The sequence below is a fragment of the Burkholderia sp. BCC1638 genome, from assembly GCF_902833195.1.
Classification (GTDB): domain Bacteria; phylum Pseudomonadota; class Gammaproteobacteria; order Burkholderiales; family Burkholderiaceae; genus Burkholderia; species Burkholderia diffusa.
This window is the reverse complement of sequence record NZ_CADFEC010000022.1, coordinates 1-103,353: the sequence shown is the minus strand read 5'-3', so window position 1 is coordinate 103,353 and position 103,353 is coordinate 1. Positions and strand designations below refer to the sequence as shown.

Annotated in this window: 94 protein-coding genes and 2 pseudogenes; 36 read left to right on the top strand and 60 right to left on the bottom strand. The window is 65.2% G+C overall.

What is annotated here, in order from left to right:
• Positions 1 to 117: pseudogene (locus HWX22_RS23260) on the bottom strand (IS5/IS1182 family transposase); the annotation flags it as partial.
• Between the two features lie 152 nt (positions 118 to 269).
• On the opposite strand from HWX22_RS23260, the gene HWX22_RS23255 reads away from it, so the two are divergent.
• The gene (locus HWX22_RS23255) at positions 270 to 1,307 is read left to right on the top strand and encodes an aldo/keto reductase (RefSeq protein WP_175909917.1); all 1,038 of its coding nucleotides are present in this window, start codon (positions 270 to 272) and stop codon (positions 1,305 to 1,307) included.
• Between the two features lie 60 nt (positions 1,308 to 1,367).
• On the opposite strand, the gene HWX22_RS23250 is transcribed toward HWX22_RS23255, so the two are convergent.
• Positions 1,368 to 2,846, bottom strand: a complete 1,479-nt coding sequence (locus HWX22_RS23250) for a PLP-dependent aminotransferase family protein (protein ID WP_175909829.1) — start codon at positions 2,844 to 2,846, stop codon at positions 1,368 to 1,370.
• Between the two features lie 131 nt (positions 2,847 to 2,977).
• Here HWX22_RS23250 and HWX22_RS23245 point away from each other — a divergent pair, with 131 nt between their 5' ends.
• The gene (locus HWX22_RS23245) at positions 2,978 to 3,454 is read left to right on the top strand and encodes a GNAT family N-acetyltransferase (RefSeq protein WP_175916479.1); all 477 of its coding nucleotides are present in this window, start codon (positions 2,978 to 2,980) and stop codon (positions 3,452 to 3,454) included.
• 31 nt (positions 3,455 to 3,485) lie between these two features.
• Here HWX22_RS23245 and HWX22_RS23240 read toward each other — a convergent pair whose 3' ends face one another.
• Positions 3,486 to 4,211, bottom strand: coding sequence for a methyltransferase domain-containing protein (locus HWX22_RS23240; RefSeq protein WP_059533662.1), 726 nt, complete (start codon positions 4,209 to 4,211; stop codon positions 3,486 to 3,488).
• Between the two features lie 216 nt (positions 4,212 to 4,427).
• On the opposite strand from HWX22_RS23240, the gene HWX22_RS23235 reads away from it, so the two are divergent.
• Both HWX22_RS23235 and HWX22_RS23230 read left to right on the top strand, forming a co-directional pair.
• Positions 4,428 to 5,441: a hypothetical protein gene (locus HWX22_RS23235; RefSeq protein WP_175916478.1), complete on the top strand. Its 1,014-nt coding sequence runs from the start codon at positions 4,428 to 4,430 to the stop codon at positions 5,439 to 5,441.
• Positions 5,442 to 5,670: 229 nt separating this feature from the next.
• Positions 5,671 to 6,480 (top strand): TlpA disulfide reductase family protein, encoded by an 810-nt coding sequence (locus HWX22_RS23230; protein ID WP_175909823.1) that lies wholly within the window; start codon positions 5,671 to 5,673, stop codon positions 6,478 to 6,480.
• Between the two features lie 114 nt (positions 6,481 to 6,594).
• Here the strand turns inward: HWX22_RS23230 and HWX22_RS32045 are convergent, their stop codons facing one another.
• Entirely contained in the window at positions 6,595 to 7,329 is a 735-nt protein-coding gene (locus HWX22_RS32045; RefSeq protein ID WP_244135271.1) for a hypothetical protein, read from the bottom strand.
• A gap of 123 nt (positions 7,330 to 7,452) precedes the next feature.
• Here HWX22_RS32045 and HWX22_RS23220 point away from each other — a divergent pair, with 123 nt between their 5' ends.
• From HWX22_RS23220 to dbpA, 8 genes are all read left to right on the top strand, one after another.
• Positions 7,453 to 7,842 carry a fucose-binding lectin II gene (locus HWX22_RS23220; RefSeq protein ID WP_057926312.1) on the top strand — a complete coding sequence of 130 codons (390 nt, stop codon included), beginning with the start codon at positions 7,453 to 7,455 and terminating at the stop codon, positions 7,840 to 7,842.
• 124 nt (positions 7,843 to 7,966) lie between these two features.
• Positions 7,967 to 8,806: a fucose-binding lectin II gene (locus HWX22_RS23215; protein WP_175916477.1), complete on the top strand. Its 840-nt coding sequence runs from the start codon at positions 7,967 to 7,969 to the stop codon at positions 8,804 to 8,806.
• 192 nt (positions 8,807 to 8,998) lie between these two features.
• Entirely contained in the window at positions 8,999 to 9,733 is a 735-nt protein-coding gene (locus tag HWX22_RS23210) for a fucose-binding lectin II (protein WP_175909821.1), read from the top strand.
• A 368-nt stretch (positions 9,734 to 10,101) separates the two neighbouring features.
• The gene (locus HWX22_RS23205; protein WP_175916476.1) at positions 10,102 to 10,977 is read left to right on the top strand and encodes a mechanosensitive ion channel family protein; all 876 of its coding nucleotides are present in this window, start codon (positions 10,102 to 10,104) and stop codon (positions 10,975 to 10,977) included.
• A gap of 125 nt (positions 10,978 to 11,102) precedes the next feature.
• Positions 11,103 to 11,414: a hypothetical protein gene (locus tag HWX22_RS23200; RefSeq protein WP_175916475.1), complete on the top strand. Its 312-nt coding sequence runs from the start codon at positions 11,103 to 11,105 to the stop codon at positions 11,412 to 11,414.
• Between the two features lie 503 nt (positions 11,415 to 11,917).
• Complete coding sequence (gene mqo / locus HWX22_RS23195; RefSeq protein WP_175909817.1) at positions 11,918 to 13,576, top strand: malate dehydrogenase (quinone); 1,659 nt, start codon at positions 11,918 to 11,920, stop codon at positions 13,574 to 13,576.
• A gap of 338 nt (positions 13,577 to 13,914) precedes the next feature.
• Positions 13,915 to 14,112: a hypothetical protein gene (locus HWX22_RS23190; protein WP_059818388.1), complete on the top strand. Its 198-nt coding sequence runs from the start codon at positions 13,915 to 13,917 to the stop codon at positions 14,110 to 14,112.
• A gap of 1 nt (position 14,113) precedes the next feature.
• Positions 14,114 to 15,511: an ATP-dependent RNA helicase DbpA gene (gene dbpA, locus HWX22_RS23185; protein WP_175909815.1), complete on the top strand. Its 1,398-nt coding sequence runs from the start codon at positions 14,114 to 14,116 to the stop codon at positions 15,509 to 15,511.
• Between the two features lie 29 nt (positions 15,512 to 15,540).
• Here dbpA and HWX22_RS23180 read toward each other — a convergent pair whose 3' ends face one another.
• Complete coding sequence (locus HWX22_RS23180; RefSeq protein WP_175909813.1) at positions 15,541 to 16,425, bottom strand: LysR substrate-binding domain-containing protein; 885 nt, start codon at positions 16,423 to 16,425, stop codon at positions 15,541 to 15,543.
• A 121-nt stretch (positions 16,426 to 16,546) separates the two neighbouring features.
• On the opposite strand from HWX22_RS23180, the gene hndA reads away from it, so the two are divergent.
• Positions 16,547 to 17,497: a 2-hydroxy-1-naphthoic acid nonoxidative decarboxylase gene (gene hndA / locus HWX22_RS23175; protein ID WP_175909812.1), complete on the top strand. Its 951-nt coding sequence runs from the start codon at positions 16,547 to 16,549 to the stop codon at positions 17,495 to 17,497.
• Between the two features lie 80 nt (positions 17,498 to 17,577).
• On the opposite strand, the gene HWX22_RS23170 is transcribed toward hndA, so the two are convergent.
• The 17 genes from HWX22_RS23170 to HWX22_RS32040 all read right to left on the bottom strand — a co-directional run bounded on the left by HWX22_RS23170 (position 17,578) and on the right by HWX22_RS32040 (position 31,458).
• On the bottom strand, positions 17,578 to 18,480 hold the full coding sequence (locus HWX22_RS23170; protein WP_175909810.1) for a transporter: 903 nt from the start codon (positions 18,478 to 18,480) through the stop codon (positions 17,578 to 17,580).
• Positions 18,481 to 18,547: 67 nt separating this feature from the next.
• Positions 18,548 to 19,369, bottom strand: a complete 822-nt coding sequence (locus HWX22_RS23165) for an alpha/beta fold hydrolase (protein ID WP_175909808.1) — start codon at positions 19,367 to 19,369, stop codon at positions 18,548 to 18,550.
• 35 nt (positions 19,370 to 19,404) lie between these two features.
• Positions 19,405 to 19,599 (bottom strand): 2-hydroxymuconate tautomerase, encoded by a 195-nt coding sequence (locus tag HWX22_RS23160; RefSeq protein ID WP_257130074.1) that lies wholly within the window; start codon positions 19,597 to 19,599, stop codon positions 19,405 to 19,407.
• A gap of 24 nt (positions 19,600 to 19,623) precedes the next feature.
• Positions 19,624 to 20,412, bottom strand: coding sequence for a 2-oxo-3-hexenedioate decarboxylase (dmpH, locus tag HWX22_RS23155; RefSeq protein WP_175909806.1), 789 nt, complete (start codon positions 20,410 to 20,412; stop codon positions 19,624 to 19,626).
• Positions 20,409 to 21,455, bottom strand: a complete 1,047-nt coding sequence (gene dmpG, locus HWX22_RS23150; RefSeq protein WP_175909804.1) for a 4-hydroxy-2-oxovalerate aldolase — start codon at positions 21,453 to 21,455, stop codon at positions 20,409 to 20,411. The genes dmpH and dmpG overlap by 4 nt, the downstream gene beginning before the upstream one ends.
• Positions 21,456 to 21,499: 44 nt before the next feature.
• Complete coding sequence (locus tag HWX22_RS23145) at positions 21,500 to 22,420, bottom strand: acetaldehyde dehydrogenase (acetylating) (protein WP_059818364.1); 921 nt, start codon at positions 22,418 to 22,420, stop codon at positions 21,500 to 21,502.
• A gap of 41 nt (positions 22,421 to 22,461) precedes the next feature.
• On the bottom strand, positions 22,462 to 23,244 hold the full coding sequence (gene dmpE / locus HWX22_RS23140; RefSeq protein ID WP_175909802.1) for a 2-oxopent-4-enoate hydratase: 783 nt from the start codon (positions 23,242 to 23,244) through the stop codon (positions 22,462 to 22,464).
• Between the two features lie 28 nt (positions 23,245 to 23,272).
• Positions 23,273 to 24,784 carry a 2-hydroxymuconic semialdehyde dehydrogenase gene (locus HWX22_RS23135; protein ID WP_175909800.1) on the bottom strand — a complete coding sequence of 504 codons (1,512 nt, stop codon included), beginning with the start codon at positions 24,782 to 24,784 and terminating at the stop codon, positions 23,273 to 23,275.
• 60 nt (positions 24,785 to 24,844) lie between these two features.
• Positions 24,845 to 25,294 (bottom strand): heme-binding protein, encoded by a 450-nt coding sequence (locus HWX22_RS23130; RefSeq protein WP_175909798.1) that lies wholly within the window; start codon positions 25,292 to 25,294, stop codon positions 24,845 to 24,847.
• Positions 25,295 to 25,314: 20 nt separating this feature from the next.
• Entirely contained in the window at positions 25,315 to 26,259 is a 945-nt protein-coding gene (locus HWX22_RS23125) for a catechol 2,3-dioxygenase (protein ID WP_059692557.1), read from the bottom strand.
• Between the two features lie 25 nt (positions 26,260 to 26,284).
• On the bottom strand, positions 26,285 to 26,641 hold the full coding sequence (locus HWX22_RS23120) for a 2Fe-2S iron-sulfur cluster-binding protein (protein WP_175916474.1): 357 nt from the start codon (positions 26,639 to 26,641) through the stop codon (positions 26,285 to 26,287).
• A 1-nt stretch (position 26,642) separates the two neighbouring features.
• Positions 26,643 to 27,707, bottom strand: a complete 1,065-nt coding sequence (locus HWX22_RS23115; RefSeq protein ID WP_175916473.1) for a phenol 2-monooxygenase domain-containing protein — start codon at positions 27,705 to 27,707, stop codon at positions 26,643 to 26,645.
• 25 nt (positions 27,708 to 27,732) lie between these two features.
• On the bottom strand, positions 27,733 to 28,089 hold the full coding sequence (locus HWX22_RS23110) for a phenol hydroxylase subunit P4 (RefSeq protein WP_175909793.1): 357 nt from the start codon (positions 28,087 to 28,089) through the stop codon (positions 27,733 to 27,735).
• A gap of 74 nt (positions 28,090 to 28,163) precedes the next feature.
• A complete protein-coding gene (locus tag HWX22_RS23105; RefSeq protein WP_059818358.1) occupies positions 28,164 to 29,714 on the bottom strand; it encodes an aromatic/alkene/methane monooxygenase hydroxylase/oxygenase subunit alpha in 1,551 nt (516 codons plus the stop codon).
• 38 nt (positions 29,715 to 29,752) lie between these two features.
• Positions 29,753 to 30,022: an MmoB/DmpM family protein gene (locus tag HWX22_RS23100; RefSeq protein ID WP_059818357.1), complete on the bottom strand. Its 270-nt coding sequence runs from the start codon at positions 30,020 to 30,022 to the stop codon at positions 29,753 to 29,755.
• 37 nt (positions 30,023 to 30,059) lie between these two features.
• On the bottom strand, positions 30,060 to 31,055 hold the full coding sequence (locus tag HWX22_RS23095) for a phenol hydroxylase (protein WP_175909791.1): 996 nt from the start codon (positions 31,053 to 31,055) through the stop codon (positions 30,060 to 30,062).
• 16 nt (positions 31,056 to 31,071) lie between these two features.
• On the bottom strand, positions 31,072 to 31,458 hold the full coding sequence (locus HWX22_RS32040) for a phenol hydroxylase subunit (RefSeq protein ID WP_244135270.1): 387 nt from the start codon (positions 31,456 to 31,458) through the stop codon (positions 31,072 to 31,074).
• Between the two features lie 130 nt (positions 31,459 to 31,588).
• Between HWX22_RS32040 and HWX22_RS23085 the strand changes: the two genes are divergently transcribed.
• Positions 31,589 to 33,277, top strand: coding sequence for a sigma-54-dependent Fis family transcriptional regulator (locus tag HWX22_RS23085; RefSeq protein ID WP_175909789.1), 1,689 nt, complete (start codon positions 31,589 to 31,591; stop codon positions 33,275 to 33,277).
• A 1-nt stretch (position 33,278) separates the two neighbouring features.
• The gene (locus tag HWX22_RS23080) at positions 33,279 to 34,019 is read left to right on the top strand and encodes a GntR family transcriptional regulator (RefSeq protein WP_059818353.1); all 741 of its coding nucleotides are present in this window, start codon (positions 33,279 to 33,281) and stop codon (positions 34,017 to 34,019) included.
• Between the two features lie 23 nt (positions 34,020 to 34,042).
• Here HWX22_RS23080 and HWX22_RS23075 read toward each other — a convergent pair whose 3' ends face one another.
• A complete protein-coding gene (locus tag HWX22_RS23075) occupies positions 34,043 to 34,867 on the bottom strand; it encodes a PhnD/SsuA/transferrin family substrate-binding protein (RefSeq protein WP_175909787.1) in 825 nt (274 codons plus the stop codon).
• A gap of 318 nt (positions 34,868 to 35,185) precedes the next feature.
• On the opposite strand from HWX22_RS23075, the gene HWX22_RS23070 reads away from it, so the two are divergent.
• Positions 35,186 to 36,211, top strand: coding sequence for a fatty acid desaturase (locus HWX22_RS23070; protein WP_175916472.1), 1,026 nt, complete (start codon positions 35,186 to 35,188; stop codon positions 36,209 to 36,211).
• A gap of 229 nt (positions 36,212 to 36,440) precedes the next feature.
• Positions 36,441 to 37,649 carry a benzoate/H(+) symporter BenE family transporter gene (locus HWX22_RS23065; RefSeq protein ID WP_175909784.1) on the top strand — a complete coding sequence of 403 codons (1,209 nt, stop codon included), beginning with the start codon at positions 36,441 to 36,443 and terminating at the stop codon, positions 37,647 to 37,649.
• Positions 37,650 to 37,722: 73 nt separating this feature from the next.
• Here HWX22_RS23065 and icmH read toward each other — a convergent pair whose 3' ends face one another.
• From icmH to tssH, 19 genes are all read right to left on the bottom strand, one after another.
• Positions 37,723 to 38,940 (bottom strand): type IVB secretion system protein IcmH/DotU, encoded by a 1,218-nt coding sequence (gene icmH / locus HWX22_RS23060; RefSeq protein WP_175909782.1) that lies wholly within the window; start codon positions 38,938 to 38,940, stop codon positions 37,723 to 37,725.
• A gap of 19 nt (positions 38,941 to 38,959) precedes the next feature.
• A complete protein-coding gene (tssM, locus tag HWX22_RS23055; protein ID WP_175916471.1) occupies positions 38,960 to 43,051 on the bottom strand; it encodes a type VI secretion system membrane subunit TssM in 4,092 nt (1,363 codons plus the stop codon).
• A 25-nt stretch (positions 43,052 to 43,076) separates the two neighbouring features.
• On the bottom strand, positions 43,077 to 44,384 hold the full coding sequence (gene tssL, locus HWX22_RS23050) for a type VI secretion system protein TssL, long form (protein WP_175916482.1): 1,308 nt from the start codon (positions 44,382 to 44,384) through the stop codon (positions 43,077 to 43,079).
• A 12-nt stretch (positions 44,385 to 44,396) separates the two neighbouring features.
• Positions 44,397 to 44,678, bottom strand: a complete 282-nt coding sequence (locus tag HWX22_RS23045) for a PAAR domain-containing protein (protein WP_175916470.1) — start codon at positions 44,676 to 44,678, stop codon at positions 44,397 to 44,399.
• A gap of 25 nt (positions 44,679 to 44,703) precedes the next feature.
• Positions 44,704 to 45,561: a DUF4123 domain-containing protein gene (locus HWX22_RS23040; protein ID WP_175916469.1), complete on the bottom strand. Its 858-nt coding sequence runs from the start codon at positions 45,559 to 45,561 to the stop codon at positions 44,704 to 44,706.
• 23 nt (positions 45,562 to 45,584) lie between these two features.
• Positions 45,585 to 47,783 carry a DUF2235 domain-containing protein gene (locus tag HWX22_RS23035; RefSeq protein WP_175916468.1) on the bottom strand — a complete coding sequence of 733 codons (2,199 nt, stop codon included), beginning with the start codon at positions 47,781 to 47,783 and terminating at the stop codon, positions 45,585 to 45,587.
• On the bottom strand, positions 47,780 to 48,382 hold the full coding sequence (locus HWX22_RS23030; RefSeq protein WP_244135269.1) for a DUF3304 domain-containing protein: 603 nt from the start codon (positions 48,380 to 48,382) through the stop codon (positions 47,780 to 47,782). Before HWX22_RS23030 ends, HWX22_RS23035 begins: the two co-directional genes overlap by 4 nt.
• Before the next feature lie 13 nt (positions 48,383 to 48,395).
• Complete coding sequence (locus tag HWX22_RS23025; RefSeq protein WP_244135268.1) at positions 48,396 to 49,055, bottom strand: DUF3304 domain-containing protein; 660 nt, start codon at positions 49,053 to 49,055, stop codon at positions 48,396 to 48,398.
• Complete coding sequence (locus HWX22_RS23020; protein ID WP_175916467.1) at positions 49,015 to 49,668, bottom strand: DUF3304 domain-containing protein; 654 nt, start codon at positions 49,666 to 49,668, stop codon at positions 49,015 to 49,017. Before HWX22_RS23020 ends, HWX22_RS23025 begins: the two co-directional genes overlap by 41 nt.
• Entirely contained in the window at positions 49,628 to 50,137 is a 510-nt protein-coding gene (locus HWX22_RS23015) for a DUF3304 domain-containing protein (RefSeq protein WP_244135267.1), read from the bottom strand. The genes HWX22_RS23020 and HWX22_RS23015 overlap by 41 nt, the downstream gene beginning before the upstream one ends.
• 86 nt (positions 50,138 to 50,223) lie before the next feature.
• On the bottom strand, positions 50,224 to 50,844 hold the full coding sequence (locus HWX22_RS23010; RefSeq protein ID WP_175916465.1) for a DUF3304 domain-containing protein: 621 nt from the start codon (positions 50,842 to 50,844) through the stop codon (positions 50,224 to 50,226).
• A gap of 22 nt (positions 50,845 to 50,866) precedes the next feature.
• Positions 50,867 to 53,392 (bottom strand): type VI secretion system Vgr family protein, encoded by a 2,526-nt coding sequence (gene tssI / locus HWX22_RS23005; protein ID WP_175916464.1) that lies wholly within the window; start codon positions 53,390 to 53,392, stop codon positions 50,867 to 50,869.
• A 72-nt stretch (positions 53,393 to 53,464) separates the two neighbouring features.
• Entirely contained in the window at positions 53,465 to 54,811 is a 1,347-nt protein-coding gene (tssK, locus tag HWX22_RS23000) for a type VI secretion system baseplate subunit TssK (protein WP_175909763.1), read from the bottom strand.
• Between the two features lie 133 nt (positions 54,812 to 54,944).
• Complete coding sequence (locus tag HWX22_RS22995) at positions 54,945 to 55,277, bottom strand: DUF6693 family protein (RefSeq protein ID WP_059692579.1); 333 nt, start codon at positions 55,275 to 55,277, stop codon at positions 54,945 to 54,947.
• A 4-nt stretch (positions 55,278 to 55,281) separates the two neighbouring features.
• The gene (gene tssJ, locus HWX22_RS22990) at positions 55,282 to 55,788 is read right to left on the bottom strand and encodes a type VI secretion system lipoprotein TssJ (RefSeq protein ID WP_175916463.1); all 507 of its coding nucleotides are present in this window, start codon (positions 55,786 to 55,788) and stop codon (positions 55,282 to 55,284) included.
• Between the two features lie 80 nt (positions 55,789 to 55,868).
• Entirely contained in the window at positions 55,869 to 56,354 is a 486-nt protein-coding gene (locus tag HWX22_RS22985) for a type VI secretion system tube protein Hcp (RefSeq protein WP_059447502.1), read from the bottom strand.
• 96 nt (positions 56,355 to 56,450) lie between these two features.
• Positions 56,451 to 57,944: a type VI secretion system contractile sheath large subunit gene (tssC, locus tag HWX22_RS22980; protein WP_059447501.1), complete on the bottom strand. Its 1,494-nt coding sequence runs from the start codon at positions 57,942 to 57,944 to the stop codon at positions 56,451 to 56,453.
• Positions 57,945 to 57,971: 27 nt separating this feature from the next.
• Positions 57,972 to 58,514: a type VI secretion system contractile sheath small subunit gene (gene tssB / locus HWX22_RS22975; protein WP_059447500.1), complete on the bottom strand. Its 543-nt coding sequence runs from the start codon at positions 58,512 to 58,514 to the stop codon at positions 57,972 to 57,974.
• Between the two features lie 37 nt (positions 58,515 to 58,551).
• On the bottom strand, positions 58,552 to 61,233 hold the full coding sequence (gene tssH, locus HWX22_RS22970) for a type VI secretion system ATPase TssH (protein ID WP_175916462.1): 2,682 nt from the start codon (positions 61,231 to 61,233) through the stop codon (positions 58,552 to 58,554).
• Positions 61,234 to 61,765: 532 nt separating this feature from the next.
• On the opposite strand from tssH, the gene HWX22_RS22965 reads away from it, so the two are divergent.
• From HWX22_RS22965 to HWX22_RS22940, 6 genes are read left to right on the top strand one after another with little or no spacing between them, the layout of a single operon-like run.
• On the top strand, positions 61,766 to 62,425 hold the full coding sequence (locus tag HWX22_RS22965; protein ID WP_175916461.1) for a TagK domain-containing protein: 660 nt from the start codon (positions 61,766 to 61,768) through the stop codon (positions 62,423 to 62,425).
• Entirely contained in the window at positions 62,422 to 63,273 is an 852-nt protein-coding gene (locus tag HWX22_RS22960; protein ID WP_175916460.1) for a type VI secretion system accessory protein TagJ, read from the top strand. The genes HWX22_RS22965 and HWX22_RS22960 overlap by 4 nt, the downstream gene beginning before the upstream one ends.
• Entirely contained in the window at positions 63,266 to 63,826 is a 561-nt protein-coding gene (tssE, locus tag HWX22_RS22955; protein WP_175909751.1) for a type VI secretion system baseplate subunit TssE, read from the top strand. The genes HWX22_RS22960 and tssE overlap by 8 nt, the downstream gene beginning before the upstream one ends.
• Positions 63,827 to 63,861: 35 nt before the next feature.
• Entirely contained in the window at positions 63,862 to 65,751 is a 1,890-nt protein-coding gene (gene tssF, locus HWX22_RS22950; RefSeq protein WP_175916459.1) for a type VI secretion system baseplate subunit TssF, read from the top strand.
• Positions 65,751 to 66,827 (top strand): type VI secretion system baseplate subunit TssG, encoded by a 1,077-nt coding sequence (gene tssG / locus HWX22_RS22945; RefSeq protein WP_175916458.1) that lies wholly within the window; start codon positions 65,751 to 65,753, stop codon positions 66,825 to 66,827. The genes tssF and tssG overlap by 1 nt, the downstream gene beginning before the upstream one ends.
• The gene (locus HWX22_RS22940) at positions 66,824 to 67,945 is read left to right on the top strand and encodes a type VI secretion system ImpA family N-terminal domain-containing protein (RefSeq protein ID WP_175916457.1); all 1,122 of its coding nucleotides are present in this window, start codon (positions 66,824 to 66,826) and stop codon (positions 67,943 to 67,945) included. The genes tssG and HWX22_RS22940 overlap by 4 nt, the downstream gene beginning before the upstream one ends.
• A gap of 24 nt (positions 67,946 to 67,969) precedes the next feature.
• Here the strand turns inward: HWX22_RS22940 and HWX22_RS22935 are convergent, their stop codons facing one another.
• The gene (locus HWX22_RS22935; RefSeq protein WP_175916456.1) at positions 67,970 to 68,863 is read right to left on the bottom strand and encodes an NAD(P)H-binding protein; all 894 of its coding nucleotides are present in this window, start codon (positions 68,861 to 68,863) and stop codon (positions 67,970 to 67,972) included.
• Between the two features lie 142 nt (positions 68,864 to 69,005).
• Entirely contained in the window at positions 69,006 to 69,929 is a 924-nt protein-coding gene (locus HWX22_RS22930; RefSeq protein WP_175916455.1) for an AraC family transcriptional regulator, read from the bottom strand.
• Positions 69,930 to 70,122: 193 nt separating this feature from the next.
• On the opposite strand from HWX22_RS22930, the gene HWX22_RS22925 reads away from it, so the two are divergent.
• On the top strand, positions 70,123 to 70,320 hold the full coding sequence (locus HWX22_RS22925) for a hypothetical protein (RefSeq protein ID WP_059698737.1): 198 nt from the start codon (positions 70,123 to 70,125) through the stop codon (positions 70,318 to 70,320).
• A gap of 48 nt (positions 70,321 to 70,368) precedes the next feature.
• Here HWX22_RS22925 and HWX22_RS22920 read toward each other — a convergent pair whose 3' ends face one another.
• Positions 70,369 to 71,322 carry a LysR family transcriptional regulator gene (locus HWX22_RS22920; protein ID WP_059533632.1) on the bottom strand — a complete coding sequence of 318 codons (954 nt, stop codon included), beginning with the start codon at positions 71,320 to 71,322 and terminating at the stop codon, positions 70,369 to 70,371.
• A 100-nt stretch (positions 71,323 to 71,422) separates the two neighbouring features.
• Between HWX22_RS22920 and HWX22_RS22915 the strand changes: the two genes are divergently transcribed.
• Together HWX22_RS22915 and HWX22_RS22910 are read left to right on the top strand one after the other, a co-directional pair.
• Complete coding sequence (locus HWX22_RS22915; RefSeq protein ID WP_175916454.1) at positions 71,423 to 72,781, top strand: NAD(P)/FAD-dependent oxidoreductase; 1,359 nt, start codon at positions 71,423 to 71,425, stop codon at positions 72,779 to 72,781.
• A 324-nt stretch (positions 72,782 to 73,105) separates the two neighbouring features.
• Positions 73,106 to 73,540, top strand: a complete 435-nt coding sequence (locus tag HWX22_RS22910; RefSeq protein ID WP_059533628.1) for a phosphatase — start codon at positions 73,106 to 73,108, stop codon at positions 73,538 to 73,540.
• A gap of 174 nt (positions 73,541 to 73,714) precedes the next feature.
• Here the strand turns inward: HWX22_RS22910 and HWX22_RS22905 are convergent, their stop codons facing one another.
• Together HWX22_RS22905 and HWX22_RS22900 are read right to left on the bottom strand one after the other, a co-directional pair.
• Positions 73,715 to 73,966 carry an energy transducer TonB gene (locus tag HWX22_RS22905; RefSeq protein ID WP_175916453.1) on the bottom strand — a complete coding sequence of 84 codons (252 nt, stop codon included), beginning with the start codon at positions 73,964 to 73,966 and terminating at the stop codon, positions 73,715 to 73,717.
• A gap of 41 nt (positions 73,967 to 74,007) precedes the next feature.
• Complete coding sequence (locus HWX22_RS22900) at positions 74,008 to 74,289, bottom strand: transcriptional regulator (RefSeq protein ID WP_175916452.1); 282 nt, start codon at positions 74,287 to 74,289, stop codon at positions 74,008 to 74,010.
• A 371-nt stretch (positions 74,290 to 74,660) separates the two neighbouring features.
• Here HWX22_RS22900 and HWX22_RS22895 point away from each other — a divergent pair, with 371 nt between their 5' ends.
• The 4 genes and pseudogenes from HWX22_RS22895 (at position 74,661) to HWX22_RS22880 (ending at position 80,823) form a co-directional block, all read left to right on the top strand.
• Positions 74,661 to 74,972 (top strand): hypothetical protein, encoded by a 312-nt coding sequence (locus HWX22_RS22895; protein WP_059818345.1) that lies wholly within the window; start codon positions 74,661 to 74,663, stop codon positions 74,970 to 74,972.
• A 353-nt stretch (positions 74,973 to 75,325) separates the two neighbouring features.
• Positions 75,326 to 76,988, top strand: a pseudogene (locus HWX22_RS22890) (EAL domain-containing protein).
• A gap of 216 nt (positions 76,989 to 77,204) precedes the next feature.
• Positions 77,205 to 79,571 (top strand): DNA polymerase II, encoded by a 2,367-nt coding sequence (locus HWX22_RS22885; protein WP_175916451.1) that lies wholly within the window; start codon positions 77,205 to 77,207, stop codon positions 79,569 to 79,571.
• Between the two features lie 118 nt (positions 79,572 to 79,689).
• A complete protein-coding gene (locus HWX22_RS22880; protein ID WP_175909737.1) occupies positions 79,690 to 80,823 on the top strand; it encodes a J domain-containing protein in 1,134 nt (377 codons plus the stop codon).
• A 30-nt stretch (positions 80,824 to 80,853) separates the two neighbouring features.
• Here HWX22_RS22880 and HWX22_RS22875 read toward each other — a convergent pair whose 3' ends face one another.
• The 6 genes from HWX22_RS22875 to HWX22_RS22850 form a co-directional block, all read right to left on the bottom strand.
• Positions 80,854 to 81,759, bottom strand: a complete 906-nt coding sequence (locus tag HWX22_RS22875; protein WP_059818341.1) for a LysR family transcriptional regulator — start codon at positions 81,757 to 81,759, stop codon at positions 80,854 to 80,856.
• A gap of 79 nt (positions 81,760 to 81,838) precedes the next feature.
• A complete protein-coding gene (locus HWX22_RS22870; protein ID WP_175909736.1) occupies positions 81,839 to 83,083 on the bottom strand; it encodes an acyl-CoA dehydrogenase family protein in 1,245 nt (414 codons plus the stop codon).
• 39 nt (positions 83,084 to 83,122) lie between these two features.
• Positions 83,123 to 83,881, bottom strand: a complete 759-nt coding sequence (locus HWX22_RS22865) for a glucose 1-dehydrogenase (protein WP_059692622.1) — start codon at positions 83,879 to 83,881, stop codon at positions 83,123 to 83,125.
• Between the two features lie 7 nt (positions 83,882 to 83,888).
• A complete protein-coding gene (locus HWX22_RS22860) occupies positions 83,889 to 84,653 on the bottom strand; it encodes an SDR family oxidoreductase (RefSeq protein WP_175916450.1) in 765 nt (254 codons plus the stop codon).
• 66 nt (positions 84,654 to 84,719) lie between these two features.
• Positions 84,720 to 85,751: a phosphotransferase gene (locus tag HWX22_RS22855; RefSeq protein WP_175916449.1), complete on the bottom strand. Its 1,032-nt coding sequence runs from the start codon at positions 85,749 to 85,751 to the stop codon at positions 84,720 to 84,722.
• 20 nt (positions 85,752 to 85,771) lie between these two features.
• The gene (locus HWX22_RS22850) at positions 85,772 to 86,446 is read right to left on the bottom strand and encodes a histidine phosphatase family protein (protein ID WP_175916448.1); all 675 of its coding nucleotides are present in this window, start codon (positions 86,444 to 86,446) and stop codon (positions 85,772 to 85,774) included.
• A gap of 212 nt (positions 86,447 to 86,658) precedes the next feature.
• On the opposite strand from HWX22_RS22850, the gene HWX22_RS22845 reads away from it, so the two are divergent.
• The gene (locus tag HWX22_RS22845) at positions 86,659 to 86,814 is read left to right on the top strand and encodes a DUF3309 family protein (protein ID WP_082721856.1); all 156 of its coding nucleotides are present in this window, start codon (positions 86,659 to 86,661) and stop codon (positions 86,812 to 86,814) included.
• A 350-nt stretch (positions 86,815 to 87,164) separates the two neighbouring features.
• On the opposite strand, the gene HWX22_RS22840 is transcribed toward HWX22_RS22845, so the two are convergent.
• From HWX22_RS22840 to HWX22_RS22810, 7 genes are all read right to left on the bottom strand, one after another.
• Positions 87,165 to 90,005 carry a beta-propeller fold lactonase family protein gene (locus HWX22_RS22840; RefSeq protein ID WP_244135266.1) on the bottom strand — a complete coding sequence of 947 codons (2,841 nt, stop codon included), beginning with the start codon at positions 90,003 to 90,005 and terminating at the stop codon, positions 87,165 to 87,167.
• A 314-nt stretch (positions 90,006 to 90,319) separates the two neighbouring features.
• The gene (locus HWX22_RS22835) at positions 90,320 to 92,254 is read right to left on the bottom strand and encodes an SMP-30/gluconolaconase/LRE-like region family protein (RefSeq protein WP_175909724.1); all 1,935 of its coding nucleotides are present in this window, start codon (positions 92,252 to 92,254) and stop codon (positions 90,320 to 90,322) included.
• A 458-nt stretch (positions 92,255 to 92,712) separates the two neighbouring features.
• A complete protein-coding gene (locus tag HWX22_RS22830) occupies positions 92,713 to 94,008 on the bottom strand; it encodes a dicarboxylate/amino acid:cation symporter (RefSeq protein WP_175916447.1) in 1,296 nt (431 codons plus the stop codon).
• A gap of 345 nt (positions 94,009 to 94,353) precedes the next feature.
• Positions 94,354 to 95,559, bottom strand: a complete 1,206-nt coding sequence (locus HWX22_RS22825; RefSeq protein ID WP_175909722.1) for an MFS transporter — start codon at positions 95,557 to 95,559, stop codon at positions 94,354 to 94,356.
• 10 nt (positions 95,560 to 95,569) lie between these two features.
• Entirely contained in the window at positions 95,570 to 95,755 is a 186-nt protein-coding gene (locus HWX22_RS22820; protein ID WP_059508013.1) for a DUF1289 domain-containing protein, read from the bottom strand.
• A gap of 2 nt (positions 95,756 to 95,757) precedes the next feature.
• Positions 95,758 to 97,041, bottom strand: a complete 1,284-nt coding sequence (gene dmeF / locus HWX22_RS22815; protein WP_175916446.1) for a CDF family Co(II)/Ni(II) efflux transporter DmeF — start codon at positions 97,039 to 97,041, stop codon at positions 95,758 to 95,760.
• Between the two features lie 11 nt (positions 97,042 to 97,052).
• Complete coding sequence (locus HWX22_RS22810) at positions 97,053 to 97,325, bottom strand: metal/formaldehyde-sensitive transcriptional repressor (protein WP_059692646.1); 273 nt, start codon at positions 97,323 to 97,325, stop codon at positions 97,053 to 97,055.
• A 160-nt stretch (positions 97,326 to 97,485) separates the two neighbouring features.
• On the opposite strand from HWX22_RS22810, the gene HWX22_RS22805 reads away from it, so the two are divergent.
• The 5 genes from HWX22_RS22805 (at position 97,486) to HWX22_RS22785 (ending at position 102,885) form a co-directional block, all read left to right on the top strand.
• The gene (locus HWX22_RS22805) at positions 97,486 to 98,463 is read left to right on the top strand and encodes a chromate resistance protein ChrB domain-containing protein (protein ID WP_175916445.1); all 978 of its coding nucleotides are present in this window, start codon (positions 97,486 to 97,488) and stop codon (positions 98,461 to 98,463) included.
• Positions 98,460 to 99,638, top strand: a complete 1,179-nt coding sequence (locus HWX22_RS22800; protein ID WP_059533591.1) for a chromate transporter — start codon at positions 98,460 to 98,462, stop codon at positions 99,636 to 99,638. The genes HWX22_RS22805 and HWX22_RS22800 overlap by 4 nt, the downstream gene beginning before the upstream one ends.
• A gap of 174 nt (positions 99,639 to 99,812) precedes the next feature.
• Positions 99,813 to 100,973, top strand: coding sequence for an MFS transporter (locus HWX22_RS22795; protein WP_244135272.1), 1,161 nt, complete (start codon positions 99,813 to 99,815; stop codon positions 100,971 to 100,973).
• Positions 100,974 to 101,071: 98 nt separating this feature from the next.
• Complete coding sequence (locus HWX22_RS22790) at positions 101,072 to 102,127, top strand: YncE family protein (protein WP_175916443.1); 1,056 nt, start codon at positions 101,072 to 101,074, stop codon at positions 102,125 to 102,127.
• A gap of 407 nt (positions 102,128 to 102,534) precedes the next feature.
• Positions 102,535 to 102,885, top strand: coding sequence for an MbcA/ParS/Xre antitoxin family protein (locus HWX22_RS22785; protein WP_244114829.1), 351 nt, complete (start codon positions 102,535 to 102,537; stop codon positions 102,883 to 102,885).
• Positions 102,886 to 103,353: the final 468 nt, after the last annotated feature.

The following is a 103,353-nucleotide window of genomic DNA, read 5'->3' as shown; positions in this document are numbered from 1 at the left end:
CGTCAGCAATCGCGACCACGGCACGAGCTTCTCCATCTCTTCCAGGAAACGCTGGCGCCGAGTCATGCGCTTCTTGCCCGTGCTTTCCGCTTCCGCAAAGCTCATTTGCCGTTTCATCGTCGTGGACCCGTTCCGTGAACTATCTTCTACAACGTCCTCGGCTGCGTCAGCGATGACCACAGAGCCGGATAAATCAGTGTTTCCCTAGAGTGAGCGCTACCTTTCCGGCGCATTCACGCGTCGGCCTCGACGACAAGAGGGCACACGACATGGAATACCGCACGCTCGGCCGCTCCGGCCTCAAGATTCCCGTGCTGAGCTTCGGCGCAGGCACGTTCGGCGGCACCGGCCCGTTGTTCGGCGCATGGGGCAACACGGGCGTCGACGAAGCGCGCCGCCTGGTCGACATCTGCCTCGAAGCCGGCGTCAACCTGTTCGACACGGCCGACGTGTATTCGGACGGCGCATCCGAGCGCGTGCTCGGCGCCGCGATCCACGGACGGCGCGACCAGGTGCTCATCTCGACCAAGACGGGCCTGCCGACCGGCGACGGCCCGAACGACGCAGGCACGTCGCGCCCGCGGCTGATCCGCGCGGTCGACGACGCGCTGCGCCGCCTCGATACCGACTACATCGACCTGCTGCAGCTTCACGCGTTCGACGCGGCCACGCCGGTCGAGGAAGTGTTGTCGACGCTGGACGACCTGGTGCGCGCGGGCAAGCTGCGCTATATCGGCGTGTCGAATTTCGCGGGCTGGCAGATCATGAAGTCGCTCGCTGCGGCCGACCGGCACGGCTGGTCGCGCTACGTCGCGAACCAGGTCTACTACTCGCTCGTCGGCCGCGACTACGAGTGGGACCTGATGCCGCTGGGCGCCGACCAGGGCCTCGGCGCGCTGGTGTGGAGCCCGCTCGGCTGGGGCCGGCTCACGGGCAAGATCCGCCGCGATGCGCCGCTGCCCGAACGCAGCCGCCTGCACGATACGGCCGGCTTCGGCCCGCCGGTCGACGACGAACGACTGTACGACGTGGTCGATGCGCTCGACGCGATCGCCGAGGAAACCGGCAAGACCGTGACGCAGATCGCGCTGAACTGGCTGCTGCAGCGCCCGACCGTGTCGTCGGTGATCGTCGGCGCGCGCAACGAGGAACAGTTGCGCCAGAACCTCGGCGCGGTCGGCTGGTCGCTGACCGACGCGCAGATCGCGAAGCTCGATGCGGCGAGTGCGGTCGAAGCGCCGTATCCGTACTTCCCGTATCGCCGGCAGGACGCGTTCGCGCGACTCAACCCGCCGATGTGCGGCTGAGCGGACCAACGGGCAGGCACGCGCCGACGCAACGGCGGACCGGCGCGACGGACGTCAGTCTCACCGCCCGGCCAGCGCGCGGTCGATCATCTCGCCGATCCGCCGCGCGAGCGCGTCCATCCGTTCAGCCGGCACGCCGCCGTAGCCGAGCACGAGCCCGTTGTAGCCATGCGCGGTGCCCGGCAGGCAGAACGACGACAGCGGCCGCAGGATCAGCCCGTGCGCCTGCGCGACGCGGCTCAACTCAGTGTCGGCCACCGGCACGTCGAGCCGCGCGGACAGATGCATGCCGCCCGCGCCGCCCGACACCGTCAGCCGCGTGCTCAATCGCCGCACCAGCGCGTCGTGCAGCGCATCGCGCCGCTCGGCATACACGCGGCGCATGCGCCGCAGGTGGCGCGTGAAATGCCCGGCCTCGATGAAATCCGCGAGCGCGCGCTGCTCGACCGCGCGACCCTGCAACATCAGCGCGCCCGCCGCGTCGCGCAGCGGCTGCGCGAGCGCGGGCGGCACCACCATGAAGCCGAGCCGCAACGCCGGAAACATCACCTTGCTGAACGTGCCGAGATAGATCACTGGCGCATCGTCGGCGAGCCCCTGCACGGCCGCGTGCGGCGTGCCGTGGTGGCGAAACTCGCTGTCGTAGTCGTCCTCGACGATCCATGCGCCGGCCGCGCGCGCCTGCGCGACGAGCGCGAGCCGCCGTTCGAGGCTCATCACCGCGCCGAGCGGATACTGGTGCGACGGCGTGATGTAGACGAGCTTCGGCGGACGATCGCGCCAGTCGTCCGGATGCGGCGCCAGCCCCTGCGCATCGACGCCGATCGGCTCGACGCGCAGGTCGGCCGCGAGAAACGCGTTGCGCGCGCCGTGGTAGCCCGGGTTCTCGATCCAGGCGACATCGCCCGCGTCCGCCAGCGCGCGGGCGCACAGGTCGAGCGCGCCCTGCGTGCCGTCGGTGACGATCACCTGCGCCGCGTCGCAGCGCACGCCGCGCGACGCGCGCAGATAACCGGCGATCGCGTCGCGCAACACTGAATCGCCCTCCGCCGATTGATAGCCGAGCTGCGCCGGCCCCGCCGCGCGCCATGCGCGTTCGATGCAGCGCCGCCACTGCGCGAGCGGGAATTCGTCGACGGCCGGCACGCCCGGCATGAACGGCAGCGATTCGTCGAGGCCGCTCGTCGCGCGCTCCGCCTGCACGACGCGCCGCGACAACATCGCCGCATCGCCGGCGGGCGCCGCGGCGGCGATCCGCGACCCGCGCAAACCCATCCGGGCGACCACCGTGCCCTGCCGCGTGCCGGTCACGAACCCTTCCGACGCGAGCCGCTCGTACGCGTACAGCACCGAGTTGCGCGCGATGCCGAGTTCGTCGGCCAGCGTGCGCGAGGCGGCAAGCCGCGCGCCTTCGGCGATCCGGCCGCTCAGGATCGCGTCGCGCAGGCACGCGTACAGCCGCTGCTGCTGCGACATCCGCGTGACCGCGTGCGGCCCCGCCTCGCGCTCGAAGGTCGACAGCAGCACCGCGTAATCCATCGTGGCTCCAGAATGTGGGAATGTCATGGGTCTACACATGGTGCCACGAACTTTCTATCGTGGATGTCTGTTCTAGTTTCCGGCCGCGCCGGCAACGCTTCAATTCACCCATCCTCAAAAGGTTCGCGACCATGAACGCTACCGACACCGGCCTGACCGTACGCCCTGTGCGGGAAGACGATTTCGACAACTGGCTGCCGCTGTGGGACGGCTACAACCGCTTCTACGGCCGCTTCGGCGACACCGCGCTGCCGAGCGAGATCACGCAGCTCACGTGGTCGCGCTTCTTCGATGGCTACGAGCCCGTGCATGCGCGCGTTGCGGAACGCGACGGCCGGCTCGTCGGGTTCGTGCATTTCCTGTATCACCGCAGCACGACGCTGATCGGGCCGACCTGCTATCTGCAGGATCTTTTCACGCTCGAGAGCGAACGCGGCAAGGGCGTGGGCCGCGCGTTGATCGAAGCCGTGTACGACGCCGCGCAGGCGCAACGCGCCGAACGCGTGTACTGGCAGACGCATGAGACGAATCACACGGCGATGCGGCTCTACGACACCGTCGCGGAAAAAACCGGATTCGTGATCTACCGGAAGGTTTTGCCGCGCTGAGCGCGCCGAGCGCGCCGCCGCGGCGGTGGCTTCACGCCAGCGGCCGCGCCTTGATCCACAGGAACAGCGGCACGCGCGACCACTGCTTCAGCGTGTCCGTATCGGCGCGGTCGGGCGGGGGCTCGCGCAGCGACACGATCGCGAAGCCGGCCGCCTCCAGCGCATCCATGTAAGCCTGAAGCGGCAGCGACCAGCCCGCGAAATGCATCGACAGCCCGTCGCGCGTTTCCACGCCTTCGAAATGCTCGCTGCCGAAATACGTGCCTTCGAGCACGAACGGCGCGTCGGGCTGCGGCCCCGCGAAACGGCCGCGATCGCGGAATGGATGCACGAGCGACACGAACAGCAGCCCGCCCGGCTTCAGCACGCGGCGCGCCTCGCGCAATGCGGCCGCCATGTCGTCGAGATCCATCAGCACGTTGTACGCCATCACGACATCGAAGCTTGCCGGATCGAATGGCAGCGATGCCGCATCGGCGAGTGCGTAGCGGTGCGCGGAATCCGCGCGACGGGCGGCGTCGAGCATCGCGGGCACCGCGTCGCTTGCGGTCACGTCGTAGCCGAGCGCCTTCAGCTCGCGGCTCACGCGGCCCTCGCCGCAGCCGATTTCCAGTGCGTGGCCGCTGCCGCGGCCGAGGTAAGCCGCCAACCCCTCGCGATACTTCCAGAACGCATCGTGGCCCGGCCTGCCGGCCCAGTCGATCCATTGGTCGGCGACGTGCGTCCAGTGTTCCGTAATGGCTTTCGTGTCGGTCATGTGCGCTCCCGATCGGTGTGCGTCGTGCTGGCCCAGGATGCGCATGGTAAGCCGAAGCGTCGGTGCGCGTGAGCGCGTTGCGCGAGTGGGGGCCGCGGCGGCCGGTTTCCGTTTCCGGCGGCGGCGTTCTACAGTTACGAGAGACGACATGCGGCGGCGCCCACGTTCACGTTCGGTTCGCGTCCGTCGATACGCACCCGATTCCGAGGAATGTCCATGCCGAGTATCGTCGCCGGTCCCGCCCATCTTCCGCCGAGCCCAGTCGCCGCCGAAACGCGCATGGTGCACGACGTCGCCACGCTGCGGCCGTCGGACTATCGTTCGGCCGACGGCGCAGCGTGGGTCATCGCCACCCTCACGCCGGCCCCGGACAGCGGCGAAAACGTGACCGGCACGACCTACTTCGATACCGCGAAACAGCAAACCGTCGCGGTGCCCGACGCGCGCCGGCGTTATGCGAACCGCGGCACCTGGCAGGTCGTCGCGAGTTCGAGCCCGTCGGTACCCGCCACCGGCCGCTACGACTGGCTGACGCTCGCGTGGCTGCCGATCAACCAGCGACCGCTGCCGCAAACGCCCGAGCATCTGTATTCGCCGTTCATTCACGGCGGCACGATCGTTTATCGCTGGAATCCGGCCGCACAAGGCGGCGAGCAGTTCGGCAACGTGCGGATGATCTTTCCGGAGTGGCGGCAGCAGGTGGCGGACGTGCTGCGCGCCGCGTCCGGCGACGACGCGCAAGCGGCGGCGGCCGCGTCCGCATCGGCGCTCGATCGCGTGAAGCAGGACGGCAACCCGATGGCCGCCGTGCTCGACTTCGGCGCCGCGCTGCATGAGGAACCGGCCGACCGGATCGCCGCACGCCTGCCGGCATTGCTGCGCGCGAACGACCTGCACGAAGTGTCGGCGATCGTGTTCCAGTGCATCGCCGCATCGCGCGAAGCGGACCGGTCGCGCTTCGTCGAAGCGATCAGCGGGTCGATCTTCTCGATCGACGACAGCGCGCGCCTGCTCGCGATCGCCTACGGCGCATTCGCGGCCGGCAGGGCGAAGCCGCGTCCGTTCAGCGATGCCGCGCAGGCCGCGCGTATCAACGACGTGTTCGCGGCATTGAAGCAGCGGACGTCGGCACTCGGCGTGCCGGTCGGTCAGGGTTCGCCGTGGTACGAGTTCTTCACCGCGTATCGGCTCGGCGGCGCGTCGCCCAGCTCCGGCGGAAACAGGCAGTAATTACCGGTGCTGCGCGATCGTCAGTCGACCTGACGCTTCGAGACGCTTCAACGAAAACGACGTCATCCTGAATGCTGGTACCCGGCATGCAATCCGCGCGCGCAGGGCGATGCATGTCGCGAGCTCGCAACGGGAACCCGCATGCGTCACGCAGGGTCGAAACGCCACATGACCGGCAACGGTGTCGCCTTCACCGGTCGATCCACGATCCCCGCACTTTTTTCTTCCCATGTTGAGCATCGGTCCCTTCTCGATCCGCGTCGTCGCGGTAGCCGCCGCCGCGCTGCTGGCGTGGCTCGTCGCCCGCTTCATCCAGCGCCGCCCGCCCGACGGCCAGCACAAGACCGCGTCGAGCCTGATCCTCGACGTGCTGCTGCTCGGGCTGGTCGCCGCGCGCATCGGCTATGTCGCGCAATGGTGGCGCGAATATGCAGCGGCGCCACGGTCCATCATCGCGCTCGGCGACGGTGGCTTCGACTGGCGCATTGGTATCGCCGTCGCGCTGGTGTTCGCCGTGTGGCGGCTGCGTCGCCTGCCCGCGCTGCGCCGCCCGGTGGCAGCCGGCATCGTCGCGGGTCTCGCCGCATGGGGTATCGCGCAAGGCACGCTCGCGACGCTGCAGCGCACCGCGCCGCCGTTCGCCGCAATGCAGCTCGAAGCGCTCGACTCGACGCCCGTGCTGCCGCAACGCTTTGCCGGCAAGCCGGTCGTCGTGAACCTGTGGGCAACGTGGTGCGCGCCTTGCCGGCGCGAGATGCCAATCCTCGAACAGGCGCAGCGCGAACATCCCGGCATCGCGGTGCTGATGCTCAATCAGGGGGAGAACGCGCAGGCGGTGCGCGCGTTCCTCGAACAGCAGGGGCTGCGCTTCGACAACGTGCTGCTCGATCCGCCGTTGCGTGCGATGCATGCGTACGGGTCGCGCGGGCTGCCCACGACGCTGTTCTTCGATGCGAAGGGCGAACTCGTCGAATCGCACATGGGCGAGATCACCGCCGCGCGGTTGAAGGACGCCGTGGCGCAGCGCTTCGGTCAGTGATCCCGTTGGCCGCCTGCGCGCGGCCATGCTCGATCGTCGATGGCGCGCGCGTTCCCGCTGCCGCGGCTGACGCGCCCCACGACATGCCGACACGTCGACAACCGCCCGCCACGCTTACGGCCTCGACAGCACCATCACGCGCCCCGACACACGCTGAAGCTTCAACCACCCCGTGTCGGCCGTGAACCGAAGCTGCTGCAACGGAAAATCGAATCCCGCCCGCTGCGCGGCGCTGACCACCGCGTCGGCGATCCAGCGGATCAGTTCCTTTCCTTCGTCGGTCGTCTGGTGACCGTTCTGGACGCCGTAGAAATAGCGATTCCCTGCGTTGACTTCGTTTTGCAGCTGCATCCAGTGCCCCGGGAGGCCCGGCAGGGTTCTGAACAGATCGGCCACGCGCTGCGTCGTCAGGCCGCGCGCCCACAACGCGCCATTCACCGCTGGCCGCGCCAGGTTGTGACGGTCTGCCTCCTGAGCCTGCCCCTTGATCTCGCCTTTCAGAATATCGGGTTTCGTCATCGCACTGTCCTCGTGAGGGCCCGGCAACGGGCCAATTGAATAAAAGCCGCCGAATATGGAGCGCGCGCGCTCCGTGCACGATACCTCTAATCTCGAAATTAATCGCCTGTCAGGTGTATCAGGCGAGCGCATCGCAACATAGATGGAATAAATCAGCTCGTTCCGACGAGCGCCGAAGCCCTGATCCTCCCGCCATTCCCCTCCGCGCACCCATTCATTATTCAAAAAAGCGTGACGCGCAGCGAAATCATTTCGCGGATATTCAGACCCACATTCGATTAAACACTCATCATTAAATCGAACTGTTTCGATCTCCGATTTTCTGGACAATTTCCATTCCCGGTCGAATATTTTTTTATTTATTTTTCGCCATGCTGGCCGCGTCGCGTTTTAAACGGCAAACGTTTGCGCGACGCACAAAACGCCTTATCCACCGACCTTCAGGAGGCAAGCATGGCCGACTCTCAAACGTCCTCGAATCGCGCCGGCGAATTTTCGATTCCGCCGAACACCGACTTCCGCGCGATTTTCTTCGCGAATGCCGCCGAGCAGCAGCACATCAAGCTGTTCATCGGCGACAGCAAGGAGCCCGCCGCCTATCACAAGCTGACCACGCGCGACGGCCCGCGCGAAGCCACGCTGAATTCCGGCAACGGCAAACTCCGCTTCGAAGTGACGGTGAACGGCAAGACGTCGGCCACCGATGCCCGCCTCGCGCCGATCAACGGCAAGAAATCGGACGGCTCGCCGTTCACGGTCAACTTCGGAATCGTCGTGTCGGAAGACGGTCACGACAGCGACTACAACGACGGCATCGTCGTGCTGCAATGGCCGATCGGCTGACCTGACGCGCGATCGACGACCGTCCCTTGCCGGCCCGCCGTCGTGGGCCCGGCAAGCGGTCGCCCCATGAAGCGGACCTCCCGCACCACCCCATTCGAAAACCGCGTTACCACCGGAGACTTCCATGCCGCTCCTTTCGGCTTCGATCAACGGCGCACCCGTCGTCACATCCGAGACCTATGTCGACATCCCCGGCCTGCATATCGACATCGCCAAGGCAGAGATTCGCGACGGGAAACTGCAGGTCATCCTCAACGTGCCGACGCCATACGCGACCGGCAACAACTTCCCCGGCATTTATTTCGCGATCGCGACCGATAAAGGTGTCGTCGCGGACGGCTGCTTCACCTATTCGTCGAAAGTGCCCGAAAGCACCGGGCGCATGCCATTCACGCTCGTCGCGACGATCGATGCCGGAAGCGGCGTCACGTTCGTAAAAGGCCAGTGGAAAAGCGTGCGCGGCAGTGCAATGCACATCGATTCGTACGCGAGCATCTCCGCGATCGGCGACTCGGCTGCGCAATCATCGTCGCAAGGCAGCGGGAATCAAGGTGCGGAAACCGGCGGCGGCGGCAGCACGGGAACGGGCGGCACCGGCAATATCGGCGGCGGCGGCGAGCGCGACGGCACGTTCAATCTGCCGCCGAACATCAAGTTCGGCGTGACCGCGCTCACGAACACGGCGAATGACCAGACGATCGACATCTACATCGACGACAACCCGAAACCGGCCGCCACGTTCAAGGGCGCGGGCGTGCAGGACCAGAACCTCGGCACGAAAGTGCTCGATTCCGGCAAGGGCCGCGTGCGCGTGATCGTGACGGCGAACGGCAAGCCGTCGCGGATCGGTTCGCGACAGGTCGATCTCTTCAAGAAATCGTACTTCGGCATCGTCGGCTCGGAAGACGGCACCGACGACGACTACAACGACGGGATCGTGTTCCTGAACTGGCCGCTGGGCTGAACCCGGCACTTCGCGGCGCGGCAGGGTGCGCGCCGCTGTCGGACGCGCAATGGCGACGGTGCCAACCGCACATTGCGAATCGACTCATTCGAGCAGTCACTTGCAGTCTCGCACTGTGCTCCGTGCACGACGACGGCGAGATCCGCTCGCCGGCCGCGTCACGCAAGACTAATCCATCAAGACGAGGACGACATGACCCAACCCTTTACCCACGACGACCTGTATGCGCTTCTGCAGCTCGCCGGCAACGACGCAACCGCCGTACAGGCGAACGGCGACCAGGCGGTGCTCGACCGGATGCGTCAGTTCATGACCGCGCAGCTCGTGGAAAAGCTGCCGCAATACGACGTGTTCGTCGACATCGCGACCATCCCGTACAGCTTCGACGTCGGCAGCTGGCAGAACAAGGTGAAGGCCGATGCGGCGGGCCAGGTGATCGCGTGCACGGTGACGTGGGCCGGCGCGCCCGGTGTCCTGCCCGGCGCGGCGGCGAAGTTCGGTGTCGGCGCGGTGGTCAATTACTTCTCGAAGGCGACGCCGCAGCCCGCGCAGCCGGAGCCGACGACGACCGGCGGCGGTGAGCGCGACGGCATCTTCAACCTGCCGCCGAACATCGCGTTCGGCGTGACGGCGCTGGTCAATTCGTCCGCACAGCAGACGATCGAAGTCTATGTCGACGACAACCCGAAACCGGCCGCGACGTTCCAGGGCGCCGGCACGCAGGACGCGAACCTGAACACGCAGATCGTGAACTCAGGCAAGGGGAAGGTGCGCGTGGTCGTGACGGCGAACGGCAAGCCGTCGAAGATCGGCTCGCGTCAGGTCGACATCTTCAAGAAGACCTACTTCGGGCTGGTCGGCTCGGAAGACGGCACGGACGGCGACTACAACGACGGCATCGCGATCCTGAACTGGCCGCTGGGCTAAGCAGCTCGATCCTGTCGATCTTCGCCACGCCGCCCGGCGTGGCGATCCGCATCGACGCCGCCCGCCGGCGCGGGGCGGCACGGCCGCATGCGCCGCGTGCGGCCGGCATCGCGAACCGGGTGTCCGCGAGCGGCGCGCGGGCGGGGTCGCAGCACGGGCATCCGACGTGCCCGTTTCCGCGGAAAACCACACCGCCGCAACGCGCTGGCCGCGAAACCGGAATTCGCGTGCCGTCACCCATGCGTCCGCGCGAAAACCCGCATGGCGTGTACAGTCGAGGGCTGCCGACGCGCGAGCGCATGCCTGTCCGACATTGACGGTCGCCGGCATCCGTCGCGCGCCTTCCGCCCTCAACCCGGAATCCCGTCATGTTTCTCGATCATCTTCATCCGGAACGCTGGACGTTCCTGTGGAACGCGCTGTCCACACTCTCGCTCAGGCTCTGCGCCGCCCTCGCGCTGCTCGTCGCGGGCTGGTGGCTGTCGAAACGCATCGGCAACTGGCTGAACCGGCTGCTCGCGAACAAGGAGCGCGTCGACGACACGCTGCGGCCGATCCTCTGCGACGTCGCCGTGTGGGGCATCCGCATCGTCGCGATCGTCGGCGCGCTGTCGCAGCTCGGCATCGAAACCGCGAGCGTCGTCGCGGTGCTCGGCGCGGCCGGCCTCGCGATCGGGCTCGCGCTGCAGGGCACGATGCAGAACATCGCGGCCGGCATCATGCTGTTGCTGCTGCGGCCGTTCAAGGTGGGCGACTTCATCGACGGCGGCTCGAGCGTCGCGGGAACGGTGGACGAGGTCGGCCTCTTCATGACGCGGCTGACGAAGCCGGACGGCATCTGCGAATACGTGCCGAACAGCGCGCTGTGGGGCAGCGCGATCCGCAACTACACGCGCAACCCGACGCGGCGCCTCGATCTGGAAGTGGAAGTGTCCGTGCACGACGACATCGATCGTGCACTCGACGCACTTCGCGCGCTGGCGGAAGCCGATCCCGACGTCCTCCAGGATCCCGCACCGGACGTGATGGTGATGCGTTTCGACGACAGCACGGCGATCGCGAACGTGCGCGTGTGGACGCACCCCGACACGTTCTGGGCGATGCGCTGGCGCCTCGCGCGTCAGGTGCGCAAGACGCTTGCCGACGCGGACTGCGCACTGCCGATCCGCACGCGCGAGCTGCACATCGTGCACGACGCCGAACAGCAGCGCCGGGCCGACCCGCGCCGCGTGCAGGCGTCGTGACGCGCATCGCGCCGCGCGACGTCAAGTTCTCGTCGCGCGTGCCGGTGCCGAATGCGTGATCGAATCGTTCAAGCGCCCGTCCGCGGGCATCCGCCGTCGAACTTCATCCCATGGAGCGCTACCGTATGAAGCATTGCATTTCTTCCGCGTCGCTTGCCGCCATGATCGCCTGCGCGCTTGCATTGGGCGCGTGCGCGACTCAGCCGGCTTCCCCTCTCCCGCCCGATGTCGCCGGGCAGGACACGCAAACCGCCCAGGCCGCGCCGCCGATCGTCGGCGGCGATCGCGATGCGCATGGCTGCATCGGCTCGGCCGGCTACGCATGGTGCGAACGCACGCAGCAATGCGAGCGTCCGTGGGAACTCGCGAAGGCGCAAGGCTTCGCGAATTCGGCGCAGGCGTACGAACAGTTTTGCCGGAGCGTTTCGTCGAAGTGATGCCGTGACCGGAACCGGATCGCGGTGCAACGCCGCGGTCCGGATGAAGTATCGATATCGCGCGCGTCGCGACCGTTCCGACCCCGCCGTTCTTCCCGTTCCGCGCACCGTCGTTCCGGAAACCCGGACACGCAAAAAACCCCACGAAAACAAGGATATTCCGCGCGTGCGACACGGCAATCGAGTTCGGTTATATTACGCGCCCCTTGCCATCCCGCCCCCGCGAAACGCATTGCGCGCGGCCTCTTTCGACGCGGCCTGAAGCGCCGTCCGGCGAGGCCTGCGGCACGGGCCCGCGCGCGCCCGGCACGACCGCGAAGCATGCGATTGCGTGACGTCATGAAGTCGATCCGAAGGTGTCCTTCGCAACGGCTTCGCGTGCGCAAGTGCAACGGCGAACGCGGCCGGTCCGGAATTCCGGATTCGCGGTCCGGATCTCCGGATGCGCGGGCCGAACGCGAATCCGCATCGGCCGGGCGGCATGGCAAACCGATGCATCCAAGTTGAAAAAGGGATCTGCTGTGATCAAAACGTTACGGGTAATACTATCGGCGCTCGCGCTGTGCGTCGCGTCGTCCGCGCATGCCGCCGATACGAAGAAGGTCGACGTCCTGCTGGTGGGCGGCGGCATCATGAGCTCGACGCTCGGCGTGTGGCTGCACGAGCTTCAGCCCGACTGGTCGATGACGATGGTCGAACGCCTCGACGGCGTCGCGCTGGAAAGCTCGAACGGCTGGAACAACGCGGGCACCGGCCACTCGGCGCTCGCGGAACTGAACTACACGCCGGAGAAGGCGGACGGCAGGATCGACATCTCGAAGGCAATCGAGATCAACGAGTCGTTCCAGATCTCGCGCCAGTTCTGGGCCTGGCAAGTCAGGCAGGGCGTGCTGAAGAATCCGCACTCGTTCATCAACTCGACGCCGCACATGAGCTTCGTGTGGGGCGACGACAACGTCCGCTTCCTGAAGAAGCGCTACGACGCGCTGCAGGCGAGCCCGCTGTTCCGCGGGATGCAGTATTCGGAAGACCACGACCAGATCAAGCAGTGGGTGCCGCTGATGATGGAAGGCCGCGACCGCAACCAGAAGGTCGCGGCGACGTGGACGCCGATCGGCACCGACGTGAACTTCGGCGAGATCACGCGCCAGTTCGTCGGCTACCTGAAGACGCAGCCGAACTTCACGCTGTCGCTGTCGAGCGAAGTGCGCGAGATCTCGCGCAACGCGGACGGCACGTGGCACGTGTCGTGGGTGAAGCTGCATTCGGATGAACCGCCGCAGGCCGTCGACGCGAAATTCGTGTTCATCGGCGCGGGCGGCGGTGCGCTGCACCTGCTGCAGGCGTCGGGCATCCCCGAGGCGAAGGATTACGGCGCGTTCCCGGTCGGCGGGTCGTTCCTCGTGACCGACAACCCCGAGGTCGTGAAGCGCCACCTCGCGAAGGCGTACGGCAAGGCGTCGGTCGGCTCGCCGCCGATGTCGGTGCCGCACCTCGACACGCGCATCATCGACGGCAAGAAGATCATCCTGTTCGGGCCGTTCGCGACGTTCTCGACCAAGTTCCTGAAGAACGGCTCGTACTTCGACCTCGCGAAAAGCACCAATCTGCACAACGTCGCGCCGATGATGCGCGTGGGCGTCGACGAATTTCCGCTCGTCCAGTACCTCGCCGGCCAGCTGATGCTGTCCGACGACGACCGCTTCAACGCGCTGAAGGAATATTTCCCGGACGCGAAGAAGGAAGACTGGCGCCTGTGGCAAGCCGGCCAGCGCGTGCAGATCATCAAGCGCGACCCGAAGAAGGGCGGCGTGCTGAAGCTCGGCACCGAGATCGTCAGCTCGCAGGACGGCAGCATCGCGGGCCTGCTCGGCGCATCGCCGGGCGCGTCGACGGCCGCGCCGATCATGCTGAACCTGATGCAGAAGGTGTTCAAGGACAAGGTCTCGACGCCCGAATGGCAGCAGAAGATCCGCCAGATCGTGCCGAGCTACGGCACGAAGCTGAACGACAGCCCGGCGAAGGTCGTCGAGGAATGGACCTACACGAGCGACGTGCTGCAGCTCTCGCCGCCGCCGAAGATCGACCTGACGGCGCCGTCGCAGGCGACGGGCACCGCCCCGGCACGCCCCGCGAAGGCATCGGCGGACATGGCGCTGTAACGCGTCCGGCCCCGTTTCGCCGCGTACGGCCGCCCTTCGGGGCGGCCGTTTTTCATGGCGGATGCGGGCGGCACCGCTCCCATCCGTCGGCGGCGCCCTCACCGGCCGCGCATCGACGCTCGTCCGCCGCCGGTCCGCGCATCGTGTCGCCCACTGCCGGCCCCCCGCATCCGCTAGAATTGCGGGCACGCGCGACGCCGTCGCCACCCGATCCACCATCCGCATCGACGCGGTCCACGCGACCGCCGGTGCGGCCCGCGCCCGAGCCGCGCGAGCGCCGCACGCCGTTGCCGCGCCCGCCGGGCGCGCCATCAACCGAATTCAGCTGGAGAAAGACCGTGTTTACCTGCCGAAACCAGAGCTGCGGCACGCAGTGGGAGACGTCCGACGTCGTCATCAAGGACGAAGGCCAGGGGCTGCTGTTCCGCTGCCCGCTGTGCGGCGCGCGCAACTATGTCGAACGCTTCGAGGACGAGGAAGGGAACGTCCTCTACGAACAGATGGAAGGCCGCCCTTACCTCGGAGATCTCTCCTGACATGACCCAATCGACCGCCACGCCGTTCAGCGCGCTGACGCTGACGCCCGCCATGCTCGCGAACCTCGCGCAGCTCGGCTATGTCGACATGACGCCGATCCAGGCCGCGAGCCTGCCGATCGCGCTGGCCGGCCAGGACCTGATCGCGCAGGCGAAGACGGGCAGCGGCAAGACCGCCGCGTTCTCGCTCGCGCTGCTGGCGCGCCTCGACGCGCGCCGCTTCGACGTGCAGGCAATGATCCTGTGCCCGACGCGCGAGCTCGCCGACCAGGTCGCGCAGGAAGTGCGCCGCCTCGCGCGCGCCGAGGAAAACGTGAAGGTGCTGACGCTGTGCGGCGGCACGCCGATGCGGCCGCAGGCGCAGAGCCTCGAGCACGGCGCGCATATCGTCGTGGGCACGCCGGGCCGCATCATGGATCACCTCGACCGCGGCAACCTGAAGCTCGACGCGCTGAACACGCTCGTGCTCGACGAAGCCGACCGGATGCTCGACATGGGCTTCTTCGACGACATCGCGAAGGTCGCGCGGATGTGCCCGACGACGCGCCAGACGCTGCTGTTCTCGGCGACCTATCCGGACGGCATCGCGAAGCTGAGCCAGCAGTTCCTGCGTAATCCGAAGGAAGTGAAGCTCGAAGAGCGCCACGACAATAGCAAGATCCGCCAGCGCTTCTACGAAGTGACGGAAACCGAGCGGCTGCACGCGGTCGGCCAGTTGCTGAACCACTACCGGCCGGTGAGCACGATCGCGTTCTGCAACACCAAGCAGCAATGCCGCGACCTGCTCGACGTGCTGCACGCGCAGGGCTTCCACGCGCTCGCGCTGCACGGCGAGCTCGAACAGCGCGAACGCGACCAGGTGCTGATCCAGTTCGCGAACCGCAGTTGCTCGGTGCTGGTCGCGACCGACGTCGCCGCGCGCGGGCTCGACATCGCGCAGCTGGAGGCGGTGATCAACGTCGACGTGACGCCCGATCCCGAAGTGCACGTGCACCGCATCGGCCGCACTGGCCGCGCGGACCAGGAAGGCTGGGCGCTGAGCCTTGCCAGCATGGACGAGATGGGCCGCGTCGGCGCGATCGAGCAGGCGCAGAAGCGCGACGTCGAATGGCATCCGCTCGCGGAACTGAAGCCGGCCGGCAACGACACGCTGCTGCCGCCGATGGAAACGCTGCAGATTCTCGGCGGCCGCAAGGACAAGATCCGCCCGGGCGACGTGCTCGGCGCGCTGACCGGCGACGCGGGGTTCGACGGCAAGCAGATCGGCAAGATCAACGTGACCGAGTTCTCGACCTATGTCGCGATCGAGCGCGGCGTCGCGCGCGACGCGCTGCGCAAGCTCAATGCGGGGAAGATCAAGGGCAAGCGGGTCAAGGTCCGGTTGATGGACGAGGAATGACGCGGTGATGCCGGCGCGGGCCGCGGCGCTTACGCGGCGCGCCCGCCCAGCATCGCCAGATACTGCCGTACCGCTCCCCATTCCCCGCCGATCCGGCTCAGCGCGACGAGTTCGGAGCCCGGCACGTCGCCCGCGAGTTTCCGGTACACGATGTTCGGCGCCGCGATCCGGCTGAGCGGCGCCGGCACCAGCGCCACGCCGAGGCCGGCCCCCGTCAACGCCAGCACGGACAGCGTGCTGCTCACCTTGTGCGCGATGCGCGGCGCCCGGCCGAGCACCCGCCGCAGGATCGCCAGCTGCCCTTCGTCGTCGCCGTCGGCCGCATAGAAAATGAACGGCTCGTCCGCCAGCGCCGCGACGCTCACCGCGCGCCGCTTCGCGAGCGCATGCCGGTCGCTCATCATCACGTCCCACGCCCAGCTGCCGACCGTCCGCACGGCCAGTTTCGGATCGAACGCCGCGCCGAAGGCCGGGCAATAGCCGATGTCGAGCCGGCCCGCCAGGATCGCGTCCTGCTGCGCGGCCGGCGCCATTTCGTGCAGGTCGAGCGTCACCTCCGGCCATGCCGCGTGAAACGCGATCAGATCGTCGGACAGCCGCCCCGTCGCGACCGCATTGCCGACGAAGCCGATCCGCACCACGCCCGTCTCGCCGCGTGCGGCACGCTGCACCACCGTCTTCGCGCGCTCGGCCTGCTCGAGCGTGTGCCGCGCTTCGGCGACGAGCAACCGACCCGCGTCGGTCAGCAGCACCTTGCGGGTGGTGCGCTCGAACAGCGTGGCGCCCAGCTCCTCCTCGAGCGCGCGGATCTGCGCACTCAACGCAGGCTGCACGATATGCAGCCGTTCCGCCGCCCGGCCGAAATGCCCTTCTTCGGCAACCGCGAGAAAGTAGCGCAAATGGCGAAGGTCCATGACGTCGATTGATCACTCGTAACGATTAATCTCGAAATTTAATCTATTGGAATGAAAAATCAACCGCGCGCATCCTGATCGACATCCGCTGCATCGCAGCGCACGCCCAGGGAGCCCGATCATGTCCGACCGCAACCGCATCGATGTTCACCAGCATGTCGTCCCGCCGTTCTGGGCCGACGCCCTGCCCGCCCACGGCGGCGACCCGTCCGGTTGGGGCAGCCCCACCTGGAGCCCCGAAGCCGCGCTCGCGTTCATGGATTCGCTGGAGATCCGCACAGGCGTGCTGTCGCTGACGGCGCCCGGCGTGCAGGGCTGGAACGGCCAGGCGAAACGCGACATGGCGCGTCAGGTCAACGAATACGTGGCCGGCCTCGTCGCGAAATGGCCGACCCGCTTCGGCAACTTCGCGACGCTGCCGCTGCCCGACGTCGACGGCGCGCTCGCCGAAATCGACCACGCATTCGACACGCTGAACGCCGACGGCGTCGTGCTGCTCAGCAACTACGGCGGCGTCTACCTCGGCGATGCGGCATTCGAAGCCGTCTGGGCCGCACTCGATCGCCGTCACGCGGTGGTGTTCATTCATCCGGCCAAGCCCGCGATCGACGTCCTGGCCGGCATGCCCGGCCCGCTGCTCGACTATCCGTTCGATACGACGCGCACCGCGCTGCAGCTCGTGCTCAACGGCGTGGTCGCGCGCTACCCGAACGTGCGCATCATCCTGTCGCACGCCGGCGGCTTCCTGCCGTACACGGCATACCGCTTTGCCGAACTCGCGCCGGGCGTGCGCGACGACGTGCCGGATCGCGACGGGCTACTCGACCTGCTGCGCACGTTCTACTTCGACACCGCGCTGTCGTCGCCGTCCGCGCTGCCGAGCCTCATGGCGTTCGCGAGGCCCGCTCACATCCTCTACGGCAGCGATTTCCCGTATGCGCCGCCGTCCGTCAGCACGTCGTTCGCCGCCGCGCAGGACGCGTATGCCCCGCTGGACGCCGACGGCCACGCCGCGATCAACCGTGCGAACGCGCTGCCGCTGTTCCCGCGCCTCGCCGCGCTCGCGCGGTAACGCACGACGACATGCAGCGTGACGCCCCGCAATGGCGGCGTCACGCGCTCGCTCGGCCCGCGGCCATCCGCGCCGCGCCGTCAGAACGGAATAACAGCCTTAGCCCACACGGCCTCGCCGGCCGGCCGGTTGCGCACGAAGAACTCCTTCACGACGCGCGCCTCCACGCTGATCTTGCCGAACTGGTAACGGAAGCCGGGCCCGATCGCGAACGTCTGCCCGCGAAAGCCGTCGCCCGCGACCGGCTGCCCGTTCTGCATGTCGTCGGTGGTCTGCTTGACGAAGTATCCCGACAGCCCGACACGGGCCTTCGGCGTGACCGCGTAGCTCGCCGAGTAATCGATGTGGAACAGGTTCCCCGAGTGGTAATGGGTATCGTTGTTCGGCGCGTTGAAGCTGTAGGTCATCTTCGCGGACACCTCGATCTTGTCGTTCGGCAACCACGACACGCCGAACACCGGCCGCGCGGTGTAATAGTTTTTCCCGGTGTTCAGCGCCGCGTGGGCATCGTACTGTCCTGTCGGAAACACGAACTCGATCGCCGCGACGGTGCGCAGCGCACCCGATCCCCATGCGATCAGCGCGGGGCTAACGATCAGGTCGCCGAGATTGGTGCGGTCGAACGACGCGCCGCCCGCGTCCAGCGCCAGGTGCTCCATCGGCAGCACCGCATATGCGCCGTAGCGCCCGCCGAGCACCGACAGGTTCGACATCCAGACGACGCGCGGAATCAGCACGTCGGCGTCGAGCTTGAAACCCGGCACCGAGCCGTTGCCGTGCGAATCGTTGAAGCGCGATGCATGGTAATGCGTGTAATACAACAGCCCGTACAACCCAGCCGGCGGCAGCGCGCCGGCGAAGAACGCCTCCGCGCCCTCTCCGATCGTGTCGCTGCCGCCTTCCGTCGCCGATGCGCCGGTGCTCAGCACCATGCCCGCACACGCGGCGAGCGAGACCAGTCCGAATGCAGTTTTTCGTTTCATCGATGTCTCCGATATTCGTTCTACTGAATTGATTTTTTATGGTCGTCCTGCACGCCGCCTTCGCCGGCTACTCGCCAAAGTGCTCGATCACGAGCCGGTTGAAGCGTGCCGCATGCTCGATCTGCGTCCAGTGTCCGCAGCGCCCGAACACGTGCAGTTGCGCGTTCGGCAGCAGTTCCAGCAGCCTCATCGAACTGTCGAGCGGAATCACGCGATCCTCGCGACCATGCACGATCAGCGTTTCGTGCGGCAGCGCGCGCAGTTTCGCCTCGTCGCTCGCGAGCGCATCGACCCAGCGCTGGCGCGGCGCCGGAAACATGTTCGCGAACGCCTCCTGGTAACCGGGCCGCACGCTCGCGTCGTAGCGCAGCTTCGCGAGTTCGTCGTTCACCAGCGTGCGATCGAACGCGAAGATGTCCAGCAGGCCGCGCATGTTCGCGATCGACGGCGTATAGCCCCACACGGCATCGAGCCCCTCCGTCAGCGTGAAGCGCGTGCCCGCCGCGCCCATCAGCACGAGGCGGCCGACCCGGTCGGGCGCACGGATCGCCAGCGCAAGCGCGAGCGCGCCGCCGAACGAATTGCCGATCACGTGCGCGCGCTCGACGCGAAGCGCATCGAGCAGGCCGAGTGCGTGGTCGACCCAGTGGTCCATCGAATACGCGTAATCGCGCGGCCGCTCGGTTTCGCCGAATCCGGCCATGTCCGGCGCGATCACGCGAAACTGCTCGGCGAGCGCGGGCATCGTGAGCCGCCAGTTCGCGTAGGCCGTGACGCCCGGCCCCGAGCCGTGGATCAGCAGCACGGGCGGCCCGTCGCCGAGGTCGTGATAGTTGGTGTCGAGGCCGCTCGCGACGATCCGGCGGCCCAGTTCGGGATTGGTTGACATGACGCTCCTCCAGTCGATTTCGATGGCGCGGCGCGTCAGCGGCCGCGCTTTTTCGCGCTCTGCCCGCCGATCCCGAAGTGCGCCTTCGGCATCTCGGTGATGATCACGCGCACCGATTCGAGCGGTGCGTCGAGCGAGCGATGGATGGCTTCGGTGACTTCGGCGATCAGGCGTTCCTTCTTGTCGTCGTCGCGGCCTTCCAGGATGTACAGATGCGCTATCGGCACGATGGCCTCCCTTTGCGTTCGAAACGTTCAGATGAATCGCAGGCCCACCGACCCGATGTCCTGCACGCGCAGCGTCACGTTGTCGCCGGCCGCGACGGCCACCGCCTCCGTGATACCGCCCGACAGGATCAGGCTGCCCGCCGGAATCGATTCGCCGCGCGCGCCGAGGTGGTTCGCGAGCATCGCGATCGCGGCGGCCGGGTGCCCGAGCACGGCCGCGCCGGCGCCGAACGCGACCGGCAAGCCGTTCTTCTCGAGCACGATGCCGAGCGTGCGCAGGTCGACGCCGTGCACGGCCAGCGGCCTGCCGCCCGCGACGAAGCGCGCGGCCGACGTGTTGTCGGCCACCACGCTCTTCAGGTCGAACTTGAAGTCGCGGTAGCGGCTGTCGATCACCTCGATCCCGGCGACGACGAAGTCCGTCGCGGCGAGCACCGCGCCGACATGGCAGCCCGGCCCCTTCAGCTCGGCCTTCGTCACGAATGCGATCTCGGGCTCCACCTTCGGATGAATCAGCGCGGACGTATCGCACTCGCCGCCGTCGGGCAGGTCGTAGACGTCGGTCAGGAATCCGAACACGGGCGTGTCCACGCCCATTTGCCGCATCTTCGCGTGCGACGTCAGGCCGGCCTTGTAGCCGACGATCCGCGCGCCACGCGCAAGCTGCCGGCGGCGAATCGCATCCTGCACCGCGTATGCGTCGTCCCAGTCCATCTCCGGATGACGGTCGGTGATCTTCGGCGTGTCGCGCGCCTCGCGCATGCAGTCGTCGAGATGCGCGGCCAGCGACTCGATCGTGTCGGTCGTGAGATTCATGCGGCCTCCCGCTTCGTTTGTGCCGCGCGCGCCTTCGCGAGCGTCAGCGCGGTGTCCTCGATCATGTCTTCCTGCCCGCCAACCATGCCGCGCCGGCCGAGCTCGACGAGGATGTCGCGCGCCGGAATCCCGTACTTCTCGCCCGCGCGCTTCGCGAACAGCAGGAACGAGCCGTACACGCCGGCATAGCCGAGCGTCAGCGCGTCGCGGTCGATGCGGATCGGGAAATCCATCATCGGCACGACGAGATCCTCGGCGACGTCCTGGATCTTCCACACGTCGACGCCGGTCTCAATACCCATCCGCTCGCAGACGGCGACGAACACTTCGAGCGGCGTGTTGCCCGCGCCGGCGCCGAGCCCGGCCGCCGCGCCGTCGATCCGGTTCACTCCGGCCTCGATCGCGGCGATCGAGTTCGCGACGCCCATCGCGAGGTTGTGGTGACCATGGAAGCCCAGTTCCGTCTCAGGCTTCAGCGCGTCGCGCACCGCGGCGAGGCGCGCCTTCACGTCGTCGGGCAGCATGTAGCCGGCCGAATCGGTGATGTAGATGCAGTTCGCGCCGTACGACTCCATCAGCTTCGCCTGCTTCACCAGCCCGTCGGGGCTGTTCATGTGGCTCATCATCAGGAAGCCGACGGTATCCATGTCGAGCTTGCGCGCCATCGCGATGTGCTGCTCGGACACGTCCGCCTCGGTGCAGTGCGTCGCGACGCGGATCGTATGCACGCCGAGCGCGTGCGCTTCCTTCAGGTGGTCGACGGTGCCGATGCCCGGCAGCAGCAGCGCCGACACCTTCGCGCGCTTCAGCAGCGGGATCACCGCGCCGAGGTATTCCGCGTCGGTATGCGCGGGAAAGCCGTAGTTGAACGACGAGCCGCCGAGGCCGTCGCCGTGCGTGACTTCGATCAGCGGCACGCCGGCCGCGTCGAGCCCGCTCGCGATCGAGCGCATCTGGTCGAGCGTCATCTGGTGACGCTTCGGGTGCATGCCGTCACGCAGCGTCATGTCGTGGACGGTGATTCGTTTGCCTTTGAGATTCATTTCCGTTCCTTGTCGTCCGGTCGTGGAAGTCGCGTTGGCGGGCGTCAGGCCGCCTCGGCGGCCGATGCCAGCGTGAGGCGCCCGGCCAGCAGTTCCTCGGCGAACATCTCGGCGGTGCGCGCGGCGGCGGCCGTCATGATGTCGAGGTTGCCCGCGTATTTCGGCAGGTAGTCGCCGAGGCCTTCGACCTCGAGATAGACCGACACGCGGTTGCCGTCGAACACCGGCCCGTTGACGAGCCGGTAGCCGGGCACGTAGCGCTGCACGTCGGCGATCATCGCGTGCACCGATTCGACGATGCGCGCTTCGTCGGGCGCGCTTTCCGTCAAGCAGTGCACGGTGTCGCGCATGATGAGCGGCGGGTCGGCCGGGTTGATCACGATGATCGCCTTGCCTTGTTTCGCGCCGCCGACCTGCGCGACGGCCGCGGCCGTCGTACGCGTGAACTCGTCGATGTTCTTGCGGGTGCCGGGGCCGACCGAACGCGACGACACGGTCGCGACGATCTCGCCGTACGCGACCGGCTGCACGCGGGAGATCGCGCGCACCATCGGAATCGTCGCCTGGCCGCCGCACGTGACCATGTTCACGTTCATCTCGCCGGAGCCGATGTGATCCTTCAGGTTGACGGGCGGCACGCAGTACGGGCCGATCGCGGCCGGCGTCAGGTCGATCATCAGCACGCCGAGCGCGTTCAGCTTGCGGCTGTTTTCCGCATGGACGTATGCGCTCGTCGCGTCGAACGCGATTTGCACGCCGTCCGCCCGCACATGCGGCAGCAGGCCGTCGACGCCGTCGGCAGTGGTCTTGAGGCCGAGTTCGCGCGCGCGTTTCAGGCCATCGGAATCGGGATCGATGCCGACCATCCACACGGGTTCGAGCACGGGGCTGCGCATCAGTTTGGCGAGCAGGTCGGTGCCGATGTTGCCGGGACCGATCAGTGCGCAACGGATCTTTCGGGTCATGGGAAATTCCTCGTTTGCGTGGAAAGGGGAACGGGCGGCGCTCACGCGAACCGCACCGAACACGCGCCGATCCCGCCGATCGACACGCGGAAGTTGTCGCCGCGCCCGACCGGCGCCATCGCGGCGAGCGCGCCGGACAGGATCACTTCGCCGGCCTTCAGCGGAATGCCGAGGCGGCCGAGCGTGTTGGCGAGCCACGCGACCGCGTTCACCGGCGAGCCGAGCGCGGCCGCGCCGGCGCCGGTGCCGATCACGTCGCCGTTCTTCTCGAGCACCATTCCGCAGGTCGACAGATCGACGCTGCGCGTGCTCACCGCCCGGTCGCCGAGCACGAACACGCCGCATGACGCGTTGTCGGCGACCGTGTCGCCGATGCAGATCTTCCAGTCGCGGATGCGCGAGTCGACGATCTCGAAGCACGGCATCACGCATTCGGTCGCGGCGAGCACCATCGCGTTCGTCACGCCCGGGCCGAGCAGGTCCCGCTTCAGCACGAATGCGATCTCGCCTTCGGCCTTCGGCTGGATCAGCGTGTCGAGCGCGATGCACTCGCCCTCGCCGACCACCATGCCCGACAGCAGGTAGCCGAAGTCGGGCTGGTAGACGCCGAGCATGTCCATCACCGCCTTCGACGTGACGCCGATCTTCTTGCCGACGACGGTCTCGCCGGCGTCCAGGCGGCGCTGCACGAAGCGCTGCTGGATCCGGTACGCGTCGTCGACCGACAGGTCCTCGTGCTGCGACGTCAGCGGCGCGATGGGCTCGCGCGACGTCATCGCGTCGTATAGCCGGTCGCCCAGCGTGGTAATCAACGTGGAGTCCATAAGAGTTTTCCGGTCATGAACGGTTGGGTCAGAGCTTGATGCAGACGTTGCGAAGCTCCGTGTAGAACTCGAGCGAATGCACGCCGCCTTCGCGGCCGATGCCCGATTGCTTCGCGCCGCCGAACGCCGTACGCAGGTCGCGCAGGAACCACGAATTGACCCACGCGATGCCGACGTCGATCGACGCCGCGACGCGGTGCGCGCGCGACAGGTTGGTCGTCCAGATCGCGGTCGACAGCCCGTACGCATTCGCATTCGCGCGGCCGATCACCTCGGCTTCGGAATCGAACGGCATCACCAGCGTGCACGGCCCGAAGATCTCTTCGCGCGCGATCGGCGAATCGTCGCCGAGGCCGGTCCAGATCGTCGGCTGCACCCACGCGCCGTCGCGCAGATCCGCCGGCATGTCGGGCACGCCGCCGCCCGTCACGACCGTCGCGCCGAGTTCGGCCGCCTTGCGGTAATACGACAGCACCTTGTCGCGATGCTCCTGGCTGATCAGCGGGCCGAGGCCGGTCGACTCTGCTTCCGGACGGCCGGGCCGCAGCCGTTCGGCACCGGCCTTCAGCGCGGCGACGAAACGCTCGAACAGCGGACGCTCGACATACACGCGCTCGGTGCCGAGGCAAACCTGCCCCGCGTTCGCGAAGCACGAGCGCAACGTGCCCTCGACGGCCGCGTCGAAATCGCAATCGGCGAACACGATCGCCGCGTTCTTGCCGCCCATTTCGAGGCTGACGGGCCGCGCACCGTCGGCCGCCGCCTTCATGATGGCCGCGCCGGTGCGCGTCTCGCCGGTGAACGTGATCGCGTTCACGCCCGGATGCGTCGTCAGGAATTCGCCGGCCGAACCCGGCCCGAAGCCGTGCACGACGTTGTAGACGCCGCGCGGCACGCCCGCCGCGTTCATCACTTCGCCGAGCAGCGCGGCCGTCTGCGGCGTCTCCTCCGACGGCTTCACGACCACCGTGTTGCCGCAGGCGAGCGCGGGGCCGACCTTCCACGTCATCAGCAGCAGCGGCAGGTTCCACGGGCAGATCACGCCGACCACGCCGACCGGCCGACGGATCGCGTAGTTGAGCGCGCCCGCGCCGTCCGGCGTCGCCATCTCGAAGGTTTCGCCGGGCACGTTCTTCACCACGTCGGCGAACACCTTGAAGTTCGCGGCGCCGCGCGGGATGTCGATATGGCTGGCGAGGCTCACCGGCTTGCCGGTGTCGGCCACTTCCGCTTCGAGAAAATCGTCGAAGCGGCGCGTGATGCCGTCGGCCACCGCATACAGCAGTTCGACGCGCTGCGCGACCGTCAGGGCGCCCCACGGGCCGGCCAGCGCCGCGCGGGCGGCCTGTACCGCCGCGTCGACATCCGCGCGGCTCGCTTCGGCGACGCGCGCGATTACCGCGTTGTCGAGCGGCGAGCGCTTGTCGAACCAGCGTTCGCCCGCGCGATACTCGCCGTCGATGAAGTTGCGGACGAGCCGCGGGTCCGGCTGCCCGCCGGCGGGGCCGCGTGTCGCGGCGATGGGTTCGGTGTCGTACATGATGTGTGTGCCGATGATCGTGAATCCGTGGGTTCGTGAAGCGCGTTCGCGCGCCGAGCGTCATGGCCCGCCGAAGCCGGCCGCGTCGAGCCCCGCGTGCGCGCATTGCGCGTCCTGCGCCTCGCTGCCGCCCGATACGCCGATGCCGCCGATCAACGCGCCGTCATCGACGATCGGCAGCCCGCCGCCGAACGCGACGAAACGCGGCCGCAGCACGAGGCCCTGCCGCACCGCGTCGGAGTGCGACGCCAATGCGGCGTGCCACGCGCCGGTGGGCAGACCGAAGCTCGCGGCCGTGTACGCCTTGTCGATCGCGATGTCGATCGAATGCAGCGGCGCGCCGGGCATGCGCACGAATGCCGCGAGCAGCCCCGCCGCATCGACGACCGCGACGTTCACGCGCACGCCGAGCCGCTCGGCGGCCTCGGCCGCCGCCTGCGCCGCGCGTGCCGCGGCGGGCCAGTCGATCGTGCGCGTGTCGACGCTCCGGTTCGTGTCGTTTCGATCCATGACGCTGGACTCCTTGCGGCTCAGGTGTAGACGGTCGTGAACGCTTCGTTCAGCTCGCCGGAGTGGAAGAAGATCCCGCGTCCGAGTTCCTCCTCGGTCCACGTCGTGACCGGGCGGTCGGGTTGCGCGAGATAGCCGAGCCCCGCGAACGTCTCGTTGCGGTTGCCGCTCGGATCGAAGAAATAGATGGTGGTGCCGCGCGTGATGCCGTGCCGCGTCGGCGCGACGTCGATCTTCACCTTGTTCTTCGCCATCACGTCGGCCGACTTCAGCACGTCGGCCCAGTCGTCGAGGAAGAACGCGATGTGATGCAGGCCGTTGCTCGGGCCGCCGACGAACGCGATGTCGTGCGGCGTCGTGCTGCGGAACATCCACGTCGCGGCCTGGATCGTGTTGCCGGGGCCGACCATCACCTGTTCCGCCAGATGGAAGTCGAGACACTCGGCCATGAAGCGCGTGTTCTCCTCGACACGGTTCACGCCGGTTTCGGGATTCAGTTCGCACATCAGCAGGCAGTGGTCGAGCCAGTGCACGGCCGAGCCCGGAACGTCGTCGGGCCACGGATCGGGGTTCAGCGAGCCGACCGCGGTGCCCACCAATTCCTTCTTCGCGAACAGCCGCAGTTCGTGCCCGCTCGGCAACAGGAACCGCAATTGACGGCCAACGGCCGGCAGCGCGCCTTCAGGCAGCATTTCGGTCGCGATCCCGTATGCCTCGATACGCTGCTGCAGCGCGTCCAGGTCGGCGTCGTGCTCGACCTTGTACGCAGCGTGCTTGAGCCCTGCCTGGTCGGACGGCGACAGGATCAGCGAATACTTGTCCCATTCGTCCCAGCATTTCAGATAGACGTTGCCCGCCGCGTCGCGCATCGTCTCCTGCATGCCGAGCACGCGCACGTAATGACGCAGCGCCGCTTCCATGTCCATCACCTTCAGACTGACATGACCAATACGCATCACACCCATGATGTGTCTCCTCCTGGTTTCCTGGTTACTTGTCGATCGTCGGCGCGCCGGCACCGGCCACGCCGCAGAAGAACGGCTTTTTCAGCCGGCCGGCCACTTCGAGTTCGACGTCGCCGTCCGGCACCACACGGCACGCGAGCGCATAGCCGTCGTTCTCTTCTTCCGCGCTGACGTGCGCGCGGCTGACCGGCCCGAGCTTGCGCACCGCGCCGCGCAGCACGCGCACCTTGCACACGCCGCACCCGCCGTTCAGGCAGCCGACCGGAATGCCGCGCCGGCCGAGCTTCGCCATGCCGGCCAGCAACGACTCGCCGGACACGCACGCATAGCGCTCGTCGGTCTGCGCGATCCTGACCGTCCCGCATACGCGGCCCGCGTCCATGTCACACCCGCCGGAACAGCGGGCTGCGCGTCTGCTGCGCGTCGGCCGCCGAGATGAACTTCTCGTGATAGATGTCGCGCTCGAACAGGCGGCCCTGCATCAGCGTCGTGATGCAGGCGTCGATCATCGCGGGCGGTCCGCACAGGTACGCCTGATGCCCCGAGAAGTCGCCGTCGAAATGCGCCTTCGCGACGTCGTGCACGAACCCTTGCGCGACCTCGCCGCCCGCATCCGGCGCGCCTTCGGACAGCGCCGGCACGTACGTGAAGTTCGGATAACGTTCGGCCAGCGCGCGGAATTCGTCGTGGTAATACAGTTCCTTCGCGTTGCGCTGGCCGTAGACCAGCGTGATCGGCGCGGCGACGCCGCTGGCGAGCAGGTCCGCGATCATCGAGCGCGGGCTCGACAGCCCCGACCCGCCGGCCATGAAGATCATCGGCCGCGCGGCCGAGCGGCGCACGAAGAAGCGGCCGTATGGGCCCGACAGGCGCACGCGGTCGCCCGTCGCCAGTTGCTCGTGCAGATAGCCGGTACCGAGCCCGCCCGGCACCTGCCGCACGTTCAGCTCGATCTCGCCGGTGGCCGCGACGTCGGCCGGCGCGTTCGCGATCGAGAACGCGCGACTCTGCCCGAGGCCGGGAATCTCCAGCTGCACGTACTGGCCTGCCTGGAAGTGGATCGGCTGCGCCAGCTTCAGTCGGATCGACTTGATGGTCGGCGTGAGCTGCTCGATGCGCGTGACGTCGGCCGCGAAATCCTTGACCGGAATGATCTCCGCGTCCGGTTCCTCGTCGACGTCGGCCTCGATCACGGTGTCGGCCTGCAGCGTCGCGCAGCACGCGAGCGCCTTGCCTTCCTCGCGCTCGAAATCCATCAGCGCGAACGGGTTCGCATCGCCGAGATCGGTCTCGCCGTCGAGCACCGCGACCTTGCAGGTGCCGCACAGGCCGTGACAGCACGCATGCGGAATGTAGATGCCCTGGCGCAGCGCGGCATCGAGCATCGTCTGTCCTTCCTCGACCTCGATCGTGACGCCCAGCGGCTCGATGGTAAGTTGGTGGCTCATGATGGTTCGCTCGTTGGCGTGGCGATCAGAAGCTCGCGCCGCCGAGGCCATCGAGGCCCGGCGTTCGGAAACTGATCAAATCCTTGTGCCCGAGGCCGTTGTCGGCCAGGCTCTTCGCTGCGTCCGGCGTCCACGGCTCGCCGGAGCGAAACCACTCGACGCGGTCCCAGTCGATCTTCGCGAAGTCGGGGTGATAGCCGTAGACCGGCGGCAGCACCTTGTCGGCGAGCGCGCCGAACGGCAGGTCGGGCGGCAGCGGCAGGCAGAACGGCGCGGGAAACATCAGGTGGTTTTCCCAGCACACGTAAAGCAGCGGCGCCGGAAACTTCCCGACGGCATCCTTCACCGGGAAGTCGTAGGGTTTGAGCGCGATGACGGCCATGTTTGTCTCCTGTCGGCCCGCGTTCACGCGGCAGCGCGCGCGGGCCTTCTTCAAGGTTGCTTGTCGGTTGCGGGTCAGTTGCTCGTGGCCTGGCCGCGCCAGGCCGCGAAGTTCTTCTGGTCTTCCGAGCCGTCGAAATCGAGGTTGTCGCGGCCCATCTGCACCTCGTAGTAGTCGAGCACCGCGGCGAGCGGATCGAAGCCTTCCGCGCTCGGATCCGCATCGGGCGGAAAGCAGTTGCCCTGATAGATCTGGTGCACGGGCAGCCACGCCTGCACGTATTTCTGCGGCTCGTGGTCGAAGATTTCCTTGCAGTGATCGCTGCAGAAATGGAACTTGTTGCCGAGGTAGTTCGACTCGCGCGCGCCGATCTTCGTCGGGTTGCCGGGCTCGGTGAACAGCATCGGGATCTGGCAGGTCTGGCACAGCATCGGCAGCGTCTTCATGTAGAAGCGGTTGCCGGCCTTCGCCTGCTCGCCCCAGTAGTCGAAGCGCGGGCGGTAATAGCGGTCGAACGAGTCGGGATACTTCGCGGCGAGCCACGCCATCTCGTCTTCGGTCGGCACCCAGGTATGGAACGCCGAGGCCGCGTTGAAGCCGTAGAACGTCGACCATGCCTGGTGGCTGATGTGGTCCTTGCCTTCGCATGCGTCCTGCCAGCCCTTCGGCTCGCGAATGCCGTAGCGCGCGAGATCCTTGAACAGCGCGCCGCCGTTCTGCTCCGCGTACATCTCCCACGATTCGCGCCAGCTCATCACGCGCTTCGGCTGCATGTAGTCCATCATCATCGCGACCAGCGTGAGCAGCCGGTAGCCGCGCCAGAACCACTTGTCGATCCAGCGCTGCACGATCGGCACGTTGTCCGGGTCCTGCTCGAGCAGGAACTTGATGCATTCGATGCCGAGCGTCATGTGCCGCGATTCGTCCGACTGCGCGGAGAAGCCGAACGTGACCGTCGACATGTCGCCGTTGTATGCGGCGCCCGACATGAACGGCACGAACAGCAGGTTCGTCAGCACGTATTCGAACGAGAAGCTGACCGCCGTCAGGAACTCGAACGGCCCCGACGAATACGCGTCCTCGAAGAACGACTTCGGCACCGACAGGTACCAGACGCGGTCGAACCAGTGGTTCGAGTGATGGAAGCCGTTGAAGAACTTGTTGTACGTCGACATCGCGTGCGTTTCGGTCTGATAGTGCCGCAGCTCGTCGATCGACTGCATCTGGCACGCGATGCGCGCGCCCTCGCCGGTGAAGTGCCGGCCGACGTGCGCGAAACCGCGATGCGCGAGATATTCGAGCGGCGTCACGCCCTGGATGAACAGCTTCAGCGCATTGATGTAGCGCGCGTCGGTCACGCCGAGGAACGCGTTGTTCTGCGTGAACGCGTCGATCACCGCGTACAGCTTCTTCTCCTTCTCGCCCTGGTATTTCCAGTACGCATCCATCGTCAGGCGGAACGGGTCGACCCACTTGTCCCAGTCGTGGATCTTGATGCCTTCGTAACGGTCGTACGGGAAGACCTTGTCCATCGGCTGGTAGGTCGTCTCCCAGCCGAGGCCGCGCGTCATTGCCGCGTAGCGGTCCTTCAGGCCGAGCTTTTTCTTGAGCGTTGGCGTGTCCATTCGTGTCTCCGGTGTTGTCGATGCGTGTTGCGCGGCGTTCAGTGCGACCAGCTCAGCGTGAACTCGTCGTCGTCCTCGTCGATGTGACCGGACAGCGTGATCAGGTTCACCTGCAGCTGCTGCAGGTCGAAGCGCGTGCCGGTCAGTTCCTCGATCGTTTCGCGGCGGATCGTCAGCCGGTCCGGCGCGTCGATCTTGACCATCCCGGGCGACTCGACCACCACCGCGCGCGGGTTGTCGGCGACGATCGCGTCGACAATTGGTCTGGATTCCTCATTGGCCTGAAAGGCGATGAATACATTCGACATGCTGGCTTTCCTTGGAATGTGAAGTGAATGCCCGTCGTCAGAGCGCGAGGCCGAGCTTGGCGACGCGTGCCTGAAACTGCTCGCGCACTTCGTCGAGCGCTGCCCGGCCTGCATCCTGCAGCGCGCGCGCCGCGACCGGCGCGAGCGCCGCGTCGGCTCGTGCAGACCAATCGCGGGTCCAGCGGGCGAGCAGCACGCGGTTGTCGTCGGATTCGGCGGCCATGGTCTTCACCACCGCGTCGATCCAGCGGCTCGATTCGGCGTGCCATTCCGGCATGAACGCGGTGAGCATCGCGACCGCCGAGCCGCCCGCGAGCGCGATCCGTTCGTCGACGAAGCGGTCGTAGACGAGCGGATACAGCAGGCCGTCGAGCGCGAGGTTCTGCGCGACGAACAGCTCGACCGGATCGGCCACGACCAGCGTGTCCTCGACGTAGCGGCGCAGCGGCTGCCAGGCGGCGTCGTTCGTCCAGCTGGCCTTGGCTGCGTCAAGCACGTCGGGCTCGGCCATCGCGAGCGCGAGGCGCGTCAGGTACTGCGCGACGCCGAGGTTGTCCATCGCATGGAACATCGCGGGCGCGGTGAACGCGGTGCCGTAGCCCAGCGCGCAGATCTGCGCGTTGTTCATGTTCGCGCCCCACGCGGCATGACGCAGCGGTACCAGCACGTCGAGCGCCTGCGCGGCCACGTCGTCGCGCATCAGGCCGATCATCCGGCGCGATTCGACGAACTCGAAGTTCGACTCCATCGCGTCCTGCTGGCGCGCACGCGTCGTCGCCCACGACGCGTAGTAGAACTGGCGCGGATCCTTCAACGCGTACCAGTTCGCCATCCTGATCGCCGAGCGCGACGAATCGAAGATCTCGTGGTCCGGATCCCAGGTCGGCCGGTAATGGAAGTTCGCCTGGGGCTGCGCGCCCATCATGCCTTCCTGGTAGCGCGTCGCCGTCTTGTCGCCGCCGATGTTCTGCGCGACATGCGCGAAGGTGTGCCGGAGCGGCTTGATGTCGACTGTCTTCAGCTCGATGGTCACTTCTTGCTCCTCAAGGTCATGGGTTCGCTTCGACGTCGAGCCGCGTAACCTGCTGTTCGCGGCAGAACGCGTCGAAGGCGGCAGGAGACAACGTCAGCTCGACGAACAGATCCGGCGCGCCGCCGAGCGAAAACTCGAATTCGACGAAGCCGCGCGCGTTCGTGCCGGTCACGCGCGCGCACTTGCGGCAAGGGTCGAGCGGGGAAAGATCGGTCGGGTGCTGATTCATGATCGGTGTCGCCTCCATGCCGGACTTCAATGCACCATCCGTGCCACGTCCGGGCAGGCGCCCAAAAAATCTCGATAATTCAGGGAAAGCCCTGACGCGAAGTTCAAATTCGCGATCCACAATGGCGGTTAACCAGAACGGAAATCGGTCGGCGTCGACCACGACCGAAGCCATACACGGCGGCGTTTTTCATCATTTGAGCAACCCGGTCGAGCGCATTTGCCGAAATGATCAAATCGATCCGCCAGCTGTGACGCCGCTGGCGAAAACCTTGAAAATCACGAGAAATCTCGACGGAGGAGACATGACGCGGCCCAGCCTGCCCCCATTGCCGCCGGACACAGACCTGCGCAAGCTGATCCATTTTTCGGCGAGCGACGGTCGCATCTGGCTGGCCGGTCAGCGGATGGTGCTGCTGCATGCCGGCGCGCTGGCGACGCTGCGCCAGGAATTGATGGAAAGCGTCGGACCGGCACAGACGCGACGCTTCTTCACGCGTGTCGGATTCGCCGCCGGCGAACGGGATGCCGCGCTCGCCCGCGAGATTCGCAGCGGCGCGTCGCTGTTCGACATGTTCCATGTCGGCCCGCAACTGCACATGCTCGAAGGCGCGGTGCAGGTCACGCCGGTGCGGTTCGAGGCCGATCCCGCGACGGGCGCGTTCTATTGCGAATACCGCTGGGAACATTCATGGGAGGCCGACGTGCACCGTCGCACGTTCGGGCCGCAGCCCGAGCCCGTCTGCTGGATGCTGATCGGCTATGCGACCGGCTACACCAGTGCGTTCATCGGCCGGACGATCCTGTTCAAGGAAACGACTTGCGTCGGCATGCACGACCCGCACTGCACGATCGTCGGCAAGCCGGCCGAGGAATGGCCCGATGCCGAAGAGATCTCGTCGTGGTTCAAGGCCGACTCGCTGATCAATACGATCCGCGACCTGCAGACCGAAGTCGAATCGCTGCGCCTCGAGATGACGCCCGACGACGGCCGGACTCGCCTCGTCGGACGTTCCGACGCGTTTCGCGCGGCCTATGCGCTGCTGGAGACGGCCGCGCCGACCAAGGTCGCCGTGCTGCTTACCGGCGAAACGGGCGTCGGCAAGGAGCGTTTCGCGCGCGCGCTGCACAGCCTCAGCCCGCGCGCGCAGAAGCCGTTCGTCGCGATCAACTGCGCGGCCATTCCGCATGCGCTGATCGAGTCCGAACTGTTCGGTGCGGAAAAAGGCGCGTTCACGGGCTCGCAAGCCGCGCGCGCCGGCCGCTTCGAGCGCGCGGACGGCGGCACGCTGTTTCTCGACGAGATCGGCGAGCTGCCGCTCGACGTTCAGGCGAAGCTGCTGCGCGTGCTTCAGGAGGGCGAGGTCGAGCGGCTCGGCGCGACCGACGGCCGGAAGGTGGACGTCCGCGTCGTCGCGGCGACCAACCGCGATCTTGAGCAGGCCGTGCGCGACGGCACCTTTCGCGCCGATCTCTATTACCGGATCAACGTCTACCCGGTGCTGATTCCGCCGCTGCGCGACCGGCAGGACGACATCGCGCCGCTCGCCGACGCGATGCTCGAACGCTTCGCGGCCGTGCACGGCAAGCCGACGCCGACGCTGACCGATTACGCCTACGACGCGCTGCGCGGCTACCGCTGGCCCGGCAACGTGCGCGAGCTCGAGAACCTGATCGAGCGCGCGGTGATCCTGTCGCGCCCGAACCGCCCGGTCGACGCTAAGGACCTGTTCCCCGGCGTCGGCTCACCCGGCGGCGCGACGGTCGACCGGGCCGGGCAGATCCGGCCGGCGGCCGCCATGTCGATCGACTGCGGCTCCATCCTCGACCAGTTGCAGGGCGGCGGCGGGCTCGACGGCCTCGAACGCGCGCTGCTGCACGAGGCCGTCGATCGCGCGAACGGCAACCTGTCGGCCGCCGCGCGCCTGCTCGGCCTGACGCGCGCACAGCTCAGCTATCGGCTCAACCGCAAACAGGATCAGGAGAACGCGTGACATGAACACCATCCTGCCCGCCCATCCGTTCGACGACTCGTCGCCGGCGCTTGAGCCGGCCGCCGACGACGCCGCCGAGCCGCATGCCCGCACGCTCAGCGAGCACGCGTATCACCAGCTCCGTCAACACATCATCGAGGGACATTACCCGCCCGGCACGAAGCTGCGCGTCGAGCATCTGAAGGACGTGTACGGCGTCGGCGCGGGCACGCTGCGCGAGGCGCTCACGCGGCTCGTCAGCGATGCGCTGGTCGTCGCCGAAGGGCAGCGCGGGTTTCGCGTGACGCCGATGTCGGTCGACGATCTGGAAGCGATCACGCGGCTGCGCATTCATATCGAGGTCGATGCGCTGCGCGACTCCGTGCGGCGCGGCGACGACGCGTGGGCGCAGCGCGTGCGGCAGAGTTTCGACATGCTGTCGGCGTGGGAGCAACCGGTGTCCATCGAAAACCGCGCCGCATGGGAAGCGTGCAACCGTCGCTTTCACGAAGCGCTGATCTCGGCGGCCGCGACGCCCTGGACGTACCTGATCCTGCGCATGCTGTCGCAGCAAAGCGAACGCTATCGGCGCGTGTGCATCGGGCTCGGCGATTCGAAGCGCGACGTGCATGCGGAGCACACGTGCCTGTTCGAGGCCGCGATGCGCCGCGCCGATGCGCGCGCCGCCCTCGCGCTCGAAGACCACATCGGCACGACGCTCGCCGTGGTACGCAACGCGCCGCCCGGCACCTTGCCGTTCTAGCCACCGCCGCGCGGACGACGCGCTCACGCCAGCTCGGGATACCCGTGCGCGGCCGCGTCCCGCGCGAGATCGGCAATCGTGTCGTATGCGGCCGGCGGCCGGCGCTCGAATCCCTTCAGGCGCAGCGCGGTCGCCCGATCCGCATCGACCGCGACCGCGTGATCGAGCGCATCCTGTAACGCCTCCACGAGGCTCCCGTTCAGCGCCTTCGATGCAATCAATGGCAAGCCCGGCGCCGACGCCGTCATGCCGATGATCCGGATGTCGTTCAACAACTCGGGCAGTGCGTCACGCACATACGCGAACGTCACGCAGTCGATCGCCGCGCAATCGGCAGCGCCTGCCGCCAGCGAGCGCAGCACGTTCAGGTGCGAGCCGAACGACACGACCGAACCGAAGAAACGCCCGTCGTGCGCATGCGGCGCGACCGCGTGCCGGAACGCGTTCATCCCGCTGTGTGAATCCTCGCCGTTGAATGCGGCCCGTAATCCGCGACAGGCAGCCAGCGTCGTCGCGCCGCCCGCATGCACGCGCGCCGACGCCACCAGCACACTGCTGTAACGCGCGCCGTCGCAGCCGGGCGCATCGAATGCCGGTGTCGCGATCAGGTGCACGGCATCGCGCAATCCGAGCATCCGGTACGGATAACCGCATGTCTGCGACAACAGCAAGTCGCTGCGGTGCCACAGCGCGTGCAGATCTCCGAACGGTTCGTCGAGCAGCGCGACGCCGGCCGGCCCGCCGTGACGCGCGAACGCGTCGAGTGCGTCACGCAGCAACGCGCGCCACAGTGCGGCGTGGCGCGGCGTCACGTTGTACATCGGCAGTCCGGCGATCCATGGGCTCATGTGCGCATTCTACGCACCGGCGGTGCGTTGGAGAAAGCCCGTTTGCTCGGGTTTCGCACAGGTCCGGCACGCGCCTGGGGCGGTCAATGCTTATCGGTCGCGCAGCGATAAGCAAATGCGAATTGCTTGGTTGGCCTGACTACGCGAGCCGGTTAGCGTTCCAGTGTCGCGACGCCGTCGCAAGCCGCTCGCCGTAGCGGTCGACTGCGAGTCGCGACGCAAGTCGGCCACCTGCATCGCGGCTCGCAACGGCGCGATCGTCCGCTACCCGTTACCCGTGCAGCCCCCGTATCACCCGCTACATCCCGCCCCAGCACCATGGCCGAATACTTCGACGTCGACCACGCGCGCGCGATCGCCGCACTCGACGCCCGCTTCACTGCCCGCACCGAGTGGCCGACGTGGCTGCTGGTCGTCGCGATCTACGGCGGCTGGCTCGCCGTGCTGCTGCTCGTACGCGCCGAGCGCCTGTCGCTCACGGCCGCGACGCCGCCGCTGATCCTGCTCGGCGCGTGGCACATGTCGCTGCAGCATGAGCTGCTGCACGGCCACCCGACGCGCTCCGCGTTCGTGAACCGGCTGCTCGGCTATCCGCCGTTGACGATCTGGTATCCGTACACGCTTTATCGCGACACGCACCTCGACCATCACCGCGACGAGGACCTGACCGTGCCGGGCGTCGACCCGGAAACGAACTACGTGTCGCGCGCGCAGTGGGCGCGGTTGCCGCGCTGGCGTCGCGCGCTGACCGTTGCGCGCACCACCTTCGTCGGACGTCTCGTGTTCGGGCCGCCGACGAGCGTCGCCGCGATGTTCGCCGACGCATTCACCGCGTTCCGGCGCGGCAACTTCCGCTATCTGCGGATGTGGGTGACGCACGCCGTCTGCGTGGGTGCGCTACTCGCATGGCTGCAGCGGGCGATCGGCGTGCCGTGGTGGTACTACCTGCTTGCCGTCACGTGGCCCGCGCTGTCGCTCGCGATGATCCGTTCGCTGTTCGAGCACCGCGCCGCGCGGCATCCGAAGGCGCGCATCGTCATCAACGAGGCGGGCTTCGCGATGCGGCTGCTGTACTTGAACAACAACTATCACCTCGTGCATCACGACCTGCCGAGGCTGCCGTGGTACGACCTGCCGCGCGCGTACCGGATGCGGCGCGACGCGTATCTGGAGAAATGCGGCGGCTTCGTGATCCGCGGCGGGTATCGCGAACTGCTGGCGCGTCACGCATGGACGCCGACCGACGCGCCCGTGCATCCGTTCGACCACGGCACGGCGTCGCTGTCGACGGGCAGCGGTGCGAAGGTCGCCGCGGTCGACGGGTATCTTCAGATCAGTACGTAACGCTTGAGCGGGTCGCGCTGCGCCGGGAAGGCGCCCGATGCGGCGACGGCCGCGCAAGGCCGCGCGGCTGCCGCGACGCGCTTTGCTTACGAAAAGCCGACAACACCGATCCTCATCGGCAAATTGCCAATTTCGGCGGCAATGCCCAGAATGACGGATCGTCCGGGGCCTCCAACAATCATTCGCCCCGGGTCAGCCTCCCGGCCGCGCGCCGCACTCCCCTACGACGATGCAACCGAACACCTCGCCCGGCGCGATCCGCTCGATCGGCAACGACTGGTCCGTCTCCGCGGTCACCGCCGGCTTTCTCGCGGTGCTGATTTCCTACGCGGGCCCGCTCGCGATCTTCTTCCAGGCGTCGCAGGCCGCGCACGTATCCAACGAGATGGTGGCATCGTGGGTCTGGGCGATCTCGATCGGCGCGGGCGTGTCGGGCCTCTTCGCGAGCTGGAAACTGAAGGTGCCGATCGTGACCGCATGGTCGGCGCCCGGCACCGCGCTGCTCGTCGGCCTCTTTCCGCAGCTGACGCTGAACCAGGCCGTCGGCGCGTACATCACGGCCGCGTTGATCATCCTCGTGATCGGCATCACCGGCTATTTCGACCGGCTCGTGCGCCACATTCCGCGCGGCATCGCGTGCGGGATGATGGCCGGCATCCTGCTGCCGTTCGGCATGCATGCGTTCTCCGCCGCGACTGCGCAGCCGGTGCTCGGGTTCGGGATGATCGCGGCGTACGTGATCTTCAAGCGCCTGTTGCCGCGCTACAGCATCGTGCTCGTGCTGCTGACCGGCACCGCGCTCGCGACGCTGCTCGGGATGGCGCATCTCGGCAACGTGTCGCCGAGCATCGCGCGACCGATCTTCATCGCCCCCGAATGGACGCTCGGCACCACGCTCAGCCTCGCGCTGCCGCTCGTCGTCGTGAGTCTCACCGGCCAGTTCCTGCCCGGCATGACGATCCTGCGCGTCTCGGGCTATCACACGCCGGCGCGGCCGATCATCACCGCAACCAGCGTGATGTCGCTTGTCGTCGCGTGCTTCGGCGGGATCACGATCGTCGTCGCGGCGATCACCGCTGCGCTGTGCACCGGCAAGGATTCGCACGAGGATCCGGACCGGCGTTATATCGCGGGCATCGCGAACGGCGTGATTTACCTGATCGGCGGGCTCTTCGCGGGGACGATCGTCACGCTGTTCTTTGCACTGCCGAAGGCCTTCGTCGCGATTCTCGCCGGGCTCGCGCTGATCGGTGCGATCGGCGCGAACGTGCACGGGATCTTCGAGGATGAGGATCATCGCGAAGCGTCGGTGATCACGTTCCTCGCGACTGCGTCGGGGATGACTTGGCTCGGGCTCGGGTCCGCGTTCTGGGGGATCATGATCGGGTCGCTTTCTTATGCGGTGTTGAGCAGGGTGCGGCGGCGCCAGGGCACTTAAGCAGGCTCCGATTGCCTTCGGCGAAAGGCACGTCTCCCGTATCGGCGCTTCGCAATACACATCGACTCGCCGTTCAGTTCGATACGGTCACTTCGACACGGCGATTCCTCGATCTTCCCTGTGCCGTGCCGTTGTCGGCCAGCGGATCGGCGTCGCTCTGTCCAGCCGCGGAGATGTTTTGCACCGGCACACCCGCCGCCGCGAGGATCTGCGCGACCTGCCGGGCGCGGGCTTCGGAAAGCGCCTGATTGTTGTTCCGGGATGTCGCGCCAGCCGGCACGTTGTCGGTGTAACCAACGACCCGCACGTGCGCGGCGGGTACCGACGCGACAATGGTCCGACCGACTGTAGCCATGATGGATGCCCACCATGGCGCGACCGCCACGTCACCCGACGCGTACATGCCGTTGAACCGGAGCGTCAGTGCATTCGTCGCCGTATCCCGGTTCAGTTCGACGTTGCCGGCAGCCACCTCATCACGCAGACTCGTGCCAAGCTGCGCCGACAGGACTTCCAGCGAGGACGTCGTCGCAGCCGGCTTGCCGTGAATCCAGTGGCTCACCGCCGCATAACCCGCCGCGCCGAGCATCAACGCAACGAAAAGGCCCGCGCCAATCCACCAACGTGTACGACGCGCCCGTACGGGGCGCACCCACGGATCGACGATCGATTGCCGTGGCCGCCGGATCGGCTCACTGTCGCGCATGCTGCCGAATCCGCTAGTCACCACAACCTGGTGCACGGCTTCGCGAACACCCTGAAGACGGGCCGAGCCATCGTTCCCAACGCGATATCGCCCCTTGAAACCCAGATCGAGGATGTTCTGATACAGCTCGAGCAAATCGAGATGCTCGCGAGGACTCCCGAGCGCCTCGTCGATCAGTCGAAACACGCGATCGCTTCCTTGCCGGTCATGACCCAGCGCCGCTGCCAGGCTGTTCGACTGCCAGTCGGCTCCCGTCGCCCCGCCCTTGCCCCAACGCGTCTGCATCGCCGCTTCGTCAAGCGCGGCACACAGGCCATAGCTCGCGCGAACAACGTGGTCGGATCGCAGTTTCAACTCGTTGCAGACACGCGTGAACAACCTGAGCTCCTGCTCCAGCCACCAGCGTCGATGCGCGACGGCGTCAGGTTCCAGCACGGTGGGCGTATCCGCCAGCGCTCGCAGCAAGCTGCGCGCCGACTCCAGCAGCGGGTTGACCGCCTGTTCCGCATCCCTGAGACGCGTTGCAAGCGGCGGGGATGCCGGCGCTCCGGCAGGACTTCTCGGATCGGCCGTCGAAATCGTCATCGTGTTCCCTCCTCGCCATTCATCGGGCAGTATTGATCGTGCCCGCCGGCACCGTGCCGCGCGGCAATCCGGGGGGCGGGCCACTATCCGACAGGTCGAACAGCGGCATCGAGCTAGGGCAACGGAATGTGCTCAGCACATCGCTCGTCAGCGGATTCGCCACGCTCCCGGTGCTCGCGATGTCGAGCGCCGCCTTGCGACCGTCGAATTCGAACGCGACGCGGCTGCGGCCGGGCGTCGCCGTTTCGACGACCCGTCCCCGCTGGAGCAGTCGCATCAGTGCCCAGGGTCCGTCGGCAGCGATCGTCGACGTGTCGGGACGAATGCGCGGATTGGCGGTGATCTCCGCATGAACGCCACCGCGCGGCCCCGGCCACGACACCGTGAACGGCGCCACGGGACCATGCTGATAGAGCGACGTCTGGCCATCGACGTCGAGCGACAGGCCCAGGATCGCGGGGTCCAGTTCGGGAATGCGGATGTCGACCTTCCACGTGAGTTGCTTGTGGCCGGGATCGCTGAAGAAGGTGTCGCGAATCGCTTTCGCGTGTTCGAACGGTTCGAGATCCGGCCCCCGTACGGGTTCCGTCGCGCCGGGAAGCGTTCGGTACCGCCACGGCTTCGCTGACGTGTCGACGAAAGGCGCCAGCGTCTTCGCGAAGAAATCGTCGATTACGCCTCCTTGCGCGAATATGCGGGTGAAATCGTCGATGCCGACATCGCGCTTGCTGTCGGGCGAGAACGGATAGTTGCCCTCGATGGTCAGCCGGCACGTGTCGCCAACGGCTGCCTGCATCTGGCGCGACAATAGTTGCCCGATACCCTGATTGACTTCGCGCGAGCCATCCGCGGCAAGCTGCAGCAGTACCGCCCGGAAAGGCGCGGGCATCGTGTTGGCGGCCATCTTGAGTTTCGCCGCCGTGTCGCTGGCCGGCGGCATGCTGTTGTTCGACAACGCGTTGTCAGAGACCGTGAGCGCCGTGTAGTAATCGTTCAACAGGTTCGTTACACCGTCGAGGCCTGTCGCGCCAGCCTGAGCCGCCGCCTGGGAAGCGCCCTCCGAATCGGCGTTGCCGGTCACGACTTCGCGCAGCGCGGCGAAATGGACGTCGACGAGGTCGCGCTCGACGCGTTCCGACGCGCGAATGCCGAGCGCCTTGTCGGCCTTCTGGCTGATCTGGTCGGCTGCTTTCTGCAGAAACGTACCGCCCGATCCGCTCACCGGCGCCGTCAGCGTTGTTTCATGCACCGCCGCACGGGCCAGCCGCACGAGTGGCGAGTCGGGAGCCGCGAAGCGGCGCAGCACCTGAAGATTGAACGCGAGGCTCGTACCGCTGACCGTCCGGATGTCGTTGAGAAACGCATCCCATTGCCGCGCGTACTCCGTCAGATATTCGCGGCGGACCGCGTCCGTCAGCGCGTCGTCCGTCCCCGTCGAATTGCTCACGATTTCAGCCGTTTTTTTTTGAGCCGAATCCGACACGCCCGCCAGGTACGAGCGCCCCATTACCCACGCGTCGTCATCGCGAGCAATCTGCACGAACTCAGGCAGCCGCTTGTCGAACAGATTCCGGTAACCGTCGAACGTGAAGAGCCCTGACACGCCGCGCGACAACGGCGCGTCGCTCGCTCGCGTAAACACCGTGCCGGCCTGCGGGCCCACCGCGCGCAGCAGCGTGAACTCGTCCGGCGCCTCCTTCTGCATCGCCACCTTCGCGCGTTCGTACAGACGACCGGTCGCGTTGCTGCCGTCGAGAAACGCCCTGGCACGCTGGATCAGTGCGTCATTGCGAATGAGCGGAGACTTCACCACACGATCACCGGAAAAGAGCTGCTGGACATGGTCGATCATCGACGCACGGCCGCCGAAGATCGCTGCACTGTCATGTTTTGCCCAGTCGTCGAGTACCCACGTCTTGACGTCATCGGCATTGAACTTCGCTGCGTCGTAGAGCATCAGGTAGACGCGCAGCGCATCGTAAGCGACCTTCGAATCGTTTGCGGCGATCGCGCCGGACATCACGTCCTCCATCCGACGCACGATTTGCGGCAACAACAGATTGTCCTCGAGGGCATCGTATGTGCGACCGCTCTCCGTCGCGATGCTCGGCGGCACGTACAGCCCATAGCGCCACTCGCTGCCGGGATCGGAAAGGTCCAGATTAGGAAAAGTCGGCAGATAGCGCGCTTCGGTCAGTGTGTCCGGCACCGATTCGGGTTTCGGCGTCTTGTAGAGTTGCGTCACGCGAGCTGTCAACGCCTGCGCCTTGCGCCCCATCGCGTCGAGATAGTCGCTGTTGTGGCCGAAGCTCACACGCAAGCCAATCGCCAACCAGACGAACAACAGCAGGGTCAACGTGTGCCCGGTCAAGCGCAACAGCCGGTAGCGGAATTCCCAGCGAAGGTTGGGGCTGACGAGATGTGCTTCCGGGAACACGACACGCGTCAGGAGATCGTGCAGAAAGAAGCTCTGGTTGCCCTCGGCACGCTGCTGTGAAACGACGGTGTGGTCCTGAGCCGACAGCAGGCGTTGAACGAGCGTACGGTGCTCCGCAACGACTTCGCCGCCCCGTTGCCGCGCACTTGTGAAATACACGCCGCGCAACGTCGCATGGAGTTGGGTATCGTCGTAGCGCGAATCGAGAAAGACCTGGTCGATCAAGTCCGTCAGCGGTCCGAGCAGCGCGGAAAATTCCTCCGGGAGGGCTGCTAGCCTTCGCCGCTTCGGCAAGTCGTATTCATCCTGCAGGTGCGTATCGATCGAGCCGCTCAATCGTTCGGACAGTTCGGTGAGCTCCTGGTGGCACCGCGCCCGCAACCCTTCCTTCGCAACTGTTTCCTTGCCGTACGGAAGTGTGAAACCCCATGTCTGTGCTCGCCCTTCCGACGTGAGCGCACCGAAATACTCGGTAAAGCCCGTCAGACCGTCCATCTTCGTGACCATCACGTAAACGGGGAAGCGGATGCCGAGCTCCTGCCTCAGCTCGGCCAACCGCGCACGCAATGCGGCGGCCTCCGCGATCCGTGCCTGCTCGTCGGCGTCGGCCAGCGTCGCAAGATCGATCGTCAGCAACGCGCCATTGATCGGCGCGCGCGGCCGATTCCGGCGCAGCATGCCGAGAAAGCCGAGCCATTCCGCGCGATCGATCTCCTGATGACCATGGCGCGAGCCCGAAAGGCCTGGCGTGGAATCAACACCCGATTTCGATGCCGTGGCCGCCTTCGATTGCGACGGCGCATCTTGTTTCGCATCGTCTTCGGCGCGCTGCTCGTCCGGCGTTGAGTCGTTCGCATTCGCGTCGACGGTATCGGCCGCCGGCTTCGGTTCATCGACGTCCGCGCTCGGCGAGGTGCCATGACGTGTGTAATAGCCCGTCGTGTCGATGAGTACCGCATCATTGGTCAACCACCAGTCCACCGAGGCGGTGGCGTCGACAGGTTTCCCCGCGGCACGCTGCATCTGCTCGGCAACGGGAAACGCCAGTCCGCTGTTCATCAGCACGCTGGTCTTGCCCGAGCCTCGTGAGCCGAGCGTGATGTACCAGGGCAACTCGTACAAATAGCGCTTGCCCTGGAACAGCCGACCAAGACCGCACGCACCCGTGCGCATCGATTTGAGGCGCGCGAGCGCGCTGGTCACGATCGGCTCGACTTTCCGAAGCCGCGATGCGGCAGGCGACTCGTCCTTCTTGTCGCCGATGCGCAACATTTTCTTCAGGAACGCATCGTCGGCACGCATCTTCTGCCAGACGCGATACATCCCGAAGATGACGAGAACTCCCACCACCACCGCGATTGCGATGAGTCGGGTCGACGTCGGCTCGAACGGAGCGGCATGACCAAACGAAAGCAGCGGGCCCGCATACCAGATCAACAAGCAAAGCAGGGCGACGAACACGATCGTCGTCGACTGGCCCACGAGCCAGAGCAGCACCCCGGCGAGCAGCAATGCGATCAACAGCACGCGCATGCCGGCCCCGGCGAGCGGCCTCAGTCCGCCGAACGCAAAGAACGGTCCGACGAACCAGATCACCAAGGCGACGACAATCAGTGCGAGGAACGCGAGAAACTGGCGCGAGGCCAGAAACGACAGGAACTGAAACTTCTTCATGTGTTATTCCGAAAACAGACCTGGCTTATCGCGCGACGACGATCTCGACGCGCCGGTTTTGCGCGCGCCCCTGTGAGGTGCGGTTGTCACCGACAGGATCGGCATCGCCCTTGCCAGCGGCTTCGAGACGATTCGCCGGCACGCCCGCGGCTTGCAGCATCTGCATGACCTGAATGGCCCGCTCTTCAGACAGCGCCTGATTCGATGCGAAATGACGGCTGCGAATCGGTACGCTGTCCGTATAACCCAGCACGGCGACCTTGCCTGGTACCTTGGATATCTCGCCGGCGATCTTGGAAATCAGCGGATTCATCGATGCCTGGACCGACGCGGCGCCGGGCTGGAACATCGCATCGCCGCGGAATGTCACGGCGCTGCGGTGGGCAGCTTCGTCAACGCTGACGGTGCCGGCGGCGATCTCGTCCTTGAGCAACTGCTTGAGGTGCATTTGCGGCGGTGCGGGTGGCGGTGTCATCGCGGCTATCGCGGCAATCTGCTTTTGAACGCCGGCGGCACGGTTCATCAGCTCGTACTTGAACCAGCCGAACTGGCCGAGCAGGATCACGGACGCGACGGTTACAGTGATCCACACCGGGAAATCGTGGAACGACAGGCGCTTGCCTTTTGCCGTCGATTGCCAGTGGGGCGATAACGCCATCGGCACGGGTTCGCGTTGCGACGTGATGACGTTGTAGAGGCGTTGGCGGATCGCGTCGTGCTTGCGTTTGCCATCGGTTACGCCTCGGTAGCGGCCTTCGAAGCCAAGACTGAGAGCGCGGTAAATCACCTGGAGGAGATCGCGATGCTCATGAGGGTCCTCAAGCAGACGACCGATCAGCAGATAGACTTTGTCACCGCCCTTGAGATCTCCGTGGAAAGTGGTCGCAAGCCCCCCTCGAATCCACTCGATCGCCGATGAACCCTCCTTGCCCCATGCGGTTTGCGTTGCGGCTTCGTCCAGTGCCGTGCACAGGCAGTAGCTTGCGCCGATCATGTGATCGCGACGGATGTTTGCCTGCTCGCACAACTTCTCGAATACGCGCACTTCCTGTTCAAGCAACGACTTTAACCGGGCAATGGCTTGGTTCGACGTCAACTTATCGGGCATGTCCGCCTGAGCGCGGAGCAAAACACGGGACGCCTCTATCAACGGATTCCGTGCCACGCGAACCGCAGCCAACCGCTGGTCAAACGGCTCTGACGGGAAATATTCCGGAACCGCTTTTGCAAGAGTATCTCCATCGCTGAAAGCGGTCGTGACGCTCGCCGACGATGATCCACCTTTTTCTTCAACGGCAGACTGTTCCTTAACCTCGTCAGCTGGAAAATTCATTGTCGCCATAGGTTAGCCTCCAGCGTCCGCCGCGACACTGCCGATCAGCGTGCAACCGCATTCCGTGCGATGACCGTGCATCGCCACGCGTCGGTTGCCAATGGTGAACGTCGGATGTGCCTCGACGATCCGGTTGACCCCGTGCGGACGACCGTCCGGATATTTTTCGGGGCAATCGACCAAGTCATCCAGCCGGGCGATCTGCCGACCGCCGATGGTGTGAGTTTCCGAGCCGCTGATGACTCGGCCCCCGTGCGAGGTCGTATCGCCGACCACGATGATTTTCAGCGCCATGTTTATTTTCCGAGTCAATGACGTGTCAAGACTGCGCGCACAATCCAGCTTTACTCCCGCGCTCGAGTTCGCCCCATACCCAACCGGGTATCTGATCCACCATCGCGTCGAATCCCTCGCCAGTTCGACGACGAACCGTCAGTGCGTCGCGAATGTACCGGTGTCGATCAAAACCTGCTCCGTAGCGGTACGAGTAATTGCAATAGGCCAACCGGTCTCCGGGTTCGGTGAATCCCCATTCCAGTGCCCGTCGGTACCGGGGCTCGAATTCGGTGAAGCGGCTCCTGTAAGGCAGGCTTTCATCGATGTGCCCCAGATCGATCAGCGATGCGATGAGTTCATCTGGCTCCGTATGCGCCATCAGCTTGTCAATATCCCTCTGGTCGAGCTCGATCATCACGGATCGGGAAATTCGCCCCACGTCGAGTGAATCATTCTCGACCGTCTGCCACTGCGCGTGACGCCCGCGATATTTGATCCGCTCGACCGGTGCCAGGAACACATCGCTGATCTGTTTACCCCACATATCGAGCACCGCGCCTGTATTACGAGGATCGAAGAATCGGACCATCGCGGTCATGCCGTCTCCGATCCCTGCAAACAGGAACGCGCGAAAATGCGTGGCTAGCTCCTGCAAACCGACACGGCTCCGGACAAGCGTGAGACACGGCGAGTGAAGGTCGATTCGATCCAGCTCGCTCACCCATGTTGCGGCCGGATCATCAATGCAGGTGAGAAATAGGGAAGCCGGCCCGAGTTGCTCTTCAGGAAGCCCCTCAAAGAGCGAAACGAACTGCGTGCCGGACTGCTCGAGCAAAGGCAAGATCCTTGCTGGGTTGGCGGCACCGTCGACCAGACCGAATGATTGCGCGCGTTGTTGCATATGGATGACTCCGTCCCCTGCCTCTATGCCCATGCGGCCTTGCTGATGTTCCCGGCAACCAGCGGTTCGGATTCGGAAGTCAGCCCCATATAAGCGATCCGCTTTTTGCCGCCCTCGAAGATCACGCGGGGCCAGCCATAACCACCCGGCGCGTATTCGTGAAACCAGGGCACGCGGAACCAGATGCGGCTGTCGTGGACATAGTCGTCGAGCAGATGGATGCTCGCCTTCTGGAGCCGGTTGGCTGCTTCCATCGACGCATGCTTTTTCAGAAAGTTGACGACGCCGCGCGCGGGCGCCGCCACGATGTCATTTGACGGGCTGAATATGCTGAAAATCGTGCTCCATGTCGATGCAAGCAAAATTCCGCTCTCTGCGAGCCTGACCTCGGGGGCATCACTGCCAGGCTGCTCGTGCTTCACCGAAAGTGTCGTTGTCGTCGTACCCATGTCCGGGTATTGTCGGGGTGCCGGATCCTTGCGTAAGGTCACAGTGACCTTCCACTTCGATTCGCGGTCCTCAGGATGCAAGTAGCCCAACAGCAGGCGCATCTCCTCTGCGCCCTGGCGCAAATCGGTCTGCTCGTTGTTTGTAACGTCACAGACGCCTTCGCCGGGACGCGCCGGCGCGGCGTCCTCGGTGCCTGGGTGAGCCACCGCGCCGCACAGTGCCTCCGTGCGACGGTCGATCTCAAGATTCGTCGCCTTGATCTGCGCGTCCAACTCCATGATCCTCGGCATGTTGGCCGGATAGCGGTGGTTGCCCGTTTCTTGGGACTTCCGCACCTCCAGCCGCGCTCGCTTGGCGTTGAGCGTCTTCAGTTGCGGATCCGTCTTCTTTGCTTTCTCCAGTGCCTCGTCGACTTTGTAGGGTGTCATGCCGTCTTCCCTCGCCTTGCGGAAGAATTCCTGGCTGGCCACGTATTCGGGCGACTCGGGCTGCGCACGTAGCGTCCGCCATGCCAGCATATCGGCCATGCCGTGCTTGATCGCATCCTCCATGCGCCCGATCGGACCGGCAGTTTTTAGCCAGTTGTTGAAAGCGGTGATCGTAGTAGGAAAGATGTCAAAATCCGCTCGCATTTGCGGGTCGTCGAGAATCTCGTCGCCCCTCATCATCGGCACACCGTATTTCAGCGCATGGATGTACATGTCGTGCAGCGGGATCTGGCTCAGCTTGCCACCGTCGCCCTTGTCGGGATCACGACCCTTGCCCTGTTCGTTCGGCGCATAGCCACCGCCGACATCCGAATGCACACCGGGATAGGCAATTTCGTGTCGGATGCCGGGTGGATAGGCTCCCCCTACCTCGCGGATTGAATCAACCGGGAAGCTCATGCGCTGCTCGTGAATCGAGAACGCATGAACGCAGTAGCGAACCGATTCGGGAATGCGCATTGCACCGTTGTTGGCAAACGCGAAGTGCCCATCGAACGACCCGATGTCGACGGTCGCGCGGGTAAAATCAGGGGGGCCCACGGAGGCGACAGTATCGAACAATCCCAGGAAATTCACCTGATACGGCAGCGCGTACTTGCCGGCGAACTTGACCAGATTGCCACCGGGCGCCCAACTGTTGACCAGTTTGTGGACGAATGCGCGCGCGCCGGCGGCCCCACGGGAAAAGCCAATCACGTTGATCCAGATCTTTCTGATCGTCCCGGGCGGATGCAGGGCATCCACCGCAAGCTTGTGGGTCACGCCCAGTGTCTGGATCGGTTCGTCGAATCCGCTCATGTCCCCATTGGCAGCGGCATCGCATATCCTTTTTGCCGTCCCCGGCGAAATCAGGGCAAGGGACTTGTCCGGTGCAATCGCCCAGTAAGCGGCATTCAACACACGCACATAGCCGAGCAAGCATCGCGCATTGAAGCCCTCGGCCATCGCCTTACCCATTTTCGAATACGTCTCTTCGCCGATCTCGGGCAGCGGCGTACCGACGCCGGGAATGTAAAAGGCGAATATGCCATCCTCGTTCTTATCCAACGCCACATTGAACAGCCGTGCGACATTGGTATGGCTACGACTGAGCGAGTCGCGCAGCGGATTATCCGCCGCGTCATTATTGTTCGTGCCGTCGAAGAACAGGCTGATCTGCAGCGTTTGCTGACACGATCGCGTTTCGTCATGCATCCGCAGTGCGCCCTGCTCGTACGCGTCTTCGCTTTGCGAGCGCTGCAACCGGCCCTCCTCCGGTATTGCGTCAGGCCATCGAATCGTCACTGCATGCCTCCTCTTCTGTACTTCCGGTTCCATTCGTCGTCGATCACGCCCTGCGCGATATACGGATCGTTGTCGGCTGGACGGTTGTTCGGATTGTTCCCGCCCTCCCGATTGCCGTCGGTGATCATCACGCGCACCCGGTCGCCCGGCAGAAAGATGCCCCATGCATGATTGGCATTGGCACCGTCGTACGGCGCAATCCTCACGTTCTCTGCCTTGTACCAGTAGCCCGGTGTTTTCCCGTCTTGCTTCTTGTCCACCAGCCAGCGCACCGTCAAGGTCAGGTCTGCTTGCCATTCGAGCGGATAGCGCATACAGCACATTCCTCCCCCTTCGGACGGGCGGCCATTCGCCTTGATCGGTAGCACGTTCGAACCGCCGCCACCAATCCCGCTCCCGGACGGCCCGACCATCGAAAACGTGTGGATGTACCATGGCGAATAGTTCTGCGCGAAAACATCCATGCCTCCGCCCACCTTCACCGGGCGAGACACTTCTTCGGCAACAGTTACATTCGGTTGCCCGCCCGCGCACGCAGCAAGCGACGCACAGAGCGCCGACAACAAGCTGATCACCACCCCACGCCATCGAATCGTCACTGACGTCCCCTCCTCAATCGTGCGCCGGCGGATAACGCCGGTTCCATTCGTCGTCGATCACGCCCTGCGCGATATACGGATCGTTGTCGGCTGGACGGTTGTTCGGATTATTCCCGCCCTCCCGATTGCCGTCGGTGATCATCACGCGCACCCGGTCTCCCGGCAGAAAGATGCCCCATGCATGATTGGCATTGGCACCGTCGTACGGCGCAATCTGCACGTTCTCTGCCTTGTACCAGTAGCCCCATTTCTTTCCGTCCGGTCTCTTCTTCGTCACCAGCCAGCGCACCGTCAACTTCAGGTCTGCTTGCCATTCGAGCGGATAGCGCATGCAACAGACCGCTTTGCCGCCACCCGATGGCTTACCATTTGGCTGGATCGGCATCACGTTCGGGCCGCCGCCACTAATCCCGCTCCCGGACGGTCCGACCATCGAAAACGTGTGGATGTACCACGGCGAATAGTTCTGCGCGAAAACATCCATGCCGCCACCCACCTTCACCGGGCGAGACACGTCTTCGGCAACAGTTACATTCGGTTGCCCGCCCGCGCACGCAGCAAGCGACGCACAGAGCGCCGACAACAAGCTGATCACCACCCCACGCCATCGAATCATCACTGACTTTCCCTCCTCAATCGTGAGCCGGCGGATAACGCCGGTTCCATTCGTCATCGATCACGCCCTGCGCGATATACGGATCGTTGTCCGCCGGGCGAATGGTCGGGTTGTTTCCACCATCTCGATTGCCATCTGTCAACATCACGCGCACACGATCTCCCGGTAAAAAGATCGCCCACGCATCACCGGTATTGCCACTGGTGTAGGGCGCAATCTGCACGTTCTCCGCCTTGTACCAATAGCCCCATTTCTTTCCGTCCGGTCTCTTCTTTGTCACCAGCCAGCGCACCGCTAACCTCAGATCCGCTTGCCATTCGGCGGGCAGGCTCGTGCAACAGACTGCCTTGCCTCCTCCGGATGGCTTGCCATTTGGCTGGATTGGCATCACGTTCGGACCGCCGCCCCGGATCCCGCTTCCCGTCGGCCCCGTCATCGCGAACGAGTGGATGTACCAGGGCGTATAGTTCAGCGCCTTGGTATCCCCCGACAGCAGCGGCACCCGTTTCGGTACTTCGACTGCCACCCCTGTCGGTTGGCCGCCGGTACACGCGCCCAGCGACAAACACAGCGCCGCCAGCAAGCCGGTTCCCACCCCACGCCATCGAATCGTCACTGACTTTCCCTCCTCAATCGTGAGCCGGCGGATAACGCCGGTTCCATTCGTCATCGATCACCCCCTGCGCGATATACGGGTCGTTGTCCGCCGGGCGAATGGTCGGGTTGTTTCCGTCATCTCGATTGCCATCTGTCAACATCACGCGCACACGATCTCCCGGTAAAAAGATCGCCCACGCGTCTCCGGTATTGCCACTGGTGTAGGGCGCAATCTGCACGTTCTCCGCCTTGTACCAATAGCCCCATTTCTTTCTGTCCGGTCTCTTCTTTTCCACCAACCAGCGCACCGTTAACCTCAGATCCGCTTGCCATTCGGCGGGCAGGCTCGTGCAACAGACTCCCGCTCCCCCACCTGACGGTCGACCATTTTTCTGAATTGGCATGACGTTCGGACCACCGCCACCGATGCCACTTCCGCGCGGACCAACTATTGAGAACGTGTGGATATACCAAGGCGTGTAGTTCAATGCCTTCGAATCCCCAGCCAGCAGTGGCACCCGTTTCGGTACTTCGACTGCCACCCCTGTCGGTTGACCACCGGCACACGCGCCCAATGACAAACACAGCGCCGCCAGCAAGCCGGTTCTCACCCTACGCCATTGAATCGTCACTGCATGCCCCCTCTTCTGTACTTCCGGTTCCACGCTTCGTCGATCACGCCCTGCGCGATGTACGGATCGTTATCCGCCGGGCGAATGGTCGGGTTGTTTCCGCCATCTCGATTACCATCCGTCAACATCACGCGCACACGATCTCCCGGTAAAAAGATCGCCCACGCATCTCCGGTATTGCCACTGGCATAGGGCGCAATCTGCACGTTCTCCGCCTTGTACCAGTAGCCCGGTGTTTTCCCGTCCTGTTTCTTGTCCACCAGCCATCGCACCGTCAACTTCATATCCGCTTGCCATTCGGTGGGCAGGCTCGTGCAACAGACTCCCGCTCCCCCACCTGACGGTCGACCATTTTTCTGAATTGGCATGACGTTCGGACCACCGCCACCGATGCCACTTCCGCGCGGACCAACTATTGAGAACGTGTGGATGTACCAAGGCGTGTAGTTCAATGCCTTCGAATCCCCAGCCAGCAGCTGGACTCTCTTCGGCATATCGAGTTGCACTGTCCCCCCTGTCGATTGCCCACCCGCGCAAGCACCCAATAACAGGCAGAGCACCGGCAGCATCCTCTTCAGGAAAACGCCCAACTGTGAGAAACAAACGCTGTTGACCATGCTATCGATCCGAAGGTTGAGGTTATTGCCGTGGAACCAACGCTGACCCGCCTCTGGCGGCTTTAAGAAGACATTCGATGCAGATACTCTTCGGCGTAAGGCTGACCGGCGAGTCTTTCGGTCCCGGTAGCGAGTGAGTGGATGCAAACGCAACGAACTTGCCCGGCGTAAATATCTGTGCGCCACTGTCGTCAAGCACCATGCGGGTCTTTCCGCCTTGCAGCTCCAGCTTTTCAACGCCCGTGATCTGGATGACTTTCGTCAGTAACTGGATAGATTTCGCGGACTCCAGCTTGATCGAACTGGTCAACGCGTGAAGAACGATGTCGCCCAGCGCGGCCGAGATCCTGATAGCCGCTCGTTGGGCAAACAGACTGATCGTGTCGCGCACGCTCGCAAAGAAACTTCGGCCGCTCGCAACGCCGACATGCCCCTCGCTCGTCAACGCGACCTGTTGCGCGGCAACGTGCACCGTAGCGGGCGTCGTGATTTCAACACCCGCCTTACCATCGATCATCAGATGGGGCTCAGAAAATTCCGGGAACGGATTTCCGTCGCTCTCGACACCGCGAATCTGGTCGTTCTGCGCGTCAATCGTCTTCGCGAGGTCCGACTGATGTCCGTCGGTCTCCTGGGCTTGAGCTTCCTGGGCGGCATCGCTCATCGCGACATGCAGGCTCTGTGCAACTTCGAGCCGCCGAATCGCTTCCGACATAGCTTTGGCATGGCCCTGCGCATTAGGACGGCCTTCCGTCGTGAGTAACATGCCCGTCGCCGCACGAAAGACGCCGTCCCCATCGGTACGCAATTCAACGCCCCGACCGCGCTCATCCTTTCGCCCCGCATTCCCCGCAATACGCGTGATGTACCCCAAATTCAACTGCGACGTGCCTTCGTCACTCGACAGGTGCGCCTGAATTCTTCCGTTCGTATCGTCGAAAGCCAGCGTATTCGCCCGCCGAGCACCGATCTCCTTGCTACGAAAACCGGCAAGCGTCTGGTTCTCCGGTAAAGCAAACGGCGGCATGTTGAACGCATTCACAGCACTACCGACGATGATCGGCAAGTCCGGATCACCATTCGCGAATGCAACCTCAACCTCATGGCCGCGGCGCGGCAGGAAGATGCCGCCGAACTGATCGCCATGCCATGCACCGGCAACGCGCACCCAGCAGCTTGAACGTTCATCGTTGTCGCCGAGCCGATCCCACAGGAATTGCAACTTCACCCGACCGTACGCGTCCGTCCAGATTTCCTGGTTCTCCGGACATGTCACAACGGCATATTCGACGCCGGTAATGCGCGGCTTCGCGATCGTGCGCGGCAACCGGAATGGCTCATGGGTCGGCTGCAGCACGAAGTCCGCTTCGCAGTGGTAACGCTGACCGGAACCCGATGCCTCGCCAACCTCTTCGATCGTCAGCTTGCAGCCGATGACCGCATACTCCCGGTTGGCTGCGTTCTGCGGATAGTGCGACAGCACAAAGGTCTGGCCGACGACCAGTCCGCGCAGATTGCCCTGCCCGGAAGCCCTGAGCCCCTGGCAGCGATACGCCTGCATCTGCACGAGCGTCAGGTATTCCGCTTCCGTTCGCGGCTCATTGGACGCGCCCGACAAACCTCCCTTACCAGCCTGCGGCTGCGCATAGTCGCCCCACGTGTAATGCTCGTGATGAGCGAGCCCCGTATCGCGCGGATCCTCTCGCCCAACCGTCAGATCTGCGCGCGGTCGCGTGTAGTCGTAATCGACACTCGTGACCGCGCCGGTCGTCAACGCATTCGAGATCGACAACGCGTGAATATGCTCCTCGTCGACACGCCGGCTGTTGGGGGCTTCATAGCGGATCGTCGCGTAGGCTTCGCCGTGCGGCTTGAGCGCGGCGATCGCATCGCACAAGACCAAACGATGCTTGCCGTCGGCATGCTCGAAGAAGTAGAAGATGCCCCACTCCTCCCACAACCGCTGCAGGAACGTCCAGTCGCTTTCGTGGTGCTGGCGCTGGATGTCCCGCTTGGGCCAAACGTTGTTCGGACGCGGCGGCGTCAGCCGCTTATCGACCGGAAACAGGTACGTCGAGAGCACCGCGTCGGTGATCTCGATCACGGACATGTCCTGGAAGATTCGGCAATCGCAGTTCTTCGTCGCCAACCAGAGCCACGGTCGAAGCGTGACCGCGTACACGATCGATCGACCGTCTTCTCGCAGGATGGATGCGCGGAAGACGATTCCGGTGATCTCGCGCGTGCCTGCGCCGATGTTCGCGATTCCAGCGTTGCCGGCGAGACCACGAATGAAATGCCCCACGCCTTCGAGCTGAATCGAGACGGTCAGCTCGGTGCCGATCAGCTTGTCGAGATCGATATTCGCGGCAATGCTTTGCGAGAAGCCGAGTTCGTCGGGGGTTTTCAGCTCGAGTGTGTACTCGAACAATTCGCCAACGGCTTCGCCGCCGGTAAGCTTCACCGGCGTGAGGATCGGACGATCACCGTACATCGGCATGGCCGCGCCGCAAACCGACAGCGTCCGTGGTGAGTCAAACAAAGCCATCCCGACATCTCCATTGAATCGATCGAGCCATCGACTCTCGATGGCAATCCAGCCGCTTCGAATCCGTCACGCTTATGCGCGCACGCCCCACAACTCCAATCTCAACGACGGGAACTCACCCGCCACGTGCAACGCGATACCGCCGTGACGCACGACTTCCTCCCAAAGCGGCCCGCCTTGCGTCAACTCGTAATAGATGTAGCCCGCGTTGAACGGGATCTGCCGCGGGGGCACCGGCAGCGCCTGCAGACCGATACCCGGCAAGTGACTGCGGACAAGGCTCGGCAACCTTTCCGACGGCCCGGCCTTCGCCTGCGCCAGGAATTGCTGCTTCAGCACGTCAGGCGGCATCGCCGCGTGAACGGCCAGCACCAGCGCGGTAAAGCCCTGCATATCAACCGGATCGACCACCGCGTTGCGCATCCCGTGCCCGCGATCTTCGAATGCAATGCTCTGCGCGCTGCGCACCAGCACGGCGTTCAGCAGCCGGTGCGTATCGTCGACAACCGGCTTCAGACACAGATGCGGCGTCGTGTGCTGATAAGGCGGATGTGTGTCGAGCGGCCGCCGCGTATCCGTGCGCAGATGCGTCGACAGTTCGCCCGCCATGCTGATCAGCAGCGCATAAACATCGGCCGGCGATACGGCCGGCACCCGCAGCAAGTGCTGCAGCAACGGCTCGTAGCGGTTCAGGATCTGCAGCAGCAGGTAATCCGTAACCGTCGCCGCGCTCGCTGTCGTCTCGTCCGTGCCGGCGAGCCGTTCCGCGAGCGCATTCGCACGCAGATGCGCGAGATCGTGGATTTTCGTCACCCAGCTTGCGAGGAGGTCGCTCGCGCCATAACCGGATACAGGCGGTACAAGCGTGTCGTCGAGCTCGATACTGCCGTCCGCGCGGATCGTCTTGACACGCGTGAGTGCGAGGCCGATCCATGCATCGCCCAGTTCCTTTTCCGGCATCAGGCGCAGGCGCAGATTCGACAGTTGCACGGCCTCGGGGGCAAGACCGATCGAATTCGTGTCGCGCAATTCCGTATCGAACACCAGGTAGCGCGCCAGGGAATCCGCGCTGTTCTCGAACGTCGTTTCTTCACAGTTCGGCAGCCGGACCGGCACCGCGAGATAGATCACCTGATCGAGGTGTTCGGGCCGAATCGTCAACGGAGGCGGCGGAGGTGTATTGCCCGGCGCATCGAACGGCGTGCCGTCGGCGAACACGCCGGCGGCCGTTTTGACGATCACCTTCCCGAGCGCCAGCGACTCCAGGTCGAGCGCATAGCTCGCGAAGCCGAAAAAGAACGGCGACAACGGGGTCGCACGCATATGCGCGTATTTCTCGAAATAGCGATCCTGTTGCTGGAACAGTTGTGGACGGAAAAACAGCCCCTCTTGCCAGGCAACCTTGGCATACCAACTCATACGTGTTGTCCGATTGTCCGTGCGAAAGATGGGCCATACCCATCATGTCTGGCCGCCAGGTCCAACTCAGGCCTGGCTGCGCGAAGCGCCTGCATTTTTATGCCATCCACTCAAATACGCGCCATGAGATCGATCAGTTGCTGACCATTCGCGTGTGGTTCATGCAGTGCGCGAGGATCTTGTACAAAAAGACGAAGTAACCGATGCCCAGCGTGACGATCGAGATCAGCGTCCAGATCACGATCTTTCCGATCATCGTCGCCAGATCCATCGTGCACTCGAGCCTTCCCACTACCTTGCCGTCTGAATTGACGGCGACCGTTCGACTGATCACGAATCGGTACAGGTAGTACGGATAGACGAACAACGCGAGACCGAACGTGACAATCGAAAGAAGGATCCAGATAACAGCGTGTCCGATGATGTCGGTGACTGTCAGTTCCGATTTCAAATTGAGATTGCTCATGCTTTTATTTCTTCCCCGTCTCTCGCACGCTGACTGCCTTGGCGTCGAGAGCAATGTCCAACTTCAGTTTTGGTGTGAAAAAGCGATACCACGCCTTGTCGGGACCAGTCGGTATCGTGTAAACGACTCGCCAAACCGAATTGGGAAGATCCCGATAAGCCGCGATCACGCCGATGGCCGTCGTATCCGCACCGGAATACCGAACGATCTTCTTGTGCTCGCCCGGTCGCAGCTGCAGTTCGTCACGCTTCACGACGTCATCGCCCAATACCGTCTTTTCCTGCGTCTGCAGCGTGAAAAAGTCGGCTGTGCCGAACGCGATGTCGTTCTTCAGTTCATAGATGCGAACGACGATCGGCGCGGCCCGACCGCGATCGTCAGGGTTGACGTCCGGTCGCGCGTTGACCGTCAGGTCAAACCGAACCGGCTCCTTGGGCTTCGGTTCGCCGCTCGCACAGGCCGCAAGAATCACGACGCCGGCAAGCGCGGCGGCAGTCAGGATCGAACGCATGCAGATTTCACCTTGAATGCAGCAAAAAGGCGCTGCGCGCACGCCGAGACACCCTTGCGCACACGCAACACCTCGCCGACTTACGCTTCCTTGTTGCCCTTGATGTCGAAGCCGGCCGTCACCGCGCCGCCGCTGCCGCCTTGCGCGTTCTGCACGACATATTCCTGCTTCACTTTCGCGAACGACAACGCGACCGTCTCACGACTCTTCTCTGCGTCGCTTTTGCTGCCGGACGGCTTCACGCGCGTGACGATCACGTCGCTCATCGTGATCTTCAGGTACTCGAGCGGGTTGCCACCGGCCTTGCGCATCACGAGCGTCGCCTGATCGATATGCTTGCCGGTCAGCGCGTACTTCATCAGGTTCGGGCTCGCGCGATCGATGTTGTGTTCGAACGTCAGATCCTTGACCGTCGCCTTGCCGGCGCCGCCACCGCTTCCGGCATGCATCGTCGATTCCTGAGTGATTTCCCAATCCCAGTTCAGGACTTCGATCTCATCCTTGTGCTTGTCGTCGAGCGATTCACCGTTGATACCGTCGATCTTCAGAAAAATGTCCTGCGCCATACGTAGCACTCCTTTACTTACATGAGTAGAAAAAGGCCGTTCACCACAAAATGAAACGCTTGAATGCCCGGCCCGATGGGATGGGTTAGCTTCCGCTTACGCCGCTTCCTTGATCGACGGAAGCTTCGTCACGAGCCGCAGCGAGACCGTCAGCCCTTCGAGCTGAAAGTGCGGACGCAGGAAGAATTTCGCCTGGTAATAGCCCGGGTTGCCCTCGACGTCTTCGACGAGGACTTCCGCCGCGGCGAGCGGCCGGCGCGCCTTGGTGTCCTGCGACGAGTTGGCGGGATCCGCGTCGACATAGTGCATGACCCATTCGTTCAGCCAGCGCTGCATGTCCTCGCGCTCCTTGAACGCGCCGATCTTGTCGCGCACGATGCACTTCAGGTAGTGCGCGAAGCGCGAGCAGGCAAACAGATACGGCAGGCGGGCCGACAGGTTCGCGTTGGCGGTCGCGTCCGGATCGTGATACTCGGCCGGCTTCTGCAACGACTGCGCGCCGATGAAGGTCGCGTGATCGGTGTTCTTGCGATGCACGAGCGGAATGAAGCCGTTCTTGGACAGTTCGGCCTCGCGCCGATCCGAGATCGCGATCTCGGTCGGACATTTCATGTCGACGCCGCCGTCGTCGGTCGGGAACGTATGGCACGGCAAGCCCTCGACCGTACCGCCCGACTCGACGCCGCGAATCAGCGAGCACCAGCCGTACTGCTTGAACGAACGGTTGATGTTGACGCCCATTGCGTATGCCGCGTTCGCCCAGCCGTAACGGCTGTGATCCGAGCCGTTGGTGTCTTCTTCGAAATCGAATTCGTCGACCGGATTGGTCTTGGCGCCATAAGGCAGCCGTGCGAGGAAGCGCGGCATCGTCAGCCCGACATAACGAGCGTCTTCGGTATTGCGCAGCGAATTCCACGCCGCATATTCGAGGTTCTGCGTGAAAATCTTCGTCAGATCGCGCGGGTTCGCCAGCTCCTGCCACGACTCCATCTGGAGCACCGACGGGCCGGCCCCCGTGATGAACGGCGTGTGAGATGCTGCGGCGACCTTTGCGATCGATCCGAGCAGATCGACGTCGGGCGGCGTATGGTCGAAATAGTAGTCGGCGACGATGCAGCCGTACGGCTCGCCGCCGAGCTGGCCGTATTCCTGTTCATAGATCTGCTTGAAGAGCGGGCTTTGATCCCACGCCAATCCCTTGTACCGACGCATCGTTCGGTGCAGCTCGGTCTTCGAGACGTCCAGGACGCGAATCTTGAGATGCTCGTCGGTTTCCGTATTCGACACGAGGTGGTTCAAGCCGCGCCAAGCCGATTCCAGCGCCTGGTAATCGTCGTGGTGCAGGATCAGGTTGATCTGTTCGGAAAGCTTGTGGTCGATTTGCGCAATGATCGCCGCGATGCTCTTATAGGCGTCGTCGCTGATGGTCGCGGTCTGCGCAAGCGCCTGCTCGGCGAGTGTCTGGACCGCGGATTCAACCGCCTCACGCGCCTGGTCGGTCTTCGGACGGAATTCCTTTTCCAGCAATTGCGTGAAGTCGGATTGAGTGGCCGTCTGCGTTTGCGCGGCCTGTGCGTGTTGCTTCGCCATGGTGGTCATCCTCGATCGGTTCGTCGGTCAATTGGCTTCGTTCTGGTCGACGGCACCCGCTTCGTGATGCTCGGGCTTCGGCGCAGCAGCCAGCGATTTCAGGAGCGCCGGATCCTGCAGCAGCTGCGTCACGAGCGCTTCGGCACCCGACTTGCCGTCCATGTAGGTTTGCAGGTTCGCCAATTGCGTGCGAGCCTCCAGCAACTGGCGGAGCGGTTCGACCTTGCGTGCGATGGCGGCCGGGGAAAAGTCCTCCATGCTCTCGAAGGTCATGTCGACCATCATCTGGCCTTCGCCCGTGAGCGTATTCGGCACGGCAAACGCGACGCGCGGCCGAATGGCCTTCATCCGCTCATCGAAGTTGTCGATGTCGATTTCGAGGAATCGCCGGTCGGACACCGCCGGAAGCGGCTCGACCGGATGCTTGCCCGACAAGTCGGCCAGCACACCCATGACGAAAGGCAGCTCGACCTTCTTCTCCGAGCCGTAAACCTCGACGTCGTACTCGATCTGCACGCGCGGCGCACGATTGCGCGCAATGAATTTCTGCGAACTGCTGGAAGCGGACATGGACAGGTTCTCCTGAACAGTGGGAAATGGACGGCGCTTAGCCAAGCGGCTCGTCCAAGCGAGAAGGCGTTGCATCGAAGGTCAGCGCCTGCGCGGGGTCGGCGGCCGGGTCGGCAACACCGACCACAATGCGCGCGAGCTCACCTTTCGACGCGAAGGCATCGAGCCAGAGCGCCGACAGGCGCGGCAGGATGTGTTGTTCGATGAAACCGATAAGGACGCGTGCACCGGTTTCCTGAACGAGACAGCGACCGACGATGTAGCCGACCACCGCATCTTCGAACGTGAGCGCGATGTCGTGAGCGTCGGACATCCGTTTCACGACGCGCCCCAGGTGCAAGCGCACGATGCGAGCGAGCGCGTCGTCGGCCAACGGCCGGTATGGCACCACCGTCACACGGCCGACGAAGGCCGCCGGGAAGGTTTTCAGCAACTCGGGGGCAAGCGCCTCCCGCAAGCCTTCCTGGTCCGGTGCGAGCGCGGGATCGGCACACAGGCTCGCGCTCAGGTCTGCGCCGACATTGCTCGTCAGCAGGATCGTCGTGTTGCGGAAATCGATATGGCGGCCGTCGCCGTCTTCCATGTAGCCCTTGTCGAACACCTGGAAGAACATTTCGTGCACGTCGCCATGGGCCTTTTCGACCTCGTCGAGCAGGACGACCGAATACGGACGGCGGCGCACTGCTTCGGTCAGCACGCCACCCTCACCATATCCGACGTAGCCCGGCGGCGCCCCCTTTAGCCCCGAAACGGTGTGCGCTTCCTGATACTCGCTCATGTTGACCGTGATCAGGTTTTGCTCGCCACCGTACAGGGCCTCGGCCAGCGCCAGCGCGGTTTCAGTCTTGCCGACGCCCGACGGGCCTGCGAGCAGGAACACGCCCAGCGGCTTTTTCGGATCGGTCAGGCCGGCTCGTGCGGTCTGCACGCGTTCGCCGATCAGGCGCAGCGCGTCGGTCTGACCGACCACGCGCGCCTCCAGCGTTTCCGACAACCGACGCACTGCGTCGAGTTCGTCCGTGACCATGCGGCCGGCAGGGATACCCGTCCAGTCGGAAACAATCTCCGCGACGATTGCCGCATCGACCTCCGGAAACACGAGCGGCGCATCGCCCTGCAGCGTCAGCAACGCCTGTTCGAGTTCGCGGAGCTGATCGCCCGATACCGGCTCGTGCGCCATATCGCCACGCACGGTTTCACGTGCGGCAAGCAACGCCTGCGCGGCCGCCGTCTGTTCACGCCAGCGGACCTCGACCGCAGCCTCGTCCGCTGCGAGCGCGGCGATGCGTTCGCGCACGCTTTCCAACGCCTTGCCTACGCCCAGCCCGATACGAGCTTCCTGCGCGAGTAGCGCCTCTTCCGTGCGGACGGCAGCAAGCCGTTGACGTACATCGTCGAGCTCTCGCGGCGTGGCATGCTGAGACAGCGCCACGCGTGCGCATGCGGTGTCGAGCAAGCTGATCGCCTTGTCCGGCAATTGGCGCGACGGGATATAACGGTGAGACAACGTCACTGCACCGCGAATCGCCTCGTCACGCACCACTACGCCGTGATGCGCCGAAAACGTTTGCACGAGCCCCCGCACCATGTCGACGGCAGCGGCCTCGGACGGCTCCGCGACCTGGAGCACCTGAAAGCGTCGCGTCAATGCGGGATCTTTCTCAATATGCCGCTTGTACTCGGCCCAGGTCGTCGCGCCAATCGTGCGCAGCGTGCCGCGCGCCAGCGCTGGCTTCAGGAGGTTGGCGGCATCGCCCGTGCCGGCCTGGCCGCCCGCGCCGATCAGCGTGTGGATTTCGTCGATGAACAGGATGACCGGCACCGGCGACTTCACGGCCGCTTCGAGTAACGCCTTCAGTCGCGCTTCGAATTCCCCCTTCATGCTGGCGCCCGCCAGCAACGCGCCGACATCAAGGCTCAGCAGACGCACATCCGCAAGCTTCGGCGGCACGTTGCCCGACGCGATCGCACGCGCGAGACCCTCCACCACGGCCGTCTTGCCGACTCCGGCTTCACCGGTCACCAACGGATTGTTTTGTCTACGGCGCAGCAACACGTCGATCATCGTGCGAATCTCGAGTTCGCGCCCGATGACCGGGTCGATCTCGCCGGCACGCGCACGCGCCGTCAGATCCGCGCAGTACTGATCGAGTGTGCCGCCCTTCGGCGTGGCCGGCATCGCACCGGACGCTTCGCCCGGCGTGGCAGGCAGATATTCGCTATGGTCATACGGGCCGTCGCCCGCTTCCGGCGAGCCGGCTATCCAGGCTGGCAGAACGTCGTCGACATCACCGACCGGAATTTTGCCGAACGCCGGAGAGATCTCGAGCATGACGCGCCGCAGTTCGGGTGTGGACACGAGTGCCGCGATCAGCCACGCGCCGCGCACGCGGCGATCGCCGTATTCGAGCGTCGCGAGCACCCAGGCACGCTCGATCGCCGATTCGATATGCCACGAAAAGTCGTTGATCGAGCTCGCGCCGGCCGGCAAGGCGGCCAGTGCCCGAGCGAGATCGCGCTCGAGCCCATCGCGATCGATCGCCGCGTGACGCACGATCCGTTGAAGATCGCCGTCCGGTTGTTGCAACAACTGGTGCAGCCAGTGAGCGAGTTCGACGAACGGATTCCCGCGCAACTTGCAGAAATTCGTCGCTGACTCGATACCCCGGTAAAGCTGGACCCCGAGCTTACCGAATAGCGCTTGGCGAGAAATGGTCATGATGATCTTTGTTGTTGGCCGCAATGGTTCCAAGCACCATGCAGCGTCTCTCAGGACTGCTATACAGACTATCTTCCGGACGACCTCCGGAAACACTGACACGCCCCCCTCTCTATTCAATTCAATCTGCCAATCAAATAGAAGGCGCATTATCGGCACGAATTGCAACTTCCGTCAATGCGACAAATCAGCAATATTTCCCAATAACACCCCCAAATTCACTTTTTTGAAATCTCCATCGCCCCACACACAACTTCAGTGCGACGCTCGACTGCAGACCCAACCGATCACCCCAAAACACATGGACACAAGTCCTTGTTATTTTGAGATAAATTCATTTTTCTCGCGAATTAACACTTATCAATAAATCGATAATTTTTTGATTGCAAAGGCATTAAATTCATTTTGTGACTTTGTTTTACATTTCAAATTTCATCTCAAAAAACATTCGCACAAAGCCCGTCATCACGCATATTTTTATCTCAATAAACAACCGGCCAAAACTCGTGGTTAAATTGCGGACTTCTCGTCATTGGACTTCCAGATGCGTTCCTTTCGTCTGCCGTGGCGTCGCCAATCGGATGTCTCGCACACCGGGCTGCCGCGTGGCAACAGTCATGCGCGACCCGGCCACACTGTTGCTGCTGCCCCAACCGTGCCAGCAGACCATTCGCTCCCGTCACCGTATGCCGACGACCTGCTCGGCCAGCTCGGGATCGGCGGCCTGGAGCGCGGCGCACGACGTTCGGATCCTTCGTCTCACACTTCCATTGGCGCGCCCGACAGCACCGACGTGCTGATCGATACGTTGCACGCGCAGTATTGGCGCGCGCTGGCCGATCCCCACGCGTCGGTTACCGTGGAATGGGCGTCAACTGCAGGAGAGGCGGAGCCGATCACGCGCACGTCCGCGCCCGATTCGCAGGGCTGTCCGGACCCTCGTCGTGATCATGATTCGATCGAAGCGATGTTGCTTGGCGATCGCACGCTCGAGGACGTATTCGAGCGACTGGATGAGCACAGCGCCTCCTTGCCAGAAGACGAACCCGTTCCCGAGATCCTGCATCTGTTTGCGCCTTCCGATTTTCGAGCGGAGGCCGTGCAGCATCCCCCCGCGCTCACACGGCGCGAACACCACGTGTTGACTATGGACAGCCCGCTGTCCGCGCCCTTGCGCAAGGATGAAGATTGACCCGGCTTACCGCTTCCTGCCCGCCCTCACTCGCTCGTCTGGACAAGATCCCACTCAGCGAGCAGATCGAACAAGTGTCGGCGCGCCTGCGCGCGCAGCCGACCATCGCGTCTCATCGGTGGGCACTGTTTCAGTTGTTGTGCGTCATGGGTGAATGGCCCCGGGCAATCCAGCAGTTGCAGACATGGGCCATGCTCGAACCGATACACACTGCAACCGCGCAGGTCTATCGCGACCTGATCCGTGCCGAATGCCGGCGCAAGCAGGTGATCGAGGGGCTCGCGCAGCCAGGCTTCGTATTCGAGCAGCCGGCGTGGATCGACGGATTGTTGAACGCACTGCACCTGGCCGCCTTGGGACGGATCGCCGCAGCCGACGACGCGCGCGAAGCGGCCTTCGATGCCGCTCCGACCGTCGCTGCGCGCATCCCGCAGGGCTCGGTAGCCTGGATCGTCGATAGCGATTCCCGTTTCGGCCCCGTGTGCGAAATCATCGTGGCCGGGCACTATCGCTGGATTCCGTTCGCCGATCTGGCGTCGTGGCATGTGTCGCCGCCGACGAAGGTCGTCGATCTGGTTTGGGCGCCGTGTACGTTCACGCTTGGCGATGGCGCCATCGCTCACGGCTTCATGCCGGCTCGATATCACGGTTCGGAGATCGGCAGCGACGCCGTTCGCATCGGACGCGAAACGACTTGGCGAGAGCACGGCCGAACCGGTGTCACGGCGCTTGGCCAAAAGACCTGGTCAACGGATCGAGGTGACTTCGGACTGTTCGAACTGGCAACCGCGGAGTTCGGCACAGGTATCGGAAGCAGCGCCACGGTCGGAGAGCCGATCAATGAGTGAGAACAGGAAAGCGCCTCGGGCCACCGACTCGCTCGCCGTCCGCACGCCTCGGCGCGCCAATGCGCATTTGATGCCGACCTTGCTCGACCGCCTGCGTGACGATGCACCGCACCGAAGCACCGAAGCGCCGGAGGAATACACGGTCACCCGTAAACAGATGCGCGACATCGTTCAGCGCGATCTCGCGTACCTGCTGAACACAACGAGCATCGAGGATCAGATCGATCGGGGCCGTCATCCGCACGTCGCTGCGTCGACCTTGAACTTCGGCGTGCCGCCCCTTGCGGGCGCCTTCATCGCGTCACGTCATTGGAACGACGTCGAGCAGACGATCCGGCGAGCCATCACCGATTTCGAACCGCGGCTGATTCCGGATTCCCTCGTGGTATCTCCCCGCACCGGCAGCGGCGACGCCGGCGAGCATCACAACGTCCTCGCGTTCGAGGTTCGCGGGCTGATCCACATGGATCCGTACCCACTCGAATTCATGGTGCAGAGTTCGCTGGATCTCGAGACCAGCGAGATTCGCATTACCGGCATGCGCACGGGTTAAGCACCCCACGCCACAACGACAACGAGACCGTTCCGATGGACCCGCGACTGCTCGACTACTACAACCAGGAACTCATCTACATGCGCGAACTCGCGACCGAATTCGCGCATGCACATCCGAAGATCGCCCGCCGTCTCGGTATGCAGGCGGGTGAAGTGGCGGATCCCTACGTCGAGCGCCTGATCGAGTCGTTCAGCTTCATGGCCGCTCGCATGCAGCTCAAGCTCGATGCAGAATTCCCGCGCTTCACCGAACGGTTGCTTGAAGTCGTTTACCCGAATTACGTCGCGCCCACGCCGTCGATTGCCGTTGCACGCCTGCATCCCGGGGGCACGGAGGGCAGCCTTGCCAACGGATATCGGATCGCGCGCGGCACCGCCTTTACGGCCCGCGTTCCCGATGGCGAAAGAACGGCGTGCCGATTCACGAGCGGGCAGAACGTGACGCTCTGGCCGCTGACGATCACCGAGGCCCGCTTGACGGGTGTTCCGCCGGACATCGCCGGCCTCGAGCGCTACGTGCCGCCCGATACGCAGGTGCGCGGCGCATTAAGGCTACGCCTGGCGACGACCGGTGACGTGCGAATTTCCGACCTGAAGGGGCTTGATCGACTTCCCATCTACCTTGCCGGTGACGAGCAGGTTGCATCCCACCTGTTCGAATTGCTGCATGCCGGTGCCGTCGCGTCCGTGATCGGCGCGCCCGGCGAGTTCGGCATCCCGGGGCGTCCGCTCGCAGCCGTGACACGTAACGCAGTCGAGCATGAAGGGCTGCGCACCGACCAGAACCTGCTGCCGCTCACCTGGACGAAGTTCCATGGGCATAACCTGTTGCACGAGTATTTCGCGTGCCCGGCCCGATTCTGGTTCTTTGCGCTGAACGGGCTCGCCGAAGGCTTTTCGGCGGTGCACGGCCGCGAAGTCGAGATCGTCGTGTTGCTCGACCGCTCGCCGGCTCAACTGGCAAACCTCGTGGACGCTTCACGCTTCGCGCTGTTCTGCACACCCGTCATCAACTTGTTCAGCAAGCATACCGACCGGATCGAGATTACGCCGCGAGAAACCGAGTTTCACCTGGTGCCGGCACGGCTCGCACCGCTCGACTACGAGGTGTTTTCGGTGGAGGCCGTGTACGGCCGCGTGGCCTCGACGTCCGCCGAACTCACTTTCCGCCCGCTCTACCAAACACTGAACAACGACGAAGGCAATCACGGTCGCTACTTCTCAGCGCGGCGCGAGCGACGCCTCGTGTCCGATTCGGCTCGTCGTTACGGTACACGCACGCCTTACATCGGCACGGAAGTGTTTCTCTCCCTCGTCGATCAAAACGAGGCCCCCTATAACGAAAACATCCGCTACCTGTCGGTCGATGCACTGCTGACAAATCGCGATCTGGCTACGCTCGTGCCACGCAACGGCATCGACGACCTGGACACGGCCGAATCCGCGCCGGTCGCGAGCATTGGCCTCATCCGCGCGCCCAGCCCTCCGCTGCCGCCCCACGCGGAGCGGGAAATGGCATGGCGCCTGATCCGCCAGCTCAATTTCAACTACCTGCCGCTCGACGATTTCGATCACCGTGAAGGGGGGCAAGGGCTGCGCGACCTGCTGCGCCTGTACGTCGCGGACGGCGATTCCGGACAAGGCCGGCAAGTCGAAAGCCTCGTCGGGGTGAGGACGCGCCCCGTGACCCGCAAGCTGCCGGGAATCGGTCCGATGACATTCGGGCGCGGTATCGAGTGCACACTGACCGTCGACGAGACGGACTTCTCGGGCGTGAGCCCTTACCTGTTCGGTGTGGTCCTCGAACATTGGCTCGCGCGGCACGTATCGATCAACAGCTTCACGCAAACCGAACTGCATTCGATGCAACGAGGTCGCATCGCACGCTGGCCGGTGCGCACGGGCACACGCGGAGTGCTGTGATGAAGCGCGCCACGCTGCCCGCGCAGCTTCGCGACAGCATGCTGTCGCCTGAGCAGCTCGAACGCTTGCAGGCCGAGCCCTGGCGGTTCGGGTTTCTGTCGCTCTTGCGCCGCATCGGCGCGAACGCCGCCATCGATCCGATCGGCACGGCACGCCGGCCAGGCTCGGAACCATTACGGCTTGGCCAGCAGCCGAGCCTCGCCTTTGCCCCGCGAGAAGTCGCAAGCGCGGAACAATCCGCGGGGCGGTTGAAGGTGCGACTTTTCAGTCTCGGGATGCTCGGTCCCCATGGTCCGCTCCCGATCCACTTCACCGAAATCGCGAAGGATCGCCAAGAGAGCCGGCGCGACACGACGACCGTCGATTTTTTCGACATCTTCCATCATCGCTACTTCACGCTGTTCTATCGCGCGTGGGCGTCGGCTCAATCAGCCGCCGGACTCGATCGAACACAAAACGAGCGATTTTCGTTCTACATCGCGAGCGTCGCGGGACTGGACATCGGCGAGATTTCCAGGCGCCCGTTGCCCTCGCACGCGCGCCTCGCCGCCGCGGCGCATCTCGTACGCGAATCGCGCAATCCGGACGGCCTGCGCACGACGCTCGAACACTACTTCGGCGTGCCGGTCGCGCTTGAAGAGAACGTGTTCCACTGGATCGAAATCGACCCGGCCGACTGCGGCCGAATGGGCCGCCCGGGTGCTGCCGCGACGATGGGACAAGGCGCCATACTCGGACGTGTCGCGCCAGACCGTCAGCATCGCTTTCGAATCATCATCGGCCCGCTCGATCTGAACGCCTATCTGCGCTTCACGCCTCAAGGCGAGGATCTGCCACAGCTCGTCGAATGGGTACGGGCGTTCGTCGGCTACGAACTGGAATGGGAACTCGAGTTGCGTATCAAGCCGGAGAGTGCGCCGCCGGCGGTGATGGGCGGCCAACAACGCATGGGCTGGTCCGGATGGCTCGGCCGCCCGGACCAGCGCAAACCCATTACCGGCATGCGGTTCGAACCCGAACGTTACGCACGTCATTTCGATCGCCGCCCGACAAGCCCTGGAACCGACCGACCATGAGCAAGAAGCAATCGCCCCCCCCTGCGAAGCCGAGCCGCCCCTCCGCGATCGACGCCACGCACTTCGACTGGCTGTTGCCGGTAAGCGACGACGCGCCGTGCGGCTCGGATCTCGAATATGACCACGATTTCGTGGTCCTTTTTGCTGACGCGGCATCCAGGTCGGACGTGCAGTACGGCGCGTTTGTCGGATCACCTGAACCGCTCAACTGGAGCGAACTCGAGCGCAACTGCCGCCGGCTGATGCTGCGCACGAAGGATATACGTGTCGCGGTGCTCTACGCCCGTTGTCGCACGCGCCTCGGCGGTCCGTCGGGATTGACGGAAGGAACGGGGCTGCTCGCTGCATGGCTGCAGGCGTTTCCCGACAGCGTTCACCCCCAGGCAAGCACGGATGACGATCGCGGCGCCGCGCTGGAAATGCGAATGAATGCCCTGCAGACGATGACGGATCCCGACGGACTGCTTGCCGACGTCCGGGAGATCGTGCTGATGAAGTCGACCGCCACGCGCCTGCAGTTGCGGGATGTCGAACGCGCTTTCGCCCATCCGCGTTCGGCGGATGCGCTCGCACCGGATTCAGTCATCCAGCAGTTGCGGGATCTGCGGGCGCAACAGCCGGAAATGATGAACGCGTTCGATGAAACGATCTCGAATCTTGCCGCGATCAACATCTGGGGAGCGACTCATCTCGACACGTATCTGCCCGACCTTTCGCCATTGATTCGATTGCTTCAACTGTTGAATGTCGCGGGCACGCACGTCGAGGCAACTTCGGACGTCGCACATGTTTTCGTCGATGACATTGATGGCCGGAATCGAGACGGTGTGCAGCCCGACGGAGAATTCACGTCAATTTCTCCGGATAGCGAATTGAACTCGAGGGCAAACGCACCGAATGCTGCTTCCTGCACCGAACCGGTGCCGATGACCCGCCATGAGGCGCTGATTCTGATCAATACGGCGCGCCAGTGGTTCGAAACGAACGAACCAAGCAGCCCGATCCCGGTATTGCTGAAGCGGGCCGAGCAATTCGTTGGCAAACGCTACGTCGAGGTGGTCAACGCGATTCCGGGTGATCTTCTTGCACAATGGGACCAGATGGATAGCTTGGAATAGCGTAGGAGGTGCCGGCCACCTGCGTCACGCCTGCGCTGCGTGCACGCGCACCAGCGCAGCGAGCGCCTCCTCCGGTGTCGTCGTGCCATACACCCGCTCCGACACGCCGGCCTCGACGTCAATCTGCCCCGCGTTGTGCACGTCGTACAGATCGACGATCAGCTGCGCATGTCGCTCACTGAGGCCCGCGCGCAGCAGCGTCGCGGTCCATGCGTCGCGCGGCAGTTCGCGCGCGACGATCTCGCGGTCTGCGGCCGCGCCGAGCGTCTCCGCGATATCCCGCACGCTCACGCGCCGCGGGCCTTCGATGCTGACGATGCGCGGCCCGTTGCCGGTTTCCGCGACATCGAGCAGCAGCCGCGCCGCCGCGACGCCCACGTCGGGCGCCCACACCGTCGGAAACACCTTGTCGATTGGATGGTGAAAACTCGGCAGCACGCCGGTGCCGAGCGCAACCGGCAAGATGCGCACCCAGTTCTGGAGATGCTCGGCCGAGCGCAACAGCGTCAGCCGGGTCGGGACCGTCTTCAATTTCTCTTCCAGCAGATGAAACAACCGCGTGATGCCCGTGTTGCCGTCAAGTTCCGCGCCATAGTCCGACAGCGCAAGCAGTGCCGGCGGCGGATTCGCGGCGAGTGCGCCGGTCACGACGTCGAGCGTGCGCGCCATCGTCTCCGCCGGATCGCCGTCGGCGACGGGCACCGGACACAGCATCTGCACGGCTTGCGCGCCGTCGATCGCCGTGGCAATCGCACCTGCATCCGTCAGGTCGGCGATCGCCACTTCGCAGCCGAGTTGCGCGAAACGTTCGCGATGGCGGGCGTCGCGCAGCACCGCGCGCACGGGATGGCCTGCGTGGCGCAGGGTCGTCACGGTCGACGAGCCGACGTTGCCTGATGCTCCGAAAATCACGAACACGATCCGCTCCTGGAGGATGAAGGTGCAGTGATTGTCTGCGTGCGCGAACGGGAAAGCGCGCAGGTGCGGATGATGTGAACAGGAAAGGATGACCGGATGCGGGGCCGCGCTCGGATCGCACGGCCCACCGGTTCGTCAGCGGCTATCGATCCGACGCCGACGCATCGTCCTCGCCGTCATAAGCCAGCCGGAGCCCGCCCCGCGCGCCGGACCGCGCGACCTCCGTCGGCGTCGCGCCCAGCACGCGATTCATCCAGTTCGCCATATGGCTCTGATGTGCGAACCCGACTTCGAGCGCGATCTGGCTGATGCTGAGCCGGCCTTCGAGCAGCAACGCCTTCGCACGCTCGACCCGGCGCCGCACCACGTACTGATGCACCGGCATCCCGAGCGTCTCGCGAAACAGCACCTTGAAATGCGGCACGCTGATCGACACGAGCGCCGCAAGCTCGGCGAGCGTCATGCGGCGTTCGAGGTTGGCCTCGACATAGTCGATCACGCGCGCCGCCGCCTTCGGCGCGAGCGTCCGCCGGCGCTCGCGGAACACGGGCTGGCCATCGACCAGTCGCGCGACGAGCGCCGTGCACAGGCTCTCCGCATAGAGCGGGTCGGACGCGTCTTCCGCCTCGAGTTCGGCGGCCATCGCCCATGCAATGTGTTGCAGGCGCGGATCGCGCACCTGCAGCCGCCGGCGGATCTGCGCCTGCGACGGCTTCAGCTCGAGTTGCTCGAACGTGCGCCGCACGAACGTGTCGCTGAGCATGACGTGCAGGATCCGGCAGTCGGCGCTGTCGGTCCATTGGCCCGGCAGGCCGGCGGGAATCACGTCGATGTCGCCGTGCGCCTGGATGCGCGACACGCGCTGGCCGTCGCACACGCAATCCGCGCGCACGGGCGAGCCGATATGCACGCCGATGCGGTGATGATCGGCCGCCGGAATCCGGTACGTACCCGCGCGAATCTCCAGCAGCGACGCGCCGAAGCCGCGCCAGCCGAGCCCGCGGCTGGAGCGCAGGCTGACCGGCACGCCGTTGTCGGTCGGCGCGGCGAGAATCGGATCGCTCATGGTTCTTCTCCACCAGATCGTGGGTCGAACGCGCATTGTGACGCTTTTTCCGGCCGTTTGCCGGTCGCGCGCCGCCATTCCCGCAACGAGCAGAAAAAGATCATCCGTTCCTGCTCCGCCGCATCCTTGCGTGCGCGCCGACGAGCGCCGCGGCGCTTACGATGGGCTTCATCCGACACCTACGGAGACCGTCATGCCCCATTCCTGCCCACTGCGCGCGGCGTTCATTCCCTCTTCGCCGTCCCGGACAGCCCGCCGTCCCGACGGCCCCGCTCCCCGCAACGACCGGATCGCCTTCGCCGCGCGATGCCTGCGCATGCTCGGCTGGTACCGCCTCGAACGGCTGCTCGCGTCGATTCCCGACAGCAACGACGACTTCGGGCTCGTTTGACCGAAGGCACGCACGGCTCGCACACGCCGCCCGCGTCCCGGCGTGCGTCTACTTGCGCCGCCGTTCGTGCGGCGCGACCGTCGCGCCGTCGATCACCGGCGCGCCCTGCTTGATCAGGAAGTCGCGAAACAGCCCCGTCACCTGCGAGATCCGCCGGTCGGCAAGCGTGACCACATACCATTCGCGCTCGATCGGGTTGCCCGGAAACGGCAGTTGCCCGAGCAACCCCGTGCGCAACTCGAGTGCACACGCGTGCAACGACAGGAACGCGACGCCGAGCCCCGCTTCGGCCATCTGCTTGATCGCCTCGTTGCTCGACAGTTCGGAGCCCACATGGAAACGGTAGCCGGCCGTCTTGAACAGGCTCTCGACGGTCGAGCGCGTGCCCGCGCCGCGTTCGCGCACGAGCAGATGCGCGGATTCGAGATCCTTCAGCGCGACGCGCTTGCGCTGCATCAGCGGATGACCCGGCGCCGCGACGAACACCATAGGGTGCTTCGCGAACTCGACCGCGTGCGTGCGCAGCTCCTTCGGTGCGCTGCCCATCACCGCGAGATCGATTTCATGCGTCGCGAGCATGCGGATGATGTCGTCGCGATTGCCGACCTTGAAATAGGTCTTCACGTGCGGTCGCGTCGCGGTGAATTTCACCAGCAGCGGCGGGATCAGATACTCGGCCGTCGTGATCGCGCCGATCCGCAGCGTGCCGCCGAGGTCGCCCGTCAGCGCGGCCACTTCGTCGCCGGCCTCGCTCCATAGATGCAGGATCTCGCGCGCATAGCGCGCCACGATTTCACCGGCGGCGGTCAGCTGCACGCCGCGCCCCACCCGCTGCAGCAACGCGGCGCCCACCGCCTCCTCGAGCAGGCGAACCTGCAGCGACACGGCCGGCTGCGTCAGGTTCAGCTCCTCGGCCGCGCGCGACACGCTGCCGAGCCGCGCGATCATGTCCAGCGCCTTCAGCTGCCGGAACGTCGCGGTCTTTCCTATAAGTGAATACATATGAGTCGCTTATAAACATTAAATTGTTCGCGTAGGTTCAAAACTATATCGTCGGTTCTTGAGCAATGTCATCCGAATCGTCATCAGCGGGAGCCACAACATGGACCACATCACGCCTACCCTTGCAACGGATCGCGCACCGCGCGTGCCGCGCATCGTGATCGTCGGCGGCGGCGCCGGCGGCCTGCAGCTCGCCACGCGCCTCGGCGACACGGTCGGCCGCCGCGGGCAAGCCGACGTCGTGCTCGTCGACCGCTACCCGACGCACTTCTGGAAGCCGCTGCTCCACGAAGCCGCATCCGGCCATCGCGATCCGGCCTCGCACACGATCGAATACGCGGCGCAGGCGAAGCGCCACGGCTTCCGCTTCGTGCAGGGCGCGCTGCAGCAGGTCGACCGCGCGGCACGCACGGCGACGATCGCGCCGGTGCAGGACGCGGACGGCACGGAGATCCTGCCGCAACGCGAGCTCGGCTACGACGATCTGGTGCTGGCCGTCGGCAGCGTGACGAACTTCTTCAACGTGCCGGGCGCCGCGCGGCACGCGCTACCGCTCGAAAATCTCGACCAGGCCGAGGATTTCCGCCGCAAGTTCCTGGCCGCCTGCACGAAGGCGAACCACCTGGCCGAGCAGCAGCCGGTGCACCGCGCGGCACCGATCTGCATCAACGTGATCGGCGCGGGCGCGACGGGTGTCGAACTGGCCGCGGCGCTGCGCCATGCGATCCAGCAGCTGACGACGTATCGCTTCAAGGCGCTGGTGTCCGCGCGCGACGTGCATATCCGGCTGATCGAAGGCGGCCCGCGCATCCTGCCGGCGCTCGACGCAAGGCTGTCGGCCAGGATGCATACGCAATTGCGCACGCTGAACGTCGACGTGCTGACGGATACACGCGTCGCGGAAGTGGGCGCTGACGCGGTCATGACCGCGACCGGCGAGCGGCTTGCGAGCGACATCACGATCTGGGCGGCCGGCGTCGCTGGCCCCGCGATCCTGCGGGAACTGGGCGACATCGCGCTCAACCGGTCGAACCAGGTGATCGTGACCGACACGCTGCAGACGCCCGACGATCCGCACGTGTATGCATTCGGCGACTGCGCTGCATGCCCGTCGGCCGATGCGAGCGGTTTCCTGCCGCCGCGCGCGCAGGTCGCGCACCAGCAGGCCGTGTATCTCGGCGATGCGCTCGCGCGGCGCCTCGCCGGCAAGCCGGTGTCGGGCTTCACGTTCCGCGATGCGGGCACCGTCGTGTCGCTCGGCCAAGCCGGCGCCGTGTATCAGGCCGACCTCGGCGTGCGTTCGCGCTCCCTGATCGTCGACGGGCTCGCCGCGATCGGGCTGTACAAGTTCCTGTACCGCAAGCATCTGTTCAGCGTGTACGGACTGAAGCGCGCACTGTTCCAGTCGCTGAGCCACTGGCTGCAAAGCCGCAACCAGCCGTCGATCAAGCTGCACTGATCGCCGACCGCCACGCGGCATCGCAAGACGGCGTCTCGGGCGCATCTCGCCCGATACGCTTTTTTTTCATCTGCACACATCGGGTGCATTCATTTCGTGCGCGCCTTTGGTGCATCACGTCTAAGCGCGTCGATACGATGCAGATCATCCGGAAAACACCGCCTCACATGCATCCCGCGCCAGCGCTGGCTCACCGCCCCATTCATTAGTCGAATCGTATGAGTCGGATATAAATATTAATTGGTCGCATATTCCGGATCGACGCTAAGGTGTGCGGCATTCCCGTCCGCGAACGGATCGTCACGTCTCAGGAGAGGAATCACCGTGGTCATCGAAGCCATCGTCACCCGTCTCGACGCCGCATTCGCGCAGATCGAAGCGACACCGGATTCGCACGAATCGCGCAACCAGCGCGATGCGATCATCCAGTGGCTCGACAGCGCGTCGGAGCAAGGATATCGACTCGGTCTCGTCACGACGCTGCCTGCCGCCCGGCTCAGCGACATGTTCGAAGGCCAGTTCGGCCGCGCGAACCTCGACCGCTTCTCGGTCGTCGTGACCGACGCTCATCAGAAGGACTCAGTAGCAAATCAGCATCCGTTCGACGTCGCGCTTCAGGCGCTGGGCGTGCCGCCCGAGCGCGCGGTGGCCGTCGCGAGCAGCGAACCGGAACGCCGCGAAGCCGAGACGTTCGGTCTGTCGCGTTGCGTGCGCATCACCGACACGATGCGCTCGATCGCATCGGCAGGCCTGCACTGACCTGAGCACCTGCATACGGGCATCGGAACGGCTCGCGGTTCATCGTGAAGATGCTGCACAACGCGCGCGAGTCGAATCTCCAGGCGGCGTGCGACGGCGCGACAATTGCCGCGCGAAGCCACGTCTACGATTGCAGGAAATTGAAGTGCTGCTACGGCTATCCGTGACGCGTCGTCAGTCCACCGGGTAATCGAGATCGTGCCAGCGCTTCGCCGATTTCCCGCCCGAGCCGAGGTGACCGCCGGGGAAGCGCATCACCGCAATCGCGTGAAGCGCCTTCTCGTCGAGCGCGGCGTCGCCGCAACTGCGCCTGACCTTGAGATCGCGGACACGCCCGAGCTCGTCGAGCCAGACACGCACGATCACGCGCCTTCTCGACGTACCGTTCTGCACGCCGCGTGACAGCAGGCGGTCCATCAGCGACATGAAATTCTCCGTGAAGGTCGAATGCGTCGGTTATCGCGGCGTCAATGCTGGACGGCCGCGCTTTTGTGAGCCGTCCGCACGGCCTTCGGCTTCGCGACGACGGGCGCCTTCGGATCGATGCCGACCGCATGCTCGACCTTGCGGGTCTTCGCGGGCGCCGCGTGCGCCTTCGACACGGGTTTCGCGTCGGCGTGCGCCGCGGCCGGCGCATTCGACCGCGAAGAGCCGGTTTGCCGCCCCGGCTTCACGGCCGTCACGCCGCTCGCCGCCGCGGGCGAATGCTTGATCTGATGTGCGTATTCCTTGACGTCGTGGTCGCTCATCCACGATTCCGTATAGGCCGCCGACGCGGACTGCGACAGGTTGAGATACGCGACCGAGGCGACGAGAAAAGCACGAATTTGCGTGCGACGATTGAATGCGGTAATGACGAATGCTCCTTGCGAACTGGCTCGACGCCCGGTATCGGCGCCGTCGTGGCGGCGCGATAAATGAGCGCATTCGGCATCGCAAGCGTCTGACGGGTGATCCAAACGATTCTTGACGTTTGAACGATCGATCCGGTGCGCGAGACCGCTCACGCAGCGCGTTCGACCGCGTCGGACATGCCGATGTCGTCGCGCCTGCGGGGCCTCGGCGGCTTGCCGAACTTGGGCCCGCCGGCGGTGTCGAACGTGCATCGCCGGAGAATCACATGAAACGCGCCGCTCCCTTCGCCATCCTGATCCTGCTTGCCGCCGTCGGCTTGCCGGCGGTCGCCGGCACCGCGGCGGACAATGCCGCCGCGCCGGTTGCGCAGCAAGCGAGAAACTGCGTGCCGTCCTCGACGTCCGCCGGCACCGCGCCCGGCTCCCGCGCGGCATCAAAAGCGCCGCCGATCCGCATCTGTGTCGGCGATTCCGATACGCAGCTGAACCTGCCGTGGTTCCTGACCGACGTCCTCACCGCCGTGGACACGCATCAATCGCCCCGCGACCTGCTCCACAAGATGCGCAACGACTTCTGAAGCACGGCCGCCGGAAATGACGCGCGGCGCAAATATTTCTCACCAAGCATCAATCTCGATAGTTATCTACATTTTGGATAGCAATATTTCGTAATAAGGTGGGACACGCCTTATACTTGCCGCGCACCATCCTCGTGCCAAGAGACGGTGACTTCTGTCCCGGCTGCATACCGATGCGGCCGGGTTTTTTTTGGGCGTGCGATACCGTTATACATGCGTTGTCGATGTATGTTACGAGAAAGCGCCTCGAATCCTGTGCCCGCCGCGCTGTCGCTTCGTGCGTTTCGCGAGCGTAGAATCGATTTGCGTCCCGATATGGGCGCGAGCCGCGGTGCCCCGGCCAGGCACGGCGAATGCCTCGCGCCAAGTCATCGACCGGTTCGACCTGCATTCACATGCGCACAACAACAAGTACGACCCGAGGACCCTCCGCGCTCGCACCGCGCCCGAAGCCCGCGTTCCAGCGCAGCGGCGCGTGGCCGCATGTCGTCTTCCCCGGCGCCCTGATCGCCTGCATTCTCGTGTTCATGCTGGCGCTCGTCGTTGCAGGGCGCCTGGCGCGCGACTCGATTGCACGGCACGAACGCGACGTCGCGAACGACATCGTGATATCGGTCGACCGCATCCTCGACGGGATTCGCTCGCGGCACCCGAATGAGTTGAACGCGCTGGTCGGGCGGCCCTGCACGACGATCTTCAGTACGCTCGCCGAAGTGGGCACTCACCTGCGCTATCTTCGGGCCGTCGGGCCGTCGGGCCGTCGGGCTGGCGAACGGCGGTCGCGTCACGTGCTCGTCGGCGCTGGGCGCGATCGACGTCCCGCTCGACGCGTACATTCACGCGCCCGCGCCGGGGATGACGGCCATCACGCTGCTTCGGCAGACACCGTTTCAGCAGCACGTTCCGGTGCTGGCGGCGTTTCGCGCGACCGCGCCCGACTCCGGCGTCCTTTATGTGGTCGAGGGCGACTATGTGGCGGACATGCTCGCGCACGGGACCCGCTTCGGGGCGGAAACGGCCACGCTGTCGATCGAGGGCGCGGGCAGCATCGATCAGCATGGCGCGTTCGTGCCGTCATTCGGCGCGGCGCCGGCCACAGGCAGCAAGATCGCGTCGAACGCGTGGCCGTTCACGGTCTCCGTCACCTCGGCGGAACCCTATGTTTCGCAGGTGCAGCGGCACTACCGACTCATCTGCCTGACGATCGCGCTGCTGGTCAACGGCCTCGTCGCGGCCGCGTACTTGCTCGCGATGGCGCCGCGCCGGCTGTTGCTGAAGGCCGTGCGCAATGCGCTGAAGCGCAACGAATTTCATGTCGTCTACCAGCCGATCGTCGACGTCGAAACGCGCCGGACCGTCGGCGTCGAGGCGCTGCTGCGCTGGCACCATCCGAAATGGGGGGCCATCAGTCCGGCCGTGTTCGTGCCGCAGGTCGAGTCGAGTGCGGTCCTGCCGAAGGTGACCGAGTTCGTGCTTCGGACGGCCGTATCGGAACTGACCGCACTCGCGCCGTCGATGCCGCTGCGCATCGCGATCAACGTCGCGCCGAAGGATCTCGAACGCGCCCGCTTCGTGTCCGTCGTCGAAGACACGATCGGCCGGCTTCCACCGGGTTGCACGCTGGTGCTCGAAGTGACCGAGCGCATCCTGCTCGAGAAGAATCCGCGCACCACCGAGATGTTCGCCACGCTGCGCGCGAAAGGCGCGAAGTTCGCGATCGACGACTTCGGCACGCATCACAGCAACCTGGACATGCTGTCGCGCTTTCCGTTCGACTACGTGAAGATCGATCGACAGTTCATCTCGCAGCTCACGACGGGCAACGCGAAACTGATCGAAGGGATCGCGGCGGTCGCCCACCACTACGGCCTTAAGATCATTGCCGAGGGCGTGGAGACGGAAGAGCAGCATCGCGCGCTGCATGCGGTCGGGATTCAGTACGCGCAGGGTTATCTGTATCAGCGGCCACGGCGAGCGGAACACCTGAAGCGGAATTTCGCGCCGATGCCGGCTTGAATACCGCAGTGGCGCGGAACGCTCGGCAGACGAATACGTGACGCACTCGCGTCGTCCGGTCTGCACGCGACGCCGGTGCCTGCACGCGGTCGATGCGCTGCGTGGCGGATCGCGCGGCGGCTTCCTGCCACCTGATGCCATCGACGCGCCCTTCGGCGGGAACCGCGCGAGAGGCGCTAAAATCCGCCGCCTGGGCATCCACGACGAGCAAGCGTTTTGACGGCGTTCGAGCAGGGTTTCATCCTCACCCGCCACTGGCGGGACACCGCATCCGGCATCGAGATCGAGTTCTGGCTGGCAACCGAACACGGTCCGCGCCGCGTGCGGCTGCGCCCGCAGGAAGCCGTCGCGTTCGTGCCGGCCGAGCAGCAGGCGCTCGCCGAACGCACGCTCGCCGTCGAACGCGATGCCGAACTGCGCCCGCTCGCGCTGCGCGACTTCCGCCAGCGCGCGGTGGCCGGCCTCTACTGCCGCCGCTACCGTCACCTGTCCGGACTCCAGAAACGCCTCGCCGCGGCCGGCGTCGACGTCTACGAAGCCGACGTGCAGCCGCCCGACCGCTACGCGATGGAGCGCTTCATCACGGCGCCCGTGCTGTTTCGCGGCACGGCCGGCCGCGACGGCACGCTGACCGACGCCGAACTGAAACCCGCGACCGACTATCGGCCGGCACTGCGCTGCGTGTCGCTCGACATCGAGACGAGCATCCACGGCGAGTTGTATTCGATCGCGCTCGAAGGCTGCGGACAGCGACAGGTCTACATGCTCGGCCCGCCGAACGGCGACGCGCCGGCCATCGACTTCCGCCTCGACTACTGCGACAGCCGGGCCGAGATCCTCACACGCCTCAACGACTGGTTCGATGAACACGATCCCGATGCGGTGATCGGCTGGAACCTCGTGCAGTTCGACCTGCGCATCCTGCACGCGCACTCGGAGCAATACGGCGTGCCGCTGAAGCTCGGCCGCGGCGGCAGCGTGCTCGAGTGGCGCGCGCACGGCCAGCAGCCCGACCATTTCTTCGCGGGCGCGGCCGGCCGCCTGATCCTCGACGGCATCGACATGCTGAAATCGGCGACGTGGACGTTCCCGTCGTTCAGCCTCGAATACGTGTCGCAGTCGCTGCTCGGCGAAGGCAAGTCGATCGACAATCCGTATCAGCGGATGGACGAGATCCAGCGCCGCTTCGATCACGACAAGCCCGCGCTCGCGCGCTACAACCTGAAGGACTGCGAACTCGTGACGCGCATCTTCGACAAGGCCGACCTGCTGTCCTTCGCACTCGAACGTGCGACCGTCACGGGCCTCGCGGCCGATCGCACCGGCGGCTCGGTCGCCGCGTTCACGCACCTGTACCTGCCGCGCATGCATCGGCTCGGCTACGTCGCGCCGAACCTCGGCGACGTGACGGGCCAGAACAGCCCCGGCGGCTTCGTGATGGATTCTCGGCCCGGGCTGTACGACTCGGTGCTCGTATTCGATTACAAGAGCCTTTATCCGTCGATCATCCGCACGTTCCTGATCGACCCGGTCGGGTTGATCGAGGGGCTCGCGCATCCGGGCGACGACACGTCGGTGCCGGGCTTTCTCGGCGCGCGCTTCTCGCGCACCGCGCATTGCCTGCCCGACATCGTGCGGCGCGTGTCGGAAGGCCGCGACGAAGCGAAACGCCAGCGCAACGCACCGCTGTCGCAGGCGCTGAAGATCATCATGAATTCGTTCTACGGCGTGCTCGGTTCGACCGGCTGCCGGTTCTTCGATCCGCGCCTCGCGTCGTCGATCACGATGCGCGGCCACGAGATCATGCATCGCACGCGCGAGCTGATCGAGGCGCAGGGCTACGAAGTCATCTACGGCGATACCGATTCGACCTTCGTCTGGCTCGGGCGCGAGCACGACGACGACGCGGCCGCCGCCAAGGGCCGCGCGCTCGTCGACCACGTGAACCGCTGGTGGCAGGCGCACCTGCGCGATCGCTTCGGGCTGGAAAGCGCACTCGAATTGCAGTACGAACGGCATTACCGGCGCTTCCTGATGCCGACCGTGCGCGGCGCGGAGGAAGGCAGCAAGAAGCGCTACGCGGGCCTCGCGCTCGCGGCGAATGGCGGCGAGGACCTCGTGTTCAAGGGGCTCGAAACGGTGCGCACCGACTGGACGCCGCTCGCGCAGGCATTCCAGCGCGAACTCTACCGGCGCGTATTCAAGCGCGAGCCGTACCAGGATTTCATTCGCGACTACGTGCGCCGCACGCTGGCCGGCGAATACGACGCGCAACTCATCTACCGCAAGCGCGTACGCCGGCCGTTGAGCGAATATCAGCGCAACGTGCCGCCGCACGTGCGCGCCGCGCGGATCGCCGACGAATTCAACCAGGCGCGCGGCCGGCCGCTGCAATACCAGCGCGGCGGCTGGATCAGCTACGTGATGACGACGGCCGGCCCGGAGCCGCTCGAAACGATGCGCTCGCCGATCGACTACGCGTTCTACGTGAGCCGTCAGTTGCAGCCGGTCGCCGATGCGATCCTGCCGTTCCTGCGCGACGATTTCGAACGCGTGATCTCGGGGCAGGGGCAGTTGTTCTGAGCTTGCCGCGCGGCGTGCACGGTTTCCCGAGCCGTCCGTCTCGCCGCCGGCCACGGAGATGCCGGCTAAAATACCGGCCTGCCGCGCCCCCTTTTGCCGCGGCCGGAGGAGATTCATCATGACCGCACGTCGCGGTGCCGCGGTCGCCATCGCGCCCGGTCACGAGACCGCCAGCCTGTCGAAAGCCCAGCAAACCTTCAATACGCTCGTCAAGCACATCGAAAAGCGGCGCGAGCGGCTCTGCGCGTGGGAAGCCGTGATGCCGGCGTTCCAGAAGAAGTTCGTCGACGGCCTGTTGCCGCTCGAACAGGAAGCGACGGCGCTGCGGATCCGGCTGATTCATCTGCTCGACGACACGTTCCTGCGAAAAGGCTTGAGCAAGGCCGAGCAGCGCATGCTGTCCGACCTGATCGCCGACATGGCGCGCGACCTGCTGAACGTCAGCGACGACGCTGCGTTGAAGGTCATTTTCAACCGGCACGCCGAATCGGCGCGCGTCGGCAACGCGGCGGCCGAGCCCGAACCGACGGAAACGGAACGGGAGCCCCACCCGCAATCTCAGTCGCAACCGGCCGAGGATCTCGACTCACTGTCGCCCGACGAACTCGCCGAACGGATGCAGGCCGAACTCGACGCACAGTTCGAGCGCGACATGGCCGCTCACGCGGCCCGCGAGGCCCAGCGCGCAAAACGCAAGAAATCGCCGAAGCAGTCGGCCGCGCAGGCCAGGATCGAGGCCGAGCAGGCCGAATCGAGAAAATCGATCCGCGAGATCTATCGCAAGCTCGCGAGCGCGCTGCACCCCGATCGCGAAACCGATCCGCAAGAACAGCAACGCAAGACCGCGCTGATGCAGCGAGTCAACCGCGCTTACGAGAAGGGCAACCTGCTGCAACTGCTGGAACTGCAGCTGGAAATCGAACAGATCGATCGGCGCGCGATCGACGGCCTCAGCGAAGCGCGGCTCACGCGCTACAACGGCATCCTCGAGGAACAACTGCGCGAACTCGATCAGGAGATCCAGCACGTCGAGAATGATTTTCGGCGGAGCTACGGCATCGCGTCGTCCACCAAGGTCGCGCCCGATACGGTCCTGCGCATGCTCGCGCGCGACATCGCCGGCATGCAGCGCAGCAATCAGGACCTGACCGTCGCGCTGCGCGAATTCGAGGATCCCGATCAGGTCAGGGCCTGGGTGAAGGACATGAAGCGCCGGCCCGCATCGTCGCGCTTCGACGACGATTCGTATTGAGCCGGCACGCGCGGGCGAACGCCGCGCCCTTCACTGCGGCTCGCCCATCCCGCCCATCAGCATCATCAACTGCTCACGCAGCCACTGGCTGCCCTGATCCTGATCGGCGCTGCGATGCCAGTAGCAGAAGTATTCGAGCCCCGGCATCTCGAACGGCAGTTCGAGAATCCGCGCCGGGTAACGCTGAAGCAGCCTGAGCGGCGCCGTCAGCGCGAGATCGCCGCGCATCGCGATCAGCGGCGCGACCATGTAGTGCTGCACGCGCATCTGGATGTTGCGGCGCAGCCCGAGGCGCGTCAGCTCCGCATCGACGTGCCCGCTGCCCTTGCGGCGGCTCGACACGTGGATGTGCCCCATCGACAGGTAGTCGTCCATGGTCAGCGTGTCGCCCTTGAACGGGTGATCGTCGCGGATCATGCACGCGTAGCGGTCGCGCACGAGCAGCGCCTGGTGCAGGTGCGGATCGCCGATCAGCGGCGCGTCGATCGCGATGTCGACGGAGCCGTTCGCGAGCGCGGTCGCCACTTCGCGGCGGTCCATCGTGTAGCTGCGCACGTGCATGCCGGGCGCATGTGTCTGCAGCAGTTCACCGAGCGCGGGCAGCAGCAGCGCCTCGGTCAGGTCGCTCATGCTGAGCCGGAACACGCGCTCCGACGAAGCGGGATCGAACACGTCGCCTTCGTGCGCGCTCGAATCGAGCAGTTGCAGCGCCTCGCGCACGCGGCCGACGATGTTCTCGGCCATCGGCGTCGGCATCATCCCGGCCGGCGTGCTGACGAACAGCGGGTCGTTCAGCGTCTTGCGCAGCCGCGCCAGCGCGTTGCTGACGGCCGGCTGCGTGAGGTTCAGCACCTCGGCCGCGCGCGTCAGGTTGCGCTTGTTGTAAATCGCCTCGAATACGACGAACAGGTTCAGATCAATCTTCGAAAGGCGCATCGCCGGATCTCCTTGCCGGCATCTTAATACGGCGTGCGTCTCCCGCTCCGCCGCGTCGCCTCCCCACGCGGCGCGCGGCTCAACCGCGCGGCGGCCGCGTCAGGTACGGCTCGGTCGAACCGCGCACGGCGTCCTTGATCTCCATGCGCGCGATCGCCTGCAGATGCACCTCGTCCGGGCCGTCCGCGAAGCGCAGCGCGCGGCCCCAGGTCCACAGGTCGGCCAGCGGCGTGTCGGGGCTCAGGCCCATCGCGCCGAACACCTGCATCGCGCGGTCGCACACGTCCGTGTACACGGTCGGCACGAGCGCCTTGATCATCGAGATTTCCTTGCGCGCCGCCTTCGCGCCGACCTTGTCGATCATCCATGCGGCTTTCAGCACCAGCAGGCGCGCCTGGTCGATCTCGATGCGCGAGCGCGCGATCCATTCGCCGATCGTGCCGTGCCGGTTCAGCGGCTTGCCGAACGCCTCGCGCGACTGCGCGCGGTCGATCATCAGTTCCAGCGCGAGTTCGGCCGCGCCGATCGAACGCATGCAGTGGTGAATCCGGCCCGGCCCGAGGCGCGCCTGTGCGAGCGCGAAGCCGTTGCCTTCCTCGCCGAGCAGGTTGCGCGCCGGCACGCACACGTTGTCGAACGTGATCTCGCAGTGCCCTTCCGGTGCGTAATGATTGACCACCGTGATGTTGCGCACGACCGTCACGCCCGGCGTGTCGCGCGGCACGAGGATCATGCTCTGTTGCCGGTGCGATTCCGCGTCGGGATCGGTCTTGCCCATCACGATGAAGATCCTGCAATTCGGATGCGCGGCGTTCGTGATGAACCACTTGCGGCCGTTGATCACGTATTCGTCGCCGACGCGCTCGATGCGCGTCGTGATGTTGGTCGCATCCGACGACGCAACGTCGGGCTCCGTCATCGCGAACGCCGAACGGATCTCGCCGCGCAAGAGCGGCAGCAGCCACTGTTCGCGCTGCTCGGGCGTCGCGAACATGTGCAGCAGTTCCATGTTGCCGGTGTCCGGCGCGTTGCAGTTGAACACCTCCGACGCCCAGCCCACGCGCCCCATGATCTCGGCGAGCGGCGCGTATTCGAGATTCGTCAGCCCGGTGCCCGGCTCGTCGTCCTTCAGGTGCGGCAGGAACAGATTCCACAGCCCTTCGGCCTTCGCGCGCTCCTTCAACTCCTCCATGAACGACACGGGATACTGCCCCGCATGCACCTCCTCGTTCCACTGGCGGATGCGCGGCACAATGTGCGCGTCCATGAACGCACGCACGCGCTCGCGCAATTCTTCCACTTTCGGGGTGTAGCCAAAGTCCATGATCGACTCCTCGAGATTTTCGTGTTCCGTTCGTTCGGTTCAGAAGGCCGACACACCGCCGTCGACGGCGACGGCCTGCCCGGTCAGATAGGTGTTTTCCTTCGCGCACAGCGTGAGCATCGTCGCGACGATTTCCTCGGGGCGGCCGAGCCGTTTCATCGGCGAGCCCTGCGCGAGAAAATCCTGGCGATCGCCGATGTCGCTGTCGGTGACCATCGGCGTCGTGCTGTAGAACGGGCACACCGCGTTCACGCGAATGCCGTGCCGCGCGTATTCGAGCGCGGCCGTCTTCGTGAGCCCGACCACGGCGTGCTTCGACGCCGCGTACGCGGCCAGTTTCGGCGCGCCGCCGAGCCCGGCCATCGACGCGACGTTCAGGATCACGCCTTCGCGCTGCGCGAGCATCTGGCGAATCTGGTGCTTCATTCCGAAGAACACGCCCTTCGCGTTCACCGCGAAGCTCAGGTCGAGATCGGCTTCCTCGGTCTCGATCAGCGCCTTCAGCGGCGGGGCGATGCCCGCGTTGTTGATGCCGACGTCGAGCCGCCCGAAGCGCGCGACCGCCGCCTGCACCAACGCCGCGACCTCCGCTTCGATGCGCACGTCGCAGCGCTGCGCGATCACGTCGGCGCCGGCCGCGCGCAGCGGCGCGGCCACGCGTTCGAGCGCGGCCTCGTTCAGATCGCCGAGCGCGAGCCGCGCGCCCATCGCGGCCAGCTCGCTCGCGAGCAGCGCGCCGAAGCCGCTCGCGGCGCCGGTGATCATCACGGCCTGCCCGGCGTAGCTGTCGAGTTTCATCGCGCGCTCAGATCGTCAGGCCGCCGTCGACGACGATGCATTCGCCGTTCGTGTAGCTCGCGGCGTCCGACACGAGATACAGCACCGTGCCAGCCATCTCGCGCGGCTCCGCGTGACGGCGCAGCGGAATCTTCGCCATCCAGGCTTCGTAGATGTCCTTGTCGGCGAACAGCGCGCCCGCGAACTTCGTCTTCGTGAGGCCCGGCAGCAGCGCGTTCACGCGGATGCCGAACGGCCCGCATTCCTTCGCGAACGCCTTCGTCATGTTGACGACCGCGGCCTTCGTGATCGAGTAGATGCCCTGACGGTCGCCCGGCTGCAGCGCGTTCACCGACGCGGTGTTGACGATCGCGCCGCCGCCTTGCGCCTTCATCATCTTGCCGGCCTCGACCGACATGAAGAAGTAGCCGCGGATGTTCACGTCGACGGTCTTTTCATATGCGGCGAGATCGGTATCGAGGATGTGCCCGAAATACGGATTCGCGGCCGCGTTGTTCACGAGGATGTCGAGCCGGCCGTGCTTGCCGCGGATCGTCTCGAAGGTTGCGGCGATGTCCTCCAGCCGCCCGACGTGGCACGCCAGCGCTTCCGCGCGACCGCCCGCCGCGACGATCGCGTCCGCGACCGCCTGGCAGTCGTCGAGCTTGCGGCTCGACACGATCACGTGCGCGCCCTGCGCCGCGAGCAGCTTCGCGATTTCCTCGCCGATGCCGCGGCTCGCGCCCGTCACCAGCGCGATCTTGCCCGTCAGGTCGAACAGATTCGTTGCCATGTTGCTGTGCTCCTCCATTGATGTTTTTCGTGCCGCCGCGTGGCGACGCCGGCGATGTCCGCGATGTCAGCGATGCGCGCCGATCACGTCGACCGCCATTTCGGCCAGCCGGCCGGCCATTGCACCCACGCGCAGCGCCTGCTCGCTCGACGCGTTGCCCTGCAACGCGCGCGCCTTCACGCCCTGCGCGATCGCCGCGAGCCGGAAGAAACTGAACGCGAGATAGAAATGCCAGTCGCGGATCGGCGCGATCCCGCGCAGTTCGCAGTAGCGCGCGACGATCGCCGCTTCGTCGGGAATGCCGAGTTCGGCACGATCCTGGCCCGCGAGCCCGCGCACCTGGCCGCCCGACGGCAGCCGCAGGCACATGCAGAAATACGCGAGATCGGCGAGCGGGTTGCCGAGCGTCGACAGTTCCCAGTCGAGCACGGCCTGCACGCGATAGTCGTCGCGCGCGAACATCAGGTTGTCGATGCGGAAATCGCCGTGCACCAGCGCGGGCCGGCCGGTGTCCTCGGGGCAGGCTTTCGGCAGCCAGTCGATCAGCGTCTCCATCGCGTCGAGGCGCTCCGTTTCCGCCGCGCGATACTGCTTCGTCCACACGCCGATCTGCCGCTCGAAGTAGTTGCCGGGGCGGCCGTAGTCGGCGAGACCCACCGCGTCGACGTCCACGTCGTGCAGCGCGGCCATCGTGCGCAGCAGCGCGTCGTAGCAGATCGCGCGATCGGCCTTCGGCAACTCCGGCAGCGCCGGATCCCAGAAGATCCGGCCGTCCTCGAAGCTCATTACGTAGAAGAGGCTGCCGATCACGTCGCGGTCTTCGCAGAGGTGATACGGGTGTGCGACCGGCACCGCGGTGCCCGACAGCGCGCTCAACACACGGAATTCGCGATCGACCGCATGCGCGGATTTCAGCAGCTCGCCGGGCGGCTGACGGCGCAGCACGTAGCGGCCGCTCTTCGCGTGCAGCAGGAAGGTCGGGTTCGACTGGCCGCCGGCAAACTTCTCCATGTCGAGCGGGCCTTCGAAACCCGGCACGTGCGCTTCCAGATAGCGCGTGAGGCGAGCTACGTCAAGGGGCTGGGAAGGGTTCGTCATCGTCGCGATCGTTCGTGGGGTCAGCCGTAGGTGCGCCACGCATGTCGTTCGGGATCCTCTAGATGCGGAATGCCGTTGAACGACGCCAGGTGGAACGCCTCGGTGTTGAAGAAAAACTGCGAAAGGCTGCTGTTGCGGATCTGCAGGTTCAGCGCGATCGCGCTCGACGGCGGTGCGGCGAGCACCTGCTGCACGGTCACCGCGATCGGGCCGCCGGAACTCACCGCGAGCACGCGCTGGCTGCCGCCCTGGCGGATCGCGGCGCGGGCGTCGGCGACGCGTTGCTGGAAATGCGCCCAGGTTTCGGGCGCGGTGTCGCCGAGCTTGTCGTCGGCCCACAGGTGCAACACCTGCCGCAGCGCGCGAAAGTATTCCTTCATCGAGCCGGCCGCGAGCCGCGCGATCTCCGGATAGTCGCTCGCCGCCGCCGCGAACAGCCCGTGGAAATCGTATTCGTTCAGGCCCGGATGGCGGTCGACCTGCGCGCCTTCGCGGCCCATCCCGCGCAGGATCGCATCGACCGTCTGCGCATGCCGGTTCATCGTGCCGCAGATCACGCGGTCGAACGTCAGGCCCTGCCGCGCGAAATACTCGCCAAGCCAGACGCCCTGCCGGTCGCCGGCCGCGGACAGTCGGTCGTAATCGTCCGTGCCGAACGACGCCTGCCCGTGCCGCACCAGAAAAAGTTCAGCCATTGCATGCCCGCCTGAGGGGGAAACCGATGGATCAGCATAGCGACCGGGTTTGCATTTTTGAAATTTATTTTCTGAATCGGACGGTATTCATTGCATGAATTCACGGTATTCAAACAGCGCGCTGTCACCGGCTCGCGCCGACGGCCGTGCCTGGCGGCACGGGAATTGCGCTCGCAGGCACCGTTATGTCGAACAAGTTCAGGAGGGGTGCGATGCTCGGTACAATCCTTATCATCGTTCTGATTCTGCTGTTGATCGGAGCATTTCCTGCATGGCCGCACAGTCGAAGCTGGGGTTACTGGCCATCGAGCTCCCTCGGGCTGATCGTCGTCATCGTCGTGATACTGGTGCTGCTGGGCCACATTTGAGTGTGATGGCGCGTGCCGGCTGAACGGGCACACGTCGTTCGATCGCGCTGCCGTGGCTTCTTTACAAACGCCGGCGATGAATGCCAACCGGGCATCGGCGGCTACGCAACCGGCCGACAGTCGACGGCGAAATCCTTCACCGCATGTTGCGCACGCAGCGTGCCTGCGCATTGTGCATGCGGCCGCCTCGCGCCGCGCACCTGCGGCCCGCACCGCCATCGACCGACACATTTTGTGCATCGCACGACGGATCCTGAGCAAAAAGTATCGATCCGGCTTTTCTTTTGATGTGGTAAAAAAACGGGCCCTCCTGACGGGAGAGCCCGCTTCCACACCGGGCAGCAGAACGATCAGTCGTCGTCGCGGCTCGCCACCTTCTGCGTCACGCCCCTGAGCTTCGGATACGGCTGCGCGCCCATCATCCCTTTCCACAGCACGCGGTTGAACTGATCCGCCGGCACCTCGTCGGCATCGTCGAAGTCGAACTTCGCCGTGACCTTCGCCCAGTACGCCGCGTCATGCTTCGGCGTGACGTCCGGCCCCGCCGCGTATTGCAGCAAGTTCTCGCCCGCTCCTTCGGCCAGCCGCAACCCGGTGCCCTTCAGCGCCGTCGACGCGACGGCCGTGTAAGTCCACGACGCGGGGCCGTGCACGTCGAACACGTCGGTCATCGGCCGCTGGTAGGCGGTGTTCAGGTTCATGTGCTGCGTGCCGAGCACGTCCTCGATGGTGCGCAGCGCATTGACCTGGCTGTAGCGCGTCCGGATCACCGCACCCTGCTTCACGTACGGCCCGACGATGTACGCGGGCCCGCGATGCGAATCCACGTGGTCGGGGCCGTCCTGCACGTCGTCCTCGGTCACGACGATCAGCGTGTCGTTCGCATACGGACTCTTCGCGACGGCCTCGACCAGCCGGCCAACCGCCAGATCGTTGTCCGCCTGCTGCGTCTCCGGCGTATTCACGCCGGCGAACGCCGTGCCGAACGCCCCCATGTGATCGTGCGACAGGCGCACCAGCGACAGCGTCGGCAGGTTGCCGCTCGCGACGTACTGGTCGAACTCGCGCTTCCACTCGTTGAGGCGCCATTGGTCCGGATACGTCTGGTCGAAACCGCGGAAGTACACGTCGGTCATCGACGCCAGCCGCGGGTCGAGCGCGGCGACCTGAACGACGCCGGCCGCGCGCGGATCGACGATCGGATTCGCCGCCGTGCCGATGCTGCCGATGTTGTTCACGAGGAAGCCGTAGTTGCGGACGGTGCCGCCGCCGGCGAGCACCGCGTCGAAGATGTAGCCGCGCTGGCGGCCGAACGGCGCATCGGACGACGCATGGTTGCCGGTCCCGGGCAGCAGGTTCGCCGCGCCGCCCGGCAGGCTGGCGGCCGCGTTGCTGTAGTTCGTGGTGCCGGCCGGCCCGGCCGCCGCGTCGCGTTGCTGCACCGACTCCCAATTGACCGGCACGTTGCGGTTCGTGCCCTCGCTCTCGTACGACAGGCCGCGATTGACCGCCGCGTAGTTGATCTGCTGGGTGATCGTCTCCGTGTTGGTGACGCGCCCCTGCAGCGCCCACGACCAGCCGTCCATGCTGCCGTCGCCCGGGTTCATGAAGTTGTCGAGCGTCACGAACTGGCTCGCCAGACGATGGAAGTTCGGCGTGATGTTGCGGCCGAACTGAGCCAGCTTCGGATCGCCGTTGGCGCCGTTGCCGATGTCGCCGAGCACCTGGTCGAACGTGCGGTTTTCCTTGACGACGTAGATCACGTGCTTGATGTGACGGCGCAGGAAGCCCATCACTTCGTTATCCCTGTCGTTGTCTTCCGGGCGATAGAAGTTGTTGCGCGCGGCCTGCTGCGTCAGCGTCGGCAGCTCGTTGGCGGCCGGCACCGGCGCGCTCACGAGCGACGCGCGCTCGAGCTGGAACTGGTATTCGTTCGATGCGCGCGACGCGGCGGTCTCCGCGGGGGTCGCGCCGAACAGGTGGCCGGGGTTCGGGCCGGTCGTGCTCTTGCCGTTCACCACGTACATCCACGTGCCGTCGGCGCTGAACGTCACGTCGTGCGGCTCGAACGCGGTCGGAATCAGGCCGGTGACACGATACGCGCGCTCGCCGACGAGCGGGATGACGGCGATTTCGTTCGCGCCGGCGTTGGTCGCATAAAGCGTGCGGCCATCGCGCGACAGCGTGACCGCATACGTCGCCGCGCCCGTATGCGCCTGGCCATGCGCGAGCACGCCCGCCGGCGCGCGCGCGTCGATCCGGGTCACGATCGCGTTGGCGTTCGTGTCAATCACCGCGACCTGGTCGGCATTGTCCTGCGCGACGAACAGCCGCGATTGCGACGCGTCGAGCGTCATGCCGAGCGCGTTGCCGTCCAGCTTGATGCGCTTGACCAGCCGGCCGCGAGACGGCGACGACACGTCGATCGCGACGATCTCGCGATCGCGATCCGACGATACGTACGCGATGCCGTTGCCCTTCATCACGACCGCGAACGGGAACGTGCCGCCGGCGTCGCCGCTGCGACCTTCGTTGCCGGAGAAGAACGGACGCAGGTCGTGCTCGTAACGCACGTTGTTGGTCGCGGTATCGATCACGCTGATCGAATCGTTGTAGTTGTTCGCGACGACGAGCGTCTTGCTGTCGGCCGACAACGCGAGCCCGGCCGCGTTCGGCTGCACGCGGATGCCGACGCCCTTGCCCGCGTGGCCGAGCGCGATCGTCGTCGACAGCGCCCACGCGCCGCCCTGCTGCGCATAGACGTAGACCGCATCGTCGCTGCCGCCGGTCGCATAGAGCTTGCTGCCGTCATGCGAAAACGCCAGGCCGACGAACGCATTGGTCTGCTGAAGCACCTGCCTGAGCACCGGGCGCGTCTTGTTCGCGCCGGCGACGTCGTACAGGAAGATGAATTGCGTCGAGGCCGCGGTGTCGACCGAACCGTCCGGTTTGTACAGCGAGTTCTGGCCGGCGGTGATGATCGCCAGCGTCTTGCCGTCCGGGCTCAATTGCGAGCGCACGGCTTCCCCCGCGACGAAATGCGGATAGGCCGGCAACCCCGGATTCAGGAATTGCTGGATCGCGCCGCGCACGGCGAGCGGCGTGACGAACTGACCGCTCGGCACGCGGGTGGCGTCGGCGGCGTTGAAACCTTCCGAGTGCGCGTGCGACGCAAGCAGCACGGCCGACATGACGGCTCCGAGTCGGAGCGCGCGCTTGACCTGGCTATTTCTCATAGGAATCCTCTATACCTGTGGGGGCGATTACCGTCTGACGTGTCCGGCATGATCCTGGCCTCGTCTGCCCGTGCCGCGCGGTGGCGAGGGCCTGTGCCAATCGATCGAGTGCGTTGCGTCGGCGATCGCCGACGTGCCGGCATTACATCGCCGCCCAATGTCAAGCGCATGACCGGCTCCGTTGCGGGCCGGCTTATTACACATGGTTACAGCGAAGGCGTTTCGATGACAGCCATCGCGGTGTCATCGTCACATTCGATGCGTTGCCGTCACGGCGTCCACCGATAGACGGTGATGCTGTTTCCCTTCACGTTGTTCTTCGTCACCACGTATTCGCCGTTCGAGCGGCGATACGCGCGCACGCTGTACATGGCATCGATCGCGCTGCTGGTATCCACGGTCGCGGGGCTCGCGTTGACGAGCGTCGTGTCGAGCTTGCCGGTGTCGAGGTTGAACGCGTCGATGTTCGGCCACAGCGGCCCGCTGCTGCTGAACCAGTAGCCGACGAACAGGTGGTTGCCGGCCGCGTCGATCGACTTCGCGCCGCTGTGCGGCAGCGTGATCACCGGATTCGGCTTCGTCGTGTTGCCCGCGCTCCAGCCGTGATACACCTCGATGCGCGTGCCGATCGACGTCCAGTCGGTACTGCCGACCACACCCTGCGCGAGCACCATCGTGTCGCTGTCGGCGAGATAGAGGATGCGCGTCAGCGGCTGGATGCTGGCCGGCACCGGCGTCGGCACGCCCGGCCCCCACGAAGGCTTACCGCTCGCATCGAAACCGGTAAGCGGATAGTGATAAATGGCGCCGGTCTTGTCGAGGCCGGCCCAGACGCCGCCCTTGCTGTCGAGGCTGAAACCGGCCGACACGCGCCGGGTCGTGTTGAACGCGGGCCCGGGGATCGCCCCGTCGGGAATCGCGACGTAGCCATTGGCCGCGTTGAAGTGGAAGAAGTAGTAAACCGGCGGATTCTGCCCCGCCGCGACGAGTATCCGGTTCGCGCCGACCGACGTCAGCAGCCCGAAGTGCTCGTCGCGCTGCGTGTCGCTCATGTTGATGCGCGGGTCCGACGGATACGCGAACGGATCGACGGTGTTCGCGACGAAGGTGCCGCCCGCGGTGCCGCCGTAGACGTGGGTGCCGCTGTAGAACAGCGCGCCGTCGGTGACCGGATCCGGTGCGGCGATGCCTTCGAAGTTGAGCGACTGCAGCGTCCACCGCAGGCTGCCGGCGCTGCTGTACGCGTGAATGTCGGTCGCGCCGTTGCGTCCGAGGTCCCAGCTGCCGCCCCACGGGTTGTTGAGCACGTAGAGGTTGCCGGCCGTGTCCTTGCCGATGCCGGCGATGCGGGTGAAGCGCTTCGCGCCGACCTGGCCCTTGATGCCCGTCGTCGTGTCGAGATAGCCGCCGGGCACGCCGAAAGTGCCGGCCAGCGCGGGCCGGCCCGAGACGGCATAGCGCTTGATGTTCATGTTGGGGCCTTCGTCGCCGACCATCAGTTGCCCCGCCGCCGCATCGAAATAGAGCGCCGACGGCTGCGACCCGGCGGCCAGCCGGATCGTGTTCAGCGGCGCGCCGGCCGGACTGAATTCGACGATCGAACCCGCGTTCTTCTGCGCGACCCAGATATTCCCCGCACCGTCGACCGCGAGCGCGCCGGGTGCCGACACGCCGATGTCGCGCTGCCACACGCCGTCGGTCGTGAATACGCGCACGCGATTGCCGTAGAAATCGCTCGCATAGAGCAGCGAGCCGGCCGTGGCGAGCCCGGTGACGACGTCGATACGCGGCTGGTTGGTCGCCGCGGTGACCTGAATCAGCTTGTCGCGGAACCGTGTGGCGCGGTTGTAGCGCCCGACCGCGCCGCTGCCGTATCCGTTGCCGGGCTGCAGCGCGACGAACAGCGACGTCGCATTGCCCGTGATCGCACTGCCCTGGAATTCCGAGTGCGAGCCGATCGAGCCGGCGCTCTTGCCGTTCTGGTAGATCGCGACGCCGCCCTCGTCCTCGTCCCACATCGACGCCGTGTAGATCACGCCTTCGGGCGCGACCCACATCGCGCGTGCGACGTTGCCGACGTGCGCGGCGAGCGTGCCATAGGTATTCGCGATCCAGTCGGTGGTATTCGCCGCGTTTCCGGCCGGCGCGATCGCGGCGATCGCGGCCGCGAGCAGCACGGCCTGAATCGGTTTTCTGGCAACCATGGCTGATGCTCTCCTGAATGGTGGAGTCATTCACATGAGGGGCAGCCGGATGGTTTTAAAATCGGCAATGCGTAAATACTTCCGCTAAATCACCCGGTGCAGTCGGTATTACATCGCGCGTGCATTCGATAATCGGCAACGCCGAGAATAGCGTTATATAAATCGAAAAAAATTGCGGGCTGCTCGCGCAGGCGGGGCGCGCGACTGCGTGAGAGTGAACGATCACTTGCGCGTTCGCGCGTGCTATCGGGGCTGTGCATCTTTCGATGGCGGGAATATCGCCGCGGTGTTGAATGCGGCGAATCGGAAATGGCGGAAGGTTTTTCGGCGAATCGGGAAAATCGCCGGATGCGGGTAAAGACGGGTAAAGGAATGACCGCTGGCGGTTATCGCGCCGGCCCGAATCCATGTGGAATCCGGGCCGGCGCATTTCATTTACAGCAGGGAAATCACGCGGACTACGCCGTCTCCCGAACCTTCACCTGCTTGATCTCGCCGCCGCCGTCCGAATCCGCGTCGTCGCGCGATTCGCCGAGCTGGCCTTCCCACTTCGCGACCACCGCGGCCGCGATCGAATTGCCGACGGCGTTGGTGGCCGAGCGACCCATGTCGAGGAACATGTCGACGCCCATGATCAGCAGCAGCCCGGCTTCCGGCAGATGGAACTGGTTGAGCGTCGCCGCGATCACGACGAGCGACGCGCGCGGCACGCCCGCCATCCCCTTCGACGTCACCATCAACATCAGCAGCATCGTGATCTGCGTGGCGAGCGGCAGGTCGATCCCGTACACCTGCGAGATGAACAGCACCGCGAACGTGCAGTACATCATCGAGCCGTCGAGGTTGAACGAGTATCCGATCGGCAGCACGAAGCTCGAAATCTTGCGATTCACGCCGAACCGGTCGAGCGCGTCGAGCAGCTTCGGATACGCGGCTTCGGAACTCGCCGTCGCGAACGACAGCAGGAACGGCTCGCGAATCAGGCGGATCAGCGTGAACGCGCGCTTGCCGAGGAACGCCACGCCGGCGAGCGTCAGCACGCCCCACAGCAGCGCGAGCGCCAGGTAGAAGCTCGCCATGAACTTCGCGAACGTGAGCAGGATGCCGAGCCCTTCCGTCGTGATCGTCGACGCCAGCGCGGCAAACACGGCGACCGGCGCGAACCACATCACCGCGCCCGTCACCTTCAGCATGACCTGCGCGAGATCGTCGATCACGCCGGTCAGGCGCTTGCCGGCGTCGCCGAGCGCGGACAGCGCGGTGCCGAAGAAGATCGAGAAGACGACAATCTGCAGGATCTCGTTGTTCGCCATCGCCTCGGCGATCGATTTCGGCACCAGATGGACGATGAAGTCCTTCAGCGTGAATGCGCCCGTCTTCAGGTTCAGCGCCGCGTCGGCGGCGGGCAACGGCAGGCTCAAGTGGCTGCCCGGCTTCAGGATCGTCGCGGTCACGAGGCCGAGCAGCAGCGACGTGAACGACGCGATGATGAACCAGCCGAACGCCTTCACGCCCACGCGGCCGACCGAGCCGCTGTCGCCCATCTGCGCGATGCCGACCGTCAGCGTCGCGAACACCAGCGGCGCGATGATCATCTTGATCAGCCGCAGGAACACGTCGGACAGCAGCGACACGTAGCCGGCGACTTCCTTGGCCATTTTCGGGTCGGGAAACGCGCTATGACAGGCGTAGCCCACGGCAATGCCAAGCACCATCGCGATGACGATGTACTTGGTGATGTTGTGCTTCTTCATTAGCAATCCAAATTACAGAACTTGTGTTTCCAACGGCAGGGAGATCGCCGGCATCGAAATGAGAGCGGTGGTCCGCGCGCGCGGCGCGCCGCTTCGAGTGCCGGTGCCCGTCCGTGGGCATGGCCACGGCGAACAGGGGGGGCATTCTATCGCAAACGCCGGACAATCTTTCAAATCTGAAAGCAGCAGGCGATGCGCGGCGCGGGAAAGGAGGCGAGGTGGGCCTTCGTCGGCCGGCGCCGGAGACGGGCGGACCGCCAAGGCGGGTGCGTTCTTCGGGCATCGTCGTGCCCGGCCGTCAGCTCGGCCTTGCGCCGAACGTCGGCAGACCCGGCCGGCGCCGCGTCACGCGTGCGAGGCGCCGGGTCGCGGCATGAACCGGCACAGGCACAGCGGCACGACGACCAGCGCCGCGCCCGCGAGAAACGTGGTCGACGCGCCGAAATGCGTCCACAGCGCGCCGGCGATGCTGCTCGCGAGCAGCATGCAGATGCCGCTCACCAGGTTGAATACGCCGAACGCGGTGCCGCGCAGCGTGGCCGGCGAGGTTTCCGACACCATCGCGGCGAGGATGCCCTGCGTGAAGCCCATGTGCAGCCCCCACACGGCCACGCCGGCGAACATCGAGAGCGTCGACGTGCCGATGCCGAGCAGCAGGTCGGCCACGATCAGCAACACCATGCCGGCCGCAAGCAGCACGCGGCGATCGAGCCGGTCCGACACGATGCCGGCCGGCCAGGCCGACAGCGAATAGGTCACGCTCATCGCCACCATCACGGCCGGAATCCACGCCGCGTCGAGCCCCGTCTGCTGCGCACGCAGCACCAGGAACGCCTCGCTGAAGCGCGCGAGCGTAAACGTCGCGCCGGCCGCGACGACGAACCAGTAGCTGCGTGGAAACTCGCGCAGGGCGTTCCAGCGCAGCGGCGAGCGAAAGCGCCGGTCCGGTTTCGACTGCTCGGGCTCCCGCACGCCGAAGACGATCAATGCGATCGCGACGAAGGCCGGCACCACGGCAAACCACAGCACGGTCCGGATGCGGTCGCCGAACCACAGCATCAGCACGATCGCGAGCATCGGCCCGAAAATCGCGCCCACGGTATCCATCGACTGACGCAAGCCAAAACACGCGCCGCGGATTTCGGGCGGCGCGATGTCGGCCACCAGCGCGTCGCGCGCCGCGCCGCGAATCCCCTTGCCGACGCGGTCGAGCAGACGGGCCGCCACGACGACGGCCGGCGTGGACGCCAGCGGAAACAACGGCTTGGTCAGCGCCGCGAGCCCGTAACCGACCAGCAGCAGCCCCTTGCGGCGCCCGAGCCAGTCGCTGATCGCACCGGAGAACACCTTGACGATCATCGCCGTCGCTTCGGCCGCCCCTTCGAGGACGCCGAGCGCGGCGACGCTCATGCCCATCGTCGACACCAGGTAGATCGGCAACAACGCATGGATCAGCTCGGACGACAGGTCCATGAAGAGGCTCACGAGGCCCAGGGCCCACACGGTCCGTGGAATCGCAGGTCTGCGGGCAGTCGGTGACGGAGCGCTCATGGTGTCGTGATCAGTCGGTCGTTTCCCGCGTCAGTTTCGCATGCCGCCGCGCGCGGTCGTTCACGATTTGATGACGCCGGTGATCCGTCATCTTCTTCCAGCCGCGCGCTTCATCGCGCGTTCGCAGGCATGCCACGCAATAGCCGGTGCGGCCGTCGAACGAACACACGTCCACACAAGGGGACTTGACCGCCATGCTTATCGTCCTCGCGTCGCCGGAACGACTTCGACGGTGATGTGCGACAGGTCCTTGAATCGCTGCAGCACGCCGTGATAGAAGCGCGCATCCCGATCCGGATCGGTCGTCGTCACCGACACCACCGCGCTCATGTGCCCCGGCCCGAGCCGCCACACATGCAGGTCGCCGACGCGGTCGCCGGCGCCTTCGATCGCGCCGCGCACCTTGTCCGCCAGACGGCGATCCGAACTCATGTCGAGCAGGATGCCGCCCGTGTCGCGCATCAGGCCGTACGACCAGTTCGCGATCACCAGCGCGCCGATGATGCCGGCCAGCGGATCCATCCACACCCAGCCGAACGCACGCGCGAGCAGCAGCCCGACGATCGTCAGCACGGAAACCGCGGCATCGGCGATCACGTGGATGTAGGCGGAGCGGATGTTGTGATCGCGCGCCGCCGCCGCGGACGCGCCATGATCGTGTTCCTCGAACGCCAGTTCGTGTTCGCGGCCGTTCAAGCGCACGATCGCCTTGAATTCATGCGGTTCGGGAATGGCTTCGGTCGACTCCAGATACCCATCGCGGCTTTGCATCGCGAACACCTGACGCGTGCCGTCCGGGCGGATCGTCGTCACCGACACGGCGCCCGCATCGACGAGCGTCGTCTCGTGCGTCGCAGGCGCGACGCGGAAAACCGGCGGGACGCCCGCCTCGAACACCGACACGACGAATGCGCCCTGCTGGTCGAAGATCCGGTGCGCTTCCTCTTCGTGGTCGTCGTGATCGCCATGGTCGTGCCCGTGGTGATGACCGTGGCCATGACCGTGGCTATGGCCATGATGATCGCCGCTCAGCAGCCAGACGCTCGCGATGTTGACGAGCAAGCCGGCTACCGCGATCGGAATCGCCTCGCCGAAATGGATCGGGACCGGGGCGAGCAGGCGCGCGACCGCTTCGTACCCGATCAGCAGCGCGATCATCGCGAGCACGATCGCGCTCGTGAAACCCGCGAGGTCGCCGAGCTTGCCCGTGCCGAACACGAAGCGCGGATCGTTCGCGTGCTTGCGCGCATAGGTATAGGCGAACGCGGCGATCAGCATCGCGCCCGCGTGCGTCGACATGTGCAGGCCGTCCGCGATCAGCGCCAGCGAGCCGAACAGCGACCCGCCGACGATCTCGGCCACCATCATCGCCGCGCACAGCGCGATGACCGTCCAGGTCCTGCGTTCGTTCTGCTCGTGGGCCGCGCCGAGAAAAATGTGGTCTTGCCCTGCGCCGAAGGCGTCATCGTTGAAATTGCTCATTGCGCCTCCGTTTACTTGAAGTAGCTGTGTACGACTTCGATCAGTTGCTCGGTCGCGCTGCCTTCTTCGTCGTGCCCCTCAGCGTCGACCAGATGGCTGCGGATGTGATCCTCGAGCACGACCGCGAGCAGGCCGTTCATCGCGCCGCGGCCGCTCGTGATGAGGCGGAGGATTTCGTTGCAACCGCGCTCGTCCTCCAGCGCGCGTTCGATCGCTTCGACCTGTCCCTTGATGCGGCGGACCCGGTTCAGCAGCTTCTGCTTGTCCTTGATGGTGTGGCTCATGGTAGTCCCTTCATATAGCGGGGGGGACTATATCTCAAATCGCCTTTCCCTATAGGGGGGAGGGGTATAGATCCGGCTAACGCAAGACGGGGGCGACATCAGATGACCATCGCGCGAAGTATTTTTGTAGCAATCGCAACTGTCGTGTAGATTTATCTACATGAACACAATCTCTACCTGGTCGCTCCTCGTTCTGACCCTTCCGACTGAAAACGCGACGGCCCGCATGCGGTTCTGGCGCGCGCTGAAGGCAAAGGGCTGTGCGGTATTGCGCGACGGCATCTACCTGCTGCCGTACACCGAAGAACATGAGGGCACGCTGCGCGACCTCGCGGGGTCGATTGCCGAAAGTGGCGGCACGGCTCACCTGTTACGCGCGCCGAGCCTGGACGCGCAGCAGGAACTGGAATTCCGCGCACTCTTCGATCGCGGAGAGGATGACGCCGCCTTTATCCAGGCCCTTGCGGACGCCCGCAAGACCCTCGCAGGCCAGTCGGCCACGGAATTGACACGTTTGCTGCGGCGCATGCGCAAGGATTTCGACGCCATCCGCGCGATCGACTATTTCCCGGGCGACTCGGCCACCCGCGCCGAAGTCGCGCTGCAGGATTTCGCCGCACTGGTCGACACCGTGCTGTCGCCGGGTGAACCGCACGCCGCGGATCGCGCGATCCGCCCGCTGGCGATCGACGAATATCAGGGCCGCACCTGGGCGACGCGGCAGCGGATGTGGGTCGATCGCGTCGCCAGCGCGTGGCTGATCCGCCGCTTCATCGACGCACGCGCCCGCTTCATCTGGCTCGCATCGCCGGCGGATTGTCCGGCGGACGCGCTGGGCTTCGATTTCGACGGTGCGACGTTCACGCATGTCGGCGAGCGCGTGACGTTCGAGGTGCTGCTGGCCAGTTTCGGCCTCGACAAAAACCCTGCGCTCGCGCGGCTCGCCGAGATCGTGCATGCACTCGACGTGGGTGGCCTCGCGGCGCCCGAGGCGATCGGCTTCGAGGCCGTGATGGCCGGCACGCGCCAGCGCACGGAGAACGATGATCAATTGCTCGAGCAGATGAGCGCCGTGCTCGACGCCTTGCACGCGCATTTCTCGTCGAGCGGAAAGAACGAAACCGGAGCCAGGTCATGACCACTGCCATCGCCACGACCGAACCGACCTACTCGCTCGGCGAGCTGGTCGCCTACATGTTGCGTCTCGGCACGTTCGGCTTCGGCGGGCCGGTCGCGCTTGCGGGCTACATGCGTCGCGACCTGGTCGAGCGCCGCGGCTGGATCACGGAGGCCGACTACAAGGAAGGGCTCACGCTGGCCCAGCTCGCACCGGGGCCGATGGCGGCCCAGCTCGCGATTTATCTCGGCTTCGTTCACTACCGCATTCTCGGTGCGACACTCGTCGGCTTCGCGTTCGTGCTGCCGTCGTTTCTGATGGTGCTCGCGCTCGGGTTCGCGTACGCGCATTTCGGCGGGCTGTCCTGGATGCAGGCCGTCTTCTACGGCGTCGGCGCCGCGGTGGTCGGCATCATCGCGATGAGCGCCTACAAGCTCACGACGAAAACCGTTGGCCACGACAAGCTGCTCTGGGCAATCTTCGTGACGCTCGCCGCCGTGACCTTCATCACCGAATCGGAAATCGCGTGGCTGTTCCTCGTCGCGGGCCTGGTCGGCTGGCTGTGGCGCGCCCCGCCCAAGTGGCTGCACCGGGGCGGACTGAATGCGGTTGCCGCGGCCAACCTGCCGGCCGCCAGCGGAATACTGAGCGGCATCGATCTGCCGCAGCTCGTTCAGATCGGCGCGTTCTTCACGAAGGCAGGCGCGTTCGTGTTCGGCTCCGGGCTTGCGATCGTGCCGTTCCTCTACGGCGGCGTCGTCACCGAACATCACTGGCTCAACGACAAGCAGTTCGTCGATGCGGTCGCGGTCGCGATGATCACGCCCGGTCCCGTCGTGATCACCGTCGGCTTCATCGGGTATCTCGTGGCGGGCTTGCCCGGCGCATGCGTCGCGGCGCTCGGCACGTTCCTGCCCTGCTATCTGTTCACCGTCATTCCCGCGCCGTACGTGAAGAAGTACGGGCACCGCCCGGACGTCAAGGCGTTCGTGGACGGAATCACCGCCGCGGCCGTCGGGGCGATCACGGGCTCCGTCCTCGTCATCGCGAAACGCTCGATCGTCGACCTGCCGACCGCACTGCTCGCCGTCGGTACCGTGCTGCTGCTGTGGCGTTTCAAGAAGTTGCAGGAGCCGGTCATCGTCACGGCTGCCGCGCTCATCGGGCTGGTGGCCTATCCGCTGCTCCATCATTGAGCCTCACTGCGGGGAGGTGGCCATGGCTGATTGCGCGATTCATCGACGATGCGCTTTACGCGTGGTGCCGGCGTGATGCCCCTGCCTGACAGCCGACGCGCTTCGACGCTCGCCAGCCGAATACTGCCGGCGGGCGTGGACGAGGCCGCATGGCTCATCCTCGCGAGCCGCGGCTTGCGCGGTTTCTGCGATGGATTCATTGCCGTGCTGCTGCCCGCGTATCTGCTGTCGCTCGGGCTTTCGCAACTGGATGTCGGCCTGATCGGCACCACCACGTTGGCGGGTTCCGCAATCGCGACGATCGCGGTCGGCATGCTCGCAAACCGCTTCACGCAGCGGCGCATGCTGACGCTCGCGGCGGCGCTGATGGCAGCGACGGGAATCGGCTTCGCGAGCTTCTCCGCATTGTGGCCGCTGTTCGTCGTCGCCTTCGCCGGCACGCTCAATCCGAGCTCCGGCGACGTCAGCCTGTTTCTGCCGCTCGAACAGTCGCGTCTGGCGCAAGCAGCCGACGGCGACGCGCGCACGGCGTTGTTTGCCCGATACAGCCTCGTCGGGGCCGTTTCGGCGGCGGTCGGATCCCTTGCGGCCGGCCTGCCGATCTTCGTTGCATCACATACCGGAATCACCACGCTGAGCGCGATGCGCGGCATGTTTCTGGTCTATGCGGCGACGGGTATCGTCGTCTGCATGCTGTATCGGCGACTGCCGCGCCCGGAGACGCACGCCGCAACGCAGGCGCCGCCGCCGCTCGGCCCGTCGCGCCCGATCGTCATCCGGCTGGCGATGCTGTTCAGCGTCGACGCGTTCGCGGGCGGTCTCGTCGTCAACTCGCTGTTGTCGCTGTGGCTGATGCAGCGCTTCGGCCTCTCGATCGCCGCCGCCGGCCGGTTCTTCTTCTGGGCGGGCCTGCTTTCGGCCGGCTCGCAACTCGCGGCCGCGCCGCTGGCGCGCAGGATCGGCCTGCTGAACACGATGGTGTTCACGCATATCCCGTCGAGCGTCTGCCTGATCGGCGCCGCTCTCGCGCCAACGTTGCCGCTGACGTTGACGCTGCTGCTGATGCGCAGCGCGCTTTCGCAAATGGATGTGCCGACACGAACCGCCTACGTGATGGCGGTCGTCACGCCGGCGGAGCGACCGGCAGCGGCCAGCTTTACATCCGTCCCGCGCAGCCTCGCGGCCGCGCTCGCGCCGACATTGGCCGGCGGCCTGTTCGGTCTCGGCTGGCTCGGTGCGCCGTTGCTCGCATGCGGTGTGTTGAAGATCGCGTACGACCTCACGCTGCTCGCAGCTTTTCGGCACATCGAACCAAACGACGAGCGGCCGCGGTAAGCGGCGACCATGGTGGAACGACAAACGAGCGGGGAACCATGCAAAGCGACGACGACGCCGCATCGCAAATGCGGCGGCGGCCGTCGCGGGAGGAAATCATGAAGCACGCCGGACACTGGCGCTCCAGCCTGCCCCTGCTCGTCGCGCTGTGCGGCGGGTTCGGCGCGTCGGGCCCGTCGATTCACCAGGCTTTCGCCGCGGGCGACGATACGTCGATCGGCGCCCTGCCGCTGAAGCACGTCGCGGACATTCCGTTGCCGGGCAGACCGACCCGGCTCGACTACGCAAGTCTGGACTCACCCCGCAACCGGCTCATGATCGCCCACCTCGGCGACGACGAAGTGATTGCTTTCGATACGCGTGCATCACGCGTGATCGCACGGATCTCGGCGGTATCGTCGGTACATGGCGTGCTTGCCGTGCCGGAGCTGTCGCGCATCTACGCATCCGCGACCGGGTCGGACGAAATCGTCGCGATCGACGTCGCGACGCTGAAAATCGTCGCGCGCATGCCCGGCGGGCATTATCCCGACGGGATGGCCTATGCGGCCAACATGCATAAGCTGTACGTATCCGATGAATACGGAAAAACGGAAACGGTCATCGACGTCCGGAGCAACCGGCGCGTCGCGACGATTCCGCTCGACGGCGAGGCCGGCAACACGCAGTACGACCCGGTCTCACGACACATCTTCGTGAACGTCCAGACGCGTCGTCAGCTCGTCGAAATCGATCCGGCGACGGACCGTATTGTCGACCGTCTCGACTTGCCGGGTGCGAAAGGCAATCACGGTTTGCTGATCGAGCCGCGCAGCCGCCTCGCCTTCATCGCGTGCGAGGACAATGACACGCTTCTCGTCTTCGATATGCGCGCGCGGCGTGTGGTTCGAGCGTTCCATATCGGTGGCGGGCCGGACGTGCTGGCGTTCGATTCCGCGTCGGACGTGCTCTATGTCGCGGGTGAAGCCGGCGTCGTTTCGATGTTCGGCGTCAGAGGCTCGGACGTCGTCAAACTCGGCGAAGGCCGGCTCGGACCGAACGCACACGTCGTCGCTGTCGATCCGGCCACGCATCGCTCGTACTTTCCGCTGAAGGACGTGGACGGCCGGCCGGTGCTGCGTGTGATGGAAACAGGGCGCGCGGCAAAGCCATGATCGACCTGCCGCCTGGTGACCCGGGCATCGGGCGTCAACGCGAGCCGATTCGCGCCCGCGCCCCGAATACGATCCGGCGGCGATTGTGGGCTCTCAGAAAAGATGTCTTTGGTTCCCTATATAAATCAAGGACTTGGACATCTTTTTTGAGAACACCGCATGCTTCTTGTCTCAGAAAAGATGTCCTTGGCCACGAAAATTCTCAGAAAAGTCGTCTTTGAGAATGTCACGACCCCGCCTAGGTCCCTCGGCGAGATCTGGCCACAAATAGCGCCACAGACGGGTGTATCACCGACCAGCGCGGCCGACACTACTTGTGCTATAAATGTGCAAATAGTGTGCACTAAGCAATCATCAGTCGTGATCTAGCCCTAAATTCGACATCGCCCCTCGATTTCGACCAATTCATGGCGTCCTTGAAGGACTCGGAAAGCGCTGCACCAATCGTCTCGGCGCGACACTTCGCGGCCGCGTTGCATATCGATATGCAGACACTCGCACGACTGGCACATGTTCATCGCAATACGCTAAGCCGGCTGGCGGGCTCCGAAAGCGTGCAGAAGTACCTTCGGGAAGCACTCAGGATTATTCGAGCCGCAACCGACATCTCCGGCGACCTGCAGAGCGCGCTCTTCTGGTATCGCAATGAGCCTTTGCCGGTCTTCGACTACAAAACGGCAGAACTACTCGTATCCGAAGGACGCATCGAAGACCTGCTGCGCTACGTCACATCGCTCGAGGCCGGGGCAGCCGGGTAAGGCCGCAGAGCGTGCATTGCGAGCCAGTAAAACGCCAGCTACTCTTATGCTGTAGCCGGTCAGATTTGGCGAAAGAAAACAGGGAGCGAGGCTTATCGGACTGGACGTCGTTCCGCGGTTTGTTCCCGCCCCACCTCTTCACGTGCCCGCTCAACAAGCGGGCATTGTCGTTTCTGTGGCATCACGTTTGATACGTCTCGGTTCCCGCCGAGTCGAGCCGACAATACTTCGATGAAATATTTCTCGGACGAGTGCGGTGCTACACTCGCGCTGCCACGAGCTAACGGCATGTAGCCCTGCCGGCAACCGCGACGACGTCCTTCATCAAACAAGAAAGAAGGGTGCCCCTATGTGTTTCGTCAAGCGGTAGGGGCTGACTTGGGTTGGTAAATGGTGCCGTCGCGCAGCATGGCGAACAGGACGTCACAGCGTCGCCGTGCGAGCGCGATGAGCGCTTGGTTGTGGCGC

Excerpts from the sequence above, each read along its gene's own strand:
- HWX22_RS23255 (WP_175909917.1), top strand. The coding sequence starts at position 270 with ATGGAATACCGCACGCTCGGCCGCTCCGGCCTCAAGATTCCCGTGCTG.
- HWX22_RS23250 (WP_175909829.1), bottom strand. The coding sequence starts at position 2,846 with ATGGATTACGCGGTGCTGCTGTCGACCTTCGAGCGCGAGGCGGGGCCG.
- HWX22_RS23245 (WP_175916479.1), top strand. The coding sequence starts at position 2,978 with ATGAACGCTACCGACACCGGCCTGACCGTACGCCCTGTGCGGGAAGAC.
- HWX22_RS23240 (WP_059533662.1), bottom strand. The coding sequence starts at position 4,211 with ATGACCGACACGAAAGCCATTACGGAACACTGGACGCACGTCGCCGAC.
- HWX22_RS23235 (WP_175916478.1), top strand. The coding sequence starts at position 4,428 with ATGCCGAGTATCGTCGCCGGTCCCGCCCATCTTCCGCCGAGCCCAGTC.
- HWX22_RS23230 (WP_175909823.1), top strand. The coding sequence starts at position 5,671 with ATGTTGAGCATCGGTCCCTTCTCGATCCGCGTCGTCGCGGTAGCCGCC.
- HWX22_RS23220 (WP_057926312.1), top strand. The coding sequence starts at position 7,453 with ATGGCCGACTCTCAAACGTCCTCGAATCGCGCCGGCGAATTTTCGATT.
- HWX22_RS23215 (WP_175916477.1), top strand. The coding sequence starts at position 7,967 with ATGCCGCTCCTTTCGGCTTCGATCAACGGCGCACCCGTCGTCACATCC.
- HWX22_RS23210 (WP_175909821.1), top strand. The coding sequence starts at position 8,999 with ATGACCCAACCCTTTACCCACGACGACCTGTATGCGCTTCTGCAGCTC.
- HWX22_RS23205 (WP_175916476.1), top strand. The coding sequence starts at position 10,102 with ATGTTTCTCGATCATCTTCATCCGGAACGCTGGACGTTCCTGTGGAAC.
- HWX22_RS23200 (WP_175916475.1), top strand. The coding sequence starts at position 11,103 with ATGAAGCATTGCATTTCTTCCGCGTCGCTTGCCGCCATGATCGCCTGC.
- dbpA (WP_175909815.1), top strand. The coding sequence starts at position 14,114 with ATGACCCAATCGACCGCCACGCCGTTCAGCGCGCTGACGCTGACGCCC.
- HWX22_RS23180 (WP_175909813.1), bottom strand. The coding sequence starts at position 16,425 with ATGGACCTTCGCCATTTGCGCTACTTTCTCGCGGTTGCCGAAGAAGGG.
- hndA (WP_175909812.1), top strand. The coding sequence starts at position 16,547 with ATGTCCGACCGCAACCGCATCGATGTTCACCAGCATGTCGTCCCGCCG.
- HWX22_RS23170 (WP_175909810.1), bottom strand. The coding sequence starts at position 18,480 with ATGAAACGAAAAACTGCATTCGGACTGGTCTCGCTCGCCGCGTGTGCG.
- HWX22_RS23165 (WP_175909808.1), bottom strand. The coding sequence starts at position 19,369 with ATGTCAACCAATCCCGAACTGGGCCGCCGGATCGTCGCGAGCGGCCTC.
- dmpH (WP_175909806.1), bottom strand. The coding sequence starts at position 20,412 with ATGAATCTCACGACCGACACGATCGAGTCGCTGGCCGCGCATCTCGAC.
- dmpG (WP_175909804.1), bottom strand. The coding sequence starts at position 21,455 with ATGAATCTCAAAGGCAAACGAATCACCGTCCACGACATGACGCTGCGT.
- HWX22_RS23145 (WP_059818364.1), bottom strand. The coding sequence starts at position 22,420 with ATGACCCGAAAGATCCGTTGCGCACTGATCGGTCCCGGCAACATCGGC.
- dmpE (WP_175909802.1), bottom strand. The coding sequence starts at position 23,244 with ATGGACTCCACGTTGATTACCACGCTGGGCGACCGGCTATACGACGCG.
- HWX22_RS23135 (WP_175909800.1), bottom strand. The coding sequence starts at position 24,784 with ATGTACGACACCGAACCCATCGCCGCGACACGCGGCCCCGCCGGCGGG.
- HWX22_RS23130 (WP_175909798.1), bottom strand. The coding sequence starts at position 25,294 with ATGGATCGAAACGACACGAACCGGAGCGTCGACACGCGCACGATCGAC.
- HWX22_RS23125 (WP_059692557.1), bottom strand. The coding sequence starts at position 26,259 with ATGGGTGTGATGCGTATTGGTCATGTCAGTCTGAAGGTGATGGACATG.
- HWX22_RS23120 (WP_175916474.1), bottom strand. The coding sequence starts at position 26,641 with ATGGACGCGGGCCGCGTATGCGGGACGGTCAGGATCGCGCAGACCGAC.
- HWX22_RS23115 (WP_175916473.1), bottom strand. The coding sequence starts at position 27,707 with ATGAGCCACCAACTTACCATCGAGCCGCTGGGCGTCACGATCGAGGTC.
- HWX22_RS23110 (WP_175909793.1), bottom strand. The coding sequence starts at position 28,089 with ATGGCCGTCATCGCGCTCAAACCCTACGACTTCCCGGTGAAGGATGCC.
- HWX22_RS23105 (WP_059818358.1), bottom strand. The coding sequence starts at position 29,714 with ATGGACACGCCAACGCTCAAGAAAAAGCTCGGCCTGAAGGACCGCTAC.
- HWX22_RS23100 (WP_059818357.1), bottom strand. The coding sequence starts at position 30,022 with ATGTCGAATGTATTCATCGCCTTTCAGGCCAATGAGGAATCCAGACCA.
- HWX22_RS32040 (WP_244135270.1), bottom strand. The coding sequence starts at position 31,458 with ATGGCTTCGGTCGTGGTCGACGCCGACCGATTTCCGTTCTGGTTAACC.
- HWX22_RS23085 (WP_175909789.1), top strand. The coding sequence starts at position 31,589 with ATGACGCGGCCCAGCCTGCCCCCATTGCCGCCGGACACAGACCTGCGC.
- HWX22_RS23080 (WP_059818353.1), top strand. The coding sequence starts at position 33,279 with ATGAACACCATCCTGCCCGCCCATCCGTTCGACGACTCGTCGCCGGCG.
- HWX22_RS23075 (WP_175909787.1), bottom strand. The coding sequence starts at position 34,867 with ATGAGCCCATGGATCGCCGGACTGCCGATGTACAACGTGACGCCGCGC.
- HWX22_RS23070 (WP_175916472.1), top strand. The coding sequence starts at position 35,186 with ATGGCCGAATACTTCGACGTCGACCACGCGCGCGCGATCGCCGCACTC.
- HWX22_RS23065 (WP_175909784.1), top strand. The coding sequence starts at position 36,441 with ATGCAACCGAACACCTCGCCCGGCGCGATCCGCTCGATCGGCAACGAC.
- icmH (WP_175909782.1), bottom strand. The coding sequence starts at position 38,940 with ATGACGATTTCGACGGCCGATCCGAGAAGTCCTGCCGGAGCGCCGGCA.
- tssM (WP_175916471.1), bottom strand. The coding sequence starts at position 43,051 with ATGAAGAAGTTTCAGTTCCTGTCGTTTCTGGCCTCGCGCCAGTTTCTC.
- tssL (WP_175916482.1), bottom strand. The coding sequence starts at position 44,384 with ATGAATTTTCCAGCTGACGAGGTTAAGGAACAGTCTGCCGTTGAAGAA.
- HWX22_RS23045 (WP_175916470.1), bottom strand. The coding sequence starts at position 44,678 with ATGGCGCTGAAAATCATCGTGGTCGGCGATACGACCTCGCACGGGGGC.
- HWX22_RS23040 (WP_175916469.1), bottom strand. The coding sequence starts at position 45,561 with ATGCAACAACGCGCGCAATCATTCGGTCTGGTCGACGGTGCCGCCAAC.
- HWX22_RS23025 (WP_244135268.1), bottom strand. The coding sequence starts at position 49,055 with ATGACGAATGGAACCGGCGTTATCCGCCGGCTCACGATTGAGGAGGGA.
- HWX22_RS23020 (WP_175916467.1), bottom strand. The coding sequence starts at position 49,668 with ATGACGAATGGAACCGGCGTTATCCGCCGGCTCACGATTGAGGAGGGA.
- HWX22_RS23010 (WP_175916465.1), bottom strand. The coding sequence starts at position 50,844 with ATGGTCAACAGCGTTTGTTTCTCACAGTTGGGCGTTTTCCTGAAGAGG.
- tssI (WP_175916464.1), bottom strand. The coding sequence starts at position 53,392 with ATGGCTTTGTTTGACTCACCACGGACGCTGTCGGTTTGCGGCGCGGCC.
- tssK (WP_175909763.1), bottom strand. The coding sequence starts at position 54,811 with ATGAGTTGGTATGCCAAGGTTGCCTGGCAAGAGGGGCTGTTTTTCCGT.
- HWX22_RS22995 (WP_059692579.1), bottom strand. The coding sequence starts at position 55,277 with ATGAGCAATCTCAATTTGAAATCGGAACTGACAGTCACCGACATCATC.
- tssJ (WP_175916463.1), bottom strand. The coding sequence starts at position 55,788 with ATGCGTTCGATCCTGACTGCCGCCGCGCTTGCCGGCGTCGTGATTCTT.
- HWX22_RS22985 (WP_059447502.1), bottom strand. The coding sequence starts at position 56,354 with ATGGCGCAGGACATTTTTCTGAAGATCGACGGTATCAACGGTGAATCG.
- tssC (WP_059447501.1), bottom strand. The coding sequence starts at position 57,944 with ATGGCGAAGCAACACGCACAGGCCGCGCAAACGCAGACGGCCACTCAA.
- tssB (WP_059447500.1), bottom strand. The coding sequence starts at position 58,514 with ATGTCCGCTTCCAGCAGTTCGCAGAAATTCATTGCGCGCAATCGTGCG.
- tssH (WP_175916462.1), bottom strand. The coding sequence starts at position 61,233 with ATGACCATTTCTCGCCAAGCGCTATTCGGTAAGCTCGGGGTCCAGCTT.
- tssE (WP_175909751.1), top strand. The coding sequence starts at position 63,266 with ATGAGTGAGAACAGGAAAGCGCCTCGGGCCACCGACTCGCTCGCCGTC.
- tssF (WP_175916459.1), top strand. The coding sequence starts at position 63,862 with ATGGACCCGCGACTGCTCGACTACTACAACCAGGAACTCATCTACATG.
- tssG (WP_175916458.1), top strand. The coding sequence starts at position 65,751 with ATGAAGCGCGCCACGCTGCCCGCGCAGCTTCGCGACAGCATGCTGTCG.
- HWX22_RS22940 (WP_175916457.1), top strand. The coding sequence starts at position 66,824 with ATGAGCAAGAAGCAATCGCCCCCCCCTGCGAAGCCGAGCCGCCCCTCC.
- HWX22_RS22930 (WP_175916455.1), bottom strand. The coding sequence starts at position 69,929 with ATGAGCGATCCGATTCTCGCCGCGCCGACCGACAACGGCGTGCCGGTC.
- HWX22_RS22925 (WP_059698737.1), top strand. The coding sequence starts at position 70,123 with ATGCCCCATTCCTGCCCACTGCGCGCGGCGTTCATTCCCTCTTCGCCG.
- HWX22_RS22920 (WP_059533632.1), bottom strand. The coding sequence starts at position 71,322 with ATGTATTCACTTATAGGAAAGACCGCGACGTTCCGGCAGCTGAAGGCG.
- HWX22_RS22915 (WP_175916454.1), top strand. The coding sequence starts at position 71,423 with ATGGACCACATCACGCCTACCCTTGCAACGGATCGCGCACCGCGCGTG.
- HWX22_RS22905 (WP_175916453.1), bottom strand. The coding sequence starts at position 73,966 with ATGTCGCTGATGGACCGCCTGCTGTCACGCGGCGTGCAGAACGGTACG.
- HWX22_RS22900 (WP_175916452.1), bottom strand. The coding sequence starts at position 74,289 with ATGAGCGACCACGACGTCAAGGAATACGCACATCAGATCAAGCATTCG.
- HWX22_RS22895 (WP_059818345.1), top strand. The coding sequence starts at position 74,661 with ATGAAACGCGCCGCTCCCTTCGCCATCCTGATCCTGCTTGCCGCCGTC.
- HWX22_RS22880 (WP_175909737.1), top strand. The coding sequence starts at position 79,690 with ATGACCGCACGTCGCGGTGCCGCGGTCGCCATCGCGCCCGGTCACGAG.
- HWX22_RS22875 (WP_059818341.1), bottom strand. The coding sequence starts at position 81,759 with ATGCGCCTTTCGAAGATTGATCTGAACCTGTTCGTCGTATTCGAGGCG.
- HWX22_RS22870 (WP_175909736.1), bottom strand. The coding sequence starts at position 83,083 with ATGGACTTTGGCTACACCCCGAAAGTGGAAGAATTGCGCGAGCGCGTG.
- HWX22_RS22865 (WP_059692622.1), bottom strand. The coding sequence starts at position 83,881 with ATGAAACTCGACAGCTACGCCGGGCAGGCCGTGATGATCACCGGCGCC.
- HWX22_RS22860 (WP_175916450.1), bottom strand. The coding sequence starts at position 84,653 with ATGGCAACGAATCTGTTCGACCTGACGGGCAAGATCGCGCTGGTGACG.
- HWX22_RS22855 (WP_175916449.1), bottom strand. The coding sequence starts at position 85,751 with ATGACGAACCCTTCCCAGCCCCTTGACGTAGCTCGCCTCACGCGCTAT.
- HWX22_RS22850 (WP_175916448.1), bottom strand. The coding sequence starts at position 86,446 with ATGGCTGAACTTTTTCTGGTGCGGCACGGGCAGGCGTCGTTCGGCACG.
- HWX22_RS22845 (WP_082721856.1), top strand. The coding sequence starts at position 86,659 with ATGCTCGGTACAATCCTTATCATCGTTCTGATTCTGCTGTTGATCGGA.
- HWX22_RS22840 (WP_244135266.1), bottom strand. The coding sequence starts at position 90,005 with ATGTCGGCCGTGCTGCTTGCGTCGCACGCGCACTCGGAAGGTTTCAAC.
- HWX22_RS22835 (WP_175909724.1), bottom strand. The coding sequence starts at position 92,254 with ATGGTTGCCAGAAAACCGATTCAGGCCGTGCTGCTCGCGGCCGCGATC.
- HWX22_RS22830 (WP_175916447.1), bottom strand. The coding sequence starts at position 94,008 with ATGAAGAAGCACAACATCACCAAGTACATCGTCATCGCGATGGTGCTT.
- HWX22_RS22825 (WP_175909722.1), bottom strand. The coding sequence starts at position 95,559 with ATGAGCGCTCCGTCACCGACTGCCCGCAGACCTGCGATTCCACGGACC.
- HWX22_RS22820 (WP_059508013.1), bottom strand. The coding sequence starts at position 95,755 with ATGGCGGTCAAGTCCCCTTGTGTGGACGTGTGTTCGTTCGACGGCCGC.
- dmeF (WP_175916446.1), bottom strand. The coding sequence starts at position 97,041 with ATGAGCAATTTCAACGATGACGCCTTCGGCGCAGGGCAAGACCACATT.
- HWX22_RS22810 (WP_059692646.1), bottom strand. The coding sequence starts at position 97,325 with ATGAGCCACACCATCAAGGACAAGCAGAAGCTGCTGAACCGGGTCCGC.
- HWX22_RS22805 (WP_175916445.1), top strand. The coding sequence starts at position 97,486 with ATGAACACAATCTCTACCTGGTCGCTCCTCGTTCTGACCCTTCCGACT.
- HWX22_RS22800 (WP_059533591.1), top strand. The coding sequence starts at position 98,460 with ATGACCACTGCCATCGCCACGACCGAACCGACCTACTCGCTCGGCGAG.
- HWX22_RS22790 (WP_175916443.1), top strand. The coding sequence starts at position 101,072 with ATGAAGCACGCCGGACACTGGCGCTCCAGCCTGCCCCTGCTCGTCGCG.
- HWX22_RS22785 (WP_244114829.1), top strand. The coding sequence starts at position 102,535 with ATGGCGTCCTTGAAGGACTCGGAAAGCGCTGCACCAATCGTCTCGGCG.